Source organism: Pseudomonas sp. CIP-10, assembly GCF_020911845.1.
In the GTDB taxonomy this organism is placed as follows: Bacteria; Pseudomonadota; Gammaproteobacteria; order Pseudomonadales; family Pseudomonadaceae; genus Aquipseudomonas; species Aquipseudomonas alloputida.
On record NZ_CP087160.1, the window covers coordinates 1004241 to 1119239 of the forward strand.

Annotated in this window: 105 protein-coding genes (2 of these 105 running past the window's edge); 57 read left to right on the forward strand and 48 right to left on the reverse strand. The window is 62.1% G+C overall.

Features of this window, described 5'->3' with window-relative positions; all coding sequences use genetic code 11:
- From secD to LMH93_RS04525, 3 genes are all read left to right on the forward strand, one after another.
- On the forward strand, positions 1 to 1435 hold the 3' portion of the coding sequence (secD, locus tag LMH93_RS04515; RefSeq protein ID WP_003248555.1) for a protein translocase subunit SecD. Its footprint begins 428 nt before the window's first position; 1435 of the gene's 1863 nt are visible here — the last part of the coding sequence; its start codon lies beyond the left edge, outside the window; it ends in the stop codon at positions 1433 to 1435.
- Between the two features lie 10 nt (positions 1436 to 1445).
- Positions 1446 to 2354, forward strand: coding sequence for a protein translocase subunit SecF (gene secF / locus LMH93_RS04520; protein ID WP_003248552.1), 909 nt, complete (start codon positions 1446 to 1448; stop codon positions 2352 to 2354).
- 121 nt (positions 2355 to 2475) lie between these two features.
- Positions 2476 to 3018 (forward strand): glycine zipper 2TM domain-containing protein, encoded by a 543-nt coding sequence (locus tag LMH93_RS04525; RefSeq protein WP_003248550.1) that lies wholly within the window; start codon positions 2476 to 2478, stop codon positions 3016 to 3018.
- Positions 3019 to 3187: 169 nt separating this feature from the next.
- Here LMH93_RS04525 and suhB read toward each other — a convergent pair whose 3' ends face one another.
- A complete protein-coding gene (gene suhB / locus LMH93_RS04530; RefSeq protein WP_003248548.1) occupies positions 3188 to 4006 on the reverse strand; it encodes a type III secretion system regulator SuhB in 819 nt (272 codons plus the stop codon).
- A 151-nt stretch (positions 4007 to 4157) separates the two neighbouring features.
- Here suhB and trmJ point away from each other — a divergent pair, with 151 nt between their 5' ends.
- The 21 genes from trmJ to LMH93_RS04635 all read left to right on the forward strand — a co-directional run bounded on the left by trmJ (position 4158) and on the right by LMH93_RS04635 (position 22797).
- Positions 4158 to 4913: a tRNA (cytosine(32)/uridine(32)-2'-O)-methyltransferase TrmJ gene (gene trmJ / locus LMH93_RS04535; RefSeq protein ID WP_004576300.1), complete on the forward strand. Its 756-nt coding sequence runs from the start codon at positions 4158 to 4160 to the stop codon at positions 4911 to 4913.
- Between the two features lie 3 nt (positions 4914 to 4916).
- Positions 4917 to 5702 carry a serine O-acetyltransferase gene (cysE, locus tag LMH93_RS04540; protein ID WP_003248544.1) on the forward strand — a complete coding sequence of 262 codons (786 nt, stop codon included), beginning with the start codon at positions 4917 to 4919 and terminating at the stop codon, positions 5700 to 5702.
- Positions 5703 to 5881: 179 nt separating this feature from the next.
- The gene (gene iscR / locus LMH93_RS04545; protein ID WP_003248542.1) at positions 5882 to 6373 is read left to right on the forward strand and encodes a Fe-S cluster assembly transcriptional regulator IscR; all 492 of its coding nucleotides are present in this window, start codon (positions 5882 to 5884) and stop codon (positions 6371 to 6373) included.
- Positions 6374 to 6418: 45 nt separating this feature from the next.
- On the forward strand, positions 6419 to 7633 hold the full coding sequence (locus LMH93_RS04550; RefSeq protein ID WP_003248541.1) for an IscS subfamily cysteine desulfurase: 1215 nt from the start codon (positions 6419 to 6421) through the stop codon (positions 7631 to 7633).
- Positions 7634 to 7679: 46 nt separating this feature from the next.
- Complete coding sequence (gene iscU / locus LMH93_RS04555; RefSeq protein ID WP_003248539.1) at positions 7680 to 8066, forward strand: Fe-S cluster assembly scaffold IscU; 387 nt, start codon at positions 7680 to 7682, stop codon at positions 8064 to 8066.
- Between the two features lie 28 nt (positions 8067 to 8094).
- Entirely contained in the window at positions 8095 to 8418 is a 324-nt protein-coding gene (iscA, locus tag LMH93_RS04560) for an iron-sulfur cluster assembly protein IscA (protein ID WP_003248536.1), read from the forward strand.
- An 8-nt stretch (positions 8419 to 8426) separates the two neighbouring features.
- A complete protein-coding gene (hscB, locus tag LMH93_RS04565; RefSeq protein ID WP_003248535.1) occupies positions 8427 to 8948 on the forward strand; it encodes a co-chaperone HscB in 522 nt (173 codons plus the stop codon).
- Positions 8949 to 8990: 42 nt separating this feature from the next.
- On the forward strand, positions 8991 to 10853 hold the full coding sequence (gene hscA / locus LMH93_RS04570) for a Fe-S protein assembly chaperone HscA (RefSeq protein WP_003248532.1): 1863 nt from the start codon (positions 8991 to 8993) through the stop codon (positions 10851 to 10853).
- A 3-nt stretch (positions 10854 to 10856) separates the two neighbouring features.
- On the forward strand, positions 10857 to 11198 hold the full coding sequence (gene fdx, locus LMH93_RS04575; RefSeq protein ID WP_012051250.1) for an ISC system 2Fe-2S type ferredoxin: 342 nt from the start codon (positions 10857 to 10859) through the stop codon (positions 11196 to 11198).
- 10 nt (positions 11199 to 11208) lie between these two features.
- Positions 11209 to 11409, forward strand: a complete 201-nt coding sequence (gene iscX / locus LMH93_RS04580; RefSeq protein WP_003248529.1) for a Fe-S cluster assembly protein IscX — start codon at positions 11209 to 11211, stop codon at positions 11407 to 11409.
- 88 nt (positions 11410 to 11497) lie between these two features.
- A complete protein-coding gene (ndk, locus tag LMH93_RS04585; protein WP_102885855.1) occupies positions 11498 to 11923 on the forward strand; it encodes a nucleoside-diphosphate kinase in 426 nt (141 codons plus the stop codon).
- A 28-nt stretch (positions 11924 to 11951) separates the two neighbouring features.
- Positions 11952 to 13097, forward strand: coding sequence for a 23S rRNA (adenine(2503)-C(2))-methyltransferase RlmN (gene rlmN, locus LMH93_RS04590; protein WP_003248524.1), 1146 nt, complete (start codon positions 11952 to 11954; stop codon positions 13095 to 13097).
- Between the two features lie 14 nt (positions 13098 to 13111).
- A complete protein-coding gene (pilW, locus tag LMH93_RS04595; protein WP_003248522.1) occupies positions 13112 to 13873 on the forward strand; it encodes a type IV pilus biogenesis/stability protein PilW in 762 nt (253 codons plus the stop codon).
- Entirely contained in the window at positions 13870 to 14886 is a 1017-nt protein-coding gene (locus LMH93_RS04600) for a RodZ domain-containing protein (RefSeq protein WP_230064867.1), read from the forward strand. Before pilW ends, LMH93_RS04600 begins: the two co-directional genes overlap by 4 nt.
- A gap of 3 nt (positions 14887 to 14889) precedes the next feature.
- Complete coding sequence (gene ispG, locus LMH93_RS04605) at positions 14890 to 15999, forward strand: flavodoxin-dependent (E)-4-hydroxy-3-methylbut-2-enyl-diphosphate synthase (protein ID WP_003248517.1); 1110 nt, start codon at positions 14890 to 14892, stop codon at positions 15997 to 15999.
- 25 nt (positions 16000 to 16024) lie between these two features.
- Positions 16025 to 17314 carry a histidine--tRNA ligase gene (gene hisS, locus LMH93_RS04610; protein WP_003248516.1) on the forward strand — a complete coding sequence of 430 codons (1290 nt, stop codon included), beginning with the start codon at positions 16025 to 16027 and terminating at the stop codon, positions 17312 to 17314.
- Between the two features lie 39 nt (positions 17315 to 17353).
- Entirely contained in the window at positions 17354 to 17995 is a 642-nt protein-coding gene (locus tag LMH93_RS04615) for a tetratricopeptide repeat protein (protein WP_003248514.1), read from the forward strand.
- A complete protein-coding gene (gene bamB, locus LMH93_RS04620) occupies positions 17996 to 19138 on the forward strand; it encodes an outer membrane protein assembly factor BamB (RefSeq protein ID WP_230064868.1) in 1143 nt (380 codons plus the stop codon).
- Positions 19139 to 19254: 116 nt separating this feature from the next.
- Positions 19255 to 20718, forward strand: coding sequence for a ribosome biogenesis GTPase Der (der, locus tag LMH93_RS04625; protein WP_003248512.1), 1464 nt, complete (start codon positions 19255 to 19257; stop codon positions 20716 to 20718).
- Between the two features lie 151 nt (positions 20719 to 20869).
- Positions 20870 to 22018: a pyridoxal phosphate-dependent aminotransferase gene (locus LMH93_RS04630; RefSeq protein WP_054889328.1), complete on the forward strand. Its 1149-nt coding sequence runs from the start codon at positions 20870 to 20872 to the stop codon at positions 22016 to 22018.
- Positions 22006 to 22797 (forward strand): amidohydrolase, encoded by a 792-nt coding sequence (locus tag LMH93_RS04635; protein WP_003248510.1) that lies wholly within the window; start codon positions 22006 to 22008, stop codon positions 22795 to 22797. Before LMH93_RS04630 ends, LMH93_RS04635 begins: the two co-directional genes overlap by 13 nt.
- 389 nt (positions 22798 to 23186) lie before the next feature.
- Here LMH93_RS04635 and LMH93_RS04640 read toward each other — a convergent pair whose 3' ends face one another.
- Together LMH93_RS04640 and LMH93_RS04645 are read right to left on the reverse strand one after the other, a co-directional pair.
- On the reverse strand, positions 23187 to 25739 hold the full coding sequence (locus LMH93_RS04640; protein WP_230064869.1) for a PepSY domain-containing protein: 2553 nt from the start codon (positions 25737 to 25739) through the stop codon (positions 23187 to 23189).
- 228 nt (positions 25740 to 25967) lie between these two features.
- Positions 25968 to 28259, reverse strand: a complete 2292-nt coding sequence (locus LMH93_RS04645) for a TonB-dependent receptor (protein WP_230064870.1) — start codon at positions 28257 to 28259, stop codon at positions 25968 to 25970.
- Between the two features lie 221 nt (positions 28260 to 28480).
- Between LMH93_RS04645 and LMH93_RS04650 the strand changes: the two genes are divergently transcribed.
- The gene (locus tag LMH93_RS04650) at positions 28481 to 29161 is read left to right on the forward strand and encodes a Fe2+-dependent dioxygenase (protein ID WP_012051256.1); all 681 of its coding nucleotides are present in this window, start codon (positions 28481 to 28483) and stop codon (positions 29159 to 29161) included.
- 3 nt (positions 29162 to 29164) lie between these two features.
- A complete protein-coding gene (locus LMH93_RS04655) occupies positions 29165 to 29914 on the forward strand; it encodes a tetratricopeptide repeat protein (protein ID WP_047603297.1) in 750 nt (249 codons plus the stop codon).
- 183 nt (positions 29915 to 30097) lie between these two features.
- On the opposite strand, the gene LMH93_RS04660 is transcribed toward LMH93_RS04655, so the two are convergent.
- On the reverse strand, positions 30098 to 31261 hold the full coding sequence (locus LMH93_RS04660) for a type III PLP-dependent enzyme (RefSeq protein WP_003248498.1): 1164 nt from the start codon (positions 31259 to 31261) through the stop codon (positions 30098 to 30100).
- A 494-nt stretch (positions 31262 to 31755) separates the two neighbouring features.
- Here LMH93_RS04660 and LMH93_RS04665 point away from each other — a divergent pair, with 494 nt between their 5' ends.
- The 3 genes from LMH93_RS04665 to LMH93_RS04675 all read left to right on the forward strand — a co-directional run bounded on the left by LMH93_RS04665 (position 31756) and on the right by LMH93_RS04675 (position 35774).
- A complete protein-coding gene (locus tag LMH93_RS04665; protein ID WP_012051258.1) occupies positions 31756 to 32253 on the forward strand; it encodes an RNA polymerase sigma factor in 498 nt (165 codons plus the stop codon).
- A gap of 20 nt (positions 32254 to 32273) precedes the next feature.
- Entirely contained in the window at positions 32274 to 33236 is a 963-nt protein-coding gene (locus LMH93_RS04670) for a FecR family protein (protein WP_230064871.1), read from the forward strand.
- A gap of 108 nt (positions 33237 to 33344) precedes the next feature.
- On the forward strand, positions 33345 to 35774 hold the full coding sequence (locus LMH93_RS04675; RefSeq protein WP_047603301.1) for a TonB-dependent siderophore receptor: 2430 nt from the start codon (positions 33345 to 33347) through the stop codon (positions 35772 to 35774).
- A 238-nt stretch (positions 35775 to 36012) separates the two neighbouring features.
- Here the strand turns inward: LMH93_RS04675 and LMH93_RS04680 are convergent, their stop codons facing one another.
- Genes LMH93_RS04680 through LMH93_RS04695 form a run of 4 tightly spaced genes read right to left on the reverse strand, consistent with a single transcriptional unit; the run spans position 36013 to position 39455 of the window.
- Positions 36013 to 37170, reverse strand: coding sequence for an osmoprotectant ABC transporter ATP-binding protein OsmV (locus LMH93_RS04680; protein WP_003248489.1), 1158 nt, complete (start codon positions 37168 to 37170; stop codon positions 36013 to 36015).
- The gene (locus LMH93_RS04685) at positions 37167 to 37820 is read right to left on the reverse strand and encodes an ABC transporter permease (RefSeq protein ID WP_003248487.1); all 654 of its coding nucleotides are present in this window, start codon (positions 37818 to 37820) and stop codon (positions 37167 to 37169) included. The genes LMH93_RS04680 and LMH93_RS04685 overlap by 4 nt, the downstream gene beginning before the upstream one ends.
- Positions 37817 to 38728, reverse strand: a complete 912-nt coding sequence (locus LMH93_RS04690) for a glycine betaine ABC transporter substrate-binding protein (protein ID WP_004575997.1) — start codon at positions 38726 to 38728, stop codon at positions 37817 to 37819. Before LMH93_RS04690 ends, LMH93_RS04685 begins: the two co-directional genes overlap by 4 nt.
- Positions 38729 to 38741: 13 nt before the next feature.
- A complete protein-coding gene (locus tag LMH93_RS04695; protein ID WP_004575998.1) occupies positions 38742 to 39455 on the reverse strand; it encodes an ABC transporter permease in 714 nt (237 codons plus the stop codon).
- 557 nt (positions 39456 to 40012) lie between these two features.
- On the opposite strand from LMH93_RS04695, the gene LMH93_RS04700 reads away from it, so the two are divergent.
- On the forward strand, positions 40013 to 41596 hold the full coding sequence (locus tag LMH93_RS04700; RefSeq protein ID WP_003248481.1) for a peptide chain release factor 3: 1584 nt from the start codon (positions 40013 to 40015) through the stop codon (positions 41594 to 41596).
- Between the two features lie 131 nt (positions 41597 to 41727).
- Here LMH93_RS04700 and LMH93_RS04705 read toward each other — a convergent pair whose 3' ends face one another.
- From LMH93_RS04705 to LMH93_RS04780, 16 genes are all read right to left on the reverse strand, one after another.
- The gene (locus LMH93_RS04705; RefSeq protein WP_003248478.1) at positions 41728 to 42807 is read right to left on the reverse strand and encodes a polyamine ABC transporter substrate-binding protein; all 1080 of its coding nucleotides are present in this window, start codon (positions 42805 to 42807) and stop codon (positions 41728 to 41730) included.
- 52 nt (positions 42808 to 42859) lie between these two features.
- Entirely contained in the window at positions 42860 to 43201 is a 342-nt protein-coding gene (locus LMH93_RS04710) for a cupin domain-containing protein (protein ID WP_003248474.1), read from the reverse strand.
- A 33-nt stretch (positions 43202 to 43234) separates the two neighbouring features.
- Positions 43235 to 44641, reverse strand: a complete 1407-nt coding sequence (locus LMH93_RS04715) for an NAD(P)/FAD-dependent oxidoreductase (protein WP_047603303.1) — start codon at positions 44639 to 44641, stop codon at positions 43235 to 43237.
- A 64-nt stretch (positions 44642 to 44705) separates the two neighbouring features.
- Complete coding sequence (locus LMH93_RS04720; RefSeq protein WP_230064872.1) at positions 44706 to 45530, reverse strand: AraC family transcriptional regulator; 825 nt, start codon at positions 45528 to 45530, stop codon at positions 44706 to 44708.
- 417 nt (positions 45531 to 45947) lie between these two features.
- Positions 45948 to 46142, reverse strand: coding sequence for a hypothetical protein (locus tag LMH93_RS04725; RefSeq protein ID WP_003248463.1), 195 nt, complete (start codon positions 46140 to 46142; stop codon positions 45948 to 45950).
- A gap of 34 nt (positions 46143 to 46176) precedes the next feature.
- Entirely contained in the window at positions 46177 to 46740 is a 564-nt protein-coding gene (locus LMH93_RS04730) for a hypothetical protein (protein ID WP_003248461.1), read from the reverse strand.
- Complete coding sequence (locus LMH93_RS04735; protein ID WP_230064873.1) at positions 46740 to 50930, reverse strand: RHS repeat-associated core domain-containing protein; 4191 nt, start codon at positions 50928 to 50930, stop codon at positions 46740 to 46742. Before LMH93_RS04735 ends, LMH93_RS04730 begins: the two co-directional genes overlap by 1 nt.
- A gap of 466 nt (positions 50931 to 51396) precedes the next feature.
- Positions 51397 to 52365: a peptide ABC transporter ATP-binding protein gene (locus tag LMH93_RS04740; RefSeq protein ID WP_003255261.1), complete on the reverse strand. Its 969-nt coding sequence runs from the start codon at positions 52363 to 52365 to the stop codon at positions 51397 to 51399.
- On the reverse strand, positions 52365 to 53333 hold the full coding sequence (locus tag LMH93_RS04745) for an ABC transporter ATP-binding protein (RefSeq protein ID WP_003255260.1): 969 nt from the start codon (positions 53331 to 53333) through the stop codon (positions 52365 to 52367). Before LMH93_RS04745 ends, LMH93_RS04740 begins: the two co-directional genes overlap by 1 nt.
- 10 nt (positions 53334 to 53343) lie before the next feature.
- Positions 53344 to 54270, reverse strand: a complete 927-nt coding sequence (locus tag LMH93_RS04750) for an ABC transporter permease subunit (protein WP_003255259.1) — start codon at positions 54268 to 54270, stop codon at positions 53344 to 53346.
- 10 nt (positions 54271 to 54280) lie between these two features.
- Entirely contained in the window at positions 54281 to 55291 is a 1011-nt protein-coding gene (locus LMH93_RS04755; protein WP_003255257.1) for an ABC transporter permease subunit, read from the reverse strand.
- A gap of 91 nt (positions 55292 to 55382) precedes the next feature.
- Positions 55383 to 56993: an ABC transporter substrate-binding protein gene (locus LMH93_RS04760; RefSeq protein WP_033726404.1), complete on the reverse strand. Its 1611-nt coding sequence runs from the start codon at positions 56991 to 56993 to the stop codon at positions 55383 to 55385.
- A gap of 78 nt (positions 56994 to 57071) precedes the next feature.
- Positions 57072 to 58451, reverse strand: coding sequence for an OprD family porin (locus LMH93_RS04765; protein WP_102885848.1), 1380 nt, complete (start codon positions 58449 to 58451; stop codon positions 57072 to 57074).
- A gap of 228 nt (positions 58452 to 58679) precedes the next feature.
- On the reverse strand, positions 58680 to 60272 hold the full coding sequence (locus LMH93_RS04770) for an ABC transporter substrate-binding protein (protein WP_054889102.1): 1593 nt from the start codon (positions 60270 to 60272) through the stop codon (positions 58680 to 58682).
- 147 nt (positions 60273 to 60419) lie between these two features.
- Complete coding sequence (locus tag LMH93_RS04775) at positions 60420 to 62045, reverse strand: ABC transporter substrate-binding protein (protein WP_003255250.1); 1626 nt, start codon at positions 62043 to 62045, stop codon at positions 60420 to 60422.
- Between the two features lie 380 nt (positions 62046 to 62425).
- Complete coding sequence (locus tag LMH93_RS04780; protein ID WP_003255248.1) at positions 62426 to 63142, reverse strand: SIMPL domain-containing protein; 717 nt, start codon at positions 63140 to 63142, stop codon at positions 62426 to 62428.
- Between the two features lie 202 nt (positions 63143 to 63344).
- Here LMH93_RS04780 and LMH93_RS04785 point away from each other — a divergent pair, with 202 nt between their 5' ends.
- From LMH93_RS04785 to LMH93_RS04815, 7 genes are all read left to right on the forward strand, one after another.
- Complete coding sequence (locus tag LMH93_RS04785; protein WP_003255246.1) at positions 63345 to 64601, forward strand: ATP-binding protein; 1257 nt, start codon at positions 63345 to 63347, stop codon at positions 64599 to 64601.
- The gene (locus tag LMH93_RS04790) at positions 64601 to 65161 is read left to right on the forward strand and encodes a response regulator transcription factor (protein ID WP_003255244.1); all 561 of its coding nucleotides are present in this window, start codon (positions 64601 to 64603) and stop codon (positions 65159 to 65161) included. The genes LMH93_RS04785 and LMH93_RS04790 overlap by 1 nt, the downstream gene beginning before the upstream one ends.
- 108 nt (positions 65162 to 65269) lie before the next feature.
- Complete coding sequence (locus LMH93_RS04795) at positions 65270 to 66349, forward strand: serine hydrolase domain-containing protein (RefSeq protein ID WP_003255243.1); 1080 nt, start codon at positions 65270 to 65272, stop codon at positions 66347 to 66349.
- Positions 66346 to 66642: a hypothetical protein gene (locus LMH93_RS04800; protein WP_003255242.1), complete on the forward strand. Its 297-nt coding sequence runs from the start codon at positions 66346 to 66348 to the stop codon at positions 66640 to 66642. Before LMH93_RS04795 ends, LMH93_RS04800 begins: the two co-directional genes overlap by 4 nt.
- A gap of 44 nt (positions 66643 to 66686) precedes the next feature.
- Complete coding sequence (locus tag LMH93_RS04805) at positions 66687 to 67268, forward strand: YceI family protein (protein WP_003255241.1); 582 nt, start codon at positions 66687 to 66689, stop codon at positions 67266 to 67268.
- 1 nt (position 67269) lies between these two features.
- Positions 67270 to 68427 carry a phospholipase D-like domain-containing protein gene (locus LMH93_RS04810; RefSeq protein WP_003255240.1) on the forward strand — a complete coding sequence of 386 codons (1158 nt, stop codon included), beginning with the start codon at positions 67270 to 67272 and terminating at the stop codon, positions 68425 to 68427.
- Between the two features lie 51 nt (positions 68428 to 68478).
- The gene (locus tag LMH93_RS04815) at positions 68479 to 69057 is read left to right on the forward strand and encodes a DJ-1/PfpI family protein (RefSeq protein ID WP_003255238.1); all 579 of its coding nucleotides are present in this window, start codon (positions 68479 to 68481) and stop codon (positions 69055 to 69057) included.
- A 30-nt stretch (positions 69058 to 69087) separates the two neighbouring features.
- On the opposite strand, the gene LMH93_RS04820 is transcribed toward LMH93_RS04815, so the two are convergent.
- Positions 69088 to 69486 carry a nuclear transport factor 2 family protein gene (locus tag LMH93_RS04820; protein WP_003255237.1) on the reverse strand — a complete coding sequence of 133 codons (399 nt, stop codon included), beginning with the start codon at positions 69484 to 69486 and terminating at the stop codon, positions 69088 to 69090.
- Between the two features lie 115 nt (positions 69487 to 69601).
- Between LMH93_RS04820 and LMH93_RS04825 the strand changes: the two genes are divergently transcribed.
- Both LMH93_RS04825 and LMH93_RS04830 read left to right on the forward strand, forming a co-directional pair.
- On the forward strand, positions 69602 to 70192 hold the full coding sequence (locus tag LMH93_RS04825) for a GNAT family N-acetyltransferase (RefSeq protein WP_003255235.1): 591 nt from the start codon (positions 69602 to 69604) through the stop codon (positions 70190 to 70192).
- Positions 70189 to 71061, forward strand: a complete 873-nt coding sequence (locus LMH93_RS04830; protein WP_003255234.1) for a carbon-nitrogen hydrolase family protein — start codon at positions 70189 to 70191, stop codon at positions 71059 to 71061. The genes LMH93_RS04825 and LMH93_RS04830 overlap by 4 nt, the downstream gene beginning before the upstream one ends.
- 118 nt (positions 71062 to 71179) lie before the next feature.
- Here LMH93_RS04830 and LMH93_RS04835 read toward each other — a convergent pair whose 3' ends face one another.
- Both LMH93_RS04835 and LMH93_RS04840 read right to left on the reverse strand, forming a co-directional pair.
- Positions 71180 to 72703, reverse strand: a complete 1524-nt coding sequence (locus tag LMH93_RS04835; protein WP_003255232.1) for a fumarate hydratase — start codon at positions 72701 to 72703, stop codon at positions 71180 to 71182.
- A gap of 348 nt (positions 72704 to 73051) precedes the next feature.
- Positions 73052 to 74164: a hypothetical protein gene (locus tag LMH93_RS04840; RefSeq protein ID WP_230064874.1), complete on the reverse strand. Its 1113-nt coding sequence runs from the start codon at positions 74162 to 74164 to the stop codon at positions 73052 to 73054.
- 312 nt (positions 74165 to 74476) lie between these two features.
- Between LMH93_RS04840 and LMH93_RS04845 the strand changes: the two genes are divergently transcribed.
- Entirely contained in the window at positions 74477 to 75397 is a 921-nt protein-coding gene (locus tag LMH93_RS04845; RefSeq protein WP_003255227.1) for an iron-sulfur-binding ferredoxin reductase, read from the forward strand.
- Between the two features lie 42 nt (positions 75398 to 75439).
- Here LMH93_RS04845 and LMH93_RS04850 read toward each other — a convergent pair whose 3' ends face one another.
- Positions 75440 to 76168: a phosphatase PAP2 family protein gene (locus LMH93_RS04850; protein WP_019750537.1), complete on the reverse strand. Its 729-nt coding sequence runs from the start codon at positions 76166 to 76168 to the stop codon at positions 75440 to 75442.
- Between the two features lie 183 nt (positions 76169 to 76351).
- Here LMH93_RS04850 and colR point away from each other — a divergent pair, with 183 nt between their 5' ends.
- From colR to LMH93_RS04875, 5 genes are all read left to right on the forward strand, one after another.
- Positions 76352 to 77035, forward strand: a complete 684-nt coding sequence (colR, locus tag LMH93_RS04855; RefSeq protein WP_003255215.1) for a two-component system response regulator ColR — start codon at positions 76352 to 76354, stop codon at positions 77033 to 77035.
- The gene (locus LMH93_RS04860; RefSeq protein ID WP_108078513.1) at positions 77025 to 78335 is read left to right on the forward strand and encodes a sensor histidine kinase; all 1311 of its coding nucleotides are present in this window, start codon (positions 77025 to 77027) and stop codon (positions 78333 to 78335) included. Before colR ends, LMH93_RS04860 begins: the two co-directional genes overlap by 11 nt.
- Before the next feature lie 107 nt (positions 78336 to 78442).
- The gene (locus LMH93_RS04865) at positions 78443 to 79123 is read left to right on the forward strand and encodes a class I SAM-dependent methyltransferase (protein WP_230064875.1); all 681 of its coding nucleotides are present in this window, start codon (positions 78443 to 78445) and stop codon (positions 79121 to 79123) included.
- A gap of 6 nt (positions 79124 to 79129) precedes the next feature.
- Positions 79130 to 79828 carry a lipopolysaccharide kinase InaA family protein gene (locus LMH93_RS04870; RefSeq protein ID WP_004574440.1) on the forward strand — a complete coding sequence of 233 codons (699 nt, stop codon included), beginning with the start codon at positions 79130 to 79132 and terminating at the stop codon, positions 79826 to 79828.
- Complete coding sequence (locus LMH93_RS04875; RefSeq protein WP_003255207.1) at positions 79828 to 80061, forward strand: hypothetical protein; 234 nt, start codon at positions 79828 to 79830, stop codon at positions 80059 to 80061. The genes LMH93_RS04870 and LMH93_RS04875 overlap by 1 nt, the downstream gene beginning before the upstream one ends.
- 108 nt (positions 80062 to 80169) lie before the next feature.
- Here LMH93_RS04875 and LMH93_RS04880 read toward each other — a convergent pair whose 3' ends face one another.
- The 11 genes from LMH93_RS04880 to LMH93_RS04930 all read right to left on the reverse strand — a co-directional run bounded on the left by LMH93_RS04880 (position 80170) and on the right by LMH93_RS04930 (position 94603).
- Positions 80170 to 83214: a multidrug efflux RND transporter permease subunit gene (locus LMH93_RS04880; RefSeq protein ID WP_230064876.1), complete on the reverse strand. Its 3045-nt coding sequence runs from the start codon at positions 83212 to 83214 to the stop codon at positions 80170 to 80172.
- 12 nt (positions 83215 to 83226) lie between these two features.
- Positions 83227 to 84375, reverse strand: a complete 1149-nt coding sequence (locus LMH93_RS04885; RefSeq protein ID WP_003255202.1) for an efflux RND transporter periplasmic adaptor subunit — start codon at positions 84373 to 84375, stop codon at positions 83227 to 83229.
- 219 nt (positions 84376 to 84594) lie between these two features.
- Entirely contained in the window at positions 84595 to 85692 is a 1098-nt protein-coding gene (locus LMH93_RS04890; protein ID WP_004574444.1) for a DUF1513 domain-containing protein, read from the reverse strand.
- A gap of 2 nt (positions 85693 to 85694) precedes the next feature.
- Positions 85695 to 86759, reverse strand: coding sequence for an imelysin family protein (locus LMH93_RS04895; RefSeq protein ID WP_004574445.1), 1065 nt, complete (start codon positions 86757 to 86759; stop codon positions 85695 to 85697).
- Positions 86760 to 86778: 19 nt separating this feature from the next.
- Positions 86779 to 88206 carry a di-heme oxidoreductase family protein gene (locus tag LMH93_RS04900; RefSeq protein ID WP_143495763.1) on the reverse strand — a complete coding sequence of 476 codons (1428 nt, stop codon included), beginning with the start codon at positions 88204 to 88206 and terminating at the stop codon, positions 86779 to 86781.
- Positions 88207 to 88315: 109 nt separating this feature from the next.
- Positions 88316 to 88702: a hypothetical protein gene (locus tag LMH93_RS04905; RefSeq protein ID WP_003255197.1), complete on the reverse strand. Its 387-nt coding sequence runs from the start codon at positions 88700 to 88702 to the stop codon at positions 88316 to 88318.
- A gap of 14 nt (positions 88703 to 88716) precedes the next feature.
- Positions 88717 to 89199: a hypothetical protein gene (locus LMH93_RS04910; protein ID WP_003255196.1), complete on the reverse strand. Its 483-nt coding sequence runs from the start codon at positions 89197 to 89199 to the stop codon at positions 88717 to 88719.
- Positions 89200 to 89340: 141 nt separating this feature from the next.
- Entirely contained in the window at positions 89341 to 90675 is a 1335-nt protein-coding gene (locus LMH93_RS04915) for an imelysin family protein (RefSeq protein ID WP_003255194.1), read from the reverse strand.
- A gap of 159 nt (positions 90676 to 90834) precedes the next feature.
- Positions 90835 to 92886, reverse strand: coding sequence for a putative bifunctional diguanylate cyclase/phosphodiesterase (locus LMH93_RS04920; RefSeq protein WP_003255193.1), 2052 nt, complete (start codon positions 92884 to 92886; stop codon positions 90835 to 90837).
- 249 nt (positions 92887 to 93135) lie between these two features.
- Positions 93136 to 93732 carry a superoxide dismutase gene (locus LMH93_RS04925; protein WP_003255187.1) on the reverse strand — a complete coding sequence of 199 codons (597 nt, stop codon included), beginning with the start codon at positions 93730 to 93732 and terminating at the stop codon, positions 93136 to 93138.
- Between the two features lie 271 nt (positions 93733 to 94003).
- Positions 94004 to 94603: a LysE/ArgO family amino acid transporter gene (locus LMH93_RS04930; protein WP_003255185.1), complete on the reverse strand. Its 600-nt coding sequence runs from the start codon at positions 94601 to 94603 to the stop codon at positions 94004 to 94006.
- Positions 94604 to 94704: 101 nt separating this feature from the next.
- Between LMH93_RS04930 and LMH93_RS04935 the strand changes: the two genes are divergently transcribed.
- From LMH93_RS04935 to LMH93_RS04945, 3 genes are all read left to right on the forward strand, one after another.
- Positions 94705 to 95595, forward strand: a complete 891-nt coding sequence (locus LMH93_RS04935; protein ID WP_003255184.1) for a LysR family transcriptional regulator ArgP — start codon at positions 94705 to 94707, stop codon at positions 95593 to 95595.
- Positions 95596 to 95644: 49 nt separating this feature from the next.
- On the forward strand, positions 95645 to 96637 hold the full coding sequence (locus LMH93_RS04940; RefSeq protein ID WP_003255182.1) for an NAD-dependent epimerase/dehydratase family protein: 993 nt from the start codon (positions 95645 to 95647) through the stop codon (positions 96635 to 96637).
- Positions 96638 to 96710: 73 nt separating this feature from the next.
- Entirely contained in the window at positions 96711 to 97580 is an 870-nt protein-coding gene (locus LMH93_RS04945) for a hypothetical protein (protein WP_003255181.1), read from the forward strand.
- A gap of 95 nt (positions 97581 to 97675) precedes the next feature.
- Here LMH93_RS04945 and LMH93_RS04950 read toward each other — a convergent pair whose 3' ends face one another.
- Positions 97676 to 98725, reverse strand: coding sequence for an alkene reductase (locus tag LMH93_RS04950; RefSeq protein WP_003255179.1), 1050 nt, complete (start codon positions 98723 to 98725; stop codon positions 97676 to 97678).
- A 17-nt stretch (positions 98726 to 98742) separates the two neighbouring features.
- Entirely contained in the window at positions 98743 to 99045 is a 303-nt protein-coding gene (locus LMH93_RS04955) for an ArsR/SmtB family transcription factor (RefSeq protein WP_003255178.1), read from the reverse strand.
- Between the two features lie 150 nt (positions 99046 to 99195).
- Between LMH93_RS04955 and LMH93_RS04960 the strand changes: the two genes are divergently transcribed.
- Positions 99196 to 99780, forward strand: coding sequence for an acyl carrier protein phosphodiesterase (locus LMH93_RS04960; protein WP_003255177.1), 585 nt, complete (start codon positions 99196 to 99198; stop codon positions 99778 to 99780).
- 112 nt (positions 99781 to 99892) lie between these two features.
- Here LMH93_RS04960 and LMH93_RS04965 read toward each other — a convergent pair whose 3' ends face one another.
- Together LMH93_RS04965 and olsB are read right to left on the reverse strand one after the other, a co-directional pair.
- A complete protein-coding gene (locus LMH93_RS04965) occupies positions 99893 to 100681 on the reverse strand; it encodes a lysophospholipid acyltransferase family protein (RefSeq protein WP_003255176.1) in 789 nt (262 codons plus the stop codon).
- Positions 100681 to 101436: an L-ornithine N(alpha)-acyltransferase gene (gene olsB, locus LMH93_RS04970; RefSeq protein ID WP_003255175.1), complete on the reverse strand. Its 756-nt coding sequence runs from the start codon at positions 101434 to 101436 to the stop codon at positions 100681 to 100683. The genes LMH93_RS04965 and olsB overlap by 1 nt, the downstream gene beginning before the upstream one ends.
- A 160-nt stretch (positions 101437 to 101596) precedes the next feature.
- Here olsB and LMH93_RS04975 point away from each other — a divergent pair, with 160 nt between their 5' ends.
- The 3 genes from LMH93_RS04975 to LMH93_RS04985 all read left to right on the forward strand — a co-directional run bounded on the left by LMH93_RS04975 (position 101597) and on the right by LMH93_RS04985 (position 105037).
- Positions 101597 to 102484 (forward strand): acyl-CoA dehydrogenase family protein, encoded by an 888-nt coding sequence (locus tag LMH93_RS04975; protein ID WP_230064877.1) that lies wholly within the window; start codon positions 101597 to 101599, stop codon positions 102482 to 102484.
- A gap of 193 nt (positions 102485 to 102677) precedes the next feature.
- On the forward strand, positions 102678 to 103619 hold the full coding sequence (locus LMH93_RS04980) for an AEC family transporter (protein WP_003255173.1): 942 nt from the start codon (positions 102678 to 102680) through the stop codon (positions 103617 to 103619).
- Positions 103620 to 103675: 56 nt separating this feature from the next.
- On the forward strand, positions 103676 to 105037 hold the full coding sequence (locus LMH93_RS04985) for an amino acid permease (protein WP_003255172.1): 1362 nt from the start codon (positions 103676 to 103678) through the stop codon (positions 105035 to 105037).
- A 143-nt stretch (positions 105038 to 105180) separates the two neighbouring features.
- Here LMH93_RS04985 and LMH93_RS04990 read toward each other — a convergent pair whose 3' ends face one another.
- From LMH93_RS04990 to gatC, 5 genes are all read right to left on the reverse strand, one after another.
- A complete protein-coding gene (locus LMH93_RS04990) occupies positions 105181 to 106224 on the reverse strand; it encodes a calcium/sodium antiporter (RefSeq protein ID WP_060538293.1) in 1044 nt (347 codons plus the stop codon).
- Between the two features lie 60 nt (positions 106225 to 106284).
- Positions 106285 to 106659, reverse strand: coding sequence for a septal ring lytic transglycosylase RlpA family protein (locus tag LMH93_RS04995; RefSeq protein ID WP_003255170.1), 375 nt, complete (start codon positions 106657 to 106659; stop codon positions 106285 to 106287).
- 128 nt (positions 106660 to 106787) lie between these two features.
- Entirely contained in the window at positions 106788 to 108233 is a 1446-nt protein-coding gene (gene gatB, locus LMH93_RS05000; protein WP_003255169.1) for an Asp-tRNA(Asn)/Glu-tRNA(Gln) amidotransferase subunit GatB, read from the reverse strand.
- A gap of 11 nt (positions 108234 to 108244) precedes the next feature.
- Positions 108245 to 109696 (reverse strand): Asp-tRNA(Asn)/Glu-tRNA(Gln) amidotransferase subunit GatA, encoded by a 1452-nt coding sequence (gene gatA / locus LMH93_RS05005; RefSeq protein WP_003255167.1) that lies wholly within the window; start codon positions 109694 to 109696, stop codon positions 108245 to 108247.
- Between the two features lie 15 nt (positions 109697 to 109711).
- Entirely contained in the window at positions 109712 to 109999 is a 288-nt protein-coding gene (gene gatC, locus LMH93_RS05010) for an Asp-tRNA(Asn)/Glu-tRNA(Gln) amidotransferase subunit GatC (protein ID WP_003255165.1), read from the reverse strand.
- Positions 110000 to 110204: 205 nt separating this feature from the next.
- Between gatC and mreB the strand changes: the two genes are divergently transcribed.
- The 5 genes from mreB to rng form a co-directional block, all read left to right on the forward strand.
- Positions 110205 to 111242: a rod shape-determining protein MreB gene (gene mreB, locus LMH93_RS05015; protein ID WP_003255163.1), complete on the forward strand. Its 1038-nt coding sequence runs from the start codon at positions 110205 to 110207 to the stop codon at positions 111240 to 111242.
- 165 nt (positions 111243 to 111407) lie between these two features.
- A complete protein-coding gene (gene mreC, locus LMH93_RS05020) occupies positions 111408 to 112460 on the forward strand; it encodes a rod shape-determining protein MreC (RefSeq protein WP_108192162.1) in 1053 nt (350 codons plus the stop codon).
- Entirely contained in the window at positions 112460 to 112948 is a 489-nt protein-coding gene (mreD, locus tag LMH93_RS05025; RefSeq protein WP_230064879.1) for a rod shape-determining protein MreD, read from the forward strand. Before mreC ends, mreD begins: the two co-directional genes overlap by 1 nt.
- 32 nt (positions 112949 to 112980) lie before the next feature.
- On the forward strand, positions 112981 to 113592 hold the full coding sequence (locus tag LMH93_RS05030; protein WP_003255159.1) for a Maf family protein: 612 nt from the start codon (positions 112981 to 112983) through the stop codon (positions 113590 to 113592).
- A 54-nt stretch (positions 113593 to 113646) separates the two neighbouring features.
- On the forward strand, positions 113647 to 114999 hold the 5' portion of the coding sequence (rng, locus tag LMH93_RS05035) for a ribonuclease G (protein ID WP_003255158.1). It continues 105 nt past the right edge of the window; the window shows 1353 of its 1458 coding nt (coding positions 1-1353); the start codon lies at positions 113647 to 113649; its stop codon lies off the right edge, out of view.

The following is a 114999-nucleotide window of genomic DNA, read 5'->3' on the forward strand; positions in this document are numbered from 1 at the left end:
GGCCATGACTGCCCGCATGAAAGTCTACGAAGGCGAGGTCAAGACCTTGCTGCGCAAAGAGCGCGTCCGCTACCGCAGCCTGCCTCAGCAGGATGGCGGCATCATGCTGGGCTTCGCTGACGATGCCACCCGCGAACAGGCACGTGCCCTGATCCGCAAGAATTTCAATGATTTCGACCTGACCACCACCGACCGCAACGAGCTTGCGGTGCTGCGTCTGGCGCTGACCCAGGCGAAAGTCGCCGAGATCCGCGAATACTCGATCAAGCAGAACCTCACCACCGTGCGCAACCGCGTGAACGAGCTGGGTGTGGCAGAGCCTCTGGTACAGCGCCAGGGCGCCAACCGTATCGTGGTCGAGCTGCCAGGCGTGCAGGACACTGCCGAAGCCAAGCGTATCCTTGGTAAAACGGCCAACCTGGAGTTCCGCTTCGGTGCCGAACCGGGTGCATCCAAGGCCACTACCGAGGTGTTCGAGTTCCGTGATGGCGGCCGCTCCGCCGCAGTCGAGCGGGGCCTGATCATCACGGGTGACCAGGTTACCGACGCCCAGGCCAGCTTCGACGAGCATGGCCGCCCGCAGGTGAACATTCGCCTGGATGGCCACGGTGGCGAGCTGATGAGCCGTGCTACCCGTAGCAACGTCGGCCGTAGCATGGCGGTGATCTTCATCGAGCAGAAGCCGGTTACCCGCTACGTCAAGCAAACCGTCGGCGGCGTCGAGAAGGACGTTGCCGTACAAAGCTTCGTCGAAGAGAAAAAAATCATCAGCCTGGCGACCATCCAGTCGCCGCTTGGCAGCCAGTTCCGCATCACCGGTCTGAACGGCCAGGGCGAATCGTCCGAGTTGGCCCTGCTGCTGCGTGCTGGTGGTCTGGCCGCGCCGATGTACTTCGCTGAAGAACGTACCATTGGCCCAAGCCTGGGTGCTGACAACATCACCAAGGGTATCGATGCGTCGCTGTGGGGCATGCTGTTCGTCTCGCTGTTCATCATCGCCATCTACCGCGCCTTCGGTGTGCTGGCCACCATCGCCCTGGCGGGTAACATGGTGCTGCTGCTGGCGTTGATGTCGCTGCTGGGGGCGACCCTGACCCTGCCGGGTATTGCCGGCATCGTGTTGACCATGGGTATGGCGGTGGACGCCAACGTGCTGATCTTCTCGCGTATTCGCGAAGAGATTGCTGCTGGTATGTCGGTGCAGCGCGCTATCCACGAAGGCTTCAATCGCGCCTACTCGGCAATCGTCGACGCCAACCTGACCACCCTGTTGGTCGGCGGCATCCTGTTTGCCATGGGTACCGGCCCGGTCAAAGGCTTTGCGGTCACCATGTCCCTCGGGATTTTCACCTCGATGTTCACCGCCGTCATGGTGACCCGTGCATTGGTCAACCTGACCTGTGGCGGGCGTGACATCAAGAAGCTGTGGGTTTGAGGGAGCTGCGATGAAAACCATCAATTTCATGGGCGTGCGCAATGTCGCGTTCGCCGTCACCGTGCTCCTCACCGTGTTGGCGCTGTTCAGCTGGTGGCAAAAGGGCCTGAACTTCGGGCTGGACTTCACCGGGGGTACGCTGATCGAGCTGACCTACGAGCGTCCTGCCGACCTCAAGGCGGTGCGTGCCGAGCTGGTCAACTCCGGCTTCCACGAGGCGGTGGTGCAGAGCTTCGGCGCCACCACCGACCTGCTGGTGCGCATGCCGGGCGATGACCCGCAGTTGGGCAACAAGGTAGCTGCCGCGCTGCAGAAGGCAGGCGGTGACAACCCGGCCACGGTCAAGCGTGTCGAGTTCGTCGGCCCGCAGGTCGGTGAAGAGCTGCGCGACCAGGGCGGCATGGGCATGCTCCTGGCCCTGGGCGGTATCCTCATCTACCTGGCCTTCCGCTTCCAGTGGAAGTTCGCCGTGGGCGCGATCATCTCGCTGATCCACGACGTGGTGGTAACGCTGGGTATCCTGTCGTTCTTCCAGATCACCTTCGACCTGACGGTGCTGGCGGCGGTCCTGGCGATCATCGGTTACTCGCTGAACGACACCATTGTTGTGTTCGACCGGGTACGCGAGAACTTCCGCGTCATGCGCAAGGCCTCGCTGATCGAGAACATCAACATTTCCACCACCCAGACCCTGCTGCGTACCGTCGCCACTTCGGTTTCGACCTTGCTGGCCATTGCTGCGCTGCTGTTCTTCGGGGGTGACAACCTGTTCGGTTTCTCGCTCGCCCTGTTCATTGGTGTCATGGCCGGTACCTACTCGTCGATCTATATCGCCAACGTGGTGCTGATCTGGCTGAACCTGAACAGCGAAGACCTGATCCCGCCGACCAAGGCCGAGGGTGTGGATGATCGTCCGTAAGGGCTAGTCCATCACCGCCTGGCGGTGTAAAAGGCGCGAGTATTGAACTCGCGCCTTTTTTTTTGCTCCAAGGCTGGGAGAAGCGCGGGTTGATACCCGCTGGTACGATCAGGAGGTCCACGTGAATAAATCAATGCTGGTGGGTGCGGTACTGGGTGCTGTCGGTGTGACTGCCGGAGGTGCTGTCGCGACCTACAGCTTGGTCAACAAGGGGCCTGAGTATGCCCAGGTCACCGACGTGCAGCCGATCAAGCAACAGGTGAAAACCCCGCGTGAAGTGTGCAAGGACGTTACCGTTACGCGCCAGGCGCCGGTCAAGGACCAGCATCAGATCGCCGGCACCGTCGTGGGTGCGCTGGCCGGTGGCTTGCTGGGTAACCAGATTGGTGGTGGTACCGGCAAGAAGATTGCCACGGTGGCCGGTGCGGTCGGTGGTGGTTATGCCGGTAACAAGGTGCAGGAAGGCATGCAGGAGCGTGATACCTACACAACCACGCAAACTCGTTGCAACACGGTCAACGACATCAGCGAGAAGGTGGTGGGCTACAACGTGACCTATTCCATCGGTGATCAGGTAGGCAAGGTGAAGATGGATCGCGAGCCGGGATCGACCATTCCGCTGGACAAGAATGGCAAGTTGATCCTGAGCGAAGCGGGTCAGTAATTTGCGTGGTCTGTGCCGGCCTCTTCGCGGGTAAACCCGCTCCTACATGGAACGCATTGTCCCTGTAGGGGCGGGTTTACCCGCGAAGAGGCCGGCACAGGCCGCGCAAAACCACCAGGCACAAAAAAAGCACCTCGAGAGGTGCTTTTTGTTTGCCAGCAATCTGCGCTTAGCGCTTCATGCTTTCTGGCAGGTGCGGTTGGATGGCAGTCAGTACTGCCTTGAAGCACTTGATGTTGCCTGCAACGATGTGACCTTTGTCGAGGAAGTCGTGGCCACCGTTGAAGTCGCTCACCAGGCCACCGGCTTCCTGGATCAGCAGTACGCCAGCTGCCATGTCCCATTCGGACAGGCCCGACTCCCAGAAGGCGTCGAAGCGGCCAGCAGCCACGTAGGCCAGGTCCAGGCTGGCGGAGCCGGCGCGGCGGATGCCGGCGGTCTGGCCGGTCAAGGCGCGGAACATGCCCAGGTAGTTGTCCATGTCCGCCATCTGGCCGTCACGGAACGGGAAGCCGGTGCCCAGCAGGGCGCCTTCCAGGCTTGTGCGCGAGCTGACGCGCAGGCGGCGGCCATTGAGTTGGGCGCCACGGCCACGGCTGGCGGTGAATTCTTCCTGGCGAACCGGGTCGACGATCACGGCGTGCTCAAGGCGGCCGCGGTATTTGCAGGCGATGCTGACGGCGAAGTGCGGGATGCCGCGCAGGAAGTTGGTGGTGCCGTCCAGCGGATCGATGATCCACAGGTAATCTTTGCCTTCTTCGCCGCTGCCCGCGTGCAGGCCGGTTTCCTCGCCCTGGATGGAGTGGTTCGGGTAGGCCTTGCGCAGGGCGTTGACGATGCTCTGCTCGGCGGCGCGATCGACTTCGGAAACGTAGTCCTTGGCCTCTTTCTCATCGACCTTGATGCTATCCAGGCGTTCGATGGAGCGGAAAATCAGTTCACTGGCGCTGCGAGCGGCGCGCAGGGCGATATTCAGCATAGGCTGCATGGGCGGGTCACCTGGAGATGTTAAAGAAGAAAGCCGATCATTCTAGCAGAAAACTTTGGCGGCAGAAGTGTCACATTTGCTTTCATGGCGTTACGTCTGTCGGTTCTGTAAGATCGAAGGCCCTGATTCCTGCATCTGTGAGCACAACACCTTGCTGCAAAATATTCGTGTTGTTCTGGTCAATACCAGCCACCCCGGCAACATCGGCGGCGCTGCGCGTGCCATGAAAAACATGGGCTTGTCGCGTCTGGTGCTGGTGCAGCCGAAAGAATTCCCCGCCGTGGATGCCAGTGCCCGTGCTTCGGGCGCCGACGATGTGCTGGATAACGCCCAGGTGGTCGACAGCCTCGAACAGGCGCTGGTCGGCTGCAACCTGGTGATGGGCACCAGCGCCCGCGAGCGCAGCATTCCCTGGCCGTTGATCGGCCCGCGTGAATGCGGTGCCAAGGCGGTGGAGCATGCCAATGGCGGCGAGGAAATCGCCCTGGTGTTCGGGCGCGAGCACGCCGGCCTGACCAACGAAGAACTGCAGCGATGTCACTTCCACGTGCACATTCCCTCCAACCCCGACTTCAGCTCGCTGAACCTGGCGGCTGCCGTGCAGGTGCTCTCCTACGAGGTGCGCATGGCCTGGCTGGCTGCCGGTGAAGCACCGGGCAAAGTCGAGAAGGTTGACGCCGCTGAGCTGGCGACCATGGATGAAATGGAGCTGTTCTACGACCACCTGGAGAAAACCCTGGTGGGCATCGGCTTCCTCGACCCCGAAAAGCCCAAGCACCTGATGCCGCGCCTGCGCCGGCTGTATGGGCGGGTGGCGGTCGAGCGTTCGGAAATGAGCATTTTGCGCGGCATCCTCACCGAGACCCAGAAGGTGGTCCGGGGCGAGCCGCATAAACGGAAGGACTGACAGATGTTCGAACGTCTGCGTGAAGATATTCAAAGCGTATTCCACCGTGACCCGGCTGCACGCAATGCCTTCGAGGTGCTCACTTGCTACCCCGGCATGCATGCCATCTGGCTGCACCGCCTGGGCAATGCGCTGTGGAGGCGTGATTTCAAATGGTTGGCCCGGCTGGTGTCGAACTTCGGTCGCTGGCTGACCGGTATCGAAATCCACCCCGGCGCCACCATTGGCCGGCGCTTTTTCATCGACCACGGTATGGGCATCGTCATTGGCGAAACCGCCGAGATCGGTGATGACGTCACCCTGTACCAGGGGGTGACGCTCGGTGGCACCAGCTGGAACAAGGGCAAGCGCCACCCCACCTTGGAAAACGGCGTGGTGGTAGGGGCGGGTGCCAAGGTGTTGGGGCCTTTCACGGTCGGCGCCGGGGCCAAGATCGGTTCCAATGCGGTGGTTACCAAGGCGGTGCCGGCCGGGGCTACGGCGGTAGGCATTCCGGGGCGGATCATCGTCAAGAGCGAGGACACCGAAGTCGAAGCCAAGCGTAAGGCAATGGCCGAGAAGATCGGCTTTGACGCCTATGGTGTCAGTGGCGACATGCCCGATCCGGTGGCGCGGGCCATCGGCCAGATGCTCGATCATCTGCAGGCCGTCGACGAACGGTTGGAGGGTATGTGTGGCGCGCTGACCAAGATGGGCAGTGACTATTGCGCCAAGGAACTGCCGGCCTTGCCGGAGGACGACTTCACCGAGGTTACCCAGGTGGCCCAGCGCGACACTCAGCCGCATTGATCGCGCCGCACTGAAGTCATGGTGGCATGTGGGGCGTGTGCTCGCGCCCCTCGTCTGCTACAATCGCGCCCGCCTCCCTGATGCAAACCCGACTAAAGCAGTAGGTCTAATAGTTGACTTAAATGCTCGGGAATCGCATACTCGCACACATCCTGAAACTCCCGTGGTACCCAATAGCCATGCGACTGACTACCAAAGGCCGATACGCCGTGACCGCCATGCTCGACTTGGCGTTGCACGCGAAGCATGGGCCGGTGTCTTTGGCCGATATTTCCGAGCGCCAGGGCATTTCCCTCTCTTATCTGGAGCAGCTGTTCGCCAAGCTGCGTCGCAGCAGCCTGGTTTCCAGTGTGCGCGGTCCAGGCGGCGGCTACCAGCTGTCGCGGGGCATGGAAACCATCCAGGTGGCCCAGGTTATCGACGCGGTCAACGAATCGGTCGATGCCACCCGTTGCCAGGGGCTCGGGGACTGCCATGCCGGTGATACCTGCCTGACCCACCACCTGTGGTGCGACCTCAGCCAGCAGATCCATGAATTCCTCAGCGGCATAAGCCTGGCCGACCTCGTCAAGCGCCGTGATGTGCAGGAAGTCGCCCAGCGCCAGGACCTGCGCCGTGTCGCAGGACGAACCGCCCAGCTGGACAAGATTGAGACGTCTGCCGTCGATTGACCCCCTGGGACGACGAGCGACGCCACCGCCTGATAGGAGAGACAAATGAAGTTGCCGATCTACCTTGATTACTCTGCGACCACTCCGGTCGACCCACGCGTGGCCCAGAAGATGGCCGACTGCCTGCTGGTCGACGGGAACTTCGGTAACCCGGCCTCGCGCTCCCACGTCTTTGGCTGGAAGGCCGAAGAAGCGGTGGAGAACGGTCGTCGCCAGGTTGCCGAGCTGATCAACGCCGATCCGCGCGAAATCGTCTGGACCAGCGGTGCCACCGAGTCCGACAACCTCGCGCTCAAAGGTGTCGCGCACTTCTATCAGACCAAGGGCAAGCACATCATTACCTCCAAGATCGAGCACAAGGCGGTCCTGGATACCGCTCGCCAGCTGGAGCGCGAAGGTTTTGAAGTCACTTACCTGGAGCCAGGCGAAGACGGCATCGTTACCCCGGCCATGGTAGAAGCGGTGCTGCGCGACGACACCATCCTGGTCTCGCTGATGCATGTGAACAACGAAGTCGGCTCGATCAACGACATTGCTGCCATCGGTGAACTGACCCGTTCGCGCGGCGTATTGTTCCATGTCGACGCCGCCCAATCGGCCGGCAAGGTCGAAATCGACCTGCAAAAGCTGAAAGTCGACCTGATGTCGTTCTCGGCGCACAAGGTCTATGGCCCGAAAGGCATCGGCGCGCTGTACGTCAGCCGCAAGCCGCGTGTACGTCTTGAAGCCATCATTCACGGCGGCGGTCATGAGCGCGGCATGCGTTCGGGCACCCTGCCGACCCACCAGATCGTCGGCATGGGCGAAGCCTTCGCCATTGCCAAGCAGGAAATGGTTGCAGAAAACGCACGCATCAAGGCCCTGAGCGACCGCTTCTTCAAGCAGGTCTCAAACCTTGAAGAGCTGTACGTCAATGGCAGCCAGACAGCACGTGTACCGCACAACCTGAACCTGAGCTTCAACTACGTCGAAGGCGAATCGCTGCTGATGTCGCTGAAAGACATCGCCGTATCGTCCGGTTCGGCCTGTACCTCCGCGTCGCTCGAGCCGTCCTACGTACTGCGTGCTCTGGGCCGCAACGACGAGCTGGCGCACAGCTCGATCCGCTTCTCCTTCGGCCGTTTCACCACCGAAGAAGAAGTCGACTACGCCGCGCAGAAAGTCTGCGAGGCCGTCAACAAACTGCGTGAGCTGTCGCCGCTGTGGGATATGTACAAAGACGGCGTTGACATCTCCAAGATCGAGTGGGCCGCCCACTAAGCAGTCGCCGGCAAGAGCGGCTCCCTGATGAGGAAGGAATTGCACCATGGCATACAGTGAAAAGGTCATCGACCACTACGAAAACCCGCGCAACGTCGGCAAGATGAATGCCGAAGACCCGGATGTCGGCACCGGCATGGTCGGCGCCCCGGCCTGCGGTGACGTGATGCGCCTGCAGATCAAGGTCAACGAGCAGGGCGTTATCGAAGACGCCAAGTTCAAGACCTACGGCTGCGGTTCGGCCATCGCGTCCAGTTCCCTCGCCACCGAGTGGATGAAGGGCAAGACCCTGGACGAGGCCGAAACCATCAAGAATACCCAACTGGCCGAAGAGCTGGCGTTGCCGCCGGTCAAGATTCACTGCTCGGTACTCGCCGAAGATGCCATCAAGGCAGCCGTACGCGACTACAAGCAGAAGAAAGGCTTGATCTAAGTCGCCTGTTGCAAGGTAAGGAGTTCTGATGGCTATCAGCATGACAGAAGCCGCCGCCAACCACATTCGCCGCTCCCTCGACGGGCGCGGCAAAGGTGAGGGCATTCGCCTGGGCGTGCGCACCACCGGTTGCTCGGGTCTGGCCTACGTGCTGGAATTCGTCGACGAACTGGCGGACGAAGACCAGGTGTTCGAAAACCATGGCGTCAAGGTGATCATCGATCCCAAGAGCCTGGTCTACCTCGATGGCACCGAACTGGATTTCGTCAAGGAAGGGTTGAACGAAGGCTTCAAGTTCAACAACCCCAACGTGCGCGGTGAGTGTGGCTGCGGCGAAAGCTTCAACGTTTGAGGCTGGCTGTGGGTACTCCTTGTCATTACGCATTGTTTGACCTCCAGCCAAGCTTCCGTCTGGATCTCGACAAGCTGGCCACTCGCTATCGCGAGCTGGCCCGCGAAGTCCATCCCGACCGCTTTGCCGACGCCTCCGAGCGTGAGCAGCGGGTAGCGCTGGAAAAGTCCGCAGCACTCAACGACGCCTACCAGACCCTGCGCAGTGCGCCGCGGCGCGCCCGCTATCTGCTGGCCATCAGCGGCCATGAAGTGCCTCAGGAAGTCACGGTCCACGACCCTGACTTCCTGTTGCAGCAGATGCAGTGGCGTGAAGAGCTCGAGGAGTTACAGGACGAAGCCGACCTTGATGGTGTCGGCGTGTTCAAGAAGCGCCTCAAGGCTGCCCAGGACACGCTGAACGAGGACTTTGCCGCCTGCTGGGATGCCCCAGGCGAGCGCGACAAGGCCGAGCGCCTGATGCGCCGCATGCAGTTCCTCGACAAGCTCGCCCAAGAAGTGCGCCAACTGGAAGAGCGCCTCGACGATTAACCCGGTGTTGCCCGTGATGACACCTAAGGTATTCAGATAAGCATGGCCCTACTGCAGATTGCCGAACCCGGTCAAAGCCCTCAGCCTCACCAGCGCCGCCTGGCGGTGGGGATCGACCTGGGTACCACCAACTCTCTGGTCGCTGCACTGCGTAGCGGCCGCAGCGAGCCCCTGCCCGACGCGCAGGGCAACGTCATTCTGCCGTCCGCGGTGCGCTACCTCGACGGGCGTATCGAAGTGGGGCAGGCTGCGCGTGACGCCGCCTCAAGCGACCCGCTGAACACTGTTCTGTCGGTCAAGCGCCTGATGGGGCGCGGCCTGGCCGACGTCAAGCAACTGGGCGAGCAACTGCCATACCGCTTTGTGGGTGGTGAGTCGCACATGCCGTTCATCGACACCGTGCAGGGGCCGAAAAGCCCGGTGGAAGTGTCTGCCGACATCCTGAAGGTGTTGCGCGAACGTGCCGAAGCTACCTTGGGTGGCGAGCTGGTAGGCGCGGTGATCACCGTGCCGGCCTATTTCGATGACGCCCAGCGTCAGGCTACCAAAGATGCTGCGCGTCTGGCCGGCCTGAACGTGCTGCGCCTGCTCAACGAACCGACTGCGGCCGCCGTAGCCTACGGCCTGGACCAGAACGCCGAAGGCGTGGTGGCCATCTATGATCTGGGCGGCGGTACTTTCGATATTTCCATCCTGCGCCTGACCGCTGGCGTATTCGAAGTGCTGGCCACCGGGGGTGATACCGCCCTTGGGGGGGATGACTTCGATCACACTATTGCCGGCTGGATCATCGAACAGGCGGGTTTGTCGTCTGACCTCGACCCGGCTACCCAGCGCGCGCTGCTGCAAACCGCTTGCGCCGCCAAGGAGGCCCTGACCGACGCTGACGTGGTCAACGTCAGCCACGGTGCCTGGCACGGTGAGCTGACCCGCAGCGCCTTCGAAGCCATGATCGAACCATTGGTTGCCCGCAGCCTGAAGGCTTGCCGCCGTGCGGTGCGCGACAGTGGTGTTGAGCTGGAAGAGGTCAGCGCCGTAGTCATGGTCGGTGGTTCTACCCGCGTGCCGCGTGTGCGTGAGGCCGTCGGTGCACTGTTCGGGCGCACCCCGCTGACCTCGATCGACCCAGACCAGGTGGTCGCCATCGGTGCCGCCATCCAGGCTGACACCTTGGCCGGCAACCGCCGCGAAGGTGGCGAGCTGCTGCTGCTCGATGTCATCCCGCTGTCGCTTGGTCTTGAGACCATGGGCGGGCTGATGGAGAAGGTGATCCCGCGTAACACCACCATTCCGGTGGCGCGCGCTCAGGAATTCACCACGTACAAAGACGGCCAGTCGGCCATGATGATCCACGTCCTGCAGGGCGAGCGCGAGCTGATCAGTGACTGCCGTTCGCTGGCCCGTTTCGAGCTGCGCGGTATTCCGGCCATGGTTGCCGGTGCTGCGAAAATCCGCGTTACCTTCCAGGTGGATGCCGATGGCCTGCTCAGCGTCGCTGCCCGCGAGCTGGGTTCGGGCGTTGAAGCCAGCATTCAGGTCAAGCCGTCCTACGGCCTGACCGACGGCGAAATCGCCCGCATGCTCAAGGACTCCTTCGAAAACGCCGGTTCCGACAAGCACGCCCGCCAGTTGCGTGAGCATCAGGTAGATGGCGAGCGGCTGCTCGAGGCGGTACAGGGCGCCCTGGACGCCGACGGCGAGCGCCTGCTCAGCAGTGACGAGCGCGACGCCATCGAATTCCAGATGCAAGAACTACGTGATTTGCTGGCCGGCACCGATGGCGCAGCCATCGAGCAACAGACCAAGCGTCTGTCGCAGGTGACCGATGCATTTGCCGCCCGTCGCCTTGATTCGACGGTCAAAGCCGCACTGGCCGGGCGCAACCTGAATGAGATCGAGGAGTAATCGATGCCGCTGGTGACATTCCTGCCGCATGAGAAGTTCTGCCCCGAGGGGCTGACCGTGGAGGTGGAGCCTGGGACCAACATCCTGGAGTTGGCCCACGACCACCACATCGAGATGGAAAGCGCTTGCGGCGGCGTCAAGGCCTGTACCACTTGCCACTGCATCGTGCGCAAGGGCTTCGATTCGCTCGAAGAGGCTGATGAGCTGGAAGAGGACATGCTGGACAAAGCCTGGGGCCTGGAAGCGCAATCGCGCCTTGGTTGCCAGGTTTTCGTCGCTGACGAAGACCTGACCATCGAGATCCCCAAGTATTCGCTCAACCATGCTGCCGAAGCACCGCACTGAGGGCCTGTACATGAGTCTGAAATGGGTTGATGTACTTGAGATCGCAATCCAGCTTGCAGAAAGCAAGCCTGAGGTCGATCCTCGTTATGTGAATTTCGTGGACCTGCACCGCTGGGTGCTGGCGTTGCCTGAGTTCAGCGACGATCCGTCACGCGGCGGTGAGAAAGTGCTCGAGGCAATCCAGGCCGCCTGGATCGACGAAGCCGACTAAGCGTCACTTGCAGGTTAGGCAATCCCCCGGAACCCGCGTATAATTCGCGGGTTTAATTTTTCGTAACACTCATATTCTGGAGTTTTCCATGGCTGTTCAACGTACTTTCTCCATCATCAAGCCTGACGCAGTTGCCAAAAACGTCATCGGCAAGATCACCACTCGCTTCGAAGACGCCGGCCTGAAAATCGTTGCCTCGAAAATGAAGCAACTGTCCAAAGCCGAGGCCGAAGGCTTCTACGCTGAGCACAGCGAGCGCGGCTTCTTCGCTGACCTGGTTGCCTTCATGACTTCCGGTCCGGTCGTTGTCCAGGTTCTGGAAGGCGAGAACGCCATTGCCAAGAACCGTGAGCTGATGGGTGCTACCAACCCTAAAGAAGCTGCTGCCGGCACCATCCGCGCTGACTTCGCCGAGTCGATCGACGCCAACGCCGTTCACGGTTCGGACTCCGAAGCTGCTGCTGCTCGCGAAATCGCTTACTTCTTCGCTGCTACCGAGGTAACCACTCGCTAAGCGAAAGCTTACGGGTGAGGGTGAATCCATGACGACATCTACTGGCAAAATCAACCTGTTGGGTCTGACCCAGCCGGAAATGGAACAATTCTTCGACTCTATCGGGGAGAAGCGCTTCCGTGCCGGCCAGGTGATGAAATGGATTCACCATTTTGGCGTGTCCGACTTTGCGGCCATGACCAACGTAGGCAAGGTCTTGCGCGAAAAGCTCGAGGCCGTTGCCGAAATACGCCCACCGGAAGTGGTCAGTGAAGACATTTCCGCCGACGGCACCCGTAAATGGGTGATCCGCGTTGCCTCCGGCAGCTGCGTCGAGACCGTCTATATTCCAACCGACGACCGTGGCACCCTGTGCGTATCGTCGCAAGCCGGCTGTGCCCTGGACTGCAGCTTCTGCTCCACCGGCAAGCAAGGCTTCAACAGCAACCTCACTGCCGCCGAAGTGATCGGCCAGGTGTGGCTTGCCAACAAATCCTTCGGGACCGTTCCTGCCAAAGTCGACCGCGCGATTACCAACGTGGTCATGATGGGCATGGGCGAGCCCTTGCTGAACTTCGACAACGTCATTGCCGCCATGAAAATCATGATGGATGACCTTGGCTATGGCATTTCCAAGCGCCGTGTCACCTTGTCCACCTCGGGCGTGGTGCCGATGATCGACGAACTCGCCAAGCACATCGACGTGTCGCTGGCCCTGTCGCTGCATGCGCCGAACGACGAACTGCGCAACAAGCTGGTACCGATCAACAAGAAGTACCCGCTGAAGATGCTGCTGGAATCGTGCATGGGCTACATGTCCACCTTGGGCGGCAAGCGCGTGCTCACCGTCGAGTACACCCTGCTCAAGGACGTCAACGACCAGCCCGAGCATGCCGCGCAGATGATCGAACTGTTGCGCGATGTACCCTGCAAGATCAACCTGATCCCGTTCAACCCGTTCCCGCATTCGGGCTACGAGCGACCGAGCAACAACGCCATTCGTCGCTTCCAGGATCTACTGCACCACGGCGGCTTCAACGTCACCACCCGTACCACGCGCGGCGACGACATCGACGCTGCCTGTGGCCAGCTGGTGGGCCAGGTCAATGACCGTACTCGCCGCAGTGAGCGCTACATCGCTGTTCGCCAGCTTTCTGCGGACGTCGAACTGCCAGACAGCGCCGCCAGCCACTGACAGGTACCTTGCCCATGAGCCTGCGCGCCGCGCTGTCGATCCTTGCGCTTTCGCTGCTGGCCGGCTGCGTGTCGGGCGGCGCGAGCGACCCCTTGGCCAGCCGCCAGGGCAGGGTGGAGGCGGGGCGGGCTTATGTGCAGCTTGGCTTGGGTTATTTGCAACAAGGGTTGACCGAACAGGCCAAGGCGCCGCTTGGAAAGGCCCTGGCGCTGAATGACCAGGATGTCGATGCGCACGCCGCCCTGGCAGTAGTGTTTCAAGCCGAAGGCGAGCCGGCGCTGGCCGAAGCACACTTTCGCAAGGCCTTGCTGATAAGCCGCGGTGACACGCGAATTCGCAACAATTACGGCAGTTTCCTTTATGCTCAGGGGCGATTTGCCGAAGCCAAGCAGATGTTTCGCCAGGCCAGTGCCGATACCCTGTATCCTGAGCGCTCACGCGTGTACGAAAATCTGGGCCTGACCGTCCTGAAGCTCGAACGCCGCGATCAGGCGCACGCGTATTTGTTGAAAGCGTTACAACTCAACCCGCGGCAACCAAAAGCGTTGCTGGAAATGGCTGAGTTGTCCTACGAAAACAGGCATTATGTGCCGGCCCGGGACTACTACGATCGTTTCAGCCAGTTGAGCGACCACGACGCCCGTAGCCTGCTGCTGGGCAGCCGCCTTGCCAGGGTGTTCGACGAGCAGGGCGCACTGGCCGAATTGGGCCAGCAATTACAACGACTTTATCCCGGTACGCCGGAATACCAGCAATACCTGTCGGAGCAACGATGAACGCCGCGCACCCCGAAGTAGCAGTAGCGCCTGGCCAGAACCCCGGTGAGCTTTTGCGCCTGGCCCGTGAGAAACGGGACTGGTCTCAAGCCGAGGTGGCCCGCAAGCTCAACCTCACTGTCAGTTCGTTGAACCACGTGGAAACCGGCGCCTTCGACAAGCTGCCCGGGCATACTTTCGCTCGTGGCTACATTCGTGCCTACGCCAAGCTGATGGACCTCGACCAGGCCGCCCTGGTAGACGCCTTCGACCGTTACACCGGTACCCACGCCAAAGGCAGCGACGTGCATTCGCTGGGCCGTATCGAAGAGCCTGTGCGTCTGTCGCACAACATCCTGCGCGGCGTCAGCCTGCTGTTGCTGGTGGCTGTGGTCGGTGGTGGCTTTTTCTGGTGGCAGGACCAGGGCAGCCTGCGGGGCAAGGACCTGGCCAAGATTGCCCTGGAGCATGTCGAGGTCGAAAGCGCCGACGGCACCACACAGATTCACCCGCTCGATGAGCCTGAAGACCAGGCCGTTTCCGCTGGCCAGCAAGCTGAAAGTGCGCCGCTGGCGCTGGAGCAGGGCAGTGCCGAGCAGCCTGCTGCCGCTGAACAAGCACCGGTAAGCTCTGAGGCCGCCATTGCCGCAGCGCCTGCTCCAGCACAGCAAGCGCCGGTGCAACCCGCCCCTGCTGCTTCGCCTGCACCGGTTACGCCTCCGGTACAGGCCACTGCTGCACCTGCACCGGCACCGGCCGTGGCGGCCACCGAGCCTGCCGCAGTGCCAGCTGGCAGCGCCAAGGTCGCCATCCAGTTCACCGCCGATTGCTGGACCCAGGTCAGCGACGGCAACGGCAAGGTGCTGTTCAGCGCCATCAAGCGCAAGGGGGACAACCTCGAGCTGACCGGCAAGCCGCCATTCGCGGTACGCCTGGGCTTTGCCCGGGGCGCCCAGGTCAGCTACAACGGCCAGGCCGTCGATGTTGCCCCATTCACCAGTGGCGAGACTGCTCGCCTGAAGTTGGGACAGTAAGTCATGCACGGCGAATCTCCGATCAAACGTCGCGAATCCCGCAAAATCTGGGTTGGCAATGTGCCGGTGGGTGGTGATGCGCCCATCGCGGTGCAGAGTATGACCAACACCGACACCAACGATGTCGCTGCTACCGTGGCGCAAATCCAGCGACTGGTCGATGCCGGCGTGGACATCGTGCGTGTCTCGGTGCCGGACATGGACGCCGCCGAAGCGTTTGGCAAGATCAAGCAACGGGTCAGCGTGCCGCTGGTCGCCGACATCCATTTCGACTACAAGATTGCCCTGCGCGTTGCCGAACTGGGCGTTGATTGCCTGCGGATCAACCCGGGCAACATCGGCCGTGAAGACCGTGTGCGCGCTGTGGTCGATGCCGCCCGCGATCGCGGCATTCCGATTCGTATCGGGGTCAACGCCGGTTCGCTGGAAAAAGACCTGCAGAAGAAGTATGGCGAACCGACCCCGGCCGCACTGGTCGAGTCGGCCCTGCGCCACGTCGAGCATCTCGATCGCCTGGATTTCCAGGACTTCAAGGTCAGCGTCAAGGCCTCGGACGTGTTCATGGCTGTCGAAGCCTACCGTCTGCTGGCCAAGCAGATCGTACAACCGCTGCACCTGGGCATCACTGAAGCCGGTGGCCTGCGTTCGGGGACGGTGAAGTCCGCCGTCGGCCTCGGTATGCTGCTGGCCGAGGGTATTGGCGATACCATTCGCATCTCGCTGGCGGCCGACCCGGTCGAAGAAGTGAAAGTCGGCTACGACATCCTCAAGTCGCTGCATCTGCGTTCGCGTGGCATCAACTTCATCGCCTGCCCGAGCTGCTCGCGGCAGAACTTCGATGTGGTCAAGACCATGAACGAGCTGGAAGGGCGTCTGGAAGACCTGCTGGTGCCGCTGGATGTGGCGGTGATCGGTTGCGTGGTCAACGGCCCGGGTGAAGCCAAGGAGGCCCATGTCGGGTTGACCGGTGGCACGCCGAACCTGATCTACATCGACGGCAAGCCTGCGCAGAAACTGACCAATGACAACCTGGTCGATGAGCTGGAAAAGCTCATCCGCCAGAAAGCGGCCGAAAAGGCCGAAGCTGACGCGGCGCTGATCGTCCGTGGCTGACACACCGAATTCGTAAGGACTTTTCGTGAGCAAATCGCTGCAAGCCATCCGTGGCATGAACGACATCCTGCCAGAACAGTCGCCGCTGTGGCGCTACTTCGAAGGCACCGTGGCCGGGCTGCTGGACACCTACGGGTACAGCCAGATCCGCACGCCGATCGTCGAGTTCACCGAGCTGTTCAAACGCTCGATCGGTGAAGTGACCGACATCGTCGAAAAAGAGATGTACACCTTCGAGGACCGCAACGGTGATTCGCTGACCCTGCGCCCTGAAGGCACCGCGGCCTGCGTGCGAGCGGTGCTCGAGCACGGCATCACCGGCAACGGTCAGGTGCAGAAGCTGTGGTACATCGGCCAGATGTTCCGCCACGAGCGCCCACAGAAGGGCCGCTACCGTCAGTTCCACCAGATTGGCGTGGAAGTGTTCAACCTGGACGGCCCGGACATCGATGCCGAGCTGATCATGCTGACCTGGCGCCTGTGGGGCCTGCTGGGCATCCAGGACGCGGTCAAGCTGGAGCTCAACAGCCTGGGCACCAGTGAAGCCCGCGCACGCTACCGTGACGCGCTGGTCGAGTTCCTCTCGGCGCGCCTGGAGCAACTGGACGAAGACAGCCAGCGCCGCCTGAAGAGCAACCCGCTGCGCATCCTCGACAGCAAAGACCAGAACACCCAGGCGGTGTTGGTCGGGGCGCCGAAGCTGGAAGACTACCTGGACGAAGAGTCGCGCGTGCACTTCGAAGGCCTCAAGGCCCGCCTGGACGCCGCCGGTATTCCATTCGTGATCAACACCAAGCTGGTACGTGGCCTGGACTATTACAGCAAGACCGTGTTCGAGTGGGTAACCGACAAGCTCGGCGCCCAGGGCACGGTGTGCGCGGGTGGCCGTTACGACGGCCTGGTCGAACAGATGGGTGGCAAGCCGACCACTGGCGTTGGTTTCGCCATGGGCATCGAGCGCCTGATCCTGCTGTTGGAAACCTTGGGCAAGGTGCCGGAGTCCATCAGCCGCCAGATCGACGTTTACCTGTGCGCCTTTGGCGAGCAGGCGGAGCTGGCAGGCCTGCGCCTGTCCGAAGGCTTGCGCGACCGTTTGCCGGGCCTGCGCCTGGCTGTCAACGCCGGGGGTGGCAGCTTCAAGAGCCAGTTCAAGAAGGCCGACAAGAGCGGTGCACTGTTCGCCCTGATCCTCGGCGACGACGAGCTGGCCAAGCAAGAGATCGGCTTGAAGCCCCTGCGTGGCCAGGGCGAACAACAGAACATTGCCTGGGATGCTCTTGCAGAGCACCTGGAAACCGCGATCGCGCAGGCGTAACGCGGTTCAACAAGCGAATAGGCGAAAAGGAGTATTGGGGTGTCGAGTACCGATGATGATGACCTGGCAGGGGTCAAGGACTGGTGGAACCGCAACGGCAAGCCGCTGCTGACCGGTGCATTGCTGGCTGGCGTGGTGGTGTTGGGCTGGAATACCTGGCACAAGTACCAGACCAACCAGTCGCAAGGTGCCTCGCAGTTGTATCAGGCGCTGATTGAAACCAGCCTGACACCGACCGGCCAGCCGGACGCCACCAAGGTCGCGGAACTGGCCGGCAAGCTCAAGAGCGAGTTTGGCGGCACCGCTTACGCCCAGTACGGCAGCCTGTTCGTGGCCAAGGTCGCTGTCGACAGCGGCAAGCTCGATGACGCCGCAGCCGAGCTGAAAAGCGTGCTGGATAAACCGGCCGACGTTACCTTGGGCGAGATTTCGCGTCAGCGTCTGGCGCGCGTACTGGCAGCCCAGAACAAGGCCGAGGATGCCCTCAAGCTGCTCGACGGCGACGCCGACAAAGCCTTCCTGGCCAGCCGTGAAGAGTTGAAGGGTGACCTGCTGGTGCAGCTGGGTCGCGCCGACGACGCACACAGCGCTTACGAAAAAGCCAAGGCTGCGCTGTCCGATGACGCGGCGGTCGGTGGCCTGCAATTGAAGCTGGATGACCTGGCTAAAGGGGACGCGTAAGTGATCGGTTGGAAACATGCAGCAGTGCTGACCCTGGCCGTACTGGCCGCAGGTTGCAGCAGCAACAGCAAAAAGGAACTGCCCCCGGCCGAGCTGACCAAGTTCACCGAGGAAGTGGTGCTGAAGAAGCAGTGGAGCCGTTCGATCGGTGACGGCCAGGGTGAAACCTACAACACCCTGGTACCGGCCATCGAGAACGACCGTATCTACGCTTCCGACGTCAACGGCGAAGTCTTCGCCCTCGACCGCATCACGGGTGACGTGGTGTGGAAGAAGGACCTGGAGCTGCAGGTTTCCGGTGCAGTTGGCGTAGGCTATGGCCTGGTCATGCTCGGTACCCTCAAGGGTGAAGTCATTGCTCTGGACTCCAGCACCGGTGAGGAGCGTTGGCGCTCGCGCGTGACCAGCGAAGTGCTGGCCCCACCAGCCAACAACGGTGACGTGGTGGTGGTGCAGACCCAGGACGACCGCCTGATCGGCCTGGATGCCGCCACTGGCGACCGCCGTTGGATCTACGAAAACTCCCCGGCCGTGCTGACGCTGCGTGGCACCGGTGCGCCGATCGCCACCAACCGCCTGGCGGTTGCCGGCCTGTCCACCGGCAAAGTGGTCGCGGTTGACATCAACAACGGTGTGCCGGTGTGGGAAAGCCGCGTGGCCATCCCGAAGGGCCGTTCCGAGCTGGACCGTGTGGTTGATATCGACGGCGGCTTGCTGCTGTCTGGTGGTACCCTGTACGTCAGCACCTACCAGGGCCGTGTAGCGGGCCTGGAGCTGGAAAGCGGCCGCGAGCTGTGGCAGCGCGATGCTTCCAGCTATGTGGGTGTCGCCCAGGGCTTCGGTAACGTCTACGTCAGTGAAGCCTCGGGTACCGTGGAAAGTGTGGATGAGCGCTCTTCCAGTGCCCTGTGGAGCAACGACAGCATGGCTCGCCGCCAGTTGACCGCCCCTGAAGTGTTCAGCAGCTACGTGGCTGTGGGTGACTTTGAAGGTTACCTGCACCTGCTGAGCCAGGTGGATGGCCGCTTCGTCGGCCGTGAGCGTATCGACAGCGATGGCCTGCGCGCCCGCCCACTTGTGGTCGGTGACACCATCTATGTCTTCGGCAACAGCGGCAAGCTCGAGGCACTGACCATCCGCTGAAGCTATGCTTGAAGCCTTGGCGGGCTTCAAGCCGCGGCGTAGGACACGCCGCCCAAACTCCGGCCGCTGCCTTGCAGCGGCCTTTGCATTTTCAAGAATTCGAGAGTGGAGAGCCGATGGTTCCCGTAATTGCCCTGGTGGGCCGCCCGAACGTCGGCAAATCCACCATGTTCAACCGCCTGACCAAGACCCGCGATGCCATCGTCGGTGACCTGTCGGGCCTGACCCGTGACCGCCAGTATGGTGATGCCAGCTGGCAGGGTCGTTCCTTCATCCTGATTGACACCGGTGGTATCACCGGTGACGAAGTGGGCATGGACGAAAAAATGGCCGAGCAGTCGCTCATGGCCATCGAAGAAGCCGACTACGTGCTGTTCCTGGTTGATGCCCGAGCGGGCATGACCGCAGCAGACCAGATGATCGCCGAGCACCTGCGCAAGCGGAACAAGGCCGCGATCCTGGTTGCCAACAAGATCGACAACATCGACCCCGACGTTGCCCGCGCCGAATTCTCGCCAATGGGCATGGGCAACGCCATTCCGGTGGCAGGCTCCCAGGGCCGGGGTATCAGCGCCTTGATGGAGGCCGTGCTCGGTCACCTGCCGCGTGATGCCGAAGACGAAGCTCTCGAACAGGACGTTGCTGAAGGTGAGGAAGCCGTGCGCATTCCTGGCCCAAGCGAGAAGGATGGCATCAAGATCGCCATCATCGGCCGCCCGAACGTTGGCAAGTCGACGCTGGTCAACCGCATGCTCGGCGAAGAGCGTGTGGTGGTCTACGACGAGCCGGGTACTACCCGTGACAGTATCTACATCCCGTTCGAGCGTGATGGTGACAAGTACACCTTCATCGACACCGCCGGTGTGCGCAAGCGTGGCAAGATCCACGAGGAAGTCGAGAAGTTCTCGGTGGTGAAGACGCTGCAGGCGATCAAGGACGCCAACGTCGTCATCTTCGTCATGGATGCCCGCGAAGGTGTGGTCGACCATGACCTGAACCTGCTGGGCTTTGCCCTTGAAGCCGGTCGCGCCATCGTCATTGCCCTGAACAAGTGGGATGGCATGGAGCCGGGTGAGCGCGCCTACGTGAAGACCGAGCTGGAGCGTCGGCTGTTCTTCGTCGATTTTGCTGACATCCACTTCATTTCTGCGCTGCATGGCACGGGCGTGGGCAACTTGTACAAGTCGGTGCAGGCTGCGTTCCAGTCCGCGGTCACCCGCTGGCCGACCAGCCGCCTGACGCAGATCCTCGAAGATGCCGTGAGCGAGCACCAGCCGCCGATGGTCAATGGTCGCCGCATCAAGCTGCGCTATGCCCACCTCGGCGGTGCCAACCCGCCGCTCATCGTGATCCACGGCAACCAGACCGACAGCATTCCCAAGTCGTACTCGCGTTACCTGGAAAACACCTATCGCCGGGTGCTCAAACTGGTCGGTACGCCGATTCGTATTGAGTACAAGGGCGGCGAGAACCCGTACGAGGGTAAGAAGAACACCCTTACCGATCGCCAGGTCAACAAGAAACGCCGCCTGATGTCGCACCACAAGAAGGCCGAGAAGAAGCGTCGCGACAAACGCTAAGTAGCGCCATGTGGGGGCGGGCAAGGCTGCCCCCACAGATGCCCTTTGATCCAGAGCAATCCCCCTATTGTTTCAACCTTTTTCCTGACCGCTCGATCCGCTATGCTCGGACTCCACCCCGTGCCGGATATACCCCAGGAAAGAGGGCTCCATGATCCGCAGCAAACTGCCGAATGTCGGCACGACCATCTTCACCACCATGTCCCAGCTCGCCGTGCAGACTGGCGCGCTCAACCTGTCCCAGGGCTTTCCTGACTTCAATGGCCCGCAGGCCCTGCTCGATGCAGTGGGCCGGCACGTGGCTGCCGGGCATAACCAGTATTCGCCGATGACCGGCCTGCCGGCCTTGCGCCAGCAGGTGGCGGCCAAGGTCGAGCGGCTGTATGGGGCCAGGGTGGATGCCGATCAGGAAGTGACTATCACCCCCGGCGCCACCGAGGCTATTTTCTGTGCCATCCAGGCGGTGGTGCATGCCGGTGACGAAGTGATCGTCTTTGACCCCTGCTACGACAGTTACGAGCCGTCCGTGGAGCTGGCCGGTGGTCGCTGTGTACATGTGCAGTTGAGCGACGGCGATTTCCGTATCGACTGGCAGAAATTCAGCGATGCTTTGAGCCCGCGCACGCGCATGGTCATCCTCAACTCGCCACACAACCCCAGCGGCGCGTTGATCACCCGCGAAGACCTCGACCAGTTGGCCGCACTTATTGCCGGCCGCGATATCTACCTGGTCAGCGATGAAGTGTACGAGCACCTGGTCTACGACGGCGTACGCCACGCCAGTGTGCTGGCCCATGAGCAGTTGTACTCACGTGCCTTCGTGGTCAGTTCCTTCGGCAAGACGTACCACGTTACCGGCTGGAAGACCGGTTACGTGATCGCACCGCCAGCCTTGAGCGCCGAGCTGCGCAAAGTGCACCAGTACGTCAACTTCTGTGGCGTGACGCCGCTGCAGTGTGCTTTGGCCGACTTCATGGCCGGGCACCCCGAGCATATTGATGAGTTGCCGGCCTTCTACCAGGCCAAGCGCGACCTGTTCTGCGGTTTGCTGGACGGTTCGCGTTTCAACTTTACCCGCACGACGGGCACTTATTTCCAGCTGGTGGACTATTCGCAAATCCGTCCGGACCTGAACGATGTCGACATGTCGCTGTGGCTGACGCGTGAGCACGGCGTGGCGACCATCCCGGTATCGGTGTTCTACCAGCAACCCATCCCCGAGCAACGCCTGGTGCGCCTGTGCTTTGCCAAACGAGAGGAGACGCTGCGTCAGGCAGCGGAAAGACTATGCGCGATCTGAGTACACTGCCGAACCTGAAAGTCGCCCTGGTGCAAACCACCTTGGCCTGGCACGACCGCGAGGCCAACTATGCGCACTTCGAGGTGCTGCTGGAGCAGGTGGGTGAGGTTGACCTGGTGATCCTGCCGGAAATGTTTACCACCGGTTTTTCGATGCAATCGGAAAGCCTGTGCGAGCCGGAGAACGGTCCGACCTACAAATGGCTGAAGGCACAGGCCAAGAAGCACAACGCGGTGATTACCGGCAGTGTGATCATCCAGGCCGCCGATGGCAGCCACCGCAACCGCCTGTTGTGGGCGCGGCCGGACGGCGAGATTCTGCACTACGACAAGCGCCACCTGTTCCGCATGGCCGGTGAGCACAAACATTACACCCCAGGCGAGCGGCAGGTGCAGTTCGAGGTCAAGGGCTGGCGGATTCGCCCGCTGATCTGCTACGACCTGCGCTTCCCTGTGTGGAGCCGTGACGCCCAGGACACCGACCTGCTGCTGTACACCGCCAACTGGCCGGCCGCGCGTCGCCAGCACTGGAACCGCCTGCTACCGGCGCGGGGCATCGAAAACCTGTGCTATGTGGCGGCGGTGAATCGAGTGGGCACGGACGGTAAAGGCTTTGCTTATTCTGGTGACAGCCAGGTGCTGGATTTCCAGGGTGAGAGCCTGCTCAGTGCCGGGGAGGCGGACGGGGTGTTCACTGCAGTATTGAGCGCGGCGGAACTGGCGGCGTACCGGGCCAAGTTCCCGGCCAACCTGGATGCCGATACCTTCGAGCTGCACTGACAGCAGGGCCGGCTTCTTCGCGGGCTTGCCCGCGAAAGGGCCGGCCTGCTGGCCAATTTCCACCTGTCGTTCACCATTGCCGCCGCCACCGTATTCGCGGGAAAACCGCGCCTACACACGTATCGGCGGGTCACAGGCCGTTGTGTAGGAGCGGGTTCACCCGCGAAAGGGCCGGCCCTGCTGGCCAATTTCCATCCGACGTTCACCGTTGCCGCCGCCACCGTATTCGCGGGTAAACCCGCGCCTACACACGTATCGGTGGTTGGGGAAAGGCCGTCGTAGGAGCGGGTTTACCCGCGAAGAGGCCGGCCCTGCTGGCCAATTTCCACCGGCCGTTCACCGTTGCCGCCGCCACCGTATTCGCCGGTAAACCCGCTCCTACACACCGATCAATACACATCCCGCCGATACCGCCCATCCTCGATCAACTGCTGTACAGCAGCTTCACCCAGCATGCCTTTGAGCGCCGCATCCACCCCCGCCGCCATGCCTTGCAGGCTGCCGCAGACATACACGCAAGCCCCGTCGGCCACCCAGCGCTTGAAGTCCTCGGCCTGCTCCAGCATCACGTCCTGCACATACACCTTCTCAGCCTGATCGCGCGAGAACGCCAGGTCCAGCCGTGCCAGGTCACCGTTGTCCAGCCAAGCGTGCAGCTCATCGCCACACAGCAAGTCATGCGCCCGATTACGCTCGCCGAACAACAGCCAGTTGCGCTGCTCACCGGCATTGACCCGCGCGCGCAACAGGCTGCGAAGGCCCGCCAGGCCAGTGCCGTTGCCGATCAGGATCATCGGCGCAGCAGCCTCAGGCAGATGGAAGCCACTGTTACGCCGCAGGCGCAGGCTCAGGGTGCCATTCATTGGCAGGTATTCGGTCAGCCAGCCAGAGCCCAAGCCAAGGCTGCCGTCGGGGTGGCGTTCCTGGCGCACGATCAGCTCCAGCACACCATCGCTGGCGATCGAGGCAATGGAGTACTCGCGGCAACCGATTGGCACCAGTGCATCGACCAGCGCTTGTGGCTGCAAGCCGATCAGGTGGTCGCGGCGCGTCGGCAGTTGGCGGCCAGCGAGTGCCTGGGCAAGGGATTCGGTCAAGCCATTCACCTGCACCTGGCTGCTGGCATCCAGTGCCATGCCCTTGAGGAACGCGTCGATCCGTGGCTGCCCATTCAGCGGCAGTACCTCCACCAGGTCGCCGGCTTCCCAGCTTGCAGGTTCTGCAGCCTGCAGGCCAAGCAGGTACACCGGTTGGCCTTGGCTGCCGGGGTTGAGCAGTTTGCGGCGCACCAGCGACCAGTTGGCAAAGGTTGGCGGCTGCCAGGCGGCCACCGGCTGGACGCCCGTCAGTTGCGCCAGTTCCTGCTGCCATTGCTGCAGGGCGGCCTGGTCGGCGTTGTCCACTTCCACCGGGCTGAATGCACTGCTGGCACCGCGCTCCCCCAGCCACGCCTGGAGACGACGAGCGAAACCGCAGAAGTGCGGGTACTGACGATCACCGAGGGCGAGCAGGGCATAGTTGAGGTTGTTCAGTGCCCAAGGCTGGCCGAGCACCTTGCGCTCGAAGACGCGAGCGCTGTCGGGCGCTTCGCCGTCGCCGAATGTACTCACCACGAAGAGCGCGCGATGGGCCTGGCGCAGGTCGTTTTCACCCAGCTCGGCAAGGGCGCGCACTTGAACGGGCTGGCCAGCTGCCTGCAGCTGCTCGGCACTCTGCCAGGCCAACTGTTCGGCAAAGCCACTCTGGCTGGCGAAGCCGATCAGCCAGCCGTCGCCAGTGCCGCTGTTGGCGACGTTGCCACGGGCTGCGCGCACCTGACGTTTCTTGCGGCGGCGGTCGAGGTACAGCAGCCAGCCGGTGACGAAGAACAACGGCATGGTGAGGCTGGCGATGGTGACGATGATGCGCCCCGGCAAGCCGAAGTATTCGCCGACGTGCAAGGCGTAAACACTCTGCAGCAACTGCGCCTTGAATGACTTGTCGGTGTAGCGATCGTGCTTCTTAACTTGGCCGGTGGCCGGGTCAAGGACCAGGGTATTGAAGGCACGTGGGTGCGCGGCGTTGTCGAGCAGGTAGAACAGGTTGGCCGGCTGACCGCCAGCAGGTGGCAGGCGCAGGTTGTAGGTGGACAGGCCTGGGCCTGCGGCCTCCTGGAGGTTGGCCCAGATGGCGTCGTAGTCCACCACCAGCGGTGGCGCATTCTTGTCGACTGTTTGCGGCCCGTGCCGGCCACGGCCTTCACCTCGTTTTTGCTGCTGGCCCGCGGCTGGCGTGTCGGCCAGCAGCTTGTTCAGGCCTTCACGGTACCACTCATAGGACCAGAACAGCCCGGTCAGGGCGAACAGAAGATAGAACAGCAGGCACCAGGTGCCGGCAACGGCGTGCAGGTCCCAGTTGAAGGCGCGGCCTTTCTTGGCCCAGTCGAAGGTCAACCAGGTGCGCCAGTCCAGCGCTTTACGCGGCCAGCGCAGGTAAAGGCCGGACAGGCAGAAGAACACCAGCATCAGGGTGCAGGCCCCGGTAATTTGCCGGCCAGTATCGCCCATGGCGAGGAAGCGGTGCAGCTTGAGCATGAGGTTGAAGAAGCCTTGCCCGGCCGCTTCGCCCTTGAGTTCGCCGGTGTACGGGTCGGCATAGCGCAGCTCGCCACGGCGTTCGCCCGGTGCGGGCATGAAGAAGATCCGTGCAGCGTTGCCTTCGCGCACGTCGACCCACAGCATCGAGACTTTGTCGTGTTGCTGGGCTTCGACCCGCTTAACCAGCTCGGCTGGCGGTAGCACGCCTTCGGTGCGTACTTCTACCTTGAGTACATCGGCATTGAATGCGCGCAGCAGTTCTTCCTGGAACGAGTACAGCGCCCCGGTAATGCCCATCAAGGCCAGCACCAGGCCAGCGGTGATGCCAAAGAACCAGTGCAATTGGAACAGCGTCTTCTTCACCACGTCTTTCACCTTGAGTTGCCGCCGCGACCCGCGCGGCGTGCATTATGCCTTGATACGCAAAAGCCCCGCTCACAGGAATGAACGGGGCCAGGTGGGCTGCTTTTCGTGTTGTCTGTGCGGGCCTCTTCGCGGCTAAGGCCGCTCCTGCACCGGCAACGCAGGAGCGGCTTTGGCCGCGAAAGGGCCCGCACAGGCGCAGCCCTTCAACAGATCAACCCAACCCAGACATCAGAAGTGCACGCTGGTGGTCAGCAGTGCCGTCCGCCCGGCCGCCTGGTTGGCGAAGTGGGTGGAGAAGGCCTTGTCGTAGTACACCTCGTTGGTCAGGTTCTGCACGTTCAGTTGCAGGTCGACGTTCTTGGTCAGCTTGTACGCGGCCATGGCGTCGTAGCGTACGTAGCTGTCGACCATGGTGGTGTTGGCCACGCTGCCGTACACGTCATCCACGTAGAACGCACCACCGCCAACGGTCAGCTTTGGCGTGATCGAGTAGGTGGTCCACAGGCTGGCGCTGTTGTTTGGCGTGTTCGGCAGCTGGTTGCCGTCGTTGGCCTTGCCCACCGGGCCGCCGTCGATCTGGCGAGCCTCCATGTAGGTGTAGCCGGCGAACACCTGCCACTTGTCGGTCAGCTTGCCGCTGGCCGACAGTTCGATACCTTGAACCCGGGTCTCGCCAATGTTCTCGTAGGTATTGGTGTTGACCTGGACCCGGGCGTTTTCCTTCTCGGTGCGGAACAGCGCGGCAGCCAGCGACAGACGCTGGTCAAGCAGGTCCCACTTGGTACCGATCTCGTAGTTGGTGGTTTCTTCCGGCTCCATGTCGCTGCCCAGCAGGTTGCCGTTACGGTCTGGCGTGCCGCCCAGCGGGTTGCCTTCGGTACCTTCGCCAAGCATGGCGCCAGGCGGCGTGGCGGAGGTGGCATAGGACACATAGATGCTGCCGTTTTCGGCCGGCTTCCACACCAGACCCAGCTGGCCGGTGACGAACTCGCTGACATCTTTGCCTTTGGCGGTGGTGGTGCCAGCGGCGTTGTAGGTCTTGTAGTCGGTGTCAAAGTGGTCGTAGCGCAGGCCCATGTTGACCAGCCACTCCGGGGTAAGCTCCAGGGTGTCGAACACGTAGATTGCACGGGTCTTGCTGTTGGTGGTGGTGCCGGCATAGTTGCGCGAGATGGCGCCGTTCCACGGATCATCCGGGTTCGGGTTGCTCAGCGAAGTGCAGTTATAGCCACTGGTGGCGCCGATCATGCCTGGGGTGCAGTTGCTGTTGGCAGACCCGCCTGGCACGGTGTCGGTGTCGACGGTGTAGCTTGAGCGCTCGCTCTCTTCACGGCTCAGTTCGATACCGGTCGAGAAGCTGTTTTTCATGCCGCCAACGTAGAACTCGCCGAACAGATCGGTCTGGTTGGTGGTAGTGGCGGTGTTGCCGACACGGGTGTTGGCGCGGCGCCAGACACTGCCGTTGTTGACGTTGCCCTTGCTGTCGTCGGGCTGGGTCAGGATGTAGTCCTGCATGCTGTTGCCGTGACGCAGGGTGTTCTTGATGGTCAGCGAGTCGGTCAGGTCGTGCTCGACGGCGAAGGTTGCGATATCCACTCGGGTCTTGCGGAAGTCGCGGCCGGTCAGGCCATAGAAGTTGTCACTGTCGCCGCCATCATTCGGCTTGCTCGGGTGTGCCGAGGTGCGGGCAGCGCTGCCAGTAACGGGGATGCTGTAAGGGATACCCGAATCCGGCAGGTCGTCGCTTTCCAGGTGGTAGTAGTCAAGGTTGACGCGGGTCGGCGTGCCCAGGCCAAAGGCCAGCGACGGGGCGATACCCCAGCGGTCGTAGTTGACCTTGTCGCGGCCGGCGACGTTGCTTTCGTGGGTCATCAGGTTCAGGCGACCGGCAACGGTATCGCTGAACTGGTAGTTGCCATCGAAGGTGTAGCGCTGGGTCTGGTCGCTGCCCCAGGTCCAGGCGCCGTCCAGCGAGTTGCCCAGATGCGCGCGCTTGCTTACCAGGTTGATGGTACCGCCGGCCGCGCCGCGGCCACCGATGGCCGAGTTCGGCCCCTTGGCCACTTCAACGGATTCGATGGCGAAGATTTCGCGGGTTTGGGCGCCAGTGTCACGTACGCCGTCCAGGTAAGTATCGCCCTGGGCGTCGAAGCCGCGGATGAACGGGCGGTCACCTTGTGGGTTGCCGCCTTCGCCAGCGCCGAAAGTAATGCCTGGCACGGTGCGCAGGGCATCCTGCAGGGTCAGGGCGTTGGTGTCCTTGATCACTTGCTGCGGGATCACGGTTATCGAGCGCGGGGTGTCTACCAGCGGCGCGGTGTACTTCTGCGAGGCGGCCTTGTCCACCTTGTAATCGGTGCTGGCTTGTTCAGCCTTGCCGTTGACGCTGGTGGCATCGAGGGTGATGGCGCTGCTGGCGGCCGGATCGGCGGCATAGACCGACGAGGCACTCAGGGCGACACCGATGGCAGACACGATCAGGCGTGGCGAACTCACAGCAGATGGTACGTACTGGCGCATTGCAAAGAACCTTCCCCAAGGTATTGAGGCGGTGGATCTTAATGTAAGCAATTTTGACTAACAATTGAGACTCGTTACCATTCGTGAAGAATTTACAATCTTTACAATTTGTCTTTACGGTTTCATGCCGCTGAAACGTCTTAAGTGGCGAATGGGGCTTGTGTAGCGCAAAAGGGAATCAATATCATTGCGCCTTTACATTTCCTAACGGTGCCGTTGCCATGCTGCTTCACATCCCAGGCCTGTTCGACGCTGATGAACTGGCCCGTATCTGCGAGGCGCTGGAGCGGGCCGACTGGGCCGATGGCAAGGTTACGGCGGGTTATCAGTCGGCCAAGGCCAAGCACAACCTGCAGTTGCCGGAAGGTCATGCGCTGGCCAAGGAAATCGGCAGTGCGCTGATCGACCGCCTGTGGAAAACCCCACGCTTCATGTCGGCAGCCTTGCCGCACAAGGTGTTCCCGCCGCTGATCAACTGCTACCGCGAAGGCGGCAACTTCGGTTTCCACATCGACAACGCCCTGCGCCAGCCCAAGGGCAGCCCGGAGCGGGTGCGTACCGACCTGTCTTCCACGCTGTTCCTCAGTGACCCGGAAAGCTACGACGGCGGTGAGCTGGTGATCCAGGACACCTATGGCGTGCAGCAGGTCAAGCTGGCCGCCGGTGACATGGTGCTGTACCCCGGCACAAGCCTGCACAAGGTCAACCCAGTGACCCGTGGCCAACGCTATGCCGCGTTCTTCTGGACCCAGAGCCTGGTGCGCGATGACAGCCAGCGGACGCTGCTGTTCGAGATGGACAACGCCATCCAGCAACTGACCGCCGATGTGCCGGACCATCCTTCGCTGTTGCAGCTGACGGGCACCTACCATAACTTGCTGCGCCGCTGGGCTGAGGTCTGAGCCGTGTCCTACCTGCTGCGACGTGAGGAAGTAGTGGATGTGGCCGGCTTGCAGGCCATGCTCGAGGAAACCCCTGGCAAGGCCGCCCAGGCGATTCTGGCGGCAGCGGGGCAGGGCGCGGTCGAGGCGCAGTTGCTGCTGGGGCAGATCCTGCTGGATGGGCGTGGCATCCAGCAGGATGCCACGGTTGCCCGGCGTTGGTTCGGTATCGCTGCACAGGGTGGCAGTGCCATGGCGCACAACATGCTCGGGCGTTGCCTGGAGCATGGCTGGGGCGGCGAGGTGAGTTTGGTGCAGGCGGCCGTTCACTACGCCCGTGCGGCCGATTCGGGTTTGGACTGGGGCCTGTATAACCTGGGCAACCTTCTGGCGACCGGGCGTGGGGTGCCGGCCAATCAGGCGCAGGCACTGATGTGCTACGAGAAGGCTGCGCAGCTGGGGCATGCCAAATCGATGAACCTGTATGGGCGTTACCTGGAGCAGGGCATTGCCACGGCACCCAGCCCGGCGCGGGCGGTGCGCTGGTATCGGCGTTCGGCCGAGGCGGGGGATTTTCGTGGGATGTTCAGCCTGGCGCTGGTGCTGGTCGAGCGTGGGCAGTTGGCCGAGGCAGGGCAGTGGCTGGAGCAGGCCCGGGTTGCGGGGAACATGAATTTCCTGCGTGCTGCGTTGGTAACCCTGCAGGGTGCGGGGCCGGTGTTGATGGCCTTTGCGGCGCGGTATGCCGAGGAGATCGATCGGCGTGGTGAGTGAGGTTGACTGTGCCGGCCAATTTCCACTGGCCGTTCACTGTTGCCGCCGCCACCGTATTCGCGGGTAAACCCGCTCCTACACACGCATCGGTGGTTGGGCGCAGGCCGTTGTACGGTTTACCCACCAAGAGGCCAGCATCGACAGCACGCACATGAAAACGGGGCCTTTCGGCCCCGTTGTGCATTACAGGTAGTAAGCCTTCAGCGGCGGGAAGCCGTTGAATTCCACTGCGCTGTAGCTGGTGGTGTAGGCGCCGGTCGACAGCCAGTACAGGCGGTCACCGATGGCCAGGTTCAGCGGCAGCCCGTACTTGTAGTTCTCGTACATGATGTCGGCGCTGTCGCAGGTCGGGCCGGCGATGACCACTTCTTCGGCTTCGCCTTTCTTCTCGGTCCAGATCGGGAACTTGATGGCTTCGTCCATGGTTTCGATCAGGCCGGAGAACTTGCCCACGTCGGTGTAGATCCAGCGCTCGACGGCGGTACGCGACTTACGTGCGACCAGCACCACTTCGCTGACCAGGATGCCGGCGTTGGCGATCAGCGAACGGCCGGGCTCGAGGATGATTTCCGGCAGTTCGTCACCGAAGTCTTCCTTGAGGAAACGGATGATTTCTTCGGCGTAGGTTTCCAGGCTGTTGGTACGGGTGATGTAGTTGGCCGGGAAGCCACCACCCATGTTGATCAGCTTCAGTTCGATGCCGTCTTCTTCTTTCAGGCGTTCGAAGATTACCTTGACCTTGGCGATGGCGGCGTCCCATACGCTGATGTCGCGTTGCTGCGAGCCCACGTGGAAGGAGATGCCATAAGGCACCAGGCCCAGGTCGCGGGCGAGGATCAGCAGGTCCATGGCCATGTCGGTCTGGCAGCCGAACTTGCGGGACAGTGGCCAGTCGGCAGTGGTGGAGCCTTCAGTCAGAATACGCACGTACACTTTCGAGCCCGGTGCGGCCTTGGCGATGTTGCGCAGGTCGGCTTCCGAGTCGGTGGCGTACAGGCGCACGCCCTTCTCGTAGAAGTAGCGGATGTCCTTGGACTTCTTGATGGTGTTCCCGTAGCTGATACGGTCGGCGCTGACACCGCGGCCCATCACTTTGTCCAGCTCGTAGATCGAGGCGATGTCGAAGCTCGAACCTTTCTCTTTGAGCAGGTCGATGATTTCAACGGCCGGGTTGGCCTTGACCGCGTAGTAAACCTTAGCAAATTCGAAACCGGCGCGCAGGTCGTCGTACGCCTGGCTGATCATCTGGGTGTCGATGAGTACGAACGGGGTTTCCTGCTTGTCAGCGAACGCCTTCATTTTCTGGAAGGTTTCACGCGCGAAATAGTCTTCGACCTGGATCGACATGCTCAGGGACTCCATGGGCAAACTGAAAGATTAAGTGGCTGCAAACTGAACGTCCTCCGTATCCCCACTTTGGTTCGCCTACTCAGTACTTGAGCCGGATGGATCGTTTCCAGCATGGACGTTCGGCGCGCACTTTAGGGCGTGAAGAATGCAGAATCAACAGGCAATCCGGGCGTGATCGACGTGGATCGACGACCAGCCATTTGAATAACCGACTCGTGTGACCGGCTGATGTTCCCTGCGATCTTTCAAGCGTAAAAAATTGTGGAATGGAGCGTGTTGGGCCCTTCGCGGGCAAGCCCGCTCCTACAGGGGATACGCGTTCCATGTGGGGGCGGGCTTGCCCGCGAAAGGGCCGGAGGTGTTCATATTTATGGCCACATTTTCCTGGTACCCCCGTACAGGAAATCGCCCATAAATTTTTTGTTACCGACTGGCGGATTTGCTGCTTTTGATGCGAAACATTACTATTCGCACCCTTATCTGCCTCCCTGATGACCCCGACCGTGTCCGGACACAAAGGCTTCCTCGACCATTACCATGAGCTGATCGGCACCTGGACGCGCAAGCTGCGCAGTCGTCAGCAGGCCGAGGACCTCACCCACGATGCCTTTGTCCGGGTACTGGAAACCCCGCGCGAGCAGGTTGAGCAGCCACGCGCCTACCTGCATCAGGCTGCGCGCAACATCGCAGTGGATGGCTTCCGTCGCGAAGACCGCCGCCAGGCCCTGGAGCGGGAAGCCTTCGAAGAAGGCGCAACCGGCAGTGGCGACCCGGAAGCCTACGTGCATGCCCTGGAGCTGGCCGACAGCGTCGAGCGGGCCCTGGCCGAGCTGCCACTCAACTGCCGGCAGGTGTTCATCTGGCAGAAGCTCGAAGGCCTGACCCAGGCCGAGATTGCCGAGCGCATGGGGTTGAGCAAGAACATGGTCGAAAAGTATATGATCCGCACGCTTCGGCACCTGCGTGAGCACCTGGATGTGTCGGCATGAAGAGTCAGGAGGCCTTTTCGATGAAACAGCACGGTACCGATGCCGTCCGCGAGCAGGCGGCCGCATGGTTCGCCCGCGTGCAGGATGCGCCTCGGGATGCCGGGCTGCACACGCAGTTGCATGCCTGGTTGGCGAGCGACGAGCACCACCGGGAAGAATATGAGCATCTCTGCCGCGTGTGGCACGCCGCCGGCTTCATTCCACGTCAGCACCTGGAGGCGCTGTGCCAGCCAGACCCGGTGCAGCAGCTGCCACGACGGCGTTTCATGCGCCAGGCGTTGGCCGCCAGTGTCGCGGTAGTGGCGCTGGGCCTGGGCTGGGGCGGCTGGCACCACCTGCAACTGAACCATCAAGGCAGCCTGCAGACGGCCTTCAATGAGCGCCGTCAGGTCGAACTGCCGGATGGCTCGCATCTGGAGCTCAATGGCAACACGCAGGTGCAGGTCGAGTTCAGCGCCGGCCGGCGGCACGTGCGCCTGAACGCCGGTGAAGTGATGTTCAGCGTCGCCCGTGACAGTAACCGGCCGTTTGTGGTCGACACTGCCCAGGGCAGTGTGATCGTCACAGGTACCCGCTTTGACGTCCGCCTGGACCCAGCCAGCACCCGTGTGGCGGTGGAACAGGGGTCGGTGCGGGTGCAGGGCAAGGGCGACTCGCCGGCGCTACTGACGGCCGGGCAGGGGTCGCATATAGATGCACAGGGCCTGGTCGCCGCACCCTATGCGGTCAACACCGGCGCCATGACCGCATGGCGACAGGACAAGCTGGTGTTCGACAACGCAACCCTCGCCGAAGTAGTGGCCGAAACCTCGCGCTACCGTCGCCAGCCATTGCGGGTCGCCCCTGGGAAAGTCGCCCGGCTGCGCCTGTCCGGTACCTTCAGTACCAACGATACAGACGCTCTGCTGCGGGCCTTGCCGAGCATCCTCCCGGTGGCCATCAAAGCCCATGGAGACGGCTCCAGCGAAATAATCGCCAACTAGATTCAGGTTTTTTTTCACTCGTTCGTCTTCCTCGCCAGCTGCAACTGCCAAGCATTTCCATTTGCACGCGGTTGGCGTTTATTCCGCATTCCAGGATGTTTCGACGACGTGAACAACAACAAACCTCTCCCACGCTTTCGCGCCCTGGCGCTGGCCCTGGCGGTCAGTACTGTGGCCGTTGGCAGCCAGGCCGCAGAGGCCGCTAATGCCCTCCACATCCAGGCCCAGCCGTTGGGTTCGGCGCTGAACCAGCTCGGCCAGCAAACCAGCCTGCAGCTGTTTTTCAGCCCCGAGCTGGTCGCCGGCAAACAGGCCCCGGCGGTATCGGGCAACCTGGCGCCGGTGCAGGCGCTGCAACAGCTGTTGCAAGGCAGCGGGCTCACCTACGAGATGTCCGGGGACACCGTTGTGGTGAAGCCTCTGCCGACTACCCTTGACCTGGGCAGCGGCAGCCTGGAGCTGGCACCCACCGACATCAAGGTGGTCGGTGACTGGCTGGGTGATGCCCAGCAGAGCGTGGTACAGAACCACCCTGGGGCACGCACCGTGGTACGCCGCGAGGCAATGGTGGAGAAGGGCGCAATGAACGTGCGCGACGTGCTGCGCGGCATCCCCGGCGTGCAAGTGCAGGACTCCAACGGGACCGGTGGCAGCGACCTGTCGCTGAACGTGGGCGTACGCGGCCTTACTTCGCGCCTGTCGCCGCGCTCCACGGTACTGATCGATGGCATCCCGGCCGCCTTCGCGCCGTATGGCCAGCCACAGCTGTCGATGGCACCGATTTCTTCTGGCAACCTCGACAGCATCGACGTCGTGCGCGGTGCCGGCTCGGTGCGCTATGGCCCGCAGAACGTGGGCGGCGTGATCAACTTTGTAACCCGGGCGATTCCGGAAAAGGCCTCGGCAGAGCTGTCCACCACCCTGGAGACCTCTCAGCACGGTGGCTGGAAACACACCGAGTCAGCCTTCGTCGGTGGCACGGCCGACAATGGCATGGGCGTGGCGCTGCTGTACACCGGGGTGAATGGCAACGGTTACCGTGAAAGCAACAACGGCAACGACATCGATGACGTTATCCTCAAGACGCATTGGGCGCCAACCGATGTCGATGAGTTCTGGCTGAACTTCCATTATTACGATGGCCGTGCCGACATGCCGGGTGGCCTGACCCAGGCCCAATACGACAGCAACCCGTACCAGTCGCTGCGCGATTACGACTACTTCGCGGGCCGGCGCAAGGATGTGTCGTTCAAATGGCAGCGGCAGCTCGACGATGCCACCCAGTTCGAAGTGCTGACCTACTACACCGACAGCTTCCGCGGCAGCACCATCGCCTCGCGGGACATGAAGACGTTGTCGTCGTACCCGCGCAACTACCACACCTTCGCCATCGAACCCCGTGTGTCGCGCATCTTCTTTGCCGGCCCAACCACCCAGGAAGTCAGTGTCGGTTACCGTTACCTGAAGGAAGCGATGCGCGAACAATCGACTCGCCTGGCGCTGATCGACAACGTGCCGACGGTGACCCCGACTTCCGACGGCCACGTGTTCCAGGACCGCAGTGGCGGCACCGAGGCCAGCGCCTACTACATCGACGACAAGATCGACGTGGGCAACTGGACCATCACCCCTGGCGTGCGCTTCGAGCACATCAATACCGACTGGCGCGACCGCCCGGTGCTGGACGCCAACAACCGCCCGGTAGCCGAGAAGAAGCGCAGCATCACCAGCAACGAGCCTTTGCCGGCACTGAGCGTGATGTACCACGTTTCCGATGCCTGGAAGGTGTTCGCCAACTACGAGACTTCGTTCGGTAGCCTGCAGTACTTCCAGCTGGGCCAGGGCGGTTCTGGCAACAGTACGGCCAATGGCCTGGAGCCGGAAAAAGCCAAGACCTACGAAATCGGTACCCGTTATGACAATGGCGGCTTTGCCGGTGAGCTGACGGCGTTCTACATCGACTTCGATGATGAGCTGCAGTACATCAGCAACGACGTGGGCTGGACCAACCTCGGTGCGACCAAGCACCAGGGCATCGAGGCTTCGGTGCGTTATGACCTGGCCGGGCTGGACCCGCGCCTGGACGGGCTGTCGGTGAGCGGTGGCTACACCTATACCCGCGCGACCTATGAAGGGGATATCCCAGGGTTCAAGGGCCGAGACCTGCCGTTCTATTCACGCCAGGTGGCCACTGCCGGGGTGCGTTACGCAGTTAACCGCTGGACCTGGAACCTGGACGCCTATGCCCAATCGAAGCAGCGTGCGCCGGGAACCGGGATCAATGCCGATGGCAGTTTCAATGGCGACTACATCACCGAGCCGAGTGCTGACGGGCAGTATGGCGATATTCCGGGTTATGTGACCTGGCATGCCCGCGGTGGGTATGAATTCGGGCCTGAACTGTCCAACCTGAAGCTGGCGGCGGGGGTGAAGAACCTGTTCGACAAGCAGTACTTCACCCGCTCCAGTGACAACAATGCCGGCCTTTACGTGGGTGAGCCGCGGACCTTCTACGTGCAGGCCAGTGTTGGGTTTTGATCGAGACTGCCGGGGCCGCTTTGCGGCCCTTCGCTCGCTCTTGTAGGAGCGGGTTTACCCGCGAAAGGGCCGGGCCTGCTGGCCAATTTTCACCAGTCGTTCACCGTTGCCGCCACCACCGTATTCGCGGGTAAACCCGCTCCTACACATGATCGGTGGTGGACATACATCGGGGATTGAACACAGGCCGTTGTAGGAGCGGGTTTACCCGCGAAGGGGCGCAAAGCGCCCCCGACGATTACGAAACCACCGCCTCGGCCGGCGAAACGATACTGCTCTTCGCCCCCCGCGATCTCCCCGAGCTCAGGTACGCGGCAATCGACTCCTGCGTCACCTCGCCCAAGAACACCTGCTCGGCATCCAGCACTGGCAACCACGCGCGGTTGAACTCGTACATGCGCGACAGCAGGATGCGCAAGTGCTCATCGTACGAGGCCGTGGCATTGAACGGCCGCAGGAAATCGCCACACGTCCCTTGCTGGCGGTGCATGTCGCGCCGGCGCACATAGCCCAAGGCCTTGTTTTGCGCATCGGTCACCACCACGTAGCGGCGGTCGTGCTCATCCAGCAGCTCCAGCGCGTCGCCCACCGGTGTTTCCGGGCTCACCGACGGCGCGTTGTCCGCTGCATCCTCGGCACGCACCAGCAACAGGCGTTTGAGGGTGCTGTCCTGGCCCACAAAGTTGCTGACGAAATCATCCGCCGGGTGCGCCAGCAGGGTATCCGGGTGATCCAGCTGCAACAGCTTGCCGGCACGGAAGATGGCAATCTTGTCGCCCAGCTTGATCGCTTCGTCGATGTCGTGGCTGACCATGATTACCGTCTTGTTCAGCGCCCGCTGCATTTCGAAGAACTCGTTCTGGATCATTTCGCGGTTGATCGGGTCGACCGCGCCGAACGGTTCATCCATCAACAGCACGGGTGCATCTGCTGCCAGGGCGCGAATCACGCCGATACGCTGTTGCTGGCCGCCAGATAGCTCGCGCGGGTAGCGTTGCAGGTACTGCTTGGGTTCGAGCTTGATCATGTGCATCAGCTCGCGAGCCCGCTCGTGGCATTTCTGCTTGTCCCAGCCAAGCAGGCGCGGGACCACGGTAATGTTCTCCTCGATGGTCATGTTGGGGAACAGACCGATCTGCTGGATCACATAGCCGATGTGCCGGCGCAGGGTAACTTCGTCCAGCCCGGTGGTGTCTTCGCCATTGATGAACACCTGGCCCGAGGTGGGCGTGATCAGGCGGTTGATCATTTTCAGCGTGGTGCTCTTGCCGCAGCCCGACGGGCCGAGGAACACGCAGATTTCCCCTTCATTGACGGTGAGGCTTACCGAGTCGACGGCTTTGACGTCCTTGCCGTTGACGTTGAAGGTTTTGCTGAGGTTCTTCAGTTCGATCATGAGCGCAGTCCTTCTGGAGTCAGGGCACGTTGCAGGGTTTGCAGCAGCAGGTCGGCGATGATCGCCAGCAGGCTGACCAGTACGGCGCCGACCAGCAGCATCGACATGTCGCTGCGGCTGATGGAAGTCAGGATCAGCACGCCGAGGCCGCCGGCGCCGATGGTGGCGGCAATGGTCATCACACCGATGTTCATCACCACGGCGGTGCGCACGCCGGCGAGGATCACCGGTACGGCGATGGGCAGCTCGACCATGCGCAGGCGCTGGCCGAAGGTCATGCCGATGCCACGCGCGGCTTCACGGATACCGGGCTCGACATTGGTCAGGGCCAGGTAGGTGTTGCGCATGATTGGCAGCAGCGAATAAAGAAACACGGCAGTGATCGCCGGCAAGGGGCCCAGCCCCTGGCCGAACTTGGAGTAGAACGGCAGCAGCAGGCCGAACAACGCAATCGAGGGGATGGTCAGCAGCACTGTGGCGCTGGCCTGCAGCGGGCCGGCCACCGCCGGGAAGCGGGTCATCAGGATGCCCAGCGGCACGCCAACGAGGATCGCCAGGCCGACGGCGATGCCGACCAGCATGATGTGCTGCCAGGTCAGTTGCAGCACCTGGGCCCAGTCGAGGTGGGCGAACGTGTCGAGCAGGCTCATGGCTGTACCTCCTTGAGGGGATGCTCTCGCAGGAATGCGGCGGCCACGGCGGTCGGGTTCTGGTGGTCTACGTCAACCTTGGCATTGAGCTGGCGCATGGTCTCGTCATCGAGCTGCTCGGCCAGTGGCTTGAGCAGGGCGACCAGTTGCGGGTTGGCGTCGAGCACGGCCTTGCGCACCACCGGGGCGGCGGTGTAGTCGGGGAAGTAGTGCTTGTCGTCTTCGAGCAGCTTGAGGTTGAACGCGCTCAGGCGACCGTCGGTGGTGTAGACCAGGCCTGCGAACACCTGGTTGTTGTGCATGGCCGTGTAGACCAGGCCCGCGTCCATCTGGCGGATGTTGGCGCGGCCGACCTGCAGGTCGTACATTTCCTTGAGCCCGACCAGGCCGTCGGGGCGGTTGGCGAACTCGGTGTCCAGAGCCACCAGGTGATTACGCTTGCGCTCGTCGCGCAGCACCTGATTGAGGTCGCTGATCGAGTTGATCTGCGGGTAGGCCTCGGCGACCTGCTTCGGCAAGCCGAGGGCATAGGTGTTGCTGAATTTCGACGGGGTCAGCCAGATCAGGTCTTTTTTGGCATCCAGCTCCTTGACCTTGGCGTAGGTGGCCTCGGCGCTGGGCATACGCTCATCGATGTGGTTGTAGGACACCAGCGACACCCCGGTGTATTCCCACATCAGGTCGAGCTGGCCGGTTTCCTGGGCCTGGCGAGCGATGCTGCTGCCAAGGCCGGTGGTGACGCGTACGTCAAAGCCGTTGGCGCGCAGGTACTGCGCGGTGATTTCGGCGAGCACGGTCTGTTCGGTGAACACCCGCGCGCCGATGCGCACCAGGGGTTTTTCCGCTGCCTGGGCAACTCCTGCGAACAGCAGGGCCGCGCCCAGCAGCAAGGCGATTCTCTTCTTCATACGTTTCCTATCCTTATTGGGCCAGGCCACGTTCCAGCCAGCGCCTGCTGGAGAAACTCACCGCCGCGTCCAGCACCAGTGCCAGCAGCGCGGTGCAGGCGGCACCCAGCAGCAGCTGCGGCTGGTTGTTCAGGGCGATGCCGGGAAAGATCAGGCTGCCCAGGCTGTTGGCGCCGATCAGGAATGCCAGCGGTGCGGTGCCCACGTTCAGCGCCAGGGCCACGCGTACGCCGCCGACGATGATCGGCACGGCGTTGGGCAGCTCCACCTGCCAGAGTTGCTGGCGCGGGGTCATGCCGATGCCGGTAGCGGCTTCCTTGAGCGATGCGGGGACGTTTTTCAGGCCTTCGTAGGTGTTGCGCACGATGGGCAGGAGGGACGCGAGGAACAGTGCGAAGATCGCAGGCCCGGCGCCGATGCCCAGGATACTCAGGGCGATGGCCAGAACGGCCAGAGGGGGGATGGTGTTGCCAACGTTGAAGAACTGCATGAAACGCTCGGCTTTGTCGACCCGGTGCGGTCGACTTAACGCAATGCCGGCGGGGATGCCCACGGCCAGCGCCGCCACCATCGAAGCCAGCACCAATACCAGGTGCGCTTGCAGGTAGAACCCAAGATCGTCGCGATAACGCGCGATCGTGTCGATGCCGATCCAGTGGACCAGCAGGGCCAGGATGACGAGCACGGCGGCCCATCCCAACAGCCCCTTTCCGTAGCGTTTAGCCACAGGCGGACTCCTTGTGTTGTCGGCGAGCACACTTCTTGGAAGCCGGCCAATCCTGGCGGCGGGTGGTGTGTTCGCGAGTAGCAGCGAGATGCAAGCCGAAGGCTGCGATCAGGCCATGAGCCGAACCCCGTCGGGCCCGAAAATGCTGATGAAACCAGTCCCCAACCGAAGCGGGTTGCAGGGGAGTGGACGTCTCCGTGGGCGTAAAGGTTCCCATCTGAGGCGGCATTTGGCCAGCGTTAATCGCTGGGTTGCGGGATTTTTGGCGAGAAAAAACAGCGGCTTAATACGCTGCAGGCGTTGAAATAACTGCGCTTTTGGCATTTGTCGTGATAAATCGATTGCCTGTTGGATTTCTTTTGTCTGTGCCGGCCTCTTCGCGGGTAAACCCGCTCCTACAGTGACTGCACCGCATCCGAACCCTGTGTCGTACCTGTAGGCGCGGGTTTACCCGCGAAGAGGCCGGCACAGGCGCCATTCATTCGGCAGATTTTGGTCCAGGCCCAACTTCAGGTATGATACTGCCCCTTTCAAATCCCCCAGTCAGGCGATTTCCCATGACCAACCAGGCCGCCGAAGTCGCGAAGCGCCGCACTTTCGCAATCATTTCCCACCCCGACGCCGGTAAAACCACCATCACCGAGAAGCTGCTGCTGATGGGCAAGGCCATTGCCGTCGCCGGTACCGTGAAGTCGCGCAAGTCCGACCGCCATGCCACCTCCGACTGGATGGAAATGGAGAAGCAGCGCGGCATCTCCATCACCACCTCGGTGATGCAGTTCCCGTACCGCGAGCACATGATCAACCTGCTCGACACCCCCGGCCACGAAGACTTCTCGGAAGACACCTACCGCACCCTGACCGCGGTGGACTCGGCGCTGATGGTGCTCGACGGCGGTAAAGGTGTAGAGCCGCGTACCATCGCCCTGATGGACGTGTGCCGCCTGCGCGACACGCCCATCGTCAGCTTCATCAACAAACTCGACCGAGACATCCGCGACCCGATCGAACTGCTCGACGAGATCGAAGCCGTTTTGAAGATCAAGGCCGCGCCAATCACCTGGCCGATCGGTTGCTACCGCGACTTCAAGGGCGTGTACCACCTGACCGGTGACTACATCGTGGTGTACACCCCGGGCCACGGCCACGAGCGCACCGAAGCCAAGATCATCCAGAAGCTGGACTCGGACGAAGCCCGCGCGCACCTGGGCGACCAGTACGATTCGTTCGTCGAGCAACTGGAGCTGGTGCAGGGCGCTTGCCACGAGTTCAACCAGGAAGAGTTCATCAACGGTCAGCTGACCCCGGTGTTCTTCGGTACTGCACTGGGCAACTTCGGTGTCGACCACGTGCTCGACGCCGTGGTCGACTGGGCGCCGCGCCCGCTTGGCCGTGTGGCCCACGAGCGCACCGTGGAGCCTGTGGAAGAGAAGTTCACCGGCTTCGTGTTCAAGATCCAGGCGAACATGGACCCGAAACACCGCGACCGTATCGCCTTCATGCGCATCTGCTCGGGCAAGTACGAGAAGGGCATGAAAATGCGCCACGTGCGCTTGAACAAAGACCTGCGTATCGGCGATGCGTTGACGTTCTTCTCCTCCGAGCGTGAGCAACTGGAAGAAGCCTTTGCCGGTGACATCATCGGCCTGCACAACCACGGCACCATCCAGATTGGCGACACCTTCACCGAAGGCGAGGCGCTGGGCTTCACCGGTATCCCGCACTTCGCGCCGGAGCTGTTCCGTCGCGTCCGCCTGAAAGACCCGCTGAAATCCAAGCAACTGCGTCAAGGCCTGCAGCAGCTGGCCGAAGAAGGTGCTACTCAGGTGTTCTTCCCTGAGCGCAGCAACGACATCATCTTGGGTGCGGTCGGTGTGCTGCAGTTCGACGTGGTCGCCAGCCGCTTGAAGGAAGAGTACAAGGTGGAGTGTGCCTACGAGCCTATCACCGTCTGGTCGGCGCGCTGGATCAGCTGCGATGACAAGAAGAAGCTCGAGGAATTCCAGACCAAGGCCATGGAAAACCTGGCCATCGACGGCGGCGGTCACCTGACCTACCTGGCGCCGACCCGGGTCAACCTGGCGCTGATGGAAGAGCGCTGGCCGGACATCAAGTTCCGCGCTACCCGCGAGCACCATTAAGGCCTGAAATCGGGGCTGCTTTGCAGCCCTTCGCGGGCACGCCCGCTCCCACAGGGAATCACCAGACCTGGAGGTCATGTGATACCTGTGGGAGCGGGCGTGCCCGCGAAGGGCCGCTAGGCGGCCCCATTTCAATTTCCGGCTTTGATACTGGTCCAGATTCGCGTACGAATACGGTCGATCTTCGCCGGCATCGCCTCCAGCGCATACAGCTTGCCCATCACCTCGTCGCTCGGGTAAATCATCGTATTACCCTTCATCGCCGGGTCCACCAGCCCGTCCGCCTTGAGGTTGCCGTTGGCGTACTGGACGTGGTTGCTGATGTTGGCCATCACCTCCGGCTGCAGCAGGTAGTTCATGTAGGCATATCCGGCCTTTTCATCCGGCGCATCGACGGGCATGGCGACCATGTCGAACCACATCGGCGCGCCCTCCTTGGGTATCGAATAGCCCACCTTCACGCCATTGTTCGCCTCATCGGCGCGGTTCTTCGCCTGCAGCACATCCCCCGAGAACCCCACTACCACGCAGATATCGCCGTTGGCCAGGTCGCCCGTGTACTTGGACGAGTGGAAATAGCTGATGTAAGGCCGCACTTTCATCAGCAGGTCCTTGGCCTTCTCGTAGTCCTTGGGGTCTTGGCTGTGATGGGGCAAGCCCAGGTAGTGCAGGGCGATCGGCAGCAGTTCGGGGCCATTGTCCAGCACCGCGACGCCGCAGCTTTTCAGCTTGCTCATGTACTCGGGCTTGAAGATCAGGTCCCAGGAGTCCACGGGCGCGTTGTCGCCGAGCACCGCCTTGACCTTGTCGATGTTGTAGCCAATACCGGTACTGCCCCACAGGTACGGGAAGCCGTACTGGTTGCCCGGGTCGTTCACCTCCAGCGCCTTGAGCAGCACCGGGTTGAGGTTGTGCCAGTTAGGCAGCTGGGATTTGTCCAGGCGCTTCAAGGCCTTGCCCTGGATCTGCCGGGCCATGAAATGGTTGGAGGGGAACACCACGTCGTAGCCGGAATTACCGGTCATCAACTTGCCATCGAGGGTTTCATTGCTGTCGTACACGTCATAGGTCGGCACGATGCCGCTGGCTTGCTGGAAGTTCTTCAACGTATCGGGGGCCACGTAGCTGGACCAGTTGTAGATCTTCACCGTTTCAGCGGCGCTGGCCACGCTGGCGGCCAGCATCAGGGGGGCGAGGAGGAAGGTGCGCATGTCGGGTTTACCTTGCTTTGTCTGTTGTTATCGAAGGCAGGCGATCAGCGGATCAGAAAATAAGCACGTAGGTCTTGCGCACGGTCTCCAGGATGTCCCAGGTGCCGGTGCTGTTGGCCGGTAGCATCAATGCGTCTCCGGCTTCTATGACCAGGGGCTCGCCACCGTCGGGGGTGAACGTGCAGCGGCCCTTGATGAAATGACAGAACTCCTGTTGCACGATCTGCCGCCGCCAGCGCCCTGGGGTGCATTCCCAGATGCCGGTTTCAACGCCATCGCTGCGCTCCACGCAGGTGACTGACGTGACTGCCACGGGTTCGCCGAGCGGTACCGCGACCGGGTTGGAGCTGTCGAGCACGGCAAATTCGGTGTTCTTGAACTGGGTGATGCTCATGACCGGTGGATCCTGTACGAGTGAAAAGGGAAGTCAGTGCATGAAGCCTTCCATGAAGTCCGCAACCGAGATGGCCAGGCGCCGCCTCCACGGCGCACTGGCGGGGTTGGCGAGGGTCCGGTCCTCATGGACGAAGCTCTGGATGATCGCGTTGTAGCCCAGCCAGCGGCAGGGCTCGGGAGGCCAGCTGGCCAGGCTCGATAGCGGGCGGTTGTCGAGCACCCAGGGTTGCGCCGTCAGTTCGTTGCGCTGGTTGAGGATCAGCGCCGCCAGGGTGCGCCCACCCAGGTTGGTAGCCCCGACGCCTTCGCCGCCGTAGCCGCCGGCAAGGGCGATGCCGCGCTGGCGGTCGCAAAGCATGTGTGGGCGGAAGCGTCTCGCCATGCCGAGGTTGCCGCCCCAGGTATGAGTGATGCGTACCTGTTTGAGCTGCGGGAACAGTTCGCCGAACAGGTAGCGGCGCAGTTCGACTTCGTGTTCGTCGAGGTTGAAGTTCTCGCGCAGACGCCCACCGAAGCGGTAGCCACCGCGAGCACCGAAGACCAGGCGGTTGTCGGCGGTGCGCTGGCCGTAGGTGACCTGGCGGCTGCTTTCACTGAAGGCTTGGCCCTTGCTCAGGCCAATTTGCTCCCAGGTGGCCTCTGGCAGCGGCTCGGTGGCCACCAGCAGGCTCTGTACTGGCAATTGGTGTTTGCCCAGTGGCGGCAGGCTGGCGGCGTAACCCTCCACGGCAGGCACCATCCACTGGCAGCGAATCTGTGCCAGCGGGGTACGCACCTCGCTCGGCTGCCAGTCGATGGCCGGGGTGTTTTCGTAGATCGATACGCCCAGCGCCTCCACTGCCCGGGCAAGGCCGCGCACCAGCTTGGCTGGCTGGATGGTCGCCGTGTGCGGGCTGTAGATGGCTCCAAACGCATTGCTGACCCGTAACTGGTTACCCAGCTGCTCGGGGCTCAGCCAGCGGTAGTCGTCCTCGGTCATGCCTTGGCGATACAAGTCGTCGAGGTAGGCGCGCAGGCTGCGTTCCTGCTCCGGGTAGCGCGCCGCGCAATAAAGGACGCCGCCTTTGCGGTAGTCGCAGTCGATGCCTTCGCTTTGCAGCACGCGATGCACTTCATCCGGGATGCCGTGCAGCAGGTCGATGCTGGCGCGGCGCTGTTGCGGCGAGAGGGTGCCGAGCAGGCGGTCTTCGCCGAGCAGGTTGCCCATCAGCCAGCCCCCATTACGACCGGAGGCGCCGAAGCCGGCGATTTGGGCTTCGATCACCGCAATGTTCAGCTGGGGGGCCTGGCGCTTGAGGTAGTACGCGGTCCAAAGGCCGGTATAGCCGGCACCGATGATGCACACGTCAACGTCGAGGTCATTGCGCAGTGCCGGGCGCGCGCACAGCGGCTCGTCGAGCTGGTCCATCCACAGGCTGAGCGTGCGCAGGGGTTGCATCGGGTTCGACTCCACATCCGTCAAGGTCTGTGGGCGATCGTAGTGGTGTCAGCGGGCAGCTGTCTTACGTGCGTGCACGCAGGGAAATTTGCTTCAGATAGGCCTTGGGCGTGAGCCCGGTGTGCTCACGGAAGCACTTGTAGAACGCCGACAGCGAGTTGAAGCCGGCACTGAAGGCCAGCTCGTCGATCGTCGCCTCGACGCTGTCGTCGCCGAGGCTGGCCATCAGGTGCTGCAGGCGTGCCTGGTTGACGTAGCGATAGAAGCTTTGCCCCAGCACCTGGTTGAGCAGGTAGGAAATCTGGTTGCGGCTGTAGCCGCTGGCGTCGGCGACCTGTTGCAGGTCGAGCTCCGGGTCGAGGTAGGGGCGTTGACGCTGGAAGTAATGCTCCAGGTCTTGGGCCATGGTCGACAACTGCCGGGGCGACAGGCCCAGGCGGCTGGTGGCGGGGCGCGGACCGCTGTTGGCGTGGCCTGTGCCGTTCTGGCGGACCAGCGTGGCGTATTCGTTGACCCGCCAGATCAGCCCGTCCCTGACGGTGATCGCCTCGCTGGACTGGAACGCAACCAGGCCGTCGCCGCCCTGGACCGTGACCTGATACTGGATGAATGCGGTGCAGCCATCGACGCGGATGCGGTCGCTGTGGACGATGTCCTCGCCAGCTTCACGGGGCAGGCAAGCGCGTACGTAGTCGCGCAGTTCCTGGTGGCCGAGCACGCGGTTCTGGAAGAAGTCGTGGTACTGGATATCGGGGTGGTAGAGCGCCATGACACCGTCGAGGTCGCGATGCTTCCAGCAGAGGTGGTAGCGCAGCACGATTTCGGCGGTAAGCGGGGTTTGCTCGGGGCCGTCGGGGAGGGTGGTGGCGATCATGGGTGGATAGTGCATTGCAGAACACCCAGGTGCAAGGGCGTGGATCCTGCATATTGCACGGTTTGCTCAGGCGGCTTGGAGGGTAAGCCTTTGATTCTTATGAATGTAGTTTTTTGATACAACTGGCATGGCGGCTGCACCTTTCTTGTCACCATCGAACAAGGAGAAAGGCCATGCGCTCGATACTGCTTTGGATGATTGGGGTGCCGATTCCGGTGATCATTCTGATCTGGTTCTTTATGCATTGAGATTTTGGGGGCCGCTTTGCGGCCCTTTTGCTACAACTCTTCGCTACAAAAGGCATGTGCAAGGTAGGCAGGCGCGAACATAGTCGAATCCCCAGATTTTGTAGGTTTGGAGAAAACCGCACCCACAGGTAACGTCGCAGAATGCCCTGGGCAAAGCCCTCAGTTATCTGGCCAGCAACTGGTACTAGGTGAGGGTTTCCACCGCTTTGTTGTTCGCCACCCGCTTGATGTCGGTCAGGCGACCCAGCGGGTTGTCGTAATTCAGGCGCACGTGGGTGCAGCCGGTGGCGCTGAAGTCGGTCAGTTTGCCGTCGGACGTTGTAGGCTTACCGCTGTTAAACTCAAGCGAACAACCAAGGTGACCCCGGGCACTTAGCATTAGTCATCCGAAAATGCCATTAGAAAATACAAGCTCACATATCATCCCGACCTTCAACAAAACAAATACCAATCACAGCCTTATCCTGAAGCGACTCAGCTGCCCGATTCGACACTACGATGCGCGACATGCTTTCCAATGCGCGAAAAATTGAATGAGTTGGTTCGATATCCTGCAGAACGATCCTACTGAATCTTTTAGGCCCGTCAGGCAATGATTTTATTAAGGGTTTATAAATGCACCTTTCCATATCAAAAGCGCTTTCTGATGCTAAATAGTTCACTGCGTAATAATCATTATACACATCACCATTGATCACAATACATGCAGGTACAAACTGAATCTCACCTTCAAGCCCCATACCAAGAAAAATATTGAAAAGCCTAGACGTTATAATGTCAGGCCCATCACTAAAAAGATAGTCATACTTCCTAAACGCACTCAAGCCGACCTTTTGCTTGAGTGAAAGCTGAACTGGCAAATCAGAACCCGAAATCAGTTTACACTCTTGAAAGCTCAAGTGATCTATGTTGGTCCCATGATCATAGGAAAGCCAATATTTTTCAGGATAATTATCCACAGGCTCAATCAGTTTCATTAACATGCCACCCCTCTAATTGAGTTTTTATTGAGTTTTATTTTGCCCTTGCGCAAGCCTTGACGATTTTCGCTAATAATATCATCAACAGCTGCCTTATATTGGGCTTGTGTCCATTTTTCCTGACGCCCAATTTTCTCTACCTCATTCAAACTTGCTTTGACATCTCGACTATACCCCGGGTGAGATCCTCTGTGGACTGTTCGCGTAGGATGGAGCTCTTCATGCGTCGGGAGATAAATTATATTATTCAGCGCGTGTATATTCATGCCTGACGCTTTTAAAACAGGATGATCCACTAGCTGCTGTGGGATAATATGGTGTTTTTGGAACCCTTCGATGCCCGGCATGGTGTTATACGTTGCCAGCCCCATTGGGTCGAGCCAGAGAATAGGGCTAGGGGCATATAAATAAAGATTAAATCCTCCTTCAAGCCCAATTGGATCTTGCGTAACGAACCTCCCGCACTCCGGATCATAGTGCCTGAAAGTATTGTAGTGCAGACCTGATTCATCATCAAAGTACTGGCCTTGGAAGCGTATATTTTGCTCAATCTCATCGACTGCAAGATGTTCCAGTGCCCCCCATGACCGATAAGTCGCCTGCCAAACGATCTTGCCGTCGCTGTCCGTCAACTCCAACGGTGTACCAATCTGGTCAGTATGGAAGTAATAGACCTTCTGCCCTTCCCCTTCAACCTGATCAACCCGCGCCAACGGCGCATAGCTACCCGGCTCGTACAGGTACAGGATGCTCTGCCCTGGCGTTTCCTCCCGCAGCATCCTCAGCCCCTGCCAGAGGAAGCGCTTCTGCTCGACCTCGCCATTGATTTCAGCCTGCTTGGCTATTCGCCTCCCCAAGCTGTCGTAACGATACTCGCCTTGGCTTTCCAGCTTGCCATTGACCAACGTCTCCGCCCGCACCAGCCGGTTCTCGCAGTCATAGCTGAAGTGCTGCAGCTTGCTGTGCCCCGAGCGCTTCTCGATCTGGTTGCCCCACGGGTCGTAGCGGTACTCCTGATCCCGCCACTGTTTGATCCGGTTGTCCTTGACCTTGTCGAACTGCCGCGCATTGAAGTCCAGGCGGTTGGCTGCCGGGTCGTAGCGGAACTCCTCGCTGCCGATCAACGAGCCGGTATCGCGACTGCGCAACTGGCCATTGGCTTCGTATTCGTATTTGATCTCGCCGCGTAGCTTGTCGAGGGTACGCACCAGTTCACCGGCCGGGTCGTACTGATAACGGCGGTGGATCGGGTTGTAGGCATGCTCGACCAGCAACGAGGTATTGATGCCGGTGTTGTGCACTTGCGAGAGCTTGTCGGCGGGCAAGGTCGAGGCAAACTGCCAGGCCTTGCGCCCCATGGCGTCATAACCGAAGCAACTGGTGAGCTTGCCCTGGGTCCGGTACACCTCGCGGTGCAGGTCATCGCGCTCCATGTCGCTGATCACCTGGCCGTTCAGGTTCAGCTGGTGCAGGTGGCCGCTGCCGTAGTACAGGTGATTGACCTTGCGCCCATCCGGGAGGGTCAGCGTGGTCAGGTTGCTGAGCGGGTCGTACTCGTAGCCAAGCGTGCCGTCAGGGCAGATTTCTTTGGTCAGACGGCCGAGCAGATCGTAGGTGTACTCCAGCTTTTCTTCCGTGATCCCAAGCTGCTTGCCGATCCCGCTCGGTTGCCGCTCGATGCTCAGCAGCCGGTCGCCGTCGTCGTAGACGAAGTCTTGCCGCGCATCGCTATTGAGCTTGGCAATCAAACGGCCAATGGCATCACGCTCGAACAGCGTATGGCGCTCGGGCCGCTCGGCATTTTCGCCATAGCCAATCTCATCCAGTCGTGTGAGATGGCCACCGACGTCGTAGCTGAAACGCCGGGTCAGGTTATCCACCCGCACTTCTTCGCTCAGCCGGTCCGACACGTCGTAGGCAAAGCTGTACGTGGCGTTGTTCTCGTTGACCAGCGCGGTCAGGCGCATGGCCTTGTCGTACTCGTAGCGAACCCGCTGGCCCTTGGCATCCTGGCGGCTGCTCGGCAGGCCGCGGGCCGTGCGTATCAGGCGGGTGGTCTGGCCCTTGCCGTCGGTGTGGCTGAGTACCTGGCCGTAGACGTTGTAGGTGAAGCTTTCCGTGGTGCCGTCCGGGTGGCTGATGCGCAGCACTTCACCGTCGGGCTTGCGCGCCAGCGTGGTGGTCTGGTTTAGCGCATCGGTCACCGCCACCAGGTGCTGGCGTTCGTCATAGCGGTAGTACGTACTCTTGCCCGAGCAGTCCTGGTAGCGCTCGACCTGGGCCAGGGTGTTCCACCACAGGTACTTGGACTTGTAGGTCGCATCGATGATGGTGTGCGGCAGGCCGTCATCGCTGTTCAGGTACTCGGTCATCTGGCCGAGGGCATCGAATTCGGCGAGCAGGTTGCCCTTGTCGTCGTAACGCGCTCGCCAGGTGCTGCCATCCGGGTAGCTGACCTGGGTCACCAGCGTGGTCAGGTGGTGATATTCGTAGGTGGTCTTGCGGCCCAGCGGGTCGGTCTCTTCGAGCAAGCGGGAGAATTCGTCGTACTTGAATTGCAGGCGGTTACCGTCCGGCAAGGTCAGGCCAACCATATTGCCGTGTTCGTCAAGCTCGATGGCGTAACGCTCGCCGCCATAGTCGCGGCTGGCGACCACGCGGTGGTCGGCGTTGTACTGCACTTCCAGCTCGCGGCCGAGCACGTCGGTGGCCCAGCTGGTGCGGCTATCGAGGTCGTAGCGGAAGTGGTAGTGCTCGCCGTCGCTGGTCCAGTGCTCGACCACACGTGCCTTGTCGCCCAGGGTTTGCCAACGGTAGTGGCAGCCCAGCCCCAGCGCGTTGCTGTGGGTCACCATCAGGCCGTCGGCGTAGCTGAAGCTGCGCACGGTGTCGCCGTTGCGGTTGATCACCGCGCTCAGCTGGCCGTGTTCGTCGTAGCGGTACTGGGTAAGCGTTTCCACCGCTTCGTTGTTCACCACGCGCTTGATGTCGGTCAGGCGGCCCAGCGGGTTGTCGTAGTGCAGGTGCACGCGGGTGCCGCCGGTGGCGCTGATGTCGGTCAGTGTGCCGTCGGGCGTGCGGGTGAAGTGCAGGAAGTGGCCGAGGACGTTCTCGATACGCTGCAGCGGCACTTCGGTGTTGGTGTCTGGCACTTCGCCGAAGTAGAAGAACAGGTTATCGAGGGTCTGCAGGATGTAGTGGCCACCCTCGGTACACACCAGGTACACCTGCTCGTGCGGGTTGTAGATGCGCTGCCCCGGTTGCAGGGTCACGAACGGGACTTCGCGGCCCTGGTTGTCGGTGAGGTAGATGAATGCCCCCTGGCGGCGCAGGCTCTGCTCCCAGGGCAGCACCCAGCCGCGGCCGAGTACGCTGTCGACCGTCAGGTCGCTGGCGTAGAAGCGCGACCACTCGATCGGCATCAGGCCCGGCAGGCTGAAGTCGATTTCATCGGGGATCAGCTTGCGGCCCGTCGTGAGGTCGACGGGGTTGCCGACCAGGCCGCCGATAGCCTTGCGGGCCACGGGTTCGACCACGTAACGGCTGGCCACCTCACCGGCGACGAAGCCGGCCGTGAACTTCAGCGCGCAAGGCATGACGGCTTTCATGCCGGCCTGGGTACCCGCCTTGATCAGCTGGGCGATACCGCCTGCGGCACCGGCGATGGCCATCAGCACATCCACGGTGGTGCGCAGCCACTCCGGGACTTCATCGTCCACGGGCAGGTAACGGTAGGTGCCGCCGCCGATGATGACGTTGTCCGAACCACCGGAAATGGTGGCGCCGCAGGTCAGCTTGTCGCCCTTGCGCGCGGCGGCGACGCTGTTGATGAAGACGTTGGTCGAGCCTTCGGCAATCTGCACCGGCCCTGGGTGCTTGTCGCAGGCACCGATGCTTTTTTCGACGCGGGCGGCCTTGCGGCTGTTGATGAACACGTTGGGTGAGGCAGTGGTTATCGTCCCTGAGGGGGACGAGAACATACTGCCTATCGCCTCTCCGGCGGCGGTCAGCAAGCTGCCCCCGATGCCGGCTGCGAGGCCGGCCAGCAAGGCCACGCCGAACCCGCAGGTGAACGTGGCGATGGCCACCGTGGCCACCAGCGCAATCCCCAGGGCGGCCCCGATCAGGAAGCCCCCCAGCGCGCTGGTGTGCGATATCTCGTCGCCGAACCTGGCCGCTTCGAACATGAGGGGTTACTCCTGTTCGCCAGATACGGGACAACGTGCGACCCGGTCGAGTCGATCCATGATCATGGGCATCTCCCTGAAATGCACGGTGAGCGTTTCAATCCAATTGCCGTGTAATCTTCCGTGAAAGGTGTCAAGTAAATAGACCCGTGCGCCGCTCTGTCAACGATGCGAAAGCCAAGTATGGTAAGGGTTATGCGCGGTTTAGCGTGGTGTCATAGAGCCACGTCCCGGGAGTTTTCTGGGTTGTAGAGAGGGGAGGGGCTTTGCGCACGAAGTCTGTATTTTTTTGAGTTTCAGAGGCGCCTGTCAGAAAAGTCGTAGTTGTTGGAGGAGTTGCACTCAGCTCAGTAATGCATCATTCCTTATCAGCGTTTCGATGAAGGGGACCGAAGCCTGGAGCAGTTCACACTACCCCGGCAGCCTCATCGGCTTTCTCGTCCCCTTCGCGTATCACCTCACAAGATTAGAGAAATTGCTCGGCATAGTGACAAGCCACCTGCCGCGTACTCACCTGCCTCAGCGCCGGCACCTCCTTGGCACACCGCTCGGTCGCATACGGGCAGCGTTTGTGAAACGCGCACCCATCCGGCGGGTTCAGCGGGTTGGGCAGCTCCCCGACGATGCGAATCTTCGGCTTCAACGGGTCTGGATGAATCGCCGGTGTCGCCGACAGCAGCGCCTGGGTATAGGGATGCAGCGGCTTGTTGTAGATGTCCTCCTTCGGCCCCATTTCTGCCGGCCGCCCCAGGTACATCACCAGTACCTGATCCGCCACATGCCGCACCACCGCCAGGTTGTGCGAGATGAACACGTAGGCAGTGTTGAACTCCTTCTGCAGATCCATGAACAGGTTCAGCACCTGCGCCTGAATCGACACGTCCAGCGCGGAGGTCGGTTCGTCGGCCACCAGCACCTTGGGTTGCAGCATCATCGCCCGGGCCAGGGCGATACGCTGGCGCTGGCCGCCAGAGAACATGTGAGGGTAGCGCTGGTAGTGCTCGGGGCGCAGGCCGACCTGCTCCATCATCTTCTGCACTTTGTCGCGGCGCTCGGCCTTGCTCAGCGAGGTGTTGATCAGCAGCGGTTCGGCCAGTTGGTCACCGATCTTCTGCCGTGGGTTGAGCGAGGCGTAGGGGCTCTGGAACACCATCTGCACATCGCGGCGCAGTTGTTTGCGCTCTGCCTTGCTGGCGCCCTTCACCTCAGTGCCGGCAATTTGCAGCGAGCCGGACGACGGCTCTTCGATCAGGGTCAGGGCGCGGGCCAGGGTCGACTTGCCGCAGCCCGACTCGCCGACCACGGCCAGGGTCTTGCCGGCCTCCAGTTCGAACGACACGCCATTGAGCGCGCGCACCAGCGCATGGCCCTTGAACAGCCCGCGGGAGACTTCGTAGTGCCGGGTCAGCTCCCGGGCAGATAGAACGACGGCCATCACGCCACCTCCTGGTTCAGCGGGTAGAAGCAACGCACCAGGCTGTGGGCCTGTGGGTCGAGGGGCGGGCGCTGGCGCCGGCAATTGTCCTGTACATAGGGGCAGCGTGGTGACAGCAGGCAGCCGACCGGGCGGTCGTAGCGGCCGGGGACGATGCCAGGCAGTGTGGCCAGGCGCTCGGCGCCAATGCTGTGCTCGGGGATCGCGGCGAGCAGGGCTTCGCTGTAAGGGTGGGCGGGCACATCGAACAGTTCTGGCACCTGGCCCACTTCCACGGCTTGGCCGGCGTACATCACGCACACCCGCCTGGCGGTTTCGGCGACCACGGCGAGGTCGTGGGTGATCAGGATGAGCGCCATGTTGCGCTCCTTCTGCAGGTTGACCAGCAGTTCCATGATCTGTGCCTGGATGGTCACGTCGAGGGCCGTGGTCGGTTCGTCGGCGATCAGCAGCTTGGGCTCGCCGGCAATGGCCATGGCGATCGCCACACGTTGGCTCATGCCGCCTGACAGCTGGTGCGGGTAAGCGTCCAGGCGGCTTTCTGCGGCCGGAATCTCGACCTTCTTCAAGAGCTCCAGAGCACGCTGGCGTGCAGCCTTACCTTTCAGGCCCAAGTGCTGGCGCAGCACTTCCTCTATCTGGAAGCCCACGGTGTAGCTGGGGTTGAGCGCGGTCATCGGGTCCTGGAAGACCATGGCGATGTCCTTGCCCACCACCTTGCGCCGCTGACGGCCGCTGAGCTTGAGCATGTCGGTGCCGTCGAAGGTGAGGGCGTCGGCGGTGATGCGCCCGGGCGCATCGATCAGGCCCATCAGGGCCATCATGGTGACCGACTTGCCCGAGCCAGACTCGCCGACGATGGCCAGGATTTCGCCGGCATCCACCGCCAGGTCCAGGCCATCGACCACCGGTACCGCGTTGGCGTCGCCGAAGCGCACATTCAGGTTGTTGATCTGCAACAGTGACATGGCGTTCTCCTCAGGCGGCGTTCTTGAGTTTCGGGTCCAGCGCATCGCGCAGGCCGTCGCCCATCAGGTTGATTGCCAGCACACTGAGCAGGATGGTCAGGCCGGGCAGGCTTACCACCCACCAGGCGCGCTCGATGTAATCCCGGGCCGAAGCCAGCATGGTGCCCCACTCGGGGGTAGGCGGCTGCACGCCGAGGCCGAGGAAACCCAGCGCAGCGGCGTCGAGGATCGCCGAGGAAAAACTCAGGGTCGCCTGCACGATCAGCGGTGCCATGCAGTTGGGCAGCACGGTGACGAACATCAGTCGGGGCAAGCCGGCGCCGGCCAGGCGGGCAGCGGTGACGTAGTCGCGGTTCAGTTCGCCCATCACCGCGGCGCGGGTCAGGCGCACGTAGGACGGCAGGGAAACGATGGCGATGGCGATCACGGTGTTGATCAGGCCAGGGCCGAGGATGGCGACGATGGCCACGGCCAGCAGCAGTGACGGCAGCGCCAGCATCACGTCCATCAGGCGCATGATCGACGGGCCGAGCAACTGCGGGAAAAAGCCGGCCAGCAGGCCAAGGAGAATGCCCGGGATCAGTGACATCACCACTGACGACAGGCCGATCAGCAGCGACAGCCGTGCACCTTGAATCAGCCGCGAAAGCAGATCACGGCCCAGTTCGTCGGTGCCCAGGATGAACTGCCAGGTGCCGCCTTCCAGCCACACCGGCGGGGTCAGCAGGAAGTCGCGGTACTGCTCGCTCGGGTCATGCGGGGCGACCCAAGGCGCGAACAGCGCGCAGAACACCACCAGGCACATGAAGGCCAGGCCCATCACCGCGCCCTTGTTGCGCGCGAAGGCTTGCCAGAATTCTTTGTACGGGGAGGGGTAGAGCAGGCTCTGGTCCACCGGGCTGGCCGGTGACACGGATTTTGTAATCGGGCTAGTCATGGCAAGGGCCTCAGCGCTGATGACGGATGCGTGGGTTGGCCAGGCCGTAGAGGATGTCCACGACGAAGTTGACCAGAATCACCAGGCAGGCGATCAACAGGATGCCGTTCTGGACCACGGGGTAGTCACGGGCACCGATGGCTTCGATCAGCCATTTGCCGATGCCCGGCCAGGAAAAGATGGTTTCGGTCAGCACCGCCCCGGCCAGCAGCGTGCCGACCTGCAGGCCGAACACCGTCAGCACCGGGATCAAGGCATTGCGCAGGCCATGGACGAACACCACACGGGCCGGCGACAGGCCTTTGGCGCGGGCGGTGCGGATGTAGTCTTCGCGCAGTACTTCGAGCATCGACGAGCGGGTCATGCGGGCGATCACCGCCAGCGGGATGGTGCCGAGCACGATGGCCGGCAGGATCAGGTGCATCACAGCGTCCTTGAACGCGCCTTCTTCATCGCTGAGCAGGGTGTCGATAAGCATGAAGCCGGTTTTCGGCTCGATGTCGTAGAGCAGGTCGATGCGCCCGGATACCGGGGTCCAGCCAAGGCTCACGGAGAAGAACATGATCAGGATCAGGCCCCACCAGAAAATCGGCATCGAGTAGCCGGCCAGTGATATGCCCATGACCCCGTGGTCGAACAGCGAACCGCGCTTGAGTGCGGCGATTACACCGGCCAGCAGGCCGACGACGCCGGCGAACAGCAGGGCGGCGAAGGCCAGTTCCAGGGTGGCCGGGAACAGGGTGAGGAACTCGCGCCACACGCTTTCGCGGGTGCGCAGCGATTCGCCAAGGTCACCCTGGGCAAGTTTGCCGACGTAGTCCAGGTACTGGACCGGCAGTGGCTTGTTCAGGCCCAGGCGTTCCATGGCCTGGGCATGCATTTCGGGGTCGACCCTGCGCTCGCCCATCATCACTTCCACCGGGTCGCCGGGGATCAGGCGTATGAGCGCGAAGGTCAGCAAGGTGATGCCGAAAAAGGTCGGTATCAGCAGGCCAAGGCGCCGGGCAATAAAACTCAACATTGTCGGGGTTACCTCATCAGGCCGTGGGGCGATCAGCCCGGTACGGCAGTGCCGCCGGTCCCCGTGTGGGTGGCCGGCGGTCGTTGTTGTTCTACTTCACCTTGGTCGTGGCGAAGTTATTGTTGGTCAGAGGGCTGATCACGTAGCCCTCCACGTTGTCACGCATGGCCGTGAACACCTTGGGGTGGGCCATGCTGATCCAGGGTTGGTCGTCATCGTACACCTTCAATGCCTCGCTATAGAGCCTTGCGCGCTCGTCGTTGTCGATCACCTCGCGGGCACGGGTGATCAGTTCCTGGAATTTCGAGTTGCACCAGCGCGCGTAGTTCTCACCGTTTTTGGCGGCCTCGCAACTGAGCAGCGGGCCAAGGAAATTGTCCGGGTCGCCGTTGTCGCCTGCCCAGCCGGTGGACACCAGGTCGGCTTCGCCCTGCTTGGCGCGGCGCAGCATCTCGGCCCATTCCATCACGCGAATATCCAGCTTCAGGCCGATCTGCTTGAGGTCGGCTTGCAGCATTTCGGCGGACAGGCGCGGGTTAGGGTTGGTCATGCCGCCGCCGTTGCGGGTGAACAGGGTGATTACCGTGCCCTCGGGTACACCGGCCTGCCTGAGCAGGGCGCGGGCTTTATCGAGGTCGCGCGGTGGGTTCTGGTTGTGGGTGTTGTAGCCGATCATGGTGGGTGGGTAAGGGTTTACACCCACCAGTGCGTTGCCTTTGCCAAACAGTTGGTCGACATGGGTCTGGCGGTCGAAGGCCATGTTGATGGCTTTACGCACGCGCACGTCGTTGAGGTATTTGTGCTGGGTATTCATGGCGATGTAGCCGGTGACCAACGCTTCGGTCTCTGCGACCTTGAGCCTGGCGTCGGCCTTTATCGACGGCACATCCTCGGGTTTGGGGTACAACGCCACCTGGCACTCGTTGGCGCGCAGTTTCTGCAGGCGCACGTTGCTATCGGTAGCGATGGCGAATATCAGGGCGTCGGCTGGCGGCTTGCCGCGAAAGTAATCCGGGTTAGGTTTGAAGCGGACCTGCGCATCCTTGTTGTAGCGCTGGAAGATGAACGGGCCGGTGCCGATCGGCTTGCTGTTCAGCGCTGCGGTCTTGCCGGCCTTGAGCAACTGGTCGCCGTATTCGGCGGAGTAGATCGAGGTGAACCCCATCGCCATGTCCCGCAGGAACGGCGCTTCCGGGCGGGTGAGTGTGATCACCACCGTGTGGTCGTCGGTTTTGTCCACCGACTTGAGCAGTTGCTTGAAGGCCATGCTTTCGAAGTACGGGTAGCCGACGCTGGTCTTGTCGTGCCATGGATGGGCGGGGTCGAGCTGGCGGCGCAGGCTCCACAGCACATCGTCGGCGTTGAATTCACGGGTTGGGGTGAAGTACTCGGTGCTGTGGAACTTCACCCCCTGGCGCAGGTGAAACGTGTAGGTCAGGCCGTCGGCTGAAATGTCCCAACGCTCGGCCAGGGCCGGCTGGATATCGGTGGTGCCGGGCTTGAAGTCGACCAGGCGGTTGAACAGGGTTTCGGACGCGGCATCGAAAGTGACCCCAGTGGTGTACTGAACCACGTCGAACCCTTCCGGGCTGGCTTCGGTACACACCACCAGCGGCTTGGCGGCCAGATGCGTGGCGCTGCCCAGTATCAGCGCTGCCAGGGTAAGGCGCAGCACTGGCGTTTTCCTGAAAGCTATCTGCATAGGTTGAAGTCTCCCTGCGTGCATTGATTCCAGCGTAGCTGCCACGGCCCGCAGCGAAACAGGCCGTGGCGCCCGCGCTCAGAGAATGTTGAACGGAATGGTGGTGACCACGCGGAACTCATCCAGGCTGCCATCGCCCTGGGCCTTGCTGGCGCGATGGGTGGTGTAGGTGGCGCGTATGCTGGTGTCTTTCAGCGGCCCGCTCTGCAGCGCGTAGCTGGTGCCGATACCCCACTCATAGTGGGTTTCGCCATCCAGGCCATTCACGTCGTAGGCAGTGCCGCGGTAGTGAGTGCCGTCGATACCCCAGCCGCGGGCGTTGTACAGGTTGAACTTCAGGCCAGGCACGCCATAGGGCGCCATGTTCAGCACATAGGAAATCTGCAGCGATTTCTCGTTGGGGCCGTTGAAGTCCGACAGCAGCGAGTTGGCCAGGAAGATGCCGTTGGTTTCGTGCAGGTAGTCGAAGTACTCATTGCCGTTGACCTGCTGCCAGGAGGCGCTGAGGGTGTGGGCCTGATGGGTCAGGCCCAGTGACAGGCTGTAGGTGTCGTTGTCGATCTTGCCCATTTTCTGGCTGCCGGCGTCGACGGTCTTGTAGTAGTTCAGGCCGGTGCTCAGGCTGAGCACTGCGCTGTCGCCGAGCACATGGTTGGCGCCGAAGTAGTACTGGTTCCAGAAGTCGTCGACCTTGGTGGCGTACAGGCTGGTACTCAGGCTCTTGAACGGCTGGTAGTTGATGCCTGCGGTGCTGGCGCGGTCGGTTTCCACGCCGGTGGCGCTGTACTCGCTGCGGAACTTGCTGAGGCTCTGTTCGGTACGTGGCGAGACGCGGTCGAAGGTGCCCAGGTCGATGCTGAGGTTGTCGAATTCAGCGCTGTGCAGGAACGCGCCCTGGAAGCTCGAGGGCAAGGCGCGGTTGCCGATGTAGGCGATCATCGGCGTGTCCACCGACTGGCGGCCAAGGGTAAGGGTGGTGTTGGACACGCGCGCCTTGATATTGCCCAGGCCCAGTTTGCTCCACTGGCCGACGGGGTCGCCATCGCTGTGGGTGAGGGTGCGGTTGTTGGGGCCGGCAATGGCTTCGCGGCTCTGCTGCAGGGCGATGGCGTTGTAGCCGGCAGCCTCGACGGCGAAGCCCACGGTGCCCTGGGTGAAGCCGGAGCTGTAATTGAGGATGGTGCCCTGGACCCAGTTTTCACGGCTGTGGGTGTCGTGGCGGGTGCCGTCGTTCTTGTAGTACTTCCACAGCGGCGCGCGTGCGGCACGTTCGCGGGCATACCAGTTGCGGGTGCTGCCGGACAGGCTTTGGCCGTCGATGAAGCCGCTGGCTTGCGCTTGCTCGCTGCTGCTTTTGAGGGTGAGCGGGAGGTAGTCCTGGCTCTGCGGATCTGCCTGGGCCACCGTGGAAAAGGCACCGATGGATAACGCCAGTGCGGTCAAGGTGAATACTTTCAAGGTTAAAGCTCCCTTTCTTTTCTAGTTATGGCCGGCCTTGTGGGCCGGGTGATTGCTGCGGTGTTGCCAGGGGTGCCGCGGGATCGCCGGGCAGAATCGGGGCGTTGTGTTGGCCGTTCTGGCCTCGTCGCGGGCAAGCTCGCTCCCACAGGTAGGGCGCAGTGTCCGAACCTGTCGAGATCCTGTGGGAGCGGGCTTGCCCGCGAAGAGGCCGGTACTGGCTAACGCTTAATCAACACTCACACCGGAAAAATCATTGCGCCCAAACGGGCTGACCTTGAACTGGGAAACCTTGACGCTAAGCGGCTGGCTCACGGTGGAATGCGCCACCGGCGTAATCGGTACCTGCTGCTTTAGCCGCTGCTGGGCCTGCTGGTACAGGGCGGTGCGTTGCGTACGGTCGGTCACTTGCTTGGCCTGCTTGACCAGGCTGTCGTACTGCGGGTCGCACCACTGCGAGTAGTTGTTGCTGCCGATGGCATCGCAGCTGTAGAGGGTGCCCAGCCAGTTGTCCGGGTCGCCGTTGTCACCGGTCCAGCCGATCAGGGCGATGTCGTGCTCACCGTTTTTCATGCGCTTGAGGTATTCGCCCCATTCGTAGCTGACGATGCGCACCTTGAAACCGAGTTTGCTCCAGTCGGCCTGGAGCATTTCGGCCATCAGCTTGGCATTGGGGTTGTACGGGCGCTGCACCGGCATGGCCCACAGGGTGACCTCGGTGCCAGGTTTGACACCGGCCTGCTGGAGCAGCTGTCTGGCCTTTTCGGGCGCGTACGGGGCGTCCTTGATGCTGTCGTCATAGGACCACTGGGTTGGTGGCATGGCGTTGACCGCCCGTTGGCCGGCGTCCTGATACACCGCCTGGAGGATGGCTTTCTTGTTGACCGCCATGTCCATTGCCTGGCGCACTTCCAGGCGGTCGAATGGCGGGTGCTGGGTGTTGTAGGCGATGTAGCCGAGGTTGAAGCCTGGTTGCTGGAGCACCTGCAGCGTGCTGTCGGCCTTGAGCGCCGGCAGGTCGGCCGGGCGTGGGTGCAGGGTGACCTGGCATTCGTTGCGGCGCAGCTTCTGGATGCGCACCGACGGGTCGGTATTGATCGAGAACACCAGGTTGTCGATCTTCACCTCGTTCGCTGCCCAATAGTCCTTGTTGCCCTTGTAGCGGATCTGCGAATCCTTCTGGTAGCGCTGGAACACGAACGGCCCGGTACCGATAGGCTGCTGATTGATGTCGCTGGGGCGTCCACTGGCCAGTAGCTGTTCGGCGTATTCAGCGGAGAGGATGGAGGCGAAACTCATGGCCAGGTTCTGGACGAACGCGGCATCGACGGTGTTCAGGGTGAACACCACGGTCAATGGGTCGGTCTTCTCGACGCGGGCGATGTTCTTGTCCAGGCCCATGCCGTTGAAATAGGGAAACTCGGTAGGGTAGGCCTGACGGAACCGATGCCCCTTGTCGAGCATGCGGTTGAAGGTGAACAGCACATCGTCGGCGTTGAACGTGCGGCTCGGGCTGAAGGCCTTGTTGCTGTGGAACTTGACCCCTTCACGCAGGTGGAAGGTGTAGCGCAGGCCGTCGTCGGACACCTCCCAGTGCGTCGCCAGGGCCGGGTGCACGGCGGTGCCGCCACGTTCGAACTCGACCAGGCGGTTGTAGATGGGTTCGGCGGCGTCGTTGTCGGTGGCGCTGGTGTACTGGGCGGTGTCGAAGCCAGCTGGGCTGCCCTCGGAGCAGAACACCAGATTGTTGGCCAAAAGGGCCGGGGATTGGCTGATCAGGCCCAGGGCCAGCAGGGTCGAAAGGCGTTTGGCGTGGCGCATGGCAGTTCCTTTTTCATCTGTTTGCGCCGCCTCGGGGTGCGAATGGCGGCAACAGTTAGCCGACCCCGCAGCGGATAGCCGCAGGACGACATGAAAGGGTGGCAAGGAGGGAGGGGCACCCGCCGCTCAGCGGGTGCCACGGTCAGCCTATTTGTCCACGCTGACGCCGTAGAAGGCGTTCAGCGCGAATGGGCTGATCTTGAAGTCCTTCACCTTGGCGCTCATGGGCTGGTAGACGGTGGAGTGGGCGATCGGGGTGATCGGTACCTGCTCCTTGAGGATGTGCTGCGCCTTTTGGTACAGCTCGGTACGTTTGGCCTGGTCGGACGTGGCCTTGGCCTGCTTGATCAGGTCGTCGTAGGGCTTGTAGCACCACTTGGAGAAGTTGTTGCCGTCGATGGCATCGCAACCGTAGAGGGTACCCAGCCAGTTGTCCGGGTCACCATTGTCACCGCTCCAGCCAATCAGCATGGCACCCTGTTCGCCACCTTTGGAGCGCTTGATGTACTCGCCCCATTCATAACTGACGATCTTCGCCTTGATACCGATCTTGGCCCAGTCGGACTGGAGCATTTCAGCCATTAGTTTGGCATTGGGGTTGTACGGGCGTTGCACGGGCATGGCCCACAGGGTGATTTCGGTGCCTTCCTTGATGCCGGCTTCCTTGAGCAGTTGCTTGGCTTTCTCGGGGTCGAAGGCGGCGTCCTTGATGCTGTCGTCATAAGACCACTGTGTGGGCGGCATGGCGTTGACCGCCAGCTGGCCGGCGCCCTGGTACACCGACTCGATGATCTTTTTCTTGTCCACGGCCATGTCCAGCGCCTGTCGGACTTTCAGCTGGGCCATGGGGTTGGCCTCGTTGCTGCCCTTGATCTTGTCCATCACGTTGTAGGCGATATAGCCGAGGTTGAAACCGGCCTGCTGCGGCATTTGCAGGTTCTTGTCGGCTTTTAGCGGCTCGATGTCGGCCGGGCGTGGGAACAGGGTGACCTGGCACTCGTTCTTTTTAAGCTTCTGCATGCGCACCGAGGCGTCGGTGGTGATGGCAAAGATCAGGTTGTCGATCTTCACGTCCTCGGGCTTCCAGTAGTCCTTGTTGCCCTTGAAGCGGATCTGCGCGTCCTTCTGGTACTTGCTGAACACGAACGGGCCGGTGCCGATCGGCTTCTGGTTGATGTCGGCGGCCTTGCCATTCTTGAGCAACTGGTCGGCGTATTCGGCGGACTGGATCGAGGCAAAGCTCATGGCCAGGTTCTGGATGAACGCGGCGTCCACCTCGTTGAGGGTGAACTTAACCGTGTGCTCGTCAAGCTTCTCCACCTTGGCAATGTTCTTGTCCATGCCCATGTCGGTGAAGTATGGAAACTCGGTGGGGTACGCCTTGCGGAACGGGTTGTCCTTGTCGAGCATGCGGTTGAAGGTGAACAGCACGTCGTCGGCGTTGAACGGGCGACTGGGCTTGAAGTAGTCGGTGGTGTGGAACTTGACCCCTTCACGCAGGTGGAAGGTGTAGGTCTTGCCGTCGTCGGACACTTCCCATTTGGTCGCCAGGCCCGGGATGACCGCAGTGCCGCCGCGCTCGAACTGGGTCAGACGGTTGAACACGGTCTCTGCCGAGGCGTCGAAGTCGGTCCCGGTGGTGTACTGCCCCGGATCGAAGCCGGCTGGGCTGCCTTCGGAGCAGAACACCAGGTTGGATGCGGCAACGGCCGACGGTGCGCCGCTGAGCAAGCCTGCACCCAGCAGGAACGGAATGACTGCGTGTTTGAGCATGGTGGCCTCATTGTTGTCATTTTTTGGATGAGGTGGCCTCGTGAGCCGACCTGCGGATACTTATGCAGGGGGTGTTCCCAATGCAACAGGTACAAGGATAGTTGGCGTCAGAAAAGTGGTACGACCGTACATGGATGTCGCATCGGTATAACTTTTGGCGAAGTTAAACGTTTGCGTAGGCAAAATGATGGCGTTTTGCGCGATGTTTCTAGGCAAGGGTAAACGTAGGACGCACCTTGATGGTGCGTAAGAAAGGTCTGAAAATCGTGAAAATGGCGCGTTCACCTGTAGGAGCGGGTTTACCCGCGAACACGGGCGAAGCCCGTGCCATCCACCGCCGTGTCTTGCTCGCGGGCTCCCACAGATGATGCGTGGACGCCTTATGGCATCTGCACTTCGATCAGGCCATCGGCATTCATGCTCACTTCACTGGTGCCCGCCTCGATATCTGGCGCCGGTGCCGCTTCATCAGCCCCCATGGCCTTCATTGCCATCGGCGCGCTACGCAAGTACGGGCGCGGGTAGCCGCTGCTGTTGAGGTTCAGGCTCACCACTTTGTAGCCTTTGCCACCCAGCGCTTCAGTCGCCAGTTGCGCGCGTGCCTTGAAGGCATCGACCGCATCCTTGAGCAGAGCATCCTCGCTGGCCTTGCGCGTGGCCGGGGCGATGGAGAAGTCCATGCCAGCCATTTTCAGCTCTTGCAACAAATCGGCGGTAAGCTGGGACAAGGCCGGGAAGTTGGCGCTTTCAAGGCGCAGTTCGGCGCGTTCGCGCCAGCCGGTAATTTTCTGGCCCTTGCTGTCATACACCGGGTAGCTGTTGCGGCTGCCTTGGCTGATCTTCACGTCCTTGACCTGGCGTGACTGCTGCACGGCCTTGTTCATGGTTTCGGTAATCTGCTTGGCGAGCTTGCCCGGGTCGCTGTTCTGCGCTTCGCTGTACAGGGTCACGACCATCAGGTCGCGCGCCACTTCCTTGCTGACTTCGGCACGCAGCGATACCTGGTTGAAGCGCGGTTCATCGGCGGCCAGTGCCGGCAGGCTGGCGAGCAGGCCGCAAGACATGATCAGGGCAGCGCCGCGACGTGGGATTTGCATGTGGTACTCCTTGGCATTTAAAGGCGTGGGGGCTGGTCATCCATTCCACGCATGGCCCATAAGACCGGCAACAGTGTAGTGGGTTCAAAAGTGCCATCATGAACCTGTGACAAAGTGTGGCGCTTTGCCGCATCGCTGCAGCGAGGCGCCCGGCTTCGGTATACTCCAGCCGATTTTTCTGGAGCACTCATCAGGAGAGCTCATGCTCGCCGCCGTACAACCGTTGTCCGCTACCCGCCAGAACCTCTGGCGCCTGACCGTCATTCGGGTCCTGGTCCTGGCTGCCCAGGCCGGCTCGGTGGGCGTTGCCTACTGGACCGAACTGCTGCCGTTGCCCTGGCTGTCACTGGCCGGCACCTTGGCCTTGTCTTCGTTGCTGTGTGCCTTCACGGCCCTGCGCCTGCGGCTGTCGCTGCCCGTCACCGAAATGGAGTACGCCCTGCAGCTGGCCTGTGACCTGCTGATCCACAGTGCCTTGCTGTATTACTCCGGCGGCTCGACCAACCCGTTCGTGTCGTATTACCTGGTGCCGCTGGCGATTGCCGCGGTGACCTTGCCGTGGCTGTATTCGCTGATCCTGTCGGGCATTGCGCTGACGGCCTACAGCTTGCTGCTGGTGCAGTTCTACCCGCTCGAAGGGCTGCCGATGGCGCGGGACAAGATGCAGGTCTACGGCATGTGGCTGAGCATTGCCCTGGCGGCGGCTGTGATCACCTTCTTTGCCGCGCGCATGGCCGAAGAGCTGCGCCGCCAGGAGCAGCTGCGTTCAGAGCGGCGTGAAGAAAGCCTGCGCGACGAGCAACTGCTGGCTGTGGCTACCCAGGCCGCCGGTGCCGCCCATGAACTGGGTACGCCGCTGGCGACCATGAGCGTGCTGATCAACGAAATGCGCCAGGACCACACCGACCCGCTGTTGCAGGAGGACCTGCAGATCCTCCAGGACCAGGTAAAGCTGTGCAAAGAGACTTTGCAACAGCTGGTGCGCGCAGCCGAAGCCAACCGGCGCCTGGCCATCGTGGAGCAGGATGTGACTGCCTGGCTGGACGAGGCGCTCAACCGCTGGCACCTGATGCGCCCGGAAGCCAGCTACCGCTTCCAGCGCCTGCGCGACGGCAAGGTGCCGCGTCTGGCGCCGCCGCCAGACCTGACCCAGGCGTTACTGAATCTGTTGAACAATGCCGCCGATGCCTGCCCTGATGATCTGGAGGTTCGCCTGGACTGGGACGCCCAGGACATCGTCATCAGTATCCGCGACCATGGTCCTGGTGTACCGCCAGCCATTGCCGAAGCCATTGGCAAACCTTTTATTACCACCAAGGGCAAAGGCTTCGGCCTGGGCCTGTTCTTGAGCAAGGCCAGCGTGACCCGTGCGGGCGGCTCGGTGAAACTCTATAGTCATGAACAGGGTGGCACCCTGACCGAACTGCGCCTGCCCTATGGCAAGCGAGGAGATGAATGATGAGCGAAGAAAACCAGGTCGAAAGCGAAGAGCTGCCGCACCTGCTGCTGGTGGATGACGATGCCACCTTCACCCGGGTCATGGCCCGGGCCATGAGCCGTCGCGGTTTCCGTGTGAGCACTGCCAGTTCTGCCGAAGAAGGCTTGATTCTGGCCCAGCAGGACCTGCCGGACTACGCCACGCTGGACCTGAAGATGGATGGCGACTCCGGCTTGGTGCTGCTGCCCAAGCTGCTGGAACTGGACCCAGAAATGCGCGTGGTGATCCTGACCGGGTACTCGAGCATTGCCACCGCAGTGGAGGCGGTCAAGCGCGGTGCCTGCAACTACCTGTGCAAGCCGGCTGACGCTGATGATGTGTTGGCAGCACTGCTGTCGGAGCACACCGACCTGGATACCCTGGTGCCGGAAAACCCGATGTCGGTCGATCGCCTGCAGTGGGAACATATCCAGCGCGTGCTGAACGAGCATGAAGGTAATATCTCGGCCACCGCGCGGGCGTTGGGCATGCACCGACGGACGTTGCAGCGCAAGCTGCAGAAGCGGCCGGTTCGGCGCTGATTCTGTATTGATGATGTTGGCCTGTTCGCGGGGGCATCCGCTCCTGCGACTGTGAGCGCGGGCTTGCCCGCGAAGGGCTGCAAAGTAGCCCCCATCAAGGCGAGCACGATGAAGGTACTGTTGGTCATCCTTGCGCTGGTTGCAGGTAGCGCCAAGGCGGAGGACTGGCCTGACCCGCAGTGGCAGAACGACCCCGCCACCCTCGACTGGCAGGCCGTCGACGCTTACGCCTTTCCTGCACGCTCCCCCTCGGAGCGCAGCGGCATCCGCACGGACGCTCTGCTGATCATCCGCGACGGGCGTATCCTCCACGAGCGCTACACCGCGCCCACCCGTGCCGCCACCGCGCACCTGACCTGGTCGGTAAGCAAGAGCGTACTGGCCACGATAATGGGCGTGGCCCAGGGCGAAGGCCGCTTCCAGCTGCAAGACCCGGTCAGCCGCTTCTATCCACCCATGCGCGCCCACCCCGGCGTGCGCGTGGCCGACCTGCTGCACTGGGCCAGTGGCCTCGAGTGGCAGGAAGACTATGAATACGCGCCGCTGAAGTCCTCGGTGGTGGCCATGCTGTATACCCGTGGCCGCGCAGACATGGCTGCCTACGCGGCGGCGCAGGGTGTTGCCGCCAGCCCCGGTCAGCGATTCCTCTACTCCAGCGGCGACAGCAACCTGCTGGCCGCCGCGCTGCGCGGCATGCTCGATGCCGGGCAGTACCCCGACTACCCCTGGCACGCACTGTTCACCCCGTTGGGTATCGGCAGTGCGGCGTGGGAGCGTGACCGGGCAGGCACCTACGTAGGCTCTTCCTATCTCTACCTCAGTGCCCGTGATTTGGCCCGTATTGGCCTGCTGATGCAGCGCGACGGGCGCTGGCAGGGCCGACAATTGCTGCCCAAGGCCTGGGTCGCCTTCAACCGCACCCCGTTTGCCCAGGCCCAAGCGCTGCCTGGTGAGGCCGTCCCTGGTGGCCATTGGTGGCTCAACCAGTCGCTGGCTGGCGCCGAGCGGCCTTGGCCCAGTGCACCGGCAGACACCTTCGCCGCCCTTGGCCACTGGGGGCAGGCGTTATATGTGCTGCCTGAGCAAAAGCTGGTGATCGTGCGCTACGCCGATGACCGCGACGGCAGCTATCGACACGACGAATTGCTCAAGCGGGTGCTGGCGGTACTGGCCGGGGAGGGGGCATGAAGCGGTTAGTGCTGCTGGCGCTGGCAGGGCTCCTGTACTGGGCCTGGCAGGAACGGCAGGCGCTGGCGGACTTCCCCGGCATACTCTCGGCCTACTCGGCCAAGGAATACTGTTCCTGCCGCTTTGTCATGGGCTTCGACAAGGTGTACTGCCAAGGGTACGTGAAGCAGTGGCTGCCACTGAGCCTGCTGGAGGAAAACAGCCAGCAGCGGCGAGTCACCGCTGAAGGCCTGGGGCGGCGCAGCCAGGCGGCCTGGCAAGGCGCGCGTGAGGGCTGCCGCTTGCTGCCATGAATGCAGGCGGGTAAGGTTGGCGGCCTGGTTTCACGAGATCTGTCATGTTCAAGTTGCCCCGTCTGCTGCCTGCCTTATTGCTGGCTTTGTGCCTGCCCGCTCATGCCAATTGGCACCTGGATGGCGAATCCTCACGGCTGTCATTCATCACCGGCAAGAACGGCGACACCGCCGAAGTGCATCGCTTTCTGGTGTTGCATGGCACGGTCGATCGCAAGGGTATGGCCGGGTTGAGGATCGAGATGGACTCGGTGAGCAGTGGTATTCCGCTGCGTGACGAGCAAATGCGCGACAACCTGTTCGAGGTCGAGCGCTTCGCCGAGGCCACCGTGAAGGCGCAGATTGACCTGCAGCCGATCAATGACCTGGCCGACGGTGCACAGATCGAATTGCGCCTGCCGCTGACGGTCACCCTGCATGGCCAGTCGCACAGTTACAATGTTCTGTTGCTGGCTACCCGCCTGGATGCGCGGCGCTTCCAGGTGGTGACCCTTGAGCCTCTGGTGCTGCGCGCCGAAGATTTTGGCTTGCTGCCGGGGCTGGAAAGCCTGCGCAAGTTCGCCAGGTTGAAGTCCATCAACCCGTCGGTACCGGTTAGCGCGGTGCTGATCTTCACTGCGCGCTGACATGGCGGGGCCGGTCTTCCCCTGGCGTGATGGCAATCAGTTCGAACTGCTTATCGACGGCCCTGTGTTTTTTCCGCGCATGCTCCAGGCGATCATGCGTGCCGAGTTCCAGGTTGACCTGGAGCTGTACCTGGTCGAGGCCGGTGCCTGTGCCGATGCAGTGGTCGACGCGCTGGAGCAGGCTGCCCGGCGTGGCGTACGGGTGCGGTGCCTGTTTGATGACTACGGTTCATTGGCCTTCAACAGCGCGTTGCGTCAGCGCCTGCTGGACGCTGGCGTGTACTTGCGCTGGTATAACCGCCTGCGCTGGAAGCGTGGCCTGCGTAATCTCTACCGTGATCATCGCAAATTGCTGCTGGTTGACGAACGTTGGGCCGTGGTGGGGGGGACGGGCGTTACCGACGAGTTCTGGACGCCCGGTGAGGCGACCAGCGAATGGCACGAAGTGATGGTGCAGATGCAGGGGCCGGTGGTGAGCGACTGGCAGTTGCTGTTTGACCGTCAGTGGCAAGCCAACAACCGCCGCACCGCCTGGCGCCCTGCTGAAGGCTTTGGTCTGCCGCGTCTGCCCAAGGTGCCTGCGCAGGGGCAGGGCATGGGCCGGGTCGCTTATGCCGACGCCCGCCAGCACCAGGACATCCTTCACGCGCTGGTACGGGCGCTGAACAGCGGCAAGAAACGGGTGTGGCTGGCCACGCCGTACTTCTTGCCGACCTGGAGCGTGCGCCGTTCATTGCGTCGGGCCGCCAGCAAGGGGCTCGACGTGCGTCTGTTGTTGACCGGTCCGCGCACCGATCACCCCTCGGTACGCTACGCCGGGCATCGGTACTACCCGCGTCTGTTGCGTGCGGGCGTGCGGATTTTCGAGTACCAGCCGTGCTTCCTGCACCTGAAGATGGCTGTGGTAGACGACTGGGTCAGCGTCGGTTCGTGCAACTTCGACCACTGGAACTTGCGCTTCAACCTTGAAGCCAACATCGAAGCGCTGGACCCGCCGTTGACAGCGGCGGTGGTGGCCAGCTTCGAGCGCGACTTCGCCCAGAGCGAAGAAGTCGACCTCGCCCACTGGCATGCGCGCCCTTTGTGGCGCAGGGTGAAGCAACGGATCTGGGGCTGGCTTGATCGGTTGGTGGTCAACTTCCTCGACCGCCGTGACTGACAGCGGCTATCGTGCAGTGACTATTCACAGTTAACCGAAGGAGTGGGCGAGATGACGGCGAAGAAAATTCTCATGCTGGTGGGCGACTACGTCGAAGATTACGAAGCGATGGTGCCGTTCCAGGCCTTGAGCATGGTGGGCCACACGGTGCATGCGGTGTGCCCGGAAAAGCTGGCGGGGCAGACCGTGCGTACCGCGATTCATGACTTTGAGGGTGAACAGACCTACAGCGAAAAGCCAGGGCACAATTTTGCCCTGAATTATGATTTCGTGCGGGTGCGGCCCGAGAGTTATGACGCGCTGCTGATCCCAGGTGGCCGCGCGCCGGAGTACCTGCGCCTGAATGAAAAGGTGTTGGACCTGGTGCGGGCGTTCGACCAGGCCGGCAAGCCGATTGCGGCGGTGTGCCATGGGGCCCAGTTGCTGGCGGCGGCAGGGGTGCTGGAGGGGCGTGAGTGCAGCGCGTACCCGGCATGTGCGCCAGAAGTGCGCCTGGCGGGTGGCACGTTCATCGACATCGCGGTGGACCAGGCGCATGTGGATGGCAACCTGGTGACCGCACCGGCATGGCCCGCGCACCCGGCCTGGCTGGCGGCGTTCCTTCAAGTGCTGGGCACGCGCATTGTCTGACAGGCTTGATTGAATTGGCAGCGGGTTGCTTCAGGCAACCTGCTCAACCCAGTCATTGAGGTTGTAGTAGTTGGTCACCCGGGCAATCTTGCCACAGTGAATATAGAAGAACGCCCCCGCCGGCAGCACATAGGTTTGGCCGTTTGCTGTCGGCAACCCTTCGTCATCGGCCAGGTATTGGCCATGCACGGTGAACTCCGCCGCCGCGCGGCTGCCATCGGCGTTCTGCATCACCACGATGTCGGCCAGGCGCTCGCGGTAGCAGCGGTTCATCTTGTCCATGAACGCGGCGAACCTGGCCTTGCCCATCTGACGCTCGCCCTGGTTGATGTCGTGGATCACGTCTTCGCTGAGCAGCGCCAGAAAGCCCGGCATGTCACCCGCGTTGAAGGCGGCGTAGTAAGCATTTACCAGTTCGGTTGCGGTCATGGAACATTTCCTGTCGTGTAGGGAAAAGGCGGGTCGTTACCTCGGATGATAGGGTTTCCCCTCAAGCCCGGCTTAGCCGAGCGCGTCATCCACATCGACAAAACGACCGCCAAACATGGAAATACGCCTGTTGCACGGTGCCGCTATCGCGCCTTACATCGATGACCTCGCTCGCCTGCGCCTTACTGTGTTCCGCGAGTTCCCCTACCTGTACGACGGCACCCCGGAGTACGAGGCCGACTACCTGGCCAACTATGCCCGCTCCGGGCGCAGCCTGGTTGTGCTGGCGCTGGACGACGGCAAGGTGGTCGGCGCCTCTACCGGCCTGCCGTTGGTGGATGTCGCGCCCGAATTCCAGCAGCCATTCCTGGCCCAGGGGCGCGACCCGGCCAGTGTGTACTACTTCGGGGAGTCGCTGGTGTTGCCGGCATACCGCGGTCAGGGCCTGGGGGTTCGCTTCTTCATCGAGCGCGAGTCCTACGCACACAAACTGGCCGAGTTCGATTACTGCGCGTTCTGCGCGGTCGAGCGACCCGGTGCGCACCCGCGCCGGCCAGCCGAATACAAACCCCTGCACGGCTTCTGGCGCAACCGCGGCTTCCTGCACGACCCATCGCTGCGTACCACCTACGCCTGGCGCGACCTGGACGAGCAGGAAAGCTCCGACAAGCTGATGTCGTTCTGGCTCAAGGCACTGCCGATATGATCCGCCTGGCAGCCTGCCAGTACGCTATCGAGCTGCACGAAACCTGGGACGCCTACGCCGACCACCTGCAAGGCCTGTGCGCCGAAGCGGTGGAGGCGGGGGCACGCTTGCTGCTACTGCCGGAGTACGCCGGGCTGGTGCTGAGCGGCCAGCTGAGTGCCGGGCAGCGGGAAGACCTGAAGGCTTCGATTGCCGGCATCCAGCCGCTGATCGAACCCTGGAAAGCGTTGTGCGAGAGCCTTGCCCGACGCTGGGGGATCTACTTGCAACCGGGCAGTGTGCCGGTGCTGGACAACGATGGGCGCTACCGCAACCGTGCCTGGCTGTTCGGCCCCCAAGGTGTGCTGGGTTATCAGGACAAACTGATGATGACCCGCTTCGAGCGCGAGCAGTGGGACATCGCTGCAGGCCAGGGGCTGCAGGTGTTCGAAACCGAACTGGGGCGCTTGGGCATTCTGATCTGCTACGACAACGAGTTCCCGATGCTGGCCCGCCGCTTGGCCGAGTGTGGTGCCGACCTGATCCTGGCGCCGAGTTGTACCGATACCGAGGCCGGTTACCATCGGGTGCGTATTGGCGCCCAGGCGCGCGCCCTGGAGAACCAGATTGCCGTGTTGCAGAGCCCTACGGTGGGGGTGGCGCCCTGGTCGCCGGCATTGGACGAGAATATCGGCCGGGCAGGCTTGTTCGTACCGCCGGATCACGGGATGCCGGGGGATGGGGTGGTGGCGTTGAGTGAGCAGTTGAACCCGGACTGCAGCCAGTGGCTGGTGTGCGAGGTAGATCTGCAGGAAGTGCGGCGGGTGAGGCGGGAAGGGCAGGTGTTTACCTGGCGGGACTGGCCGGAGCAGTTCGAGAGAGTCCTGTGATGACAGTGCGGCCTCTTCGCGGGCAAGGCCGCCCCACAGGTAACGCGTAGCCTTCTGGCTTGCGCTGTACGTATGGGAGCGGGCCTGCCCGCGAAGCCGCCGCCGCAGTTACATCAGGTTACTTCACTTCGACGGCCAGGCTTTCGGCAATCTTGCTCTGCCACAGGGCAGGGCCAGTGATGTGTACCGACTCGCCGTTGCTGTCCACAGCGACGGTCACCGGCATGTCCTTGACCTCGAACTCGTAGATCGCTTCCATGCCCAGCTCGGCGAAGGCCAGTACCTTCGACTTGCGGATGGCCTGGGCGACCAGGTAGGCAGCGCCGCCAACAGCCATCAGGTACACGGCCTTGTTGTCCTTGATCGCCTCGATGGCGGTCGGGCCACGCTCGGACTTGCCGATCATGCCCAGCAGGCCAGTCTGCTCAAGGATCTGGCGGGTGAACTTGTCCATACGGGTAGCAGTGGTCGGGCCGGCTGGGCCTACCACTTCATCACCCACCGGGTCGACCGGGCCGACGTAGTAGATGAAGCGGCCTTTCAGGTCTACCGGCAGCTCTTCACCACGGTTGAGCATTTCAACCATGCGCTTGTGCGCGGCATCGCGGCCGGTCAGCATCTTGCCGTTGAGCAGGATGGTTTCGCCCGGCTTCCAGCTGGCCACTTCTTCCGGAGTAATGTCGTCGAGGTTGACGCGACGGGCGCTTGGGCCGGCTTCCCAGACGATTTCCGGGTAGGCGTCCAGCGACGGCGCTTCCAGTTCTGCCGGGCCGGTGCCATCAAGCACGAAGTGGGCGTGGCGGGTAGCGGCGCAGTTGGGGATCATGCACACCGGCAAGGACGCCGCGTGGGTCGGGTAATCCATGATCTTGACGTCGAGCACGGTGGTCAGGCCACCCAGGCCCTGGGCGCCGATGCCCAGCTGGTTGACCTTGTCGAACAGCTCCAGGCGGATTTCTTCCAGGCGGTTCTGTGGGCCACGGGCTTTCAGTTCGTGAATGTCGATGGACTCCATCAACACTTCCTTGGCCATGACCGCGGCCTTCTCGGCGGTACCGCCGATGCCGATGCCGAGCATGCCAGGCGGGCACCAGCCAGCACCCATGGTCGGCACGGTTTTCAGTACCCAGTCGACGATCGAGTCGGACGGGTTGAGCATGGCCATCTTCGACTTGTTTTCCGAGCCGCCGCCCTTGGCTGCGACATCGACTTCCACCTTGTCGCCGGGGACGATGGAGTAGTGGATCACTGCCGGGGTGTTGTCCTTGGTGTTCTTGCGGGCACCGGCCGGGTCGGCCAGGATCGAAGCGCGCAGGACGTTTTCAGGCAGGTTGTAGGCGCGACGCACACCTTCGTTGATCATGTCGTCGACGCTCATGGTGGCGCCGTCCCAGCGCACGTCCATGCCCACGCGGATGAACACGGTGACGATACCGGTGTCCTGGCAGATTGGACGATGGCCGGTGGCGCACATGCGCGAGTTGATCAGGATCTGGGCGATGGAATCGCGTGCAGCAGGCGATTCCTCACGCAGATAGGCCTCGTGCATGGCCTGGATGAAATCGACGGGGTGGTAGTACGAGATGAATTGCAGGGCGTCGGCGACGCTCTGAATCAGGTCGTCTTGCTTGATCACGGTCATGCAGCGCGCTCCTCTTAAAGACGGGAACATTCAAAAAGACGCTCGACATAGCCGACCAGCACGTCGAAGCGCCTTGCAAGGCGCCGGCAGGTCAGGCCGACGGAAAAAGGCGCGGCAGTATAGCGCGCATCCGTGCCCGGCACACCTGCGGCCGGTCTGGACCATGGTCGGTAACGGGCAGGCATGGTTTTTCTGCCAAGCGTGACGTCGCAGGCGACAGGTATCCAAGAGGCTGAGTGGTGATAGGGGGTGAGCCGACTGAAGAATATGGAGGGTACAGGCCGAGCTCGTGCACGGGTTAAGGTGAACTCGGCCTTTGATCACTACAACGTAGCAGAGGTGATGGGGTCAACTGTCCGTGTTGCAACGGAGTAAAAAGCCCAAGCGGGCACGACCGGACTCGAAATCGATTCCGCAGATGATGGTTTTGCCATTCACTTCGGCGCTGGAACTCCAGGCAACTTCGACGCTGTCACCCAATGCAATGCGTCCCCAGCCGCGGTTTTCACCAAATGCTGTGTCAGGAGTTCCGTCAAGGTTGAAGCGCCCGACGACGACATCAGCTTCTTCACCGCCTAACGTGGAACCGGTGGTGATAATTTTCTCCAAGGAACGGTTGACGTATCCGCTTGTCCACTGCCCGCCCTCACCACCAAAATCGGTGGCGCCACCGAAGCCGGGGATTTTCGAGCCGCTGCGCGTAAAGGCCGTCAGGTAGCCTTTTTGCAGGCCCTCCGAGGCGATGCAAACGATACTGCCTTCATCATTCAGCGTATCCAGATCATGGAAATACAAGCCGCTCGCGAGCTCCGATAGTAAATACCCATTCGCACAAAACTCTCCATCTTCCAACCCCGTGTCTTTCAAGCAGAGTATGTAGGGGCCACTGTCGCCATTGATTGTAGTGAAGCCGCAGACATAGATTTTTCTGCCTGTGATCAAGCAGACTCTCCCGGAGCTTTCGGAACATAGAGGAGGGGTCAGGAATTTATATCCAACCTTATTGAAGCTGGTGTCGTAATCTCCGTCGAAGTTGAACTTCATCAGCACGCTGAGTGACCAGGGGTACTGGTAGGTGACAAAAACTCCGTCTGCGCTGGATATGCTGGTGAGGGTCGGTGCCGCTGCCGGCTTCGTTGTCGGATTTGTTGAGGACTTCGGAGGTGCCGGGGGCAGTTCGATGACTTTGTGTCCATGGCTGCCGAATCGGGTGTCCAACTGCCCGTTCGCAGTGAAACGAGCCAGCGCCGGAAAATGCAAGTTGGTCGATGGGTCGTGGTAGAGGCCTGTGATGATGATGTGCTCGCCGTGCAGATGAATGCCTCCGGCTGTAGAGTTGAAGCCCTCTTTGAAGGTTCCGGTAGCCAAGCCGCCTTTGCCAAACGTAGTATCCAGTTTCCCGTTGTGGTCTATGCGCATGAGCGCATAACCCATCGCCTCGCCAATACGGGTCTCCCCCACGCACAGGCGCATTTATCATGTTTGACTGAGACTATTGAGGCGTTTATTGCCACCACGTCCGGGTCTGGATGAACAATGCCTTGTTCGCCGTAGCTAGGGTCTAATAGTTCTGACTTTATAGATGTGAATTTCATGATGGGTACCTCCACGCTTGAGGAGATCCCAGCGTGATGTGTTAACCATCAAGGTTAAACTGTCAAATTTGTCAGTTGACACTCAATTCGTTGATTGTAAAAAATAATTCTGCCGTCGCTGTGGTACATTCGCCATGAAACCCGCCGTCAGGTTCCTTGTTTTGGAGAAACTGTAATCATGCCCATAATCTATGTGGGCTTGCGCCGTTGGACTGTGCCCATTGGCAGCAACCTGCTCGATGCCCTCAACGAGGCGGGGCTTAATGTGCCTTACAGTTGCCGCGCCGGCAGTTGCCACGCCTGCCTGGTGCACTGCCTGGACGGGCAACCGGCAGACGCATTGCCCGAGGCATTGGCATTGGAGAAACACGCCCAGGGCTGGCGCCTGGCTTGCCAGTGCCGGGTGGTCGAGGACCTGCGTGTGGCGCTATACGACCCCTTGCTGGGTGGTGTACCGGCACAGGTCTGTGCGTTGGACTGGTTTGGCGATGTATTGCGCCTGCGGTTGCGCCCCGATCGGGTGGTGCGTTACCAGGCAGGGCAGCACGTGGTGCTGTGGCTAGGCGCGGTTGCTCGGCCTTATTCCTTGGCCAGCCTGCCGGGTGAGGATGATTTTCTCGAGTTTCATATCGATTGCCAGCGGCCTGGTGCCTTTTGCGACAAGGCGCGTGGTCTGCAGGTCGGCGATCAGATGCGTTTGGGGGAGTTCAGAGGCGGAGCCCTTCATTACGACCCTGATTGGCAGGAGCGGCCGCTGTGGTTGCTGGCTGCGGGAACCGGGCTGGCGCCGCTCTGGGGTATCTTGCGCGAAGCGTTGCGCCGCGGGCATCGGGGCGAAATCCGGGTGGTGCATGTGGCGCGGGATCCGGCTGGGCACTATCTGGCGGAGAAGCTGCTGAAGCTGCCCGGGGTGAGTGTCGAGCTGGTGCTGGTGGAGCATGTGGATGAAGCGTTGGCCGGGATGCGGCTGTTGTCGCGCCAGACGGTGGCGCTGCTGTGTGGGGCACCGGCGAGTGTCGAGCGGTTTGCCCGGCGGATGTTCATGGCAGGGGTACCGCGGGGGCAGGTGTTTGCTGATGTGTTCGTCGAGCATGCCTGAGGGTCGCCTTGAAGTGCGAAGGGCCGCAAAGCGGCCCCTCTTTCATGCGGCGCTGCGCTCGGCGACGGGTACCTCGGCCAGCCCCCGCCGATAGAGAACCAGGTAATACGACCCCAATCCGATCAACCAGCAGAACACTGCCGTCCACATATTGTGCGACAGGAAGTGCGCCCCCTGCATCATCCTGCCCACCGACAGTACCGACCCTGCTATCAAGGCCACTGCAAACGCCACCCGCGCCAGGCGCGGCTTGCGATCACGCAGCATGAAGAACAAGGCGAACAGGCAGAAACCGGTCGCTGCATGCCCGCCCGGCCAGCACAGGCCAGGCTTGTCGGTAGGCGGCCGTGGTTCCAGCAGCTTGCTGTAGGTTTCGGTGCCGCCAAACTGGGTCAGGCTCCAAGGGCACTGCACCTGGGTGACTTTTTTCAGCGGTGTGACAAACGCCGTGGACAAGCCCAGTGCCAGCGCCAGGCAGCCCAGTTCACGGCGCCAGCCAAACAGGCGCTTCCAGAAAAAGCTCGCGGCAAAGGTCAGCAGCGATATCACCCCCAACAGGATCACCACTTGCTTGACCCGGTCATGCAGGATGTTTTCCAGCAGGTAACTGTGGCGGCCAATGAACTGCCCGGCAGCGGGGTCGAAGAACAGGTTGGCGACATCCATGTCGACTGAAGTCAGCTCCAGCAGGATCAAGGCCAGCGCAGTCGCCAGGGGAATTCCCAGGTACAGCCAATAGTTGATCGGGCGAGGGGAGGTGCGTTGCTGCATGACGGCTCCAGGGCGCGAAAAAGATCGGGTATTGTCGGCCGCCCGCTATCCTGTGTCCGTGAAGGATCAGTGAAAAAACCGTCAAGTGCGGTGAATTTTCCCTAGGGCTGGCACCGTGCAGGCATAGGCCTTAAGCTGCGCCTGCCGCGCACCACAGCGAAGAGCGCCGCACAGGAGAAACCGATGCGCATTCTTTTGGTTGAAGACAACCGCGATATTCTGGCCAACCTGGCCGATTACCTGGGCATGAAAGGCTACACCGTCGACTGTGCCCAGGATGGCCTGTCCGGGCTGCATTTGGCCGCCACCGAACACTACGACCTGATCGTACTCGACATCATGCTGCCAGGCATCGATGGCTACACCCTGTGCAAGCGCTTGCGTGAAGATGCCCGCCGTGACACGCCGGTGATCATGCTCACTGCCCGTGACCAGCTGGACGACCGCCTGCAGGGCTTCCGCTCTGGGGCTGACGACTACCTGCTCAAGCCATTTGCCCTGTCGGAGCTGGCGGCGCGCATCGAAGCGGTGCTGCGCCGTGCCCAGGGCGGTGGGCGCCGCACCCTCCAGGTGGCTGACCTGAGCTACGACCTCGATACCCTTGAGGTAACCCGCCAGGGGCGCCTGCTGAAGCTTAACCCGGTCGGCCTCAAGCTGCTGGCGGTACTGATGCAGAAAAGCCCGCACGTACTGCGCCGCGAGGTGCTGGAAGAAGCCTTGTGGGGCGATGACTGCCCCGATAGCGACAGCCTGCGCAGCCATGTGCATCAGTTGCGCCAGGTGATCGACAAACCGTTTGAAAAACCGTTGCTGCATACCGTCCATGGCGTCGGCTATCGCCTCGCCGAGGGCCGCGATGGAGTTTAAGCAAAGCCTTGCCCAGCGCATCATCATCGCCTTTGCCCTGATGAGTGCGCTGGTGGCCGGGGCCTTCGCATTCGGTATCGTTGGCACGGTGCACCTGGTCGAAGAGCGACTGATTTCCTCGGTACTGGGCGGTGACCTGCAGCGCCTGCTGCGTATGGACAGCGTCAGTGACTGGAGTCATCGGCCTCGCCCAGACCAGCTGTTCTATTTCAGCGGCGGGCGTGACGACTTCGAGCTGCCCAAGGACCTGCGGCACCTCGACCGCGGTTTCCACGAAGTGTTCCGAGACCAGCTGTCCTACCACGCCATGGTTGAGATCGTCGATGGTCGCCGTTATGTACTGCTGCAGGACCAGAGCGACTTCGAGGAGCGCGAGCGCGTACTGTTTGCCGTGGTTGTGGTGGGCTTCGTGCTCAGCCTGGTGTTGGCGGTCATCCTTGGCTGGCTGGTTGCACGTCGGGTAATGGCACCGGTCATCCGCCTGGCGCGTCAGGTGCGCCACCGCGATCAACTACTGGGCCTGGCCCCGCCGCTGGCTCCGGATTATGCGGCGGACGAAGTCGGCCAGCTTGCGGTGGCTTTCGACGACACCCTGGGCCGCCTGCGTGATGCGCTGACCCGCGAGCGGCTGTTCACCAGCGACGTCAGCCACGAGCTGCGCACGCCGTTGATGGTGTTGGCGACCTCGTGTGAGCTTCTGATGGAAAACCCCGGCCTCGATGCCCGTGCGCGTAGCCAGGTGGAGCGCGTGGCGCGGGCCACCGAAGAAATGCGCGAGCTGGTCAAGACCTTCCTTATGTTGGCCCGCGCGCAGCGTGATGAGGGGGCAGTGGCGTCACGGGCGACCCTGCGCGAAGTGGCCGACGAGCTCATCGGGGTGTGGCGCGACACCATCGAACAGAAAGGCCTCACCCTGTATTTCGATGGCCGCGTGAGCGCTAGCTCTGTGCTGTACAACGCCACCTTCCTGCAGTCGGTGATGGGCAACCTGCTGCGCAATGCGGCGCACTACACCGACAGTGGGTATATCCGCCTGAGCCTGGAAGCCAACGGTTTCAGCGTAGAGGACAGCGGCGTGGGTATCCCCGAAGAGCAGCGTGAGGCCATGTTCAGGCCGTTCGTGCGCGGCGATGAACGGCGTGGCGAGGGCCTGGGGCTAGGGCTTTCGCTGGTGCAGCGGATCTGTGACGACCAGGGTTGGCGTGTCACCCTGACATCCACCTTGCCGCATGGCTGCCGCTTCCAGGTGGACCTGAGCAACACCGTGGCCAAAGGCGACCCGGACGCCCTGGCCGAGTAATGTCTTGTATCAGGTCAAATGGTGTTCAACGTTTTTTTCACATTGGCATGACCTGATTCCAACGCTTGCATACCTAATGTGGGCGCAATGGAGTCAGGAGATGTCCAATGCGTAGCCCCATCAAGCTTGAATTTTCCGAGAAGTACGACAAAGACCATGCGCGCGAGTACCTTCTCAAGCACCAGGACGGCCTGGCGCGACGCCTTTCCCACAAGCGAGATGAGCAGTTGGCGCGCCGCGCCCTGGCATTGGCGGGCGAGCCTGGTTTGGTACTGGACCTGCCATGCGGAGCGGGCCGTTTCTGGCCGCTGTTGGCGGAAAAGCCCAATCGGGTAATCATCGGTGCCGACAACTCCGAGGCCATGATCGAGACCGCCTGTGCGGCGCAACCGCCAGAAGTGGTGGCACGGGTACGGCCTTTGCAGACTTCGGCATTTGCCATCGACCTGCCAGATAACGCCGTGGACAGCATTTTCTGCATGCGCCTGTTCCATCACATTGGCGAGTCGGCGCACAGAAAGACCATTCTTTCGGAATTTCAACGGGTTAGCCGTGATAGCGTGATCCTGTCACTGTGGGTGGATGGCAACTTCAAGGCCTGGCGCCGGAAAAAGCTGGAGCAGCGCCGTAGCGCCAAGGCCGAACAGGATAATTACCAGAACCGTTTCGTGTTACCTGCCGAAACGGTTGAAGAAGAATTCAGGGCCGCCGGCTTCAGAATCCAGGAACGCCTGGACTTTTTGCCGTTCTATGCCATGTGGCGGGTCTATGTATTGCGTAAGGGGTAGTGTTTGATGGCTGTAGCCCATAAAGGGGAAGCGCAGTTCGATTTTTACTGGCGCCAGCAAGGCGAGTGGGTCGAGGAGCCTAACCAGCGCCGCGGCGGCGAGAGTGGCGTGCAACGCCTTAACGATGCCGATGGCAAGCTGTTGTATGCCAAACGCCAGGTCGGGCATATCTACCGCAGCCTGTTGCACCCTTTTGGTCGGCCGACCGTGTTGCGTGAACTCGATGCGCTGAACAGTTTCGAGCAGTTGGGCGTGCGTGTGCCGCGCATCGTCTTCTGTGGCGCACAGCGTGATGCCGAGCACCAGTGGCGCGCGCTGCTGGTCAGCGAAGCGCTGGACGGTTTTGTCGAACTCGACACCTGGCATGCCGAAGGTGCCCGCGAGCGTTACCCGCAGGTGGTGCATGAGCGCATGCTCAAGGACCTGGCGGACAACCTGGCGCGGATGCACCTGGGGCACTGGCAGCACGGCTGCCTGTATGGCAAGCACGTATTTATCAAGGTAATCGGCGAGGGCGAGCAGGCCCGCGTCGAAGTGGCGCTGCTGGATCTGGAAAAGTGCAGGCGGCGTATCAGCTGCCAGCGTGCGGCCGGCAATGACCTGCGTCAGCTACGCCGCCATTCGTCGCTCAATGACGCGGAATGGCAGACACTGCTCTACTTTTACAAGATGGCGTTTGGCAGCGCTGTCAAAGGGTTAGAGTAATGAAACTAGAAATTGCTCGAGCTTTGTTCCTGGTAGCTGGCCTGGCGGTGACCACCGTGGCGGTGGCTGCCTGGGAAGAGCCGAGGCCAACGGTGTTCAGCAAGGCTGAGATGGCAGACCAGTGCGCGTTGCCGCGGGATGCAAAACCGCAGCAGCAGGCCCAGAGCGAGCCGGACCAGGACCTTTTGCTGTTCCTGTTTGGCCTGCGTCAAGGGTTGCGGCCATTTGGATGAACCCTGCGTTAGCTGAAAAAGCCAGAGGCCTCGCGATTGCGGGGCCTTTGGCTTTTTGCGTCTGCGTTGCCGGCCTCTTCGCGGGCAAGCCCGCCCCCACAGGTCGGTTCAAGCGATTGCAGGTGCCTTGGCGCTCGCCTTGTGTGCCAGCAGGGTGTAGATGCACGGCAACACAAACAAGGTAAACAGCGTGCCAATCGACATCCCGGTGGCAATCACCATACCGATGTCAAACCGGCTTACTGCTCCCGCCCCGGTTGCCAGAATCAGCGGCACCATGCCGAACACCATCGCCGCGGTGGTCATCAGCACCGGCCGCAGGCGAATGGCCGCTGCTTCCTCGATCGCTTCGCGCACACTTAGGCCACGCTCATCGCGTAGCTGATTGGCGAACTCGACGATCAGGATTCCGTGCTTGCTGATAAGCCCGATCAATGTCACCAGCCCGACCTGGGTGTAGATGTTCATGCTCGACACACCCAGGAACAGCGGCAAAAGCGCGCCACAGATGGACAACGGCACGGTCACCAGAATCACCAACGGGTCGCGGAAGCTTTCGAACTGTGCAGCCAGCACGAGGAAAATGATCGCCAGCGCCAGGCCGAAGGTGACCCACAATGCGCTGCCTTCCTGCACATACTGGCGGGCCACGCCGGCGTAGTCGAAAGCAAAGCCCTCCGGGGCCTCTTCGCGAGCGATGTCCTGCACGGTCTTCAGTGCCTCGCCCAGGCTGACCATGGGGACGCCCTGGATGATCGCAGCGTTCAGTTGCTGGAACTGGTTGAGCTGGCGTGGGCGAGCGCGGTCGGTGAGGGTGATCAGGGTCGACAGCGGCAACAACTGGCCCTGCTCGTTCTTCACGTAGTAGTTGTTCAGCCAGCCGGGGTTGTCGCGGTAAGGCCGTTCAACCTGGGCGATCACCTTGTAACTGCGGCCTTCAAGGGTGAAGCGGTTGATTTCCGCCTCGCCCAGCAGGGTCGCCAGGGTGCCGCCGAGGGTGTCCATCGACACCCCCATCTGCGCCGCCTTTGCCCGGTCGATGTCCACCACCACTTCGGGCTTGTCGAAGGCAAGATCGATATCGAGGAAGGCGAACTTGCCCGATGCCTGAGCGCGCGTCTTGATGCGCTGGGCCACGTCCAGCAGTGCCGGGTAGTCGCCAGCGGTATTGATCACAAACTGGAATGGCAAGCCCTCGCCAGTGCCGGGCAACGACGGCAGGTTGAAGCCGAAGATCTGCAGCCCGCTGATTTCCATGAGTTTGGCCTGCACCAGCGGCAGTAGCTCCATCTGTGTGCGTTCGCGCTCGTTCCAGGGCTTGAGCAAAAAACCACCGATACCAGTCTGCACGCCGTTGAAGCCGTTGATCTGAAACGACGAGTAATACTCGGGGAAGGCCTTGAACAGCGGTGTGAACTGGTCGGTGTAGGCGTTGAGGTAGTCGAGGTTGGCCGGTTGAGGCGAACTGCTCATCATGAAAATCACCCCCTGGTCCTCGTTGGGCGCCAGTTCGTTCTGGGTGAATTTGAGCAGCACCGGGATCAGGCACAGGATGATCACGGCAAACACCAGCACCACCGGCCGGCTGTCGAGGGTGGCATGCAGCACGCGCTGGTAGCGCCCTTTCAGGCGTTCGAACAGCTGGTCGAGGCGGTGGGCCAGGCCGCTCGGGTTCTGCTCCCGGCGCAGCAGCAGGGCGCACATCATTGGTGACAGCGTCAGGGCAACGATACCGGAAATGACCACCGCCCCGGCCAGCGTCAGGGCAAACTCCTTGAACAGCGCGCCGGTGAGCCCGGTGAGGAAGCCGATCGGTGCATACACGGCAGCAAGGGTGATGGTCATGGACACCACTGGCATGGCAATTTCGCGCGCGCCTTCCAGGGCTGCGTCGAACGGCGACTTGCCTTCTTCCATGTGCCGGTGAATGTTTTCCACCACCACAATGGCATCGTCCACCACCAGGCCGATGGCCAGCACCATGGCGAGCAGGGTCAGCAGGTTGAGCGAGTAGCCCATCATCTGCATGAAGAACAGTACACCGATCATCGACAGCGGTATGGTCACCACCGGAATCAGTACCGAGCGCAGGGCGCCAAGGAACAGGAACACCACGACGATGACGATCAGCACCGCTTCGCCCAAGGTCTTGATCACTTCGTCGATCGAGGCCTGGATGAACCGCGTGGCGTCGTAGGCAATCGACACTTTCAATGCCGAGGGCAGCTGGCTTTCCAGCTCAGGCATGATGCGCCGCACTTCCTTGATGACATCCAGTGGGTTGGCGGCCGGGGTGGCCTTGATGCCGATATAGACCGACGGGGTACCGTCGAATGAGCTGACCGTGTCGTAGTTTTCTGCGCCCATCTCGACCCGCGCCACATCGCCCAGCAGCACGCGGCTGTCACCGCTGGTCTTGAGCGGCAGGGCGGCGAATGCCTCGGCCGACTTCAGCTCGGTGCTGGCGTTGACGCTGGTGACCACGTATTCGCCTTTCACCTCGCCAGCGGCGGAAAGGAAGTTGTAGCGGCGTACGGCATTGGTCACGTCGGTAGCCGAAAGGCCGAAGCCGGCCAGCTTCACCGGGTCCAGCCAAAGGCGCATGGCGAACACCTGGTTGCCGAGGATCTCCGCCTCGGCCATGCCCGGCAAAGTGGCCAGCTTGGGCTGGATCACACGTGACAGGTAGTCGGTGATCTGCGGGTTGCTCATTTCCTTGCTGTAGAAGCTGACGTACATCAGTGCCGAGGCGTCGGCAGCTTCCTTGCTCAGTACCGGGTCTTCTGAGTCCTGGGGAAGCTTGTTACGCACCTCATTGGCCTTGGCCAGCAGTTCGGTGAACAGCCGGTCGCTGTCGGCGCCAACGCGCGCGTAAATGGAAATGACCGAGAAGTTCTGCCGGCTCACCGAGGTCATGTAGTCAATGCCTTCGGCGCTGGCCAGGCTTTGCTGCAATGGCTGGGTGATATAGCCCTGAATGGTTTCGGCGTTGGCCCCGGGGTAGGCGGTAGTGACCGTGATCAGGGCGTTTTCCATTTGCGGGTACTGGCGGATCTGCAGCTTGTTCCAGGCTTGGAAGCCGAGCAGCAGAATCAGCAGGCTGACCACGCTGGCCAGCACCGGGCGGCGAATGAACGGGTCGGTGAACGCCATGCCAGCCTCCTGTCAGTCCTTGGCCGCTGCGCCCGGTTCGGGCTTGAGGGCGTTGTCCTGGCCAATGCGTATCGCGGCACCGGGTGTGAGTTTCAGCTGCCCGGCGGTGACTACCTGTTCCCCGGCCTGCAGGCCTTCGCTGACTACAACCACGCCGTCTCGGCGCTCGCCAGTCTTTACCGTGCGCTGTTCGGCGACCAGCTGGGGTTGGCCCTTGTCGTCGTACTCCGGCTTGCCGTCCTTGTCCTTTTTGGGTGAGGCGACATACACCGAGTTGCCATACAGGGTGTAGGTAATGGCGCTTTCCGGCACCACCACTTGTGGCTGCGGGTTGGGCAGCAGGATCAACAGGCTGGCGAACATGCCAGGCAGCAGTTTGCCGTCGGGGTTGGCCATGGTGGCGCGTACCAGCAGGTTGCGCGTGGTTTCCTCGACCTTGGGGTTGATGGCGCTGAGGCTGGCGGGGAAGCGCTGGCCGGGGTAGGCGGCCACTTGCACCAGCACCTGCTGGCCCAGGCTCAGGCGTGGCAGGGCCTGTTCCGGCACGTTGAAGTCTACGTACAGGCTGGACGTGTCTTGCAGGGTGGCGATCACAGCCCCGGCGGCCAGGTACTGGCCGATGTCCACCTGGCGGATGCCGATGGTGCCGCTGAAAGGTGCATTGATGCGTTTCTTGATCTTCTGCGCCTTAAGCTGCTCGACCACTGCCTGGTTGCGCCGGTACTGGGAGGAAAGGCGGTCGAACTCGCCGCGGGAGATGGCCGAATCGCCCACCAGCTGGCTGCCACGGCCGAAGTCGACCTTGGCCAGGCCCAGGTCGGCCAGGGCGGTACCGAGCAGGGCTGTTTCCTGATCGTCATTGAGCTGCAAGAGCAGTTGCCCGGCCTTGACCTGCTGGCCTGAGTCGAAGTGCAGGGATTTGACGATGCCTTCCACCTCCAGGCTCAGATCCACACCCTGCAGCGCCTTGAGGCTGCCGACAGCGGGCAGGCGCTCTTGCCACGGGCGCTGTTCAGCCATGGCAGCCGCCACGGTGATAGGGGGCTTGGGGGCAGTGAACATCTGGATCTGCTGGTAGATCGAGAAGGCTTTGTAACCCCCCAGGGCCAGCACGATCAGCAGAACCACGGCCAACATGATGAGCATGCGGCGGCGCAGCATAGGTCCGGTTCCTTGGATGCAGTTGTTATTCGCTTCTACACGACAACGGGCGATCCTGCCCACGTGTGGATGGGGGAAGTATTGACTGTTTTTCCGGAGATGGGGGGGGGAAATGCCTGTGCCGGCCTTTTCGCGGCTAAAGCCGCTCCTACAGGGACTGTGTAGAACCCTGTGGGATCGGCTTTAGCTGCGAGAAGGCCAGTGAGTGCAACAGAACAATCAGACGAGATGCAGGTGGTTGTCCCAGAAGCCGGACGGCAGGTTCATCGGTTGCCCGACCAGTTCGGCCTTGCGGCAATCGTAGAACCGGCAGCGGCCCTGCCCGGAGGTGACGACAAAGCCGTCCTTCACCGCGCCAACGCCTGCGCAGTCGGGCATCGGGGCATCCAGCCGCACCGCGCCGCTGTCCAGGTCCCAGACGAACAGGCGGTTGGCCCGCGGTGCCGTCAGCGCCACCAGCCGCAGCTCGCTGTGGATGGCAACGCTTGCGGTGTATTGGGCCATGGCTTGCAGTTGCCGCTCCGGCACCGGGAAGGCCTTGAATGGCTCGCCCGGGCGCTTGATCGCCAGCAGCTCGGCAGTTTCATCGGCATCGCCCATGAACTGCTGGCAGGCGGCGATGGTGCCATCGCTGGCCACTGCCAGGTGTCGCACGCTGTTCATCTGCTGGGTCAGGGTTTCCTTGCTCAGCAGGGTGCCGTCGCGCTGCATCAGCACCAGGCTCGGTTGCATGGCGTCGAGGTTCATCTCGACACGGCTTTCGGCTTCGGTACGGATACCGCCGTTGGCCACGACCAGCGTTTCACCGTCAGGCAGCCAGGCAACCTCGTGCGGGCCGATACCGTGGGTCGGGATCTCACCGGTGTGCACCAGGCGTTCGCCTTCGAAACGGTACACGCCAAGCACACCGCGCCCGGGGTCGGTGGTGTCGTTCTCGGTGGCATACAGCCATTCGCCACCTTTGTGTACGACGGCGTGGCCATAGAAGTGCCGGTTCGGCTGCGAGGTTACTGTTTGCAGCAGGCGCCCGTCACGCAGGTCGATCAGGTAGCTTTCGGTGCCTGGGCGGCGGGCGACGAACAGGGCGATGGGCAGCTCGGGGTGGTGGATGATGGCATGGCAACGCTGAGCGACCTGGGTGCTGAACACCTGTGTGCCGTCCAGGCGAAAACCTACGGCAAAGTGCTGGCCGTTGCCGTTGTCACGCGCCGAGAGCAGCAAGGGTTCGCTGCCTTTGTTGCGGAACAGGCTCCAGCCGCCCAAGGTGAGGGCACTGAGCAATACGCTACCGAGTTTGAGTGCCTGGCGTCGCAGCATGATCAGTCACCGTCGTTGGCATTGAAGCCCAGCTGGATGTTCAGCGCCTTGGCAAGATCGCCTTCGTGCAGGCGGTGGACGACGTTCAAGCTGTCGTAGATCTGGTTGAGGGTTTGCTGACCGGCGTCGTCGGCCAGCAGCTCACCGAGCGTTTTCTGGTTGTCGGCAAGCAACTTGAGCGAAGTAGCGTAGGCGGCGTCGATCTTGTCCACCAGCGCTTTCTGATCGCTGGGCAACAGGCCGCGCAGGCCCTTGTTGTCTACCCCGACCCAGACAGCTTCGGCGGCCTTGAGGCTGGCCTGCAGGCTGTTCATCGAGTTGTGGCTGCGCCAGGCCTCGGCCTGCAGCGGCTGCGGAATGCCCTTGCTCTGACGGCCCATCGGTGCGCCGAGCTTCTTCTTCAGGGTGTCCAGGGCGGTCACCTGGGCGCGCAGCAGATCGGCGATAGCCTCGTGGGAGTCGGCGTAGCGCTGGTTGGGGAACTTGGTCAACTGCGAGAGCATGCCGTCGGTGCTGTTCCAACCTTTGAGAATCTCCTCTGCCAGGGCTTTCTGATGTGCGCCGATGGCCACCAGCAGCGGGCAGTAGCGGGCTTTCTGTTCGGCAGTGGCGATGTCCGGCTTGCTGTCGAACAGGATGTACTCATAGGCCGACAAGCCACGTACCACTACGCTGGACTTGCCCAAAGCCTCAGCATCAACCGGCTTGTCGCCGTTGACCAGCTGCTCGACCTGACGGCCGACCAGGTTTTTCTTGTCAGGCCAGAATTGGACCTGCCAGGCGCGGTTGCCTTCAGCCAGCGGGCCGACCAGTAGCGGTTGCAGCTCGGCCCAGGCTTTTTGTGCATTGAGGAAGTCGGCGCGGGCTTTGTCCAGGCTTTCCTTGCCTTCGCAATAGGCCAGGGCACTGGCAGCCAGCGTACGGTCGGCTTCGACCCAGCGGCTGTAGGTAGGCAGGATCACCTGGTTGGCGATGGCGGCGGAGGTCACTGCTTGCGGGTCTTGTGGCGAGCAGGCACCGAGGGCGAGTGCGGCGAGGCTGGTGAACAACAGTTTGGGTCGGAACATGCCCGGCTCCTTTGCGCGTTTAAAGTGAGTTCAGGAACGCGAGCAACGCAGCGCGCTGCTCGGCATCGAAAGTGAGTACGAAATTGCGTGCCGCCTCGGCTTCGCCACCGTGCCACAGCACGGCCTCAAGCAGGTTGCGGGCGCGGCCGTCATGCAGGAACTGGCTATGGCCGCTGACCGTTTCGCTCAGGCCGATGCCCCACAGTGGCGGCGTACGCCAGTCCTGGCCGTTGGCGGCGAATTCGGTGCGCTCGTCGGCCAGCCCCGGGCCCATGTCATGCAGCAGCAGGTCGCTGTAGGGGCGGATGACCTGGTTGGCCAATGCGGGTTCGGTGGCGTCGGCGGCGGTGGTGAACTGCGGTGTGTGGCAACCTTGGCAACCCGCCTGGTAGAACAGGTTCTTGCCCGCCAGCACCTGTGGCGAGCCGACGTCGCGGCGGGCCGGCACCGCCAGGTTGCGGGTGTAGAACGTGACCAGGCGCAGGATGTTGTCGCTGACTTCTTTCTCGCCATCGGCACCGTCGCCGTTGGGCGCAGCCAGGCAGTCGGTTTGTGCCGGAGTGCAATCGTCGTTGGGCAGCAGGGTGCTGGTCAGGCCCATGTCGCCGGCAAAGGCGTGCACGTTCTGCTGGTTGACGTTGGGCTGCCCGGCTTTCCAGCCGAAGCGGCCGATCACTGTTTTGCCCTGGGCGTCGTCCCACACACGGTTGGCCCGCCCGCGGATGCCATCGCGGTTACGGTCGTCCGGGTCTTCGTTGGCCAGCAGGTCGGCTTCGGGGATCGCTTCAAGCAGGCCCAGGCCGATCATCGGTGGTGCCACCCGCGCAGAAAAGCGCGTGTCGGGGTGCATCACTCCATAGCCGAGCTGGGTGATTTGCAGGGCTGGCTTGCGCAGCTCGACCTGGTGGCCGTCCTTGAATGACACGGTTTCGCGGGTGTAGCTCACCCGCACCTTGCCTTCGGGCGCCACGCCGGGAATGGCCATGTCCTGCAACTGGGTACCGTAGACAGGTTCTGGCACCACGCCGAGGCGCTCGATCACTTTGGCCAGGTAGGGTTGGTCGGGGATCGACAGGCGTACCAGCATACCCACCGCGTTGCTGTCGCCCGGCTCTGGCGGGTGGCCACGGCCATCGCGCACGTGGCAGTTCTGACAGGCGTTGGTATTGAACAGCGGCCCCAGACCATCACGCGCGGTGGTGGTTGACGGCGCGATCACCCAGGGGTTGCGAAAGAAGCTGTTGCCAACGGCGAAGTCCAGGCGCAGCGCTGGCGAGAGGTTGGCTGAGGGCAGGGAATAGGCATTGCGGTCGCTGCGCTGCACGGTCGCCTGGCCACCCGACAACGCTTCGCCGGGCTCGGCGTGAGTGAAACGCGGGGCGTCGTCACAGGCGGCCAAGGCCAAGGCCAGCAGCAAGGGAAGGAGTCGGGACAGCGACAAGGACATCGAGAATCCTGGGCGTGAGCGAAAAACCGGCGTGCAGCTTAGCAGGCCCAGGATCATTGAATAAGAGCAATTTGCGTTTGCTTGATGAAATCGCTGCCAGCGCGGTTGCTCAGGCCATATAGAGCATGAAGTGTCGGTTGACCAGGTTGACGATCAGGTTCTTGTTGCCGCCACCGCGATTATCGCCGATGACTTCGATGACGTCTTCGCTGGTGTATTCCATGGAGGAGGCGGTAATGCACTTGACCGCGTCCATGTGTGCAGGTTGCCAGTAATCCTGGAATAACCAGATGCTGGTGTCGGCAGACGGGCCGAGGATCAGGCGCAAGGCCTTGTGGTTCTCAGTCGATCTGCCGATCCACGGGATGGCCAGCGAGCCATTCCAGACGTGCTGGGCGCCGACTGCCAGGCTGTTGCTGCGGTTTTCACCGTCGATCAGGGTCAGGGTATAAGGCGTGTTATTGGCGATGGAGCGCAAGTAGGTGACGTTGGCCATGTAGTGTTTTCCTTTCAATGTTCAGTTTTCGGGCGTGGCAACGGGCTGGTCGGGGCGCGATAGACATAAGCCGCGAGCAAAGTGATTTCGTTGAACGGTGGGTCGAGCTCGGCGGGATGAAAGCGACCGAGCAGCTGCATCCCTTGGTCAATGGCGACTGCCTCGAACATACGGCGGTCAGTTTCGTTGGGGTCGTACAGGTAGATCTTGCCGGGGCGGGCAACTACCCGGCACATTTCCTCGGCCACATGCCGGGTGATCGGAGCGCCCATCAGCGTCACGTGAGGGACTGCATGGTCGTCGAGGGGAAAGTCCGGAGCATCGTATTCGTATACGACAATGAGGTTGGGAATGTGCCCACCAGCGAACGGCCCGTTGGAGATGAGCTGGCCAGCCTTGTTCAGGTTGTACGCATCGTTGAATCCGGTGATGAGGTCTTCCCCATTCATGCGCTGGACGATTCGGCCTTCGCCCCAGACATCAAGAATCTGCAGCACTGTGCCTCCTGTTAGCTTTGATCGAAGGCCTACAGGATGAGCATCTGCGTGCACGCCAGGCAGCGGGAAGCGTTTTACCCGGCAGCAAACGAAAACGCCCGGCACAAGGCCGGGCGTTTTCGATGAAGCGCTACAGCAGGATCAGAACTCGTGATCCGCAGTGTCCGGGTTCAGGTTGGCAATGCCCAGCTTGCCCGCGGCCTGCTCGATCGAGCCGGTCTGCTTGACCAGGGCGGCGATGGCGTCACGCACGATCTGGTTGCCGGCAGCGTTGTCGGCGGCGATCAGCTGGTCGTAGTGCTCGCCTTTGAGGGCGTGGTCGACGATCACCTGAAGCTTGGCCTCGGTGGCTTCCAGATCGGCCTTGAGGGCTGCATCGGCGGCCGGGTCAACCTTGGCGACCAGCGACGACAGGCTAGGGCCGGTCAGCTTGGTGCCGTCCGGGCGGGTGTACTCGCCCAGGTAGACGTTGCGGATGCCCTTGGCGTCGTAGAAGTGCGAATAGTGAGTGTTGTCGCTGAAGCAGTCTTGCTCGTCTTCTGGCGAGTTGGCTTCCAGCGAAACTTTCATGCGCTCGCCAGCCAGTTCGCCCAGCGACAGGCTGCCCATGCCGAACAGCATCTTGCGCAGGCCGTCGTTGACAGGCTCGGCTTCCAGCTTGGCGCGGTAGTTGTCGGCGACGTTCGGTGCCCAGTTGCCGACCATCTCTTCGAGGTCGGTGACCAGCAGGTCGGTAACCGCTTTGAGGTAGGCACGGCGGCGGTCGTTGTGGCCGCCGGTGGCGCCCTGGCCTTCCAGGTAGTCGGATGCCGGGCGGTTGCCAGCGCCAGGGCCGGTGCCGTTCAGGTCCTGGCCCCAGAGCAGGAATTCGATGGCGTGATAGCCCGTGGCAACGTTGGCCTCGGAGCCAGCCAGCTCGTTCAGGCTAGCCAGTTTTTCGGGGGTGATGTCCTTGACGTCGACCTTCTCTTCGCCCACCTGGATCTCGGTGTTGGCGATGATGTTGGCGCTGGCCCCCGGGTTGCCCAAGGCGTGCTCGTAGCTCTTGTCGACGTAGTCGATCAGGCCTTCGTCCAGGGGCCAGGCGTTCACCTGACCTTCCCAGTCGTCGATGATGGTGTTGCCAAAGCGGAAGGTTTCGCTCTGCAGGTACGGTACGCGCGCGGCGAACCAGGCTTCCTTGGCGGCTTTCAGGGTTTCGTCGTTGGGCTTGGCCAGGAACGCGTCGACTGCGCTCTGCAGTGTCTTGGCAGTGCTCAGCGAGTCGCTGTACACGGCGTAGACCATGTCGGTGTAATGCTTGACCACGGCTTTGCCGGCGGCTTCGTCAACAGCCCCTGGCGCAACAGCGGTGGTGGCAGCAGCAGGTGCCTGGGCTTGCGGCGCGGCGGCTTTTTCGTCCTTGCCTTCACCGCAACCGGCGAGGGCGATGGCAATGGCCAGCAGACTGGCGGAGGCCAGAGGCATTCGAATCATTATTGGTTTTCCTGCATCGTGTGGTTGGACCAAAGGGGTGGACCGTGCGCCGTGGCACGCAAAACTACAACATCATGCGAAAGATTTGCATTTGCTGTAAAGGGGCGGGCGCGCAATTCATGTAAATCAGGGGCACGGCCTGTAACCGGGCAGGTGGCCTCAGGACACCGAAACCCGGTTGCGTTGCGCTTGTTTGAGGAAGTGGGTCAGTTCACGGGCCGAAAGGGGCTTGCTGTAGTGGTAGCCCTGGCCCTCGTGGCAACCCTGGGCAACGATGTAGGTTTCCTGCTCGGCCGTCTCCACGCCCTCGGCGATGACCTGCATCCCCAGGCTCTTGCCCAGCTGGATGATGGCGCGAACGATGGTGGCGTCGTCATCATCGTCGAGCAGGTCCTGAACGAAGCTCTTGTCGATCTTGATCTTGTCCAGTGGCAGCGACTTCAGGTAGCTGAGGGACGAGTAGCCGGTGCCGAAGTCGTCGATGGCAATCAGCGCCCCGGAGCGGCGCAGGCTCAACAGGTGCTGGGCGGCGGTGCTGATGTCTTCCATCAGGCCGGTTTCGGTGACTTCCAGTTCCAGGCTGCGCGGTGGTAGGCGATAGGCTTGCAGCAGGTTGTTGACCACCCGTGGCAGCTCGCTGTGGTGCAGTTGCACGGTAGACAGGTTGACCGCCATGCGCAGGTCGCTGAAGCCTTGGTCGTGCCATTCGCGCAGTTGCCGGCAGGCCTGGTCAAGCACCCATTCGCCGATGCTGATGATGCTGCCGTTCTGCTCGGCCAGGGGGATGAACTGGTCGGGTGGCACCATGCCCAGTTCCGGGTGCTGCCAGCGCAGCAGGGCCTCTACGCCAACTACCCGGTGGTCGCGGTAGCTGATCTGTGGCTGATACACCAGGTAAAGCTGGTTGCGGGGCAGGGCTTCACGCAGGTCCTTTTCCAGTTCGCGACGGCGACGCATCTCGCTGTCGACGCTGGCGATATAGAACTGGTAGCGGTTGCGCGAGCGGGCCTTGGCCAGGGTCATGGTCTGTTCGGCTTTCTGCAGCAGTTTTTCGGTGCTGTCACCGTCTTCGGGGAACAGGGTGATGCCGATGGTCGCGCGCAGGCGGATTTGCTCGTGGTCGAGGTCGAACGGTACTTCCAGGTCATCAAGGATGCTTTGCGCCAGTTCGGCAGCCTCGTAGGGCTGCTCGATATTGGCCTGTACCAGGGCGAACTGGTCGCCGCCCAGCCGCGCCAGAGCGCCCAGGCGGCCGCTGTGGGCGCGTAGTCGATCGGCCAGGGCCAGCAGCAACTGGTCACCGACCTGGTAGCTGAACTGTTCGTTGATACCCTTGAAGTCGTCCAGGCCAACGCACAGCACTGCCACACGGTGCTGCAGACGGCCGCCGTCGACGAGGATCTTGTCCAGTTGCTGCTGCAGTTGCTGGCGGTTGGGCAGGCCGGTGAGGAAGTCGTACTGGGCCATGCGCTGCAGGCTGTTTTCCGCCTCATGGCGCAGATGGGTGTTGCGCTCGATCGAGGCCAGCAACTGGTTGGCGGTGTTCACCCACAGGCCCAGTTCGTTTTTCTCGTGGCCCTTGAGCAGCGGTATCTGGTGCTGGCTGGGGCGGTCAGGGTTGATCTGGGTGAGGTGCTCGATGATCTTCGACAGCGGTTTGGTCAGCAGCCAGTGGTAGACCAGGTAAAGCACCAGGCCCATGGCCATGGCCCGCAGCACGCCGGATATGAAGATGATCACCGCGTTGATCAGGAAATCTTTGCCGTAGGAGGAGGTATCGAGGGTAATGCTGAGGTCGCCGTAGTATTCGCTGTAAGGGCCACGGCCGACCAGTTGTGTGGTGTAGGTGCGCTCCTGGCCGAGGATGAGGTCGGTGAGCCAGCGCATGGACATGTCCTGCAGCGGGCGGGACTTTTCTGCCAGCATGGTTTCGTTGGGGTGGCCAATGGAGGCCATGCGCACTGATTCGTCCTGGAACAGGCCTTCCATGACCTGCATGCCCATTTCACGGTCGAGGCTGTAAACCGCCTGGGTCGAGGGATCGCGGAACATGTCGAGGATGCGCTGGGCATCGTTGTCCACGGCCTGGCGGGTCTTGTAGGTGTCATAGACGATTTGCGCACAGCTGAGCACGACGCCAACCGCCAACGCCGACAGCAGCACGACCCTGAGCAACTTGACCGACAAGCTGTTCCGCAATTCCAGCTTCAATGGGGTTTCCTTAATCCATGCGCATGGCATCATTTTGCCATCAACGATGACGATACACTACCGGCCGATCATGAGCAGTGTATCGGTTGCCTGACCCCGCAACTTGAATGCGCTGTATCAATCTTCCAGAGGTTTGATGTTAGCGCGCTATGCGGGCTGAGCAAGCAAAACCGTGCCAGCCTGTTTGCGGCAACACAGGCACAAAAAAACCCGGCACATGGCCGGGTTTCTCGTTCAAGGCCGAATGACTCAGGCCTTGAAGGTCTTGCCTTCGAACTGCTCGGCAACGAAGGCCCAGTTGACCAGGTTCCAGAACGCCTCGACGTACTTCGGACGCAGGTTGCGGTAGTCGATGTAGTAGGCGTGTTCCCAGACGTCGCAGGTCAGCAGCGGGGTGTCGCCGCTGGTCAGTGGGCAGCCGGCGCCGATGGTGCTGGCCAGGGCCAGGGAACCGTCAGCTTTCTTCACCAGCCAGCCCCAGCCGGAACCGAAGGTGCCAACCGAAGTCTTGGTGAACTCTTCCTTGAACTTGTCGAAGGAACCGAAAGCGGCGTTGATGGCGTCAGCCAGTGCACCGGTAGGCTGGCCGCCGCCGTTTGGCGACAGGCAGTTCCAGTAGAAGGTGTGGTTCCAGACTTGAGCGGCGTTGTTGAAGATGCCGCCCGAAGAGCTCTTGACGATCTCTTCCAGGGTCTTGCCTTCGAATTCGGTGCCTGGGACCAGGTTGTTCAGGTTCACGACATAGGTGTTGTGGTGCTTGTCGTGGTGATACTCCAGGGTTTCCTTGGAGATGTGCGGCTGCAGGGCATCATGGGCGTACGGCAGCGGCGGCAATTCAAAAGCCATGGTGGATCTCCTGATTCAGGTCTGTTTGCGGTTTGCGCAAGGCCGATCACGGGCGGCCCGATAAGCGTCGGCGAGTCTGTACTCTTTGCGACGCAAGGGCTGGATCATAGCACCGGGCCCGGCGCATAACCACGCAACAAACATAGGGAATAGAGGTTCCGGAGGGGTTGGGCTGTACCGACCAGTGGCTCGCCGTTGCGTTGGTGTTGCCAGTGAGGGCGAGCGTCGCTCGATCTGGCAGGCGATGAATATGCCGCACCAAGCCCCGAGGTCAGTTGAAGATCAATTGTGCCGCCACCGCGAACATCATCACCGCCACCATCAGGTCGAGCATGCGCCAGGTCGCAGGCCGCGCCAGCCACGGTGCCAGCCACGCCGCGCCAATGGCCAGGGTCGAGAACCACAGCAGCGAAGCGCTGGCCGCACCGGCCACGTAGGCGCCAGGGGCGGACTGTTGGGCGCCCAGCGAGCCGATCAGCAACACCGTATCGAGGTACACGTGCGGGTTCAGCAGGGTCACCGCCAGGGCGCTGAGCAGTACGGCGCGACGTGAGCGAACGCCCTGGCCTTGCTGGTGCTGCAGGCTCTGCTTGGAGCAGGCACTGCGCAGCGCCTTGGCGCCGTACCAGATCAGGAACACTGCGCCGCCCCAGCGGGCGATTGCCAGCAAGGTCGGGTTGTGTGCCAGCACGGTGGCCAGGCCGAATACCCCGGCGGCCACGAGGATGGCGTCACAGACGATGCACAGCGCTGCCACCGGCAGGTGATGCTCACGGCGCAGGCTCTGGGCGAGGACGAAGGCGTTCTGGGCGCCGATGGCCATGATCAGGCCGAAGGCCACTAGCATGCCATTGAGATAGCTTTGCCACATGGCAGGGCTCTCCAAAAAGGGTCACGGAAGATGCTGGCCATTGTGATGTTCGGCGCTGTATAAGAAAAACAAATAAAGCTGATCACCCATTAGGAAAATCGATGTTCGACTACAAACTGCTGGCTGCCCTCGCGGCCGTGATCGAACAAGGCGGTTTCGAGCGTGCGGCGCAGGTGCTGGGCTTGTCGCAATCGGCCATTTCCCAGCGCATCAAGTTGCTTGAGGCGCGGGTCGGTCAGCCCGTGTTGGTACGTGCCTCGCCGCCCGGCACGACCGAAGTCGGCCGGCAGCTACTCAACCATGTGCAGCAGGTGCGCCTGCTTGAACGCGACCTGCAGCGCCAGGTACCGGCGCTGGATGAAGAGGGCATGCCGGAGCGCCTGCGTATCGCCCTCAACGCCGATAGCCTGGCCACCTGGTGGGCCGGCGCGGTGGGCAACTTCTGCGCACAACAGAACGTGCTGACCGACCTGGTGGTTGAGGACCAGGAAGTGGGCCTGAAACGCATGCGTGCCGGCGAAGTGGCGGCCTGCCTGTGTGGGAGCGAGCGGCCGGTAGCCGGCGCACGCAGTTTGCCACTGGGGGCCATGCGCTACCGGGCATTGGCCAGTCCCGTGTTCATGGCGCGGCACTTCCCCCAAGGTTTTGTCGCCAGCCGCCTGGCCCGTACGCCAGCGATCGTGTACGGCCCGGACGATTTCCTGCAGCATCGCTACCTGGCATCGCTGGGCATAGAGGGTGGTTTCCTGCACCACCTGTGCCCTTCGTCCGAAGGCTTCCTGCGCATGACCGAGGCCGGGTTGGGATGGGGCCTGGTGCCCGAACTGCAGGCCCGGGAGCAACTGGCCAGTGGGCAATTGGTGGAAATCTGCCGCGATACCCCTATCGATGTGCCGCTGTACTGGCATCATTGGCGCAATGGCGGGCAATTGCTCGCGCAACTGACCGACCACCTGCGGCACACCGCACAGCATTGGCTGGTGCCCTTGTAGCCGTGGCTGGCGTCAGTTGCATCTGAAATCTGGCAAGACGGAGTGTTACATGCGAATTCTGGTCACCGGCGCGAGTGGCTTCATTGGCGGGCGTTTTGCGCGTTTCGCCCTGGAGCAAGGCCTGGACGTGCGCGTCAGCGGCCGCCGTGCCGAAGGGGTCGAGCATCTGGTCAAGCGTGGCGCACAGTTCATCCCGGGTGATCTGGGTGACGCCGAGCTGGCCCGGCGTTTGTGCCAGGGTGTCGAAGCCGTGGTGCATTGCGCTGGCGCGGTCGGTAACTGGGGGCGCTATCAGGATTTCTACCAAGGCAACGTGGTGGTGACCGAGAACGTGGTCGAGGGCTGCCTGAAAGAGCACGTACGGCGCCTGGTGCATCTGTCTTCGCCGTCGATTTACTTCAATGGCCGTTCGCGTCTGGACGTCCGTGAAGACCAGGTACCGCGTCGCTTCCACGATCACTATGGGCAAACCAAGTACCTGGCCGAGCAGAAAGTGTTCGGTGCCCAGGAGTTCGGCCTGGAAGTGCTGGCGCTGCGTCCGCGCTTCGTTACCGGTGCGGGCGATGCCAGTATCTTCCCGCGGCTGATGCAGATGCAGCGCAAAGGGCGTGTGGCGATCATCGGCAACGGCCTGAACAAGGTCGATTTCACCAGTGTGCACAACCTCAACGAGGCGCTGCTAAGTGCATTGTTCGCTGATGACCGGGCGCTGGGCCAGGCCTACAACATAAGCAACGGCCAGCCACTGCCGCTGTGGGACGTGGTCAACTACGTGATGCGCCAGATGCAGCTTCCCCAGGTGACCCGCTACCGTTCCTATGGCCTTGCCTACAGCCTGGCCGCGCTCAACGAGGCGGCCTGCATGTTATGGCCAGGGCGCCCGCAACCGACCTTGTCGCGCCTGGGGATGCAGGTGATGAGCCGTGATTTCACCCTGGATATCAGCCGTGCCCGGCAGTACCTGGACTACCAACCCAAGGTCAGCCTGTGGACGGCGCTGGATGAATTCTGCGGCTGGTGGAAGCATTTGCCGCCCGGCTGACAATGGTCATCAATGCGCCGCGCTGGCGGTTTATACTCGTGCCTCTTTGTGACTACCGCGGTTGAATGTATCCATGCGTAACCATGCTCACGATGACTTTGATGACGTGCCTGCCTTGCGGGCGGGCACCGTTGATGATGACGAACTGATGCCGGCGCATGTGATGCGCAGCCGCCAGAAAGCCGCCCGCGGGGCTAGCACGGCGCCGTTGTGGGCGTTGATCGGTGCCGCGTTCATCGCGTTGGCGGGCCTGGGTTGGTGGAGCTTTCAGCAGATCTCGCTAATGGAGCAGCAACTGGTGGCGACCCAGGAAAGCTTTGCCCGCATCAGTGAAGAGGCGGCTGGCCGCCTTCAGGCGATCAGTGGCAAGGTGGCGGCCAGTGAGTCTGGCGCCACTACCAGCAGTGAGGCATTGAAGCTACAGCTGCGCCAGTTGCAGCAGGGTGTTGCCGGGCAGACCGGCGACCTGGGCAAGCGTCTGGAGCAGGTGCTGGCCGATACCCGAGAACAGCAGAAGGCTGTGACCGAGCTGCAAAGCCAGTTGCAGGCGCAACTGAAGCTGGTGAATGGCGAGTTGGCGGCGCTGCGTTCGGGCCAGGTCGATGGTGGCAAGCTGGATGCCCAGTTCAAGAGCCTGAGCGAGCAGGTTGCCGCGCTGAAAGCCTCACAGGTGGATGGCGGCCAGCTGGACGGCCAGCTCAAGAGTTTGGGTAGCGAGGTGGCGGCCTTGAAGAAACAGGGCAACCCGAGCGCTGAGATTCAGAGCCTGCAGCAGGACATGCTGGTGTTGAAGAGCCAGGTCGACAACCGCCCGGCCGCGGCGTCATCCAGTGGTGCTTCGGTGCAGGAGTTCGATGCCTTCCGTGCGCAGATGACGCGTAACCTGAATACGCTGCAAAGCCAGATTCAGAACCTGCAGCAACAGATCAACGCTCGGCCGTGACGCCGCAGGGGAGGGCGTTGCCCTCCTATCGCGACACAAGGCCGCTCCCACTATGTACGGTGTACGCCGATTGAGCTGCGCCCCGGCAATCTTGATTACAACCGCGGGTAATCGATGTACCCCACCGGCCCCTTGCCATAGAAAGTCTCAGGCCGCGCCTCATTCAACGGCGCATCCGCTGCCAGCCGTGCTGGCAGGTCGGGGTTGGCGATGAACGGCACACCAAACGCCACGGCATCCGCTTTGCCACTGGCCAGGGCCGCATTAGCACTGGCCTTGTCGAACCGCTCGTTGACGATGTACGGGCCACCGAATGCCTCTTTGATCAGCGGCCCGATGCTGTCGTCGGCTTCCCGCTCCCGCGAGCAGATGAAGGCGATGCCGCGCTTGCCCAGCGCTCGGGCCACATAGGTGAAGGTCTCGGCGCGGTCGGCGTCGCCCATGTCATGGGCGTCGGCTCGCGGTGCCAGGTGCACACCTACGCGCTGCGCGCCCCACACTTCAATGGCCGCATCGGTCACCTCCAGCAGCAGGCGCGCGCGGTTTTCCAGCGAGCCACCGTAACGGTCGGTGCGCTGGTTGGTGCTGCTTTGCAGGAATTGGTCGAGCAGGTAACCGTTGGCGCCATGGATCTCCACACCATCGAAACCGGCAGCCTTGGCATTTTCGGCACCACTGCGGTAGGCCTCGACGATGTCGTTGATTTCTTCGGTTTCCAGCGCCCGCGGGGTAGGGTAGTCACTCAGCGGGCGCACCAGGCTCACATGGCCCTTGGGCTGGATCGCGCTGGGGGCCACAGGCAGTTCGCCATTCAGATAGCTGGGGTGGGAGATACGACCCACGTGCCACAGCTGCAGGAAGATGCGACCGCCCGCGGCATGTACGGCCTTTGTCACATTGTTCCAGCCACGTACCTGTTCATCGTTCCAGATGCCGGGGGTATCTGGGTAGCCGACGCCCATCGGGCTGACCGAAGTGGCCTCGCTGAGGATCAGCCCGGCGCTGGCACGTTGTACGTAGTATTCGGCCATCAGCGCATTGGGCACACGGCCTTCATCGGCACGGCAGCGGGTGAGCGGGGCCATGATGATACGGTTGGGCAGTTGCAGGTCGCCCAGTTTGATCGGATCGAAAAGCGTGGTCATTGTGGTTACCTGCCTTGTCAAAGTGCTTGGCGCAGTTGTTCGAGGAACGCCTGGATGGTGGCTTCGTCGCGTTTGAAGAAGTGCCATTGGCCAATCTTCTGGCTGCTGATCAGCCCGGCGCGCTGCAACGTGGCCAGGTGGGCAGAGACGGTCGACTGCGACAGGCCGCAGCGTTGGTCGATTTGCCCCGCACACACACCGTTTTCGGTGCTGTGGTACTGGTCCGGAAACTGGGTTGCCGGGTCTTTCAGCCAGCTGAGAATTTCTCGCCTGACCGGGTGGGCCAGTGCTTTTATGATTTCGTCGAGATCGAGTGGCATGGTTTGAGGCTCGTTGTAGCGGTATATCGCGATAGGCCGAAATATAATTCGCTGAATTCCGATATACAAATACGAAGGCGTTCTGAGCTGAGCGCGAATCGATATATCGCGTTATAACGATATGCTGGGTGGCGATGCTAGACTGCGCTCATGAACTACCTCGCACACTTGCACCTGGGCGGCCCGGCGCCGCAACAACTGCTTGGCAGCCTGTATGGCGACTTTGTCAAAGGCTCCTTGGAAGGGCGCTTTCCGCCTGCGCTGGAGGCGGCCATCCGGCTGCACCGGCATATCGACAGTTACACTGACCAGCATCCGGTGGTGCTGGCGGCTCTGGCACGTTTTCCGCGCGAGCGGCGGCGCTTTGCCGGCATCGTCCTGGATGTGTTTTTCGACCATTGCCTGGCACGGCACTGGGGCAACTACGCCGATCAGCCGCTGGAGCAGTTCACTGGCGCGTTTTATCGGGTATTGCTGGCAGAGCCCGAGCTGCCTGGGCGGCTGGCGCGGATTGCGCCGTTCATGGCAGCGGATGACTGGCTAGGGGCGTATGGCGATTTCGACACGCTGGGGCAGGTGTTCAACGGCATTGCCCGGCGCTTGTCACGGCCTGAGGGGATGGCCGGGGTGATGGTGGAACTGGAGCGACTGTATGAGCCGCTGCTGGCGGATTTTCGCGAGTTCTACCCGCAGCTGCAGGCGTTTGCGGCGGGAGGGCGGATGTCTGACAGTTAGAGGTGTGTGGGTGATACTGGCCCCTTCGCGGGTAAACCCGCTCCTACGGGCAATGCGCTCGGTGTAGGAGCGGGTTCACCCGCGAAAGGGCCAGAACAGGCAGTACACGCATTCAGGCAGCCCGCGCCTGTCGACGTGGCGCCATCTCTACGTCTTCAACCCCAAACAGCGCCAGGTGAATCGCCTGCTGTGCCTGCAATGCCAGCACCGCACGTTCCTTGCCCACGCTACCTATTGGCTGCAGGAGGTGGATGCACACCTCGCCCCGCGGCAGGGCGAACAGGCGCATCAGGTGCGACACCAGGTCGTCCTCACCAATGAACGGCGCTACCGGGTCGATCTGGCCATCACGCAGGTACTGGATAGCGACTGGCTGCACTGCCACGCCACGGTCGATGGCACCTGCCAGCAGGCGGCCATGAAAGGTGCGCAACGTGCGGCCGCTGGTAGTGGTGCCTTCGGGGAATATCAGCAGCGGGCGGGCCAGCCCCAGTTGCCCGGCGATCTGTTCGCGCAGGCGCTGACTGTCGCCACCACCACGGCGAATGAACAGCGTGCCGGCCTTTTCCGCCAGCCAGCCGGCCACCGGCCAGTGGCGCACTTCGGCCTTGGACAGGAAAGACAGCGGCGTGAGCATGCCAAGCAGGGGGATGTCGGTCCAGGAAACATGGTTGCTGACCCATAGCATCGGTCGCTGTGGAAGTTCGCCAACTACCTTCACGTCGAAGGGCAGGGCGGCGACCAGGCGCTTCATGAACAGGCAGGTCCAGCGCTGGCGCCGTTCGATCGGCGCCTTGAAGCCCAAGCGTTCGCCCAAGGCGATAATGCTGGCCATCAGCATGCCTTGCGCCAGCACCAGCAGCAGTCGGATGAGGCGGGCCAGTACCCGCAACTTCGGCATCAGACCGCCGCCTTGAAGTGGCGGGCGTAGCGTGGGCACAGCTCGTCGCGTTTGAGCAGGATGAACACGTCTGCCACCTGGAAATCCTCGTCCCAGCATGGCTCGCCGCAAATCTTCGCGCCCAGGCGCATATAGGCCTTGAGCAGCGGGGGCATTTCGGCAATGACGTTATTGGGCAGGGCCAGTTTCGGCAGCGGGTTCTTCGGCTCGGCACGCAAGTGTTCGGTGCACAGGTAACGTTCACGCAGGCGCTGCATCACTGCATGGGCCTGCACGCCGCCGTCCTGCATGGGGATACTGGCGCAGCCCATCAGATAGCTGTAGCGACCCTCGTTGAGCACCTCGGCCAGTTCGCCCCAGAGCACGGCGATGGTACCGCCGTTGCGGTAGTCGGGGGCGACGCAGGTACGGCCCAGTTCGAGGATCGGGCCTTGCAGCTGCAACAGGCCGTGCAGGCTGAATTCTTCTTCGCTGTAGAAACGGCCCAGGCTGCTGGCGGCCTGGTGATCGAGCAGGCGGGTGGTGGCAACCAGTTCGCCGGTGCTCAGATCGCGTACACCAATGTGGCGGCAGTGCACGTCGTAGTCGTCCATGTCCAGGCCCTGCTCGGCACCTTTGAGCTTGGCCTTGAATTCTGCGCTGAATACGGTATAGCGCAGAGCCTGGGCTTCTTGCAGCGCCGCGGCGCCAACCAGGCGTTCGGCTTGCAGACGGCGTTCAGTGCTGTAGTCGCCAGCGGTAGCGATCCGAGTCATTACGAGTCTCCATAAGCCAGCCAAGAAGGGTTGCGGCCGGTCGGCTTTGTTGTGCAAAGTCAGCCTAGGTAGACCCAGTGTCACCCCTGTGAATGTTTGGTGATGCTTGCGTGACACACCCTGAGCCTTAACTGAAAGCCCCCCAGCAAGGAGCTGTTCCATGGCCTGGTTGCAACGACTCAACGATCCGCTTCGCCTCGCGCCGACAGGCACCCTGGGCGAAACCTACGCCGCGCTGCTTGAGCGCCTCGGCCCGGTTGCCCCGTTCGAATTGGCGGTACTGGGTGGGCGTGCAATGGCCACCCCGGGCCTGGCCTTCCTGGTGGGTTACCAGGCTGCCCTTCGCGTGCTGTGGCCCAGTGCGCCGCACAGCCTTGGCGCCTTGTGTGCCACCGAGCGGCGCAGCGTGCGGCCGGCAGACATGCACACACGGCTGGACGCTCTGCGGCTGTCGGGCTGCAAAGACTTCGTTACCGCAGGCCTGGAGGCGGAGTGGTTGCTGGTGGCAGCGCGTAGCGAAGCGGCTGGCGCGGCGCCGCAATTGAGCCTGGCGGTGGTTTACCCCGGGGAGCCTGGGGTGACACTGGAGCCATTGCCGACCCTGCCGCTGATGCCGGAAGTCGGGCACGGCCGACTGCTGCTGGAGCAGGCATCGTGCGAGTTGCTGGCCGGTGACGGCTGGGAGGCCTACGTGAAGCCGTTCCGTTCGCTGGAGGATTTGTATGTGCTCACGGCGCTGACCGCTTGGTTGTATGGCGTTGGGCAGGAGTGCGCCTGGCCGCAGGGGCTTCGCCTGCAGTTGCTTGGGCTGTTGGCCGGCTGCGCCGAGGGTAGCCGGCAGTGTGCCGATAGCATGGGTTGTCACTTGTTGCTGGGCGGGTTGTTTGCACAGTTCCAGGCGTTGCGGGGGGAGATCGATGCGGCGTTGGCGACAGGGCCGGGGCATTGGGCGCACATCTGGCAGCGTGACCAAGGGGTGATGGCGCTGGCGGCGTCGGCACGGGAGAAGCGGCTGAACAAGGCGTGGGTTGCTGCGGGATTGTCATGAATGGCTGACAGGTTTGTGTGAACCGATGAGCCGCGGCGTGGTACCTGTGGGGGCGGGGTTAGGTGCAAAGCGGCCGGTACTGGCAGCAGAAAACCTGAAAGACATGTCCTTTTATCGCGCTTGATCCCCGCAAATCCCAGCCGTTGACGTATCATTGGCCGCCTGACGGCAACCCCTCCAGGATCGCTTGCGCATGCTCGCCCTTCTTATCCAGACCCTGAACATCACGGCACCGGTTTTCGCCATGCTGTTCATGGGCGTCCTGCTCAAACGCATTCACTTGATCGACGACAACTTCAACCGCGTCGCCTCGCAGCTGGTATTCAACGTCTGCATGCCGGCGCTGCTCTTCCTCGGCATCTACCACGCCGACCTGGCCGCAGCGGTCAAGCCCGGTGTCATCCTGTATTTCATCGTCGCCACCCTGGCCGGTTTCGCCCTTGCCTGGGGCATGGCCATCTGGCGCAGCCCGATGGCCGACCGAGGCATCTATACCCAGGGCGCCTTCCGCGGCAACAACGGTGTGATCGGCCTGGCCCTGGCCGCCAGCCTGTACGGTGACTATGGCATTTCCCTGGGGGCAGTACTCGCAGGCCTGGTCATCCTCATGTACAACTCGCTGTCAGCGGTGGTTCTGGCGGTGTACAGCCCGGACCTCAAGTCCGACCCGTGGAGCATCTGCAAGAGCATTTTCAGCAACCCGCTGATCATCAGCGTGCTGGTGGCCGCGCCGATGGCTTACGGCCAGGTGCCATTGCCCAACTGGCTGCTGACCTCAGGCGACTACCTGGCACAGATGACCCTGCCGCTGGCGCTGATCTGTATCGGTGGCACGCTGTCGCTGGCAGCGCTGCGTAACTGTGGCCGGCTGGCCATCGATGCCAGCCTCGTGAAAATGCTCTGGCTGCCGCTGCTCGGCACCCTTGGGGCCTGGTTGTGCGGGTTTCGCGGGGCGGAGCTGGGCATCCTGTTCCTGTACATAGGCAGCCCGACCGCTGCGGCCAGCTACGTGATGGCGCGGGCGGCCAACGGCAATCATGAACTGGCCGCGTCGATCATCGTGATTACCACGCTAATGGCGGCGATCACCACCAACATTGGTATTTTCATCTTGCAGTGGGGCGGATGGATCTAGATCCTTGACTGCAAATAACAGCAACAACACTGCCTCACTGAGCTAAAGGACACTTCATGCAAGACCAGAGCACGCCCGAGCGGTTACAGCGCGGGCTGAAGAATCGCCATATCCAGCTGATCGCGCTGGGCGGGGCCATCGGTACCGGGTTGTTCCTGGGCATTGCCCAGACCATCCAGTTGGCCGGCCCCTCCGTGTTGCTGGGCTACGCCATCGCCGGCCTGATGGCCTTCCTGATCATGCGCCAGCTGGGCGAAATGGTGGTGGAAGAGCCGGTTGCCGGCAGCTTCAGCCACTTCGCCCACCAATACTGGAGCGAGTTCGCCGGCTTTGTCTCAGGCTGGAATTACTGGGTGGTGTACGTGCTGGTCGGCATGGCCGAGCTGACGGCAGTCGGTATCTACGTGCAGTACTGGTGGCCGGACTTCCCCACCTGGGCCACGGCGGCGATCTTCTTCGTGGTGATCAACCTGATCAACCTGACCCAGGTAAAGGTCTATGGCGAGATGGAGTTCTGGTTCGCCCTGGTCAAGGTAGTAGCCATCGTCAGCATGATCGGCTTTGGTGCCTGGTTGCTGGGCAGCGGTCATGGTGGCCCGGATGCCAGCGTGGCCAACCTGTGGCAGTACGGCGGCTTCTTCCCTAACGGCGTCACGGGTCTGGTAATGGCCCTGGCGGTGATCATGTTCTCGTTCGGTGGCCTGGAGTTGGTCGGCATCACGGCTGCCGAGGCTGACAACCCGCGCGAGAGCATCCCCAAGGCCACCAACCAGGTGGTGTACCGCATCCTGATTTTCTACATCGGTGCCTTGGCAGTGCTGTTGTCGCTGTACCCGTGGCAGAAGGTGGTGCAGGGCGGCAGCCCGTTCGTGATGATCTTCCACGAACTGGACAGCGACCTGGTGGCGACCATCCTCAATATCGTGGTGCTGACGGCTGCGCTCTCGGTGTACAACAGCTGTGTGTACGCCAATAGCCGTATGCTGTTCGGCCTGGCCAGCCAGGGCGATGCGCCGCGTCAGTTGCTGAAGGTGAGCCGTAGCGGCGTACCGCTGACTGCGCTGGCCGTGTCGGCCTTTGCGACCGGCCTGTGCGTGCTGATCAATTACCTGATGCCGGGCGGGGCCTTTGGCTTGCTGATGGCGTTGGCAGTGTCCGCGTTGGTGATCAACTGGGCGAGCATCAGCATTACCCACCTCAAATTCCGCAAGGCCAAGCTGGCCGCCGGGATCACCCCCTTCTACAAAAGCCTGGGGCACCCACTGACCAACTACCTGTGCCTGGCGTTCATCGTGCTGATCCTGGTGGTGATGTACCTGACGCCGCCGATTCGCATCTCGGTAATGCTGATCCCGGCATGGATCGCTGTGCTGTGGGTGGCCTTCAAGCTGAAGAAGGCTCGCCAGGCCAAGGGCTGATCGGGTTTGTTCGTAAGGGGCATGCCGTTAGGTTTTCGGCGCCTGTGAGATCGAGCGCCGCCCGCGCGGCGCTCGATCTCACAGGCGATGAAAGCCTGAAGGCATGCGTCTGGCGGCCCTGACGCGTGCCCCTTCCATGCCCCTCAATGCTGCCTCCGCCAGGCACGCACAGTGGTGTACAGCAACACCGCAGCGAGCACCGGCAGTACATAGAACAGCATCAATCGCTCCAGGCGGCCAGCCAGCGGCATACCCATGGTAAAAGCCGCCACATGAAGGCCGTAGGCCAGGTACAGGCAAAGAAACACCAGGCCTTCGGCGCGAGTGATGCGGTAACCGGAATAGAACACTGGCAGGCTCAGGACAGCAACGCCGAGCATTACAGGCAGATCGAAAGACAGCGCGTTAGGCGAGATCGACAGGGGTTCCGGGGTGATCAGTGCGGTCAGGCCCAGTACGGCCAGCAGGTTGAACAGGTTGCTGCCGATCACCGCGCCCACGGCGATCTCCCGTTCGCCACGCAAGGCGGCGATCAGCGCAGCGGCCAGTTCCGGCATGGAGGTGCAGATGGCGACGACTGTCAGGCCGATAATACGCTCGGACAGGCCCAGGTCGGTGGCCACCTCGATGGCAGCTTCCAGTAGCAAGTGGCCCGCCAGGCTCAGCAGGCCAAGGCCGACCAGTATCTGCAGCAGCGTACCTGCCCAGAAGCGCCCGGCACCGGACCTGGCGGCGTCCGGGGCCGGGTAGGTGCGTGCGTAATGGCGCGACTGATGCCAGAGCATTGCCAGGTAACCGGCCAGCCCCAGCAATAGCAGTGCCCCTTCAACCCTACCCAGGTGGGCATTGGCGGACAGTGCATACACCAGCCCGCTGGCGACGATCATCAAGGGAAGATCCAGGCGCACCAGCTGACGAGACACCCGTAGCGGGATGATCAGCGCGGCCAGGCCGAGAATGACCAGCACGTTGAAGATGTTGCTGCCGATCACGCTGCCTACTGCCACATCCGGCGCGCCTTGGTAGGCAGCCTGCAGGCTTACGGTCAATTGTGGCGCGGTACTGCCGAAGGCCACCAGGCTCAGGCCTATGATCAGCGGGCGAACGTGCAGGCGTTGCGCCAGGCGCAAGGCGGAGCGCACCAATAGCTCGGCGCCACCGATCAGCAACAACAGGGCAACGCCCATTTGCAGCAGGCTAAAAGTGGGGAGGGTGGCCAGGTCGAAAATGGTCGGACTCCTGTCGCGTCAGTCGCTAAGCCCTTGTACGCGCACGCGCGCTGTTCCGCTACGGAGCATACCGATTTTTTCTGCTGCTGCGCGAGACAGGTCGATCAGGCGGCCGCGGGTGTGCGGGCCACGGTCGTTGATGCGTACCACCACACTGCGCTGGTTGGCCATGTTGGTCACACGTACACGTGTGCCGAAGGGCAGGCTGCGGTGCGCGGCGGTGAGGCCGTGCTGGTTGAACGGTTCGCCACTGGCGGTGCGTTTGCCATGGTGGCGCGAGCCGTAGTAGGAAGCGGTGCCCGTCTGGTCGTAGCCGCGCGGGTCGATGTCATGGCTGGCGCAGCCGGCCAGGAAAGAAAACAGGGCGAGGGTGCCGAGGGAACGTTTTAGCAAGTCAGGTGCTCTCCGGTGCGACCATTCGCGGGTAAACCCACTCCTACAGGGAAAACGCTGGCTTGTGTAGGAGCGGCTTCAGCCGCGAACGAGGGCGAAGCCCTCGCAGCATTACAGGGGTAAAACCATCACCCTTCGAGCTTGGCCTTGAGCAATTGGTTCACCTGCCCCGGGTTGGCCTTGCCTTTGGAGGCTTTCATGGCCTGACCGACGAAGAAGCCGAACATCTTGCCGCGCTTGGCCTCATCGGCTGCGCGATATTGTTCGACCTGCTCGGCATTGGCTGCCAGCATTTCGTCGAGCATCTTGTCGATCGCACCCGTGTCGGTAACCTGTTTCAGGCCTTTGCTCTCGATGATGCTGTCGGCATCGCCTTCACCGGCGGCCATGGCCTCGAACACGGTCTTGGCAATCTTGCCGCTGATGGTGTTGTCACGAATGCGCAGCAGCATGCCGCCCAGTTGCGCAGCGCTGACCGGCGCCTGATCGATTTCGACGCCCAGCTTGTTCAGCAGGCTACCCAGTTCGACCATGACCCAGTTGGCCGCCAGCTTGGCATCACCACCGATCTTCACCACTTCTTCGAAGTAGTCAGCCTGTTCGCGGCTGGAAGCCAACACGTTGGCGTCGTAGGCCGACAGACCGTACTGAGTCTGGAAGCGCTCGACCTTCTGTGGCGGCAGCTCCGGCAGGCCGGCGCGAATGGTTTCGAGGAAGCTGTCCTCGATGACCACCGGCAGCAGGTCGGGGTCGGGGAAGTAACGGTAGTCGTTAGCTTCCTCTTTGCTGCGCATGGAGCGGGTTTCGTCCTTGTTCGGGTCGTACAGGCGTGTTTCCTGCACGACTTTGCCACCGTCTTCGATCAGGTCGATCTGGCGCTGGATTTCGCTGTTGATCGCGCGCTCGATGAAACGGAACGAGTTGACGTTCTTGATTTCGCAGCGAGTGCCGAACTCGGTCTGGCCTTTCGGGCGGATCGATACGTTGCAGTCGCAGCGCAGCGAACCTTCGGCCATGTTGCCGTCGCAGATGCCCAGGTAGCGCACCAGCGCGTGGATTGCCTTGACGTAAGCCACGGCTTCCTTGGCGCTGCGCATGTCAGGCTCGGAGACGATTTCCAGCAGCGGGGTGCCGGCACGGTTCAGGTCGATACCGGTGGAGCCGCTGAAGTCTTCGTGCAGGCTCTTTCCGGCGTCTTCTTCCAGGTGCGCGCGGGTTACGCCGATGCGCTTGATGGTGCCGTCTTCCAGCGCGATGTCCAGGTGGCCCTTGCCGACGATCGGCAGGTCCATCTGGCTGATCTGGTAGCCCTTGGGCAGGTCGGGGTAGAAGTAGTTCTTGCGTGCGAACACGTTGCGCTTGCCGATCTCGGCATCGATGGCCAGGCCGAACATGCACGCCATGCGCACGGCCTCCTCGTTCAGCACCGGCAGTACGCCGGGCATGCCCAAGTCAACCAGGCTGGCCTGAGTATTCGGCTCGGAGCCAAAGGTGGTAGCGCTGCCGGAGAAGATCTTCGACTGGGTGGCGAGCTGAGTGTGGATTTCCAGCCCGATCACAACTTCCCATTGCATGTGTGAATTCCTCAGAAGCCGTTGGGGGCGCGGGTATGCCAGTCGGTCACCTGTTGGTAGCGGTGCGCGACGTTGAGCAGGCGGCCTTCCTGGAAGTAGGGCGCCAGCAGTTGCACGCCGACCGGCAGGCCGTCGACGAAGCCCGCAGGCATCGACAGGCCAGGCAGGCCCGCCAGGTTGGCGGTGATGGTGTAGACGTCTTCGAGATAGGCGGCAACCGGGTCGCTGCTCTTGGCGCCAAGCTTCCAGGCCGGGTTTGGCGTGGTCGGGCCGAGAATCAGGTCGACATCGTTGAAGGCGGCCATGAAGTCGTTCTTGATCAGGCGGCGGATTTGCTGCGCCTTCACGTAATAGGCGTCGTAGTAGCCGGCCGACAGGGCGTAGGTACCGACCATGATGCGGCGCTGTACTTCAACGCCGAACCCTTCGCCGCGTGAGCGCTTGTACAGGTCGGTGAGGTCTTTGGGCTCTTCACAGCGGTAGCCGAAGCGTACGCCGTCGAAACGCGACAGGTTGGAAGAGGCTTCAGCCGGGGCGATCACGTAGTAGGCCGGAATGGCATGCTGCATGTTCGGCAGGCTGATTTCCTTGACCACTGCGCCGAGCTTTTCCAGCTCTTTGACGCTGGCCTGGACCAGGTCGGCGATGCGTGGGTCTAGACCGGCACCGAAGTACTCTTTCGGCAGGCCGATACGCAGGCCCTGCAGCGAAGCGTTCAGGCTGGCGCTGTAGTCCGGCACCGGTTCTTCGATGCTGGTGGAGTCCTTGGCGTCGAAACCGGCCATACCTTGCAGCAGCAGCGCGCAGTCCTCGGCGGTGCGGGCCAGTGGGCCGCCCTGGTCGAGGCTGGAGGCGTAGGCGATCATGCCCCAGCGCGACACACGACCGTACGTCGGCTTGAGGCCGGTGAGGTTGGTCAGTGCCGCTGGCTGGCGGATCGAGCCGCCGGTGTCGGTGCCCGTGGTGGCGGGCAGCAGGCGCGCGGCCACAGCAGCGGCCGAACCACCGGACGACCCGCCCGGAACGTGCTCGAGGTTCCACGGGTTCTTCACCGCGCCGTAATGGCTGGATTCGTTGGCCGAACCCATGGCGAACTCGTCCATGTTGGTCTTGCCCAGGGTGACCATGCCGGCTTCGGCCAGCTTGGCGACCACGGTGGCGTCATAGGGCGCCTTGAAGTTGTCGAGCATCTTCGAGCCGCAGCTGGTGCGTACGCCGTTGGTGCAGAACAGGTCTTTGTGGGCGATCGGTGCACCCAGCAGCACGCCGGTTTCGCCAGCGGCGCGACGGGCATCGGCGGCACGCGCCTGAGCCAGGGCCAGGTCGTCGGTGATGCTGATGAAGCTGTTGATCTGCGGGTCGAGCTGTTTGATGCGCGCCAGCAGGGCGCCGGTCAGCTCTTCGGAAGAAAACGATTTGTCGGCGAGTCCGCGGGCGATCTCGGCCAGGGTCAATTGATGCATGGCAGGCTCTATCCCTTACTCGATGACTTTGGGAACCAGGTACAGACCGCTTTCGGTCGACGGCGCGATGGCCTGGTAGGCATCGCGCTGGTTGCTTTCGGTGACTTGGTCAGGACGCAGGCGCTGGCTGGCCTCCAGCGGGTGGGCCAGGGGCTCGATGCCAGTGGTATCGACCGCTTGCATCTGGTCGACCAGGCCGAGAATGCTGTTCAGGGCGTCGGTAATGCGTGGCAGTTCGCCATCATTCAGGCCCAGGCGGGCCAGATGGGCGATCTTTTCCACGTCGCAGCGTTCAAGCGCCATGAGGATCTCCAAGGGAAACAAAGAACGGAATTTGGGTCCGCGGTGAGGAACATGTCAGCTTTCTGGCGGTCTAACGGCCGCGAAATTCTGCTGGCGTGCTCGGAAAAACAGCCAATTTAACATATTGGCTCCTTGCCCAAAATCCCTGCCATTGTTAGAGTTTGCCGCACTTTTTTACCCACGCTTTCCCCAGGGTCACTTTCCCATGTTCAAGAAACTGCGTGGCATGTTTTCCAGCGATCTTTCTATCGACCTGGGTACTGCCAACACCCTTATTTACGTGCGTGAGCGCGGTATCGTCCTGAATGAGCCCTCGGTTGTTGCCATCCGTACCCATGGCAACCAGAAAAGCGTCGTCGCCGTCGGTACCGAAGCCAAACGCATGCTGGGCCGTACGCCTGGCAACATTGCAGCCATTCGTCCGATGAAGGACGGCGTCATTGCCGACTTCAGCGTCTGCGAAAAAATGTTGCAATATTTTATCAACAAGGTTCACGAGAACAGCTTCCTGCAGCCGAGCCCGCGCGTGCTGATCTGCGTGCCGTGCAAGTCGACCCAGGTCGAGCGCCGCGCCATCCGTGAGTCGGCCCTCGGTGCGGGTGCCCGAGAAGTGTTCCTGATCGAAGAGCCAATGGCCGCTGCCATCGGTGCCGGCCTGCCGGTTGAAGAGGCCCGCGGTTCGATGGTCGTCGATATCGGTGGCGGTACCACTGAAATCGCCCTGATCTCGCTGAACGGCGTGGTCTATGCCGAGTCCGTCCGCGTTGGCGGTGACCGCTTCGACGAAGCCATCGTGACCTACGTGCGCCGCAACTATGGCAGCTTGATCGGCGAATCCACCGCCGAACGTATCAAGCAGGAAATCGGTACTGCCTACCCAGGTGGCGAAGTACGTGAAGTCGACGTGCGTGGTCGTAACCTGGCCGAAGGTGTACCGCGTGCCTTCACCCTGAACTCCAACGAAGTGCTCGAAGCGCTGCAGGAATCGCTGGCGACCATCGTCCAGGCGGTCAAGAGCGCCCTCGAGCAATCGCCGCCGGAGCTTGCCTCGGACATCGCCGAGCGCGGCCTGGTGCTGACCGGTGGTGGTGCGCTGCTGCGTGACCTCGACAAACTGCTGGCCCAGGAAACCGGCCTGCCGGTGATCGTCGCCGAGGACCCGCTGACCTGCGTCGCCCGTGGCGGCGGTCGCGCCCTGGAGATGATGGACAAGCACGCGATGGACCTGCTCTCCAGCGAGTGATCCCGCTCGCTGTTCACGAGCGCCCGGTTTACAGGTAGTACGTACAGTGCTACCTGTATGCGCTGGGCTGGCGCCCATTTGGGCGCCGTATCCGTCAACCCGCAACCAGGCTGGTGCGTTGTTCCATGTCCAATGACCTCCTGAGTCGTCCACGAGGAACGGCCCATTAAACCGCTTTTCTCCAAGGGCCCTTCGCTGGGCGTTCGCCTGCTCGTTCTGGTGGTGATGTCGGTCGCGTTGATGGTTGTCGACGCGCGCTTCGACGTGCTCAAACCTGTGCGCAGCCAGATGGGCCTGGTGCTGATGGAGTCGTACTGGATCACCGATTTGCCACAGCGTGCCTGGCAAGGTGTGGCCGGCCAGTTCGGTAGCCGCACCGAGCTGATTGCCGAAAACGAGAAGCTCAAGACCGAAGCCCTGCTGCTGCAGGGGCGCCTGCAGAAGCTGGCGGCCCTGACCGAGCAGAACGTGCGGCTGCGCGAGCTGCTCAATTCTTCGGCGCTGGTCAACGAAAAGGTTGAAGTGGCCGAGCTGATCGGTGTCGACCCCAACCCGTTTACCCACCGCATTCTGATCAACAAGGGTGAGCGTGATGGTGTGTTCCTGGGCCAGCCGGTGCTCGATGCCCGCGGCCTGATGGGCCAGGTCGTAGAGTTGATGCCCTATACCGCGCGGGTGCTGTTGCTGACCGATACCACCCACAGCATTCCGGTGCAGGTCAACCGCAACGGTCTGCGAGCCATCGCCAGCGGCACTGGCAACCCGGAGCGCCTGGAGTTGCGGCATGTGGCCGACACGGCCGACATCAAGGAAGGCGACCTGCTGGTCAGTTCCGGCATGGGGCAGCGCTTTCCTGCCGGCTACCCGGTGGCCACGGTCAACGAAGTGATCCACGATTCCGGTCAACCCTTTGCCATCGTCCGTGCCATCCCCACCGCGGCGCTTAACCGCAGCCGCTACATGTTGCTGGTGTTCAGTGACCGGCGTAGCCCGGAGCAGCGTGCCACCGATGCCGCCATTGCCCAGGAAGAGGCTGACCGAAAGGGGGCTGCACCTGCTGGCCAGCCGGCCGCTACCCGTGATCCGGTCGCACCCGCCGCTGGTACGCCTGCCGCGTCGGTCACACCGGCAGCACCGGCCACTCCGGTCGCGCAGCCTGCAGCCCCGTCTGCTGCACCTGCCATGCCGGCCGCACCCGTTCAACCCCGGAGGCAATGATGGCTGCATCACGCCGCAATAACGGCTGGGTCATCTGGCTTACGTTCGCCATCGGCCTGCTGCTCAGTGTTTCCCCCATGCCGCAGTTCATGGAAGTGTTCCGGCCCATGTGGCTGGCCTTGCTGGTGTCGTTCTGGACCCTTGCCGTGCCGAGCAAGGTCGGCATGACCACGGCATTCGTGCTGGGCCTTGCCGAGGACGTGCTGTATGGCACGCTGCTGGGGCAGAATGCGCTGGTCCTAACCCTCATCACCTTCTTGGTGCTATCCCTGCAGCAGCGTCTGCGCATGTTCCCCATGTGGCAGCAAAGCCTGGTCATTCTGGTGATCTTTGGTATCGCCCAGTTGATCCAGCTGTGGCTCAGTGCACTGACCGGCAACCGTCTGCCCACCCTGGCGCTGGTCTGGTCGGCGGTGATCAGTGCCTTGCTCTGGCCATGGATCAGCTTTGCCTTGCGCGACCTGCGTCGACGCTTGCACATCAACTGACGGCAACGCGCCACTGACAGGGAGATGTCTGCATGACCCCGCTATACCTGGCTTCAGGCTCGCCCCGTCGTCGTGAACTGCTGACGCAGATCGGCGTGCCGTTCATTGTCATCAGTGCCCCCATCGATGAATCTCCGCTACCCAGCGAAAGCGCCCCTGCCTACGTCGAACGCCTGGCCCGGGCAAAGGCCGCCGCCGGCCTGGCCCGTGTCGACGGCCCGGCTGTAGTGCTCGGCGCAGACACTGCCGTGGTGCTCGATGGTCGTATTCTCGGCAAACCGGAAAACCGTGAAGATGCCTTGGCCATGCTGGCTGACCTGTCAGGCCGCGAGCATCAGGTGCTGACCGCTGTCGCCCTGGACGATGGCCAGCGTGTGCACAGTTTTTGCGTGACCAGCACAGTGCGCTTTCGCGCCATCAGCACCGATGAAGCGCAACGCTATTGGGCCAGCGGTGAGCCAGCTGACAAGGCTGGCGGCTATGCCGTCCAGGGGCTGGGTGCGGTCTTCGTCACCGGTCTTTCCGGCAGCTATTCGGCGGTGGTCGGCTTGCCGCTCTGTGAAACGGCCGATTTGCTTGGCCAGTTCGGCATCGCCTGCTGGCAATCGCTCGCGCATACGCCAGAGGTAACAAACCCGCAGTAGCCAGCAGTGCATACGCCATCCATCATTAGAAAGAACCTTTGACGAGAGCCTGCCATGAGTGAAGAGATCCTGATCAACATCACCCCGATGGAGTCACGTGTGGCGGTGGTGGAAAACGGGGTGCTGCAGGAAGTGCATGTCGAGCGCACCCAGCGCCGTGGCATCGTCGGCAATATCTACAAGGGCAAGGTGGTGCGTGTGCTGCCAGGCATGCAGGCGGCCTTCGTCGACATCGGCCTCGAGCGCGCAGCGTTTATCCATGCCTCGGAAATCTCCCAGCGCGAAGGCTCGGCGGTAGAGAACATCACCGCACTGGTACATGAAGGCCAGGCCCTGGTGGTGCAGGTGACCAAGGACCCGATCGGCACCAAGGGGGCGCGCCTGACCACCCAGCTATCGATCCCGTCGCGCTACCTGGTGTACATGCCACGCAGCAGTCATGTCGGTATTTCGCTGAAAATCGAGGACGAAGCCGAGCGTGAGCGCCTCAAGCAAGTGGTCAGCGACTGCATGGACAGCGAGAACATCAAGGATGCCGGCGGCTTCATCTTGCGCACCGCCGCCGAAGGCGCGCGTGCCGAGGAGATCTTGCAGGACATCCGTTACCTGCGCCGCCTGTGGGAGCAGATCGGCACCCAGATCAAGACCTGCGGCGCGCCCACGGTCATTTACGAAGACCTTGGCCTGGCCCTGCGTACCCTGCGCGACCTGGTCAATCCGAAGATCGAGAAGATCCGCATCGACTCGCGGGAAACCTTCCAGAAGACCACGCAGTTCGTTGGCGAGTTGATGCCGGAAATTGCCGACCGCCTCGAACATTACCCCGGCGAGCGCCCAATCTTTGACCTGTACGGTGTCGAAGACGAGATCCAGCGGGCTCTGGAGCGCAAGGTGCCGTTGAAGTCCGGCGGTTACCTGGTGGTCGACCCGGCCGAAGCGATGACCACCATCGACGTCAACACCGGGGCTTTCGTCGGTCATCGCAACCTCGAAGAAACCATCTTCAAGACCAACCTCGAGGCCGCTACCGCCATCGCCCGGCAACTGCGCCTGCGCAACATTGGCGGCATCATCATCATCGACTTCATCGACATGGAAGACGAAGATCACCAGCGTCAGGTACTGCGTACCCTGGAAAAACAGCTGGAGCGCGATCACGCCAAGACCAACATCATCGGCATCACCGAGTTGGGCCTGGTGCAGATGACCCGCAAGCGTACGCGGGAAAGCCTGGAACAGGTGCTTTGCGAGCCGTGTCTGGCCTGTCAGGGCCGCGGCAAGCTGAAAACACCCGAGACCATCTGTTACGAAATATTCCGCGAGATCCTGCGTGAGGCCCGTGCCTATCAGGCTGAAGGCTACCGTGTGCTGGCCAACCAGAAGGTGGTCGACCGCCTGCTGGATGAA

Bases quoted from the DNA above. Each gene is read 5' to 3' on its own strand.
- LMH93_RS04550 (WP_003248541.1), top strand. From the start codon at position 6,419: ATGAAGTTGCCGATCTACCTTGATTACTCTGCGACCACTCCGGTCGAC.
- LMH93_RS04990 (WP_060538293.1), bottom strand. From the start codon at position 106,224: ATGGGCGTTGCCCTGTTGTTGCTGATCGGTGGCGCCGAGCTATTGGTG.
- LMH93_RS04790 (WP_003255244.1), top strand. From the start codon at position 64,601: ATGAGCGAAGAAAACCAGGTCGAAAGCGAAGAGCTGCCGCACCTGCTG.
- LMH93_RS04825 (WP_003255235.1), top strand. From the start codon at position 69,602: ATGGAAATACGCCTGTTGCACGGTGCCGCTATCGCGCCTTACATCGAT.
- LMH93_RS04725 (WP_003248463.1), bottom strand. From the start codon at position 46,142: ATGCTAAGTGCCCGGGGTCACCTTGGTTGTTCGCTTGAGTTTAACAGC.
- gatC (WP_003255165.1), bottom strand. From the start codon at position 109,999: ATGGCGCTTGAACGCTGCGACGTGGAAAAGATCGCCCATCTGGCCCGC.
- LMH93_RS04730 (WP_003248461.1), bottom strand. From the start codon at position 46,740: ATGAAACTGATTGAGCCTGTGGATAATTATCCTGAAAAATATTGGCTT.
- LMH93_RS04680 (WP_003248489.1), bottom strand. From the start codon at position 37,170: ATGATCGAACTGAAGAACCTCAGCAAAACCTTCAACGTCAACGGCAAG.
- LMH93_RS04665 (WP_012051258.1), top strand. From the start codon at position 31,756: ATGACCCCGACCGTGTCCGGACACAAAGGCTTCCTCGACCATTACCAT.
- LMH93_RS04975 (WP_230064877.1), top strand. From the start codon at position 101,597: ATGGCCTGGTTGCAACGACTCAACGATCCGCTTCGCCTCGCGCCGACA.
- fdx (WP_012051250.1), top strand. From the start codon at position 10,857: ATGCCGCTGGTGACATTCCTGCCGCATGAGAAGTTCTGCCCCGAGGGG.
- LMH93_RS04870 (WP_004574440.1), top strand. From the start codon at position 79,130: ATGGCTGTAGCCCATAAAGGGGAAGCGCAGTTCGATTTTTACTGGCGC.
- LMH93_RS04760 (WP_033726404.1), bottom strand. From the start codon at position 56,993: ATGCAGATAGCTTTCAGGAAAACGCCAGTGCTGCGCCTTACCCTGGCA.
- LMH93_RS04690 (WP_004575997.1), bottom strand. From the start codon at position 38,728: ATGAAGAAGAGAATCGCCTTGCTGCTGGGCGCGGCCCTGCTGTTCGCA.
- LMH93_RS04875 (WP_003255207.1), top strand. From the start codon at position 79,828: ATGAAACTAGAAATTGCTCGAGCTTTGTTCCTGGTAGCTGGCCTGGCG.
- LMH93_RS04915 (WP_003255194.1), bottom strand. From the start codon at position 90,675: ATGATTCGAATGCCTCTGGCCTCCGCCAGTCTGCTGGCCATTGCCATC.
- LMH93_RS04945 (WP_003255181.1), top strand. From the start codon at position 96,711: ATGCGTAACCATGCTCACGATGACTTTGATGACGTGCCTGCCTTGCGG.
- LMH93_RS04800 (WP_003255242.1), top strand. From the start codon at position 66,346: ATGAAGCGGTTAGTGCTGCTGGCGCTGGCAGGGCTCCTGTACTGGGCC.
- LMH93_RS04710 (WP_003248474.1), bottom strand. From the start codon at position 43,201: ATGAGCATCACCCAGTTCAAGAACACCGAATTTGCCGTGCTCGACAGC.
- LMH93_RS04600 (WP_230064867.1), top strand. From the start codon at position 13,870: ATGAACGCCGCGCACCCCGAAGTAGCAGTAGCGCCTGGCCAGAACCCC.
- gatB (WP_003255169.1), bottom strand. From the start codon at position 108,233: ATGCAATGGGAAGTTGTGATCGGGCTGGAAATCCACACTCAGCTCGCC.
- LMH93_RS04795 (WP_003255243.1), top strand. From the start codon at position 65,270: ATGAAGGTACTGTTGGTCATCCTTGCGCTGGTTGCAGGTAGCGCCAAG.
- ispG (WP_003248517.1), top strand. From the start codon at position 14,890: ATGCACGGCGAATCTCCGATCAAACGTCGCGAATCCCGCAAAATCTGG.
- LMH93_RS04885 (WP_003255202.1), bottom strand. From the start codon at position 84,375: ATGCTGCGCCGCCGCATGCTCATCATGTTGGCCGTGGTTCTGCTGATC.
- LMH93_RS04740 (WP_003255261.1), bottom strand. From the start codon at position 52,365: ATGGCCGTCGTTCTATCTGCCCGGGAGCTGACCCGGCACTACGAAGTC.
- suhB (WP_003248548.1), bottom strand. From the start codon at position 4,006: ATGCAGCCTATGCTGAATATCGCCCTGCGCGCCGCTCGCAGCGCCAGT.
- LMH93_RS04880 (WP_230064876.1), bottom strand. From the start codon at position 83,214: ATGGCGTTCACCGACCCGTTCATTCGCCGCCCGGTGCTGGCCAGCGTG.
- rlmN (WP_003248524.1), top strand. From the start codon at position 11,952: ATGACGACATCTACTGGCAAAATCAACCTGTTGGGTCTGACCCAGCCG.
- iscU (WP_003248539.1), top strand. From the start codon at position 7,680: ATGGCATACAGTGAAAAGGTCATCGACCACTACGAAAACCCGCGCAAC.
- hscA (WP_003248532.1), top strand. From the start codon at position 8,991: ATGGCCCTACTGCAGATTGCCGAACCCGGTCAAAGCCCTCAGCCTCAC.
- LMH93_RS04845 (WP_003255227.1), top strand. From the start codon at position 74,477: ATGCCCATAATCTATGTGGGCTTGCGCCGTTGGACTGTGCCCATTGGC.
- LMH93_RS04670 (WP_230064871.1), top strand. From the start codon at position 32,274: ATGAAACAGCACGGTACCGATGCCGTCCGCGAGCAGGCGGCCGCATGG.
- LMH93_RS04835 (WP_003255232.1), bottom strand. From the start codon at position 72,703: ATGACCGTGATCAAGCAAGACGACCTGATTCAGAGCGTCGCCGACGCC.
- der (WP_003248512.1), top strand. From the start codon at position 19,255: ATGGTTCCCGTAATTGCCCTGGTGGGCCGCCCGAACGTCGGCAAATCC.
- LMH93_RS04850 (WP_019750537.1), bottom strand. From the start codon at position 76,168: ATGCAGCAACGCACCTCCCCTCGCCCGATCAACTATTGGCTGTACCTG.
- LMH93_RS04900 (WP_143495763.1), bottom strand. From the start codon at position 88,206: ATGTCCTTGTCGCTGTCCCGACTCCTTCCCTTGCTGCTGGCCTTGGCC.
- LMH93_RS04755 (WP_003255257.1), bottom strand. From the start codon at position 55,291: ATGTTGAGTTTTATTGCCCGGCGCCTTGGCCTGCTGATACCGACCTTT.
- LMH93_RS04935 (WP_003255184.1), top strand. From the start codon at position 94,705: ATGTTCGACTACAAACTGCTGGCTGCCCTCGCGGCCGTGATCGAACAA.
- colR (WP_003255215.1), top strand. From the start codon at position 76,352: ATGCGCATTCTTTTGGTTGAAGACAACCGCGATATTCTGGCCAACCTG.
- LMH93_RS04720 (WP_230064872.1), bottom strand. From the start codon at position 45,530: ATGCACTATCCACCCATGATCGCCACCACCCTCCCCGACGGCCCCGAG.
- LMH93_RS04645 (WP_230064870.1), bottom strand. From the start codon at position 28,259: ATGCGCCAGTACGTACCATCTGCTGTGAGTTCGCCACGCCTGATCGTG.
- LMH93_RS04705 (WP_003248478.1), bottom strand. From the start codon at position 42,807: ATGCGCACCTTCCTCCTCGCCCCCCTGATGCTGGCCGCCAGCGTGGCC.
- LMH93_RS04770 (WP_054889102.1), bottom strand. From the start codon at position 60,272: ATGCGCCACGCCAAACGCCTTTCGACCCTGCTGGCCCTGGGCCTGATC.
- LMH93_RS04635 (WP_003248510.1), top strand. From the start codon at position 22,006: ATGCGCGATCTGAGTACACTGCCGAACCTGAAAGTCGCCCTGGTGCAA.
- LMH93_RS04660 (WP_003248498.1), bottom strand. From the start codon at position 31,261: ATGTCGATCCAGGTCGAAGACTATTTCGCGCGTGAAACCTTCCAGAAA.
- LMH93_RS05030 (WP_003255159.1), top strand. From the start codon at position 112,981: ATGACCCCGCTATACCTGGCTTCAGGCTCGCCCCGTCGTCGTGAACTG.
- olsB (WP_003255175.1), bottom strand. From the start codon at position 101,436: ATGACTCGGATCGCTACCGCTGGCGACTACAGCACTGAACGCCGTCTG.
- ndk (WP_102885855.1), top strand. From the start codon at position 11,498: ATGGCTGTTCAACGTACTTTCTCCATCATCAAGCCTGACGCAGTTGCC.
- LMH93_RS04630 (WP_054889328.1), top strand. From the start codon at position 20,870: ATGATCCGCAGCAAACTGCCGAATGTCGGCACGACCATCTTCACCACC.
- LMH93_RS04735 (WP_230064873.1), bottom strand. From the start codon at position 50,930: ATGTTCGAAGCGGCCAGGTTCGGCGACGAGATATCGCACACCAGCGCG.
- LMH93_RS04785 (WP_003255246.1), top strand. From the start codon at position 63,345: ATGCTCGCCGCCGTACAACCGTTGTCCGCTACCCGCCAGAACCTCTGG.
- LMH93_RS04890 (WP_004574444.1), bottom strand. From the start codon at position 85,692: ATGCTGCGACGCCAGGCACTCAAACTCGGTAGCGTATTGCTCAGTGCC.
- LMH93_RS04815 (WP_003255238.1), top strand. From the start codon at position 68,479: ATGACGGCGAAGAAAATTCTCATGCTGGTGGGCGACTACGTCGAAGAT.
- LMH93_RS04820 (WP_003255237.1), bottom strand. From the start codon at position 69,486: ATGACCGCAACCGAACTGGTAAATGCTTACTACGCCGCCTTCAACGCG.
- gatA (WP_003255167.1), bottom strand. From the start codon at position 109,696: ATGCATCAATTGACCCTGGCCGAGATCGCCCGCGGACTCGCCGACAAA.
- LMH93_RS04750 (WP_003255259.1), bottom strand. From the start codon at position 54,270: ATGACTAGCCCGATTACAAAATCCGTGTCACCGGCCAGCCCGGTGGAC.
- LMH93_RS04685 (WP_003248487.1), bottom strand. From the start codon at position 37,820: ATGAGCCTGCTCGACACGTTCGCCCACCTCGACTGGGCCCAGGTGCTG.
- iscA (WP_003248536.1), top strand. From the start codon at position 8,095: ATGGCTATCAGCATGACAGAAGCCGCCGCCAACCACATTCGCCGCTCC.
- LMH93_RS04780 (WP_003255248.1), bottom strand. From the start codon at position 63,142: ATGCAAATCCCACGTCGCGGCGCTGCCCTGATCATGTCTTGCGGCCTG.
- LMH93_RS04830 (WP_003255234.1), top strand. From the start codon at position 70,189: ATGATCCGCCTGGCAGCCTGCCAGTACGCTATCGAGCTGCACGAAACC.
- LMH93_RS04650 (WP_012051256.1), top strand. From the start codon at position 28,481: ATGCTGCTTCACATCCCAGGCCTGTTCGACGCTGATGAACTGGCCCGT.
- LMH93_RS04810 (WP_003255240.1), top strand. From the start codon at position 67,270: ATGGCGGGGCCGGTCTTCCCCTGGCGTGATGGCAATCAGTTCGAACTG.
- LMH93_RS04865 (WP_230064875.1), top strand. From the start codon at position 78,443: ATGCGTAGCCCCATCAAGCTTGAATTTTCCGAGAAGTACGACAAAGAC.
- secF (WP_003248552.1), top strand. From the start codon at position 1,446: ATGAAAACCATCAATTTCATGGGCGTGCGCAATGTCGCGTTCGCCGTC.
- LMH93_RS04715 (WP_047603303.1), bottom strand. From the start codon at position 44,641: ATGCAACCCCTGCGCACGCTCAGCCTGTGGATGGACCAGCTCGACGAG.
- LMH93_RS04860 (WP_108078513.1), top strand. From the start codon at position 77,025: ATGGAGTTTAAGCAAAGCCTTGCCCAGCGCATCATCATCGCCTTTGCC.
- LMH93_RS04960 (WP_003255177.1), top strand. From the start codon at position 99,196: ATGAACTACCTCGCACACTTGCACCTGGGCGGCCCGGCGCCGCAACAA.
- LMH93_RS04805 (WP_003255241.1), top strand. From the start codon at position 66,687: ATGTTCAAGTTGCCCCGTCTGCTGCCTGCCTTATTGCTGGCTTTGTGC.
- LMH93_RS04775 (WP_003255250.1), bottom strand. From the start codon at position 62,045: ATGCTCAAACACGCAGTCATTCCGTTCCTGCTGGGTGCAGGCTTGCTC.
- LMH93_RS04925 (WP_003255187.1), bottom strand. From the start codon at position 93,732: ATGGCTTTTGAATTGCCGCCGCTGCCGTACGCCCATGATGCCCTGCAG.
- iscR (WP_003248542.1), top strand. From the start codon at position 5,882: ATGCGACTGACTACCAAAGGCCGATACGCCGTGACCGCCATGCTCGAC.
- LMH93_RS04700 (WP_003248481.1), top strand. From the start codon at position 40,013: ATGACCAACCAGGCCGCCGAAGTCGCGAAGCGCCGCACTTTCGCAATC.
- iscX (WP_003248529.1), top strand. From the start codon at position 11,209: ATGAGTCTGAAATGGGTTGATGTACTTGAGATCGCAATCCAGCTTGCA.
- LMH93_RS04905 (WP_003255197.1), bottom strand. From the start codon at position 88,702: ATGGCCAACGTCACCTACTTGCGCTCCATCGCCAATAACACGCCTTAT.
- mreB (WP_003255163.1), top strand. From the start codon at position 110,205: ATGTTCAAGAAACTGCGTGGCATGTTTTCCAGCGATCTTTCTATCGAC.
- LMH93_RS04955 (WP_003255178.1), bottom strand. From the start codon at position 99,045: ATGCCACTCGATCTCGACGAAATCATAAAAGCACTGGCCCACCCGGTC.
- LMH93_RS04745 (WP_003255260.1), bottom strand. From the start codon at position 53,333: ATGTCACTGTTGCAGATCAACAACCTGAATGTGCGCTTCGGCGACGCC.
- cysE (WP_003248544.1), top strand. From the start codon at position 4,917: ATGTTCGAACGTCTGCGTGAAGATATTCAAAGCGTATTCCACCGTGAC.
- LMH93_RS04980 (WP_003255173.1), top strand. From the start codon at position 102,678: ATGCTCGCCCTTCTTATCCAGACCCTGAACATCACGGCACCGGTTTTC.
- LMH93_RS04895 (WP_004574445.1), bottom strand. From the start codon at position 86,759: ATGTTCCGACCCAAACTGTTGTTCACCAGCCTCGCCGCACTCGCCCTC.
- LMH93_RS04940 (WP_003255182.1), top strand. From the start codon at position 95,645: ATGCGAATTCTGGTCACCGGCGCGAGTGGCTTCATTGGCGGGCGTTTT.
- pilW (WP_003248522.1), top strand. From the start codon at position 13,112: ATGAGCCTGCGCGCCGCGCTGTCGATCCTTGCGCTTTCGCTGCTGGCC.
- LMH93_RS04930 (WP_003255185.1), bottom strand. From the start codon at position 94,603: ATGTGGCAAAGCTATCTCAATGGCATGCTAGTGGCCTTCGGCCTGATC.
- LMH93_RS04985 (WP_003255172.1), top strand. From the start codon at position 103,676: ATGCAAGACCAGAGCACGCCCGAGCGGTTACAGCGCGGGCTGAAGAAT.
- LMH93_RS04950 (WP_003255179.1), bottom strand. From the start codon at position 98,725: ATGACCACGCTTTTCGATCCGATCAAACTGGGCGACCTGCAACTGCCC.
- mreD (WP_230064879.1), top strand. From the start codon at position 112,460: ATGGCTGCATCACGCCGCAATAACGGCTGGGTCATCTGGCTTACGTTC.
- LMH93_RS04965 (WP_003255176.1), bottom strand. From the start codon at position 100,681: ATGCCGAAGTTGCGGGTACTGGCCCGCCTCATCCGACTGCTGCTGGTG.